At 57.3% G+C, this 115,068-nt stretch carries 106 protein-coding genes and 1 riboswitch (2 of these 107 cut by a window edge); of the genes, 41 read left to right on the top strand and 65 right to left on the bottom strand.

The window, feature by feature from the left end:
* From ACO0LO_RS21525 to ACO0LO_RS21550, 6 genes are all read right to left on the bottom strand, one after another.
* Window positions 1-187 carry the 5' end (the start) of a hypothetical protein gene (locus ACO0LO_RS21525; RefSeq protein ID WP_422967231.1) on the bottom strand. 1,031 nt of this gene lie to the left of the window's left edge, so 187 of the gene's 1,218 nt are visible here — the first part of the coding sequence; its start codon is at window positions 185-187; its stop codon lies beyond the left edge, outside the window.
* Window positions 188-326: 139 nt separating this feature from the next.
* Complete coding sequence (locus ACO0LO_RS21530) at window positions 327-1,091, bottom strand: hypothetical protein (protein WP_422967233.1); 765 nt, start codon at window positions 1,089-1,091, stop codon at window positions 327-329.
* Window positions 1,092-1,111: 20 nt separating this feature from the next.
* A complete protein-coding gene (locus ACO0LO_RS21535; protein WP_422967235.1) occupies window positions 1,112-1,696 on the bottom strand; it encodes a hypothetical protein in 585 nt (194 codons plus the stop codon).
* Window positions 1,693-1,971, bottom strand: a complete 279-nt coding sequence (locus ACO0LO_RS21540; protein ID WP_422967237.1) for a DnaJ domain-containing protein — start codon at window positions 1,969-1,971, stop codon at window positions 1,693-1,695. The genes ACO0LO_RS21535 and ACO0LO_RS21540 overlap by 4 nt, the downstream gene beginning before the upstream one ends.
* A 234-nt stretch (window positions 1,972-2,205) precedes the next feature.
* A complete protein-coding gene (locus ACO0LO_RS21545; RefSeq protein WP_422967239.1) occupies window positions 2,206-2,571 on the bottom strand; it encodes a hypothetical protein in 366 nt (121 codons plus the stop codon).
* 93 nt (window positions 2,572-2,664) lie between these two features.
* A complete protein-coding gene (locus ACO0LO_RS21550) occupies window positions 2,665-2,838 on the bottom strand; it encodes a hypothetical protein (RefSeq protein ID WP_422967241.1) in 174 nt (57 codons plus the stop codon).
* 85 nt (window positions 2,839-2,923) lie between these two features.
* Between ACO0LO_RS21550 and ACO0LO_RS21555 the strand changes: the two genes are divergently transcribed.
* A complete protein-coding gene (locus tag ACO0LO_RS21555) occupies window positions 2,924-5,620 on the top strand; it encodes a S9 family peptidase (protein ID WP_422967243.1) in 2,697 nt (898 codons plus the stop codon).
* 335 nt (window positions 5,621-5,955) lie between these two features.
* Here ACO0LO_RS21555 and ACO0LO_RS21560 read toward each other — a convergent pair whose 3' ends face one another.
* The 16 genes from ACO0LO_RS21560 to cobT all read right to left on the bottom strand — a co-directional run bounded on the left by ACO0LO_RS21560 (window position 5,956) and on the right by cobT (window position 21,886).
* A complete protein-coding gene (locus ACO0LO_RS21560; RefSeq protein ID WP_422967245.1) occupies window positions 5,956-6,474 on the bottom strand; it encodes a hypothetical protein in 519 nt (172 codons plus the stop codon).
* Window positions 6,475-6,695: 221 nt separating this feature from the next.
* The gene (locus ACO0LO_RS21565) at window positions 6,696-7,175 is read right to left on the bottom strand and encodes an FKBP-type peptidyl-prolyl cis-trans isomerase (protein ID WP_422967247.1); all 480 of its coding nucleotides are present in this window, start codon (window positions 7,173-7,175) and stop codon (window positions 6,696-6,698) included.
* 167 nt (window positions 7,176-7,342) lie between these two features.
* The gene (locus ACO0LO_RS21570) at window positions 7,343-8,797 is read right to left on the bottom strand and encodes a cobyric acid synthase (RefSeq protein WP_422967249.1); all 1,455 of its coding nucleotides are present in this window, start codon (window positions 8,795-8,797) and stop codon (window positions 7,343-7,345) included.
* On the bottom strand, window positions 8,794-9,615 hold the full coding sequence (locus ACO0LO_RS21575; protein WP_422967251.1) for a cobalamin-binding protein: 822 nt from the start codon (window positions 9,613-9,615) through the stop codon (window positions 8,794-8,796). The genes ACO0LO_RS21570 and ACO0LO_RS21575 overlap by 4 nt, the downstream gene beginning before the upstream one ends.
* Window positions 9,612-10,529 (bottom strand): cobalamin-binding protein, encoded by a 918-nt coding sequence (locus ACO0LO_RS21580; protein ID WP_422967253.1) that lies wholly within the window; start codon window positions 10,527-10,529, stop codon window positions 9,612-9,614. The genes ACO0LO_RS21575 and ACO0LO_RS21580 overlap by 4 nt, the downstream gene beginning before the upstream one ends.
* Before the next feature lie 18 nt (window positions 10,530-10,547).
* Complete coding sequence (gene cobD, locus ACO0LO_RS21585; RefSeq protein ID WP_422967255.1) at window positions 10,548-11,558, bottom strand: threonine-phosphate decarboxylase CobD; 1,011 nt, start codon at window positions 11,556-11,558, stop codon at window positions 10,548-10,550.
* The gene (cbiB, locus tag ACO0LO_RS21590) at window positions 11,551-12,510 is read right to left on the bottom strand and encodes an adenosylcobinamide-phosphate synthase CbiB (protein ID WP_422967257.1); all 960 of its coding nucleotides are present in this window, start codon (window positions 12,508-12,510) and stop codon (window positions 11,551-11,553) included. The genes cobD and cbiB overlap by 8 nt, the downstream gene beginning before the upstream one ends.
* Window position 12,511: 1 nt before the next feature.
* The gene (gene cobU / locus ACO0LO_RS21595; protein WP_422967259.1) at window positions 12,512-13,081 is read right to left on the bottom strand and encodes a bifunctional adenosylcobinamide kinase/adenosylcobinamide-phosphate guanylyltransferase; all 570 of its coding nucleotides are present in this window, start codon (window positions 13,079-13,081) and stop codon (window positions 12,512-12,514) included.
* Window positions 13,078-14,379, bottom strand: a complete 1,302-nt coding sequence (locus ACO0LO_RS21600; protein WP_422967261.1) for a cobyrinate a,c-diamide synthase — start codon at window positions 14,377-14,379, stop codon at window positions 13,078-13,080. The genes cobU and ACO0LO_RS21600 overlap by 4 nt, the downstream gene beginning before the upstream one ends.
* Before the next feature lie 4 nt (window positions 14,380-14,383).
* Entirely contained in the window at window positions 14,384-15,040 is a 657-nt protein-coding gene (gene cobO, locus ACO0LO_RS21605; protein WP_422967263.1) for a cob(I)yrinic acid a,c-diamide adenosyltransferase, read from the bottom strand.
* 11 nt (window positions 15,041-15,051) lie between these two features.
* Window positions 15,052-15,813, bottom strand: coding sequence for an ABC transporter ATP-binding protein (locus ACO0LO_RS21610; protein ID WP_422967265.1), 762 nt, complete (start codon window positions 15,811-15,813; stop codon window positions 15,052-15,054).
* Window positions 15,813-16,865: a FecCD family ABC transporter permease gene (locus ACO0LO_RS21615; protein ID WP_422967267.1), complete on the bottom strand. Its 1,053-nt coding sequence runs from the start codon at window positions 16,863-16,865 to the stop codon at window positions 15,813-15,815. The genes ACO0LO_RS21610 and ACO0LO_RS21615 overlap by 1 nt, the downstream gene beginning before the upstream one ends.
* A 189-nt stretch (window positions 16,866-17,054) precedes the next feature.
* Window positions 17,055-18,935 carry a TonB-dependent receptor domain-containing protein gene (locus ACO0LO_RS21620; RefSeq protein WP_422967269.1) on the bottom strand — a complete coding sequence of 627 codons (1,881 nt, stop codon included), beginning with the start codon at window positions 18,933-18,935 and terminating at the stop codon, window positions 17,055-17,057.
* Between the two features lie 154 nt (window positions 18,936-19,089).
* Window positions 19,090-19,357: riboswitch (cobalamin riboswitch) on the bottom strand.
* Between the two features lie 112 nt (window positions 19,358-19,469).
* Window positions 19,470-20,045 (bottom strand): alpha-ribazole phosphatase family protein, encoded by a 576-nt coding sequence (cobC, locus tag ACO0LO_RS21625; protein WP_422967271.1) that lies wholly within the window; start codon window positions 20,043-20,045, stop codon window positions 19,470-19,472.
* Window positions 20,046-20,067: 22 nt separating this feature from the next.
* Window positions 20,068-20,841 carry an adenosylcobinamide-GDP ribazoletransferase gene (locus ACO0LO_RS21630; RefSeq protein ID WP_422967273.1) on the bottom strand — a complete coding sequence of 258 codons (774 nt, stop codon included), beginning with the start codon at window positions 20,839-20,841 and terminating at the stop codon, window positions 20,068-20,070.
* 16 nt (window positions 20,842-20,857) lie between these two features.
* A complete protein-coding gene (gene cobT / locus ACO0LO_RS21635; RefSeq protein ID WP_422967275.1) occupies window positions 20,858-21,886 on the bottom strand; it encodes a nicotinate-nucleotide--dimethylbenzimidazole phosphoribosyltransferase in 1,029 nt (342 codons plus the stop codon).
* A gap of 145 nt (window positions 21,887-22,031) precedes the next feature.
* Here cobT and ACO0LO_RS21640 point away from each other — a divergent pair, with 145 nt between their 5' ends.
* The gene (locus ACO0LO_RS21640) at window positions 22,032-22,880 is read left to right on the top strand and encodes an alpha/beta hydrolase (RefSeq protein ID WP_422967277.1); all 849 of its coding nucleotides are present in this window, start codon (window positions 22,032-22,034) and stop codon (window positions 22,878-22,880) included.
* A gap of 54 nt (window positions 22,881-22,934) precedes the next feature.
* On the opposite strand, the gene ACO0LO_RS21645 is transcribed toward ACO0LO_RS21640, so the two are convergent.
* Window positions 22,935-23,333, bottom strand: a complete 399-nt coding sequence (locus ACO0LO_RS21645; protein WP_422967279.1) for a diacylglycerol kinase — start codon at window positions 23,331-23,333, stop codon at window positions 22,935-22,937.
* Between the two features lie 256 nt (window positions 23,334-23,589).
* Here ACO0LO_RS21645 and ACO0LO_RS21650 point away from each other — a divergent pair, with 256 nt between their 5' ends.
* The gene (locus ACO0LO_RS21650; protein WP_422967281.1) at window positions 23,590-24,372 is read left to right on the top strand and encodes an IclR family transcriptional regulator; all 783 of its coding nucleotides are present in this window, start codon (window positions 23,590-23,592) and stop codon (window positions 24,370-24,372) included.
* Between the two features lie 431 nt (window positions 24,373-24,803).
* On the opposite strand, the gene lepB is transcribed toward ACO0LO_RS21650, so the two are convergent.
* The 4 genes from lepB to tkt all read right to left on the bottom strand — a co-directional run bounded on the left by lepB (window position 24,804) and on the right by tkt (window position 29,365).
* Window positions 24,804-25,487, bottom strand: a complete 684-nt coding sequence (gene lepB / locus ACO0LO_RS21655; protein WP_422967283.1) for a signal peptidase I — start codon at window positions 25,485-25,487, stop codon at window positions 24,804-24,806.
* Window positions 25,488-25,610: 123 nt separating this feature from the next.
* Window positions 25,611-26,624 carry a type I glyceraldehyde-3-phosphate dehydrogenase gene (gap, locus tag ACO0LO_RS21660; protein ID WP_422967284.1) on the bottom strand — a complete coding sequence of 338 codons (1,014 nt, stop codon included), beginning with the start codon at window positions 26,622-26,624 and terminating at the stop codon, window positions 25,611-25,613.
* Between the two features lie 171 nt (window positions 26,625-26,795).
* Window positions 26,796-27,353, bottom strand: coding sequence for a GNAT family N-acetyltransferase (locus ACO0LO_RS21665; protein WP_422967286.1), 558 nt, complete (start codon window positions 27,351-27,353; stop codon window positions 26,796-26,798).
* Entirely contained in the window at window positions 27,350-29,365 is a 2,016-nt protein-coding gene (tkt, locus tag ACO0LO_RS21670; protein WP_422967288.1) for a transketolase, read from the bottom strand. The genes ACO0LO_RS21665 and tkt overlap by 4 nt, the downstream gene beginning before the upstream one ends.
* A gap of 356 nt (window positions 29,366-29,721) precedes the next feature.
* Here tkt and ACO0LO_RS21675 point away from each other — a divergent pair, with 356 nt between their 5' ends.
* Together ACO0LO_RS21675 and ACO0LO_RS21680 are read left to right on the top strand one after the other, a co-directional pair.
* A complete protein-coding gene (locus tag ACO0LO_RS21675) occupies window positions 29,722-30,447 on the top strand; it encodes a 16S rRNA (uracil(1498)-N(3))-methyltransferase (RefSeq protein ID WP_422967290.1) in 726 nt (241 codons plus the stop codon).
* 145 nt (window positions 30,448-30,592) lie between these two features.
* Window positions 30,593-31,036, top strand: coding sequence for a YidB family protein (locus tag ACO0LO_RS21680; protein WP_422967292.1), 444 nt, complete (start codon window positions 30,593-30,595; stop codon window positions 31,034-31,036).
* Between the two features lie 96 nt (window positions 31,037-31,132).
* Here the strand turns inward: ACO0LO_RS21680 and ACO0LO_RS21685 are convergent, their stop codons facing one another.
* Window positions 31,133-32,971, bottom strand: a complete 1,839-nt coding sequence (locus ACO0LO_RS21685; protein WP_422967294.1) for a DUF885 domain-containing protein — start codon at window positions 32,969-32,971, stop codon at window positions 31,133-31,135.
* A 270-nt stretch (window positions 32,972-33,241) separates the two neighbouring features.
* On the opposite strand from ACO0LO_RS21685, the gene ACO0LO_RS21690 reads away from it, so the two are divergent.
* From ACO0LO_RS21690 to dut, 10 genes are all read left to right on the top strand, one after another.
* The gene (locus ACO0LO_RS21690; protein ID WP_422967296.1) at window positions 33,242-34,072 is read left to right on the top strand and encodes a class I SAM-dependent methyltransferase; all 831 of its coding nucleotides are present in this window, start codon (window positions 33,242-33,244) and stop codon (window positions 34,070-34,072) included.
* Between the two features lie 144 nt (window positions 34,073-34,216).
* The gene (locus ACO0LO_RS21695; RefSeq protein WP_422967298.1) at window positions 34,217-34,804 is read left to right on the top strand and encodes a YceI family protein; all 588 of its coding nucleotides are present in this window, start codon (window positions 34,217-34,219) and stop codon (window positions 34,802-34,804) included.
* Between the two features lie 156 nt (window positions 34,805-34,960).
* Window positions 34,961-36,100, top strand: coding sequence for a methyltransferase (locus ACO0LO_RS21700; protein ID WP_422967300.1), 1,140 nt, complete (start codon window positions 34,961-34,963; stop codon window positions 36,098-36,100).
* 47 nt (window positions 36,101-36,147) lie between these two features.
* A complete protein-coding gene (locus ACO0LO_RS21705; protein WP_422967302.1) occupies window positions 36,148-36,366 on the top strand; it encodes a hypothetical protein in 219 nt (72 codons plus the stop codon).
* A 155-nt stretch (window positions 36,367-36,521) separates the two neighbouring features.
* Entirely contained in the window at window positions 36,522-37,529 is a 1,008-nt protein-coding gene (locus ACO0LO_RS21710) for a bifunctional riboflavin kinase/FAD synthetase (protein WP_422967304.1), read from the top strand.
* 85 nt (window positions 37,530-37,614) lie between these two features.
* Window positions 37,615-40,488, top strand: coding sequence for an isoleucine--tRNA ligase (gene ileS / locus ACO0LO_RS21715; protein WP_422967306.1), 2,874 nt, complete (start codon window positions 37,615-37,617; stop codon window positions 40,486-40,488).
* Between the two features lie 158 nt (window positions 40,489-40,646).
* Window positions 40,647-41,180: a signal peptidase II gene (gene lspA / locus ACO0LO_RS21720; RefSeq protein ID WP_422967308.1), complete on the top strand. Its 534-nt coding sequence runs from the start codon at window positions 40,647-40,649 to the stop codon at window positions 41,178-41,180.
* Between the two features lie 60 nt (window positions 41,181-41,240).
* The gene (coaBC, locus tag ACO0LO_RS21725; RefSeq protein ID WP_422967310.1) at window positions 41,241-42,440 is read left to right on the top strand and encodes a bifunctional phosphopantothenoylcysteine decarboxylase/phosphopantothenate--cysteine ligase CoaBC; all 1,200 of its coding nucleotides are present in this window, start codon (window positions 41,241-41,243) and stop codon (window positions 42,438-42,440) included.
* A 32-nt stretch (window positions 42,441-42,472) separates the two neighbouring features.
* Window positions 42,473-43,489, top strand: coding sequence for an LLM class flavin-dependent oxidoreductase (locus tag ACO0LO_RS21730; RefSeq protein WP_422967312.1), 1,017 nt, complete (start codon window positions 42,473-42,475; stop codon window positions 43,487-43,489).
* Between the two features lie 39 nt (window positions 43,490-43,528).
* Window positions 43,529-43,978, top strand: a complete 450-nt coding sequence (dut, locus tag ACO0LO_RS21735) for a dUTP diphosphatase (protein ID WP_422967314.1) — start codon at window positions 43,529-43,531, stop codon at window positions 43,976-43,978.
* Between the two features lie 185 nt (window positions 43,979-44,163).
* On the opposite strand, the gene clpA is transcribed toward dut, so the two are convergent.
* Together clpA and clpS are read right to left on the bottom strand one after the other, a co-directional pair.
* Window positions 44,164-46,467 carry an ATP-dependent Clp protease ATP-binding subunit ClpA gene (gene clpA / locus ACO0LO_RS21740; RefSeq protein ID WP_422967316.1) on the bottom strand — a complete coding sequence of 768 codons (2,304 nt, stop codon included), beginning with the start codon at window positions 46,465-46,467 and terminating at the stop codon, window positions 44,164-44,166.
* Window positions 46,464-46,772, bottom strand: a complete 309-nt coding sequence (gene clpS, locus ACO0LO_RS21745) for an ATP-dependent Clp protease adapter ClpS (RefSeq protein ID WP_422967318.1) — start codon at window positions 46,770-46,772, stop codon at window positions 46,464-46,466. The genes clpA and clpS overlap by 4 nt, the downstream gene beginning before the upstream one ends.
* A 364-nt stretch (window positions 46,773-47,136) precedes the next feature.
* On the opposite strand from clpS, the gene ACO0LO_RS21750 reads away from it, so the two are divergent.
* The 3 genes from ACO0LO_RS21750 to ACO0LO_RS21760 all read left to right on the top strand — a co-directional run bounded on the left by ACO0LO_RS21750 (window position 47,137) and on the right by ACO0LO_RS21760 (window position 49,620).
* Window positions 47,137-47,340: a cold-shock protein gene (locus ACO0LO_RS21750; protein ID WP_162021162.1), complete on the top strand. Its 204-nt coding sequence runs from the start codon at window positions 47,137-47,139 to the stop codon at window positions 47,338-47,340.
* Window positions 47,341-47,587: 247 nt separating this feature from the next.
* Window positions 47,588-48,961 carry a cache domain-containing protein gene (locus ACO0LO_RS21755; RefSeq protein ID WP_422967320.1) on the top strand — a complete coding sequence of 458 codons (1,374 nt, stop codon included), beginning with the start codon at window positions 47,588-47,590 and terminating at the stop codon, window positions 48,959-48,961.
* Window positions 48,958-49,620, top strand: coding sequence for a response regulator (locus ACO0LO_RS21760; RefSeq protein WP_422967322.1), 663 nt, complete (start codon window positions 48,958-48,960; stop codon window positions 49,618-49,620). Before ACO0LO_RS21755 ends, ACO0LO_RS21760 begins: the two co-directional genes overlap by 4 nt.
* 71 nt (window positions 49,621-49,691) lie before the next feature.
* Here ACO0LO_RS21760 and icd read toward each other — a convergent pair whose 3' ends face one another.
* A complete protein-coding gene (icd, locus tag ACO0LO_RS21765) occupies window positions 49,692-50,945 on the bottom strand; it encodes an NADP-dependent isocitrate dehydrogenase (RefSeq protein ID WP_422967324.1) in 1,254 nt (417 codons plus the stop codon).
* 279 nt (window positions 50,946-51,224) lie between these two features.
* Here icd and ACO0LO_RS21770 point away from each other — a divergent pair, with 279 nt between their 5' ends.
* The 3 genes from ACO0LO_RS21770 to ACO0LO_RS21780 all read left to right on the top strand — a co-directional run bounded on the left by ACO0LO_RS21770 (window position 51,225) and on the right by ACO0LO_RS21780 (window position 52,781).
* Window positions 51,225-51,770: a pseudouridine synthase gene (locus ACO0LO_RS21770; RefSeq protein ID WP_422967326.1), complete on the top strand. Its 546-nt coding sequence runs from the start codon at window positions 51,225-51,227 to the stop codon at window positions 51,768-51,770.
* A 168-nt stretch (window positions 51,771-51,938) separates the two neighbouring features.
* On the top strand, window positions 51,939-52,127 hold the full coding sequence (locus ACO0LO_RS21775) for a hypothetical protein (protein ID WP_422967328.1): 189 nt from the start codon (window positions 51,939-51,941) through the stop codon (window positions 52,125-52,127).
* A 210-nt stretch (window positions 52,128-52,337) separates the two neighbouring features.
* Window positions 52,338-52,781, top strand: a complete 444-nt coding sequence (locus ACO0LO_RS21780) for a DUF192 domain-containing protein (RefSeq protein WP_422967330.1) — start codon at window positions 52,338-52,340, stop codon at window positions 52,779-52,781.
* A gap of 153 nt (window positions 52,782-52,934) precedes the next feature.
* Here ACO0LO_RS21780 and rpsT read toward each other — a convergent pair whose 3' ends face one another.
* Window positions 52,935-53,198 (bottom strand): 30S ribosomal protein S20, encoded by a 264-nt coding sequence (gene rpsT / locus ACO0LO_RS21785; protein ID WP_422967332.1) that lies wholly within the window; start codon window positions 53,196-53,198, stop codon window positions 52,935-52,937.
* A 240-nt stretch (window positions 53,199-53,438) separates the two neighbouring features.
* Between rpsT and ACO0LO_RS21790 the strand changes: the two genes are divergently transcribed.
* Together ACO0LO_RS21790 and ACO0LO_RS21795 are read left to right on the top strand one after the other, a co-directional pair.
* Complete coding sequence (locus tag ACO0LO_RS21790) at window positions 53,439-54,041, top strand: GNAT family N-acetyltransferase (RefSeq protein WP_422967334.1); 603 nt, start codon at window positions 53,439-53,441, stop codon at window positions 54,039-54,041.
* A 56-nt stretch (window positions 54,042-54,097) separates the two neighbouring features.
* Window positions 54,098-55,267, top strand: coding sequence for a vWA domain-containing protein (locus tag ACO0LO_RS21795; RefSeq protein WP_422967336.1), 1,170 nt, complete (start codon window positions 54,098-54,100; stop codon window positions 55,265-55,267).
* 157 nt (window positions 55,268-55,424) lie between these two features.
* Here the strand turns inward: ACO0LO_RS21795 and ACO0LO_RS21800 are convergent, their stop codons facing one another.
* On the bottom strand, window positions 55,425-56,249 hold the full coding sequence (locus ACO0LO_RS21800) for a response regulator (protein ID WP_422967338.1): 825 nt from the start codon (window positions 56,247-56,249) through the stop codon (window positions 55,425-55,427).
* Between the two features lie 269 nt (window positions 56,250-56,518).
* On the opposite strand from ACO0LO_RS21800, the gene ACO0LO_RS21805 reads away from it, so the two are divergent.
* The gene (locus ACO0LO_RS21805; protein WP_422967340.1) at window positions 56,519-58,513 is read left to right on the top strand and encodes a DNA topoisomerase IV subunit B; all 1,995 of its coding nucleotides are present in this window, start codon (window positions 56,519-56,521) and stop codon (window positions 58,511-58,513) included.
* Between the two features lie 105 nt (window positions 58,514-58,618).
* Window positions 58,619-60,940, top strand: coding sequence for a DNA topoisomerase IV subunit A (gene parC, locus ACO0LO_RS21810; protein ID WP_422967342.1), 2,322 nt, complete (start codon window positions 58,619-58,621; stop codon window positions 60,938-60,940).
* A gap of 87 nt (window positions 60,941-61,027) precedes the next feature.
* On the opposite strand, the gene ACO0LO_RS21815 is transcribed toward parC, so the two are convergent.
* The 8 genes from ACO0LO_RS21815 to hutU all read right to left on the bottom strand — a co-directional run bounded on the left by ACO0LO_RS21815 (window position 61,028) and on the right by hutU (window position 72,962).
* On the bottom strand, window positions 61,028-62,686 hold the full coding sequence (locus ACO0LO_RS21815; RefSeq protein WP_422967344.1) for a diguanylate cyclase: 1,659 nt from the start codon (window positions 62,684-62,686) through the stop codon (window positions 61,028-61,030).
* Window positions 62,687-63,079, bottom strand: coding sequence for a response regulator (locus ACO0LO_RS21820; protein ID WP_394779988.1), 393 nt, complete (start codon window positions 63,077-63,079; stop codon window positions 62,687-62,689).
* Between the two features lie 195 nt (window positions 63,080-63,274).
* On the bottom strand, window positions 63,275-63,742 hold the full coding sequence (locus tag ACO0LO_RS21825) for a DsrE family protein (RefSeq protein ID WP_422967347.1): 468 nt from the start codon (window positions 63,740-63,742) through the stop codon (window positions 63,275-63,277).
* A gap of 75 nt (window positions 63,743-63,817) precedes the next feature.
* Complete coding sequence (locus ACO0LO_RS21830; protein WP_422967349.1) at window positions 63,818-67,600, bottom strand: DUF748 domain-containing protein; 3,783 nt, start codon at window positions 67,598-67,600, stop codon at window positions 63,818-63,820.
* Window positions 67,601-67,819: 219 nt separating this feature from the next.
* Window positions 67,820-69,055: an imidazolonepropionase gene (gene hutI / locus ACO0LO_RS21835; RefSeq protein ID WP_422967351.1), complete on the bottom strand. Its 1,236-nt coding sequence runs from the start codon at window positions 69,053-69,055 to the stop codon at window positions 67,820-67,822.
* 7 nt (window positions 69,056-69,062) lie between these two features.
* On the bottom strand, window positions 69,063-69,653 hold the full coding sequence (locus tag ACO0LO_RS21840; protein WP_422967353.1) for a HutD family protein: 591 nt from the start codon (window positions 69,651-69,653) through the stop codon (window positions 69,063-69,065).
* A 10-nt stretch (window positions 69,654-69,663) separates the two neighbouring features.
* Window positions 69,664-71,205, bottom strand: coding sequence for a histidine ammonia-lyase (gene hutH / locus ACO0LO_RS21845; protein ID WP_422967355.1), 1,542 nt, complete (start codon window positions 71,203-71,205; stop codon window positions 69,664-69,666).
* 32 nt (window positions 71,206-71,237) lie between these two features.
* Window positions 71,238-72,962, bottom strand: coding sequence for a urocanate hydratase (hutU, locus tag ACO0LO_RS21850; protein ID WP_422967357.1), 1,725 nt, complete (start codon window positions 72,960-72,962; stop codon window positions 71,238-71,240).
* A gap of 279 nt (window positions 72,963-73,241) precedes the next feature.
* Between hutU and hutC the strand changes: the two genes are divergently transcribed.
* Window positions 73,242-73,958, top strand: a complete 717-nt coding sequence (gene hutC, locus ACO0LO_RS21855) for a histidine utilization repressor (protein ID WP_422967359.1) — start codon at window positions 73,242-73,244, stop codon at window positions 73,956-73,958.
* Window positions 73,959-74,186: 228 nt separating this feature from the next.
* Window positions 74,187-74,552, top strand: coding sequence for a hypothetical protein (locus ACO0LO_RS21860; protein WP_422967360.1), 366 nt, complete (start codon window positions 74,187-74,189; stop codon window positions 74,550-74,552).
* A gap of 212 nt (window positions 74,553-74,764) precedes the next feature.
* Here ACO0LO_RS21860 and ACO0LO_RS21865 read toward each other — a convergent pair whose 3' ends face one another.
* The 6 genes from ACO0LO_RS21865 to ACO0LO_RS21890 form a co-directional block, all read right to left on the bottom strand.
* Window positions 74,765-76,168: a TAXI family TRAP transporter solute-binding subunit gene (locus ACO0LO_RS21865; protein WP_422967362.1), complete on the bottom strand. Its 1,404-nt coding sequence runs from the start codon at window positions 76,166-76,168 to the stop codon at window positions 74,765-74,767.
* Between the two features lie 11 nt (window positions 76,169-76,179).
* Window positions 76,180-76,965, bottom strand: coding sequence for a competence/damage-inducible protein A (locus tag ACO0LO_RS21870; protein ID WP_422967364.1), 786 nt, complete (start codon window positions 76,963-76,965; stop codon window positions 76,180-76,182).
* A gap of 53 nt (window positions 76,966-77,018) precedes the next feature.
* Entirely contained in the window at window positions 77,019-77,828 is an 810-nt protein-coding gene (locus ACO0LO_RS21875; RefSeq protein ID WP_422967366.1) for an EI24 domain-containing protein, read from the bottom strand.
* A complete protein-coding gene (locus ACO0LO_RS21880; RefSeq protein ID WP_422967367.1) occupies window positions 77,828-78,898 on the bottom strand; it encodes a sterol desaturase family protein in 1,071 nt (356 codons plus the stop codon). Before ACO0LO_RS21880 ends, ACO0LO_RS21875 begins: the two co-directional genes overlap by 1 nt.
* A gap of 81 nt (window positions 78,899-78,979) precedes the next feature.
* Window positions 78,980-79,753, bottom strand: a complete 774-nt coding sequence (locus ACO0LO_RS21885; protein ID WP_422967368.1) for a polysaccharide deacetylase family protein — start codon at window positions 79,751-79,753, stop codon at window positions 78,980-78,982.
* Window positions 79,754-79,778: 25 nt separating this feature from the next.
* Window positions 79,779-80,759, bottom strand: a complete 981-nt coding sequence (locus ACO0LO_RS21890) for a cytochrome D1 domain-containing protein (protein WP_422967370.1) — start codon at window positions 80,757-80,759, stop codon at window positions 79,779-79,781.
* A 216-nt stretch (window positions 80,760-80,975) separates the two neighbouring features.
* Here ACO0LO_RS21890 and ACO0LO_RS21895 point away from each other — a divergent pair, with 216 nt between their 5' ends.
* Window positions 80,976-81,332, top strand: a complete 357-nt coding sequence (locus ACO0LO_RS21895) for an FKBP-type peptidyl-prolyl cis-trans isomerase (RefSeq protein ID WP_394777318.1) — start codon at window positions 80,976-80,978, stop codon at window positions 81,330-81,332.
* Window positions 81,333-81,409: 77 nt separating this feature from the next.
* Here ACO0LO_RS21895 and orn read toward each other — a convergent pair whose 3' ends face one another.
* Window positions 81,410-82,009, bottom strand: coding sequence for an oligoribonuclease (gene orn, locus ACO0LO_RS21900; RefSeq protein ID WP_422967372.1), 600 nt, complete (start codon window positions 82,007-82,009; stop codon window positions 81,410-81,412).
* A 134-nt stretch (window positions 82,010-82,143) separates the two neighbouring features.
* Here orn and ACO0LO_RS21905 point away from each other — a divergent pair, with 134 nt between their 5' ends.
* From ACO0LO_RS21905 to ACO0LO_RS21930, 6 genes are all read left to right on the top strand, one after another.
* Entirely contained in the window at window positions 82,144-83,400 is a 1,257-nt protein-coding gene (locus tag ACO0LO_RS21905; protein ID WP_422967374.1) for a M48 family metallopeptidase, read from the top strand.
* Between the two features lie 32 nt (window positions 83,401-83,432).
* Window positions 83,433-83,786, top strand: coding sequence for a 4a-hydroxytetrahydrobiopterin dehydratase (locus ACO0LO_RS21910; RefSeq protein ID WP_422967491.1), 354 nt, complete (start codon window positions 83,433-83,435; stop codon window positions 83,784-83,786).
* Window positions 83,786-84,694, top strand: coding sequence for a ribosome small subunit-dependent GTPase A (gene rsgA / locus ACO0LO_RS21915; RefSeq protein ID WP_422967376.1), 909 nt, complete (start codon window positions 83,786-83,788; stop codon window positions 84,692-84,694). The genes ACO0LO_RS21910 and rsgA overlap by 1 nt, the downstream gene beginning before the upstream one ends.
* 211 nt (window positions 84,695-84,905) lie before the next feature.
* The gene (argF, locus tag ACO0LO_RS21920; protein ID WP_422967378.1) at window positions 84,906-85,826 is read left to right on the top strand and encodes an ornithine carbamoyltransferase; all 921 of its coding nucleotides are present in this window, start codon (window positions 84,906-84,908) and stop codon (window positions 85,824-85,826) included.
* An 83-nt stretch (window positions 85,827-85,909) separates the two neighbouring features.
* Entirely contained in the window at window positions 85,910-87,142 is a 1,233-nt protein-coding gene (locus tag ACO0LO_RS21925; RefSeq protein WP_422967380.1) for an argininosuccinate synthase, read from the top strand.
* A 70-nt stretch (window positions 87,143-87,212) separates the two neighbouring features.
* Window positions 87,213-87,527: a pyrimidine/purine nucleoside phosphorylase gene (locus ACO0LO_RS21930; protein WP_422967382.1), complete on the top strand. Its 315-nt coding sequence runs from the start codon at window positions 87,213-87,215 to the stop codon at window positions 87,525-87,527.
* Between the two features lie 32 nt (window positions 87,528-87,559).
* Here ACO0LO_RS21930 and murB read toward each other — a convergent pair whose 3' ends face one another.
* Window positions 87,560-88,588 carry a UDP-N-acetylmuramate dehydrogenase gene (murB, locus tag ACO0LO_RS21935; protein ID WP_422967384.1) on the bottom strand — a complete coding sequence of 343 codons (1,029 nt, stop codon included), beginning with the start codon at window positions 88,586-88,588 and terminating at the stop codon, window positions 87,560-87,562.
* Window positions 88,589-88,753: 165 nt separating this feature from the next.
* Here murB and ACO0LO_RS21940 point away from each other — a divergent pair, with 165 nt between their 5' ends.
* Entirely contained in the window at window positions 88,754-89,239 is a 486-nt protein-coding gene (locus ACO0LO_RS21940) for a YajQ family cyclic di-GMP-binding protein (RefSeq protein WP_394781505.1), read from the top strand.
* Window positions 89,214-89,909 carry a retropepsin-like aspartic protease family protein gene (locus ACO0LO_RS21945; protein WP_422967386.1) on the top strand — a complete coding sequence of 232 codons (696 nt, stop codon included), beginning with the start codon at window positions 89,214-89,216 and terminating at the stop codon, window positions 89,907-89,909. The genes ACO0LO_RS21940 and ACO0LO_RS21945 overlap by 26 nt, the downstream gene beginning before the upstream one ends.
* 46 nt (window positions 89,910-89,955) lie before the next feature.
* Here the strand turns inward: ACO0LO_RS21945 and aroG are convergent, their stop codons facing one another.
* The 4 genes from aroG to ACO0LO_RS21965 form a co-directional block, all read right to left on the bottom strand.
* Window positions 89,956-91,017, bottom strand: coding sequence for a 3-deoxy-7-phosphoheptulonate synthase AroG (aroG, locus tag ACO0LO_RS21950; RefSeq protein WP_422967388.1), 1,062 nt, complete (start codon window positions 91,015-91,017; stop codon window positions 89,956-89,958).
* A gap of 283 nt (window positions 91,018-91,300) precedes the next feature.
* Window positions 91,301-92,761, bottom strand: a complete 1,461-nt coding sequence (gene tldD, locus ACO0LO_RS21955; RefSeq protein WP_422967390.1) for a metalloprotease TldD — start codon at window positions 92,759-92,761, stop codon at window positions 91,301-91,303.
* Between the two features lie 127 nt (window positions 92,762-92,888).
* On the bottom strand, window positions 92,889-93,686 hold the full coding sequence (locus tag ACO0LO_RS21960; RefSeq protein WP_422967392.1) for a carbon-nitrogen hydrolase family protein: 798 nt from the start codon (window positions 93,684-93,686) through the stop codon (window positions 92,889-92,891).
* A gap of 19 nt (window positions 93,687-93,705) precedes the next feature.
* Complete coding sequence (locus ACO0LO_RS21965) at window positions 93,706-97,935, bottom strand: YhdP family protein (RefSeq protein WP_422967394.1); 4,230 nt, start codon at window positions 97,933-97,935, stop codon at window positions 93,706-93,708.
* A gap of 282 nt (window positions 97,936-98,217) precedes the next feature.
* Here ACO0LO_RS21965 and glnE point away from each other — a divergent pair, with 282 nt between their 5' ends.
* The gene (gene glnE, locus ACO0LO_RS21970; RefSeq protein WP_422967396.1) at window positions 98,218-100,959 is read left to right on the top strand and encodes a bifunctional [glutamate--ammonia ligase]-adenylyl-L-tyrosine phosphorylase/[glutamate--ammonia-ligase] adenylyltransferase; all 2,742 of its coding nucleotides are present in this window, start codon (window positions 98,218-98,220) and stop codon (window positions 100,957-100,959) included.
* Between the two features lie 67 nt (window positions 100,960-101,026).
* Here glnE and pbpG read toward each other — a convergent pair whose 3' ends face one another.
* The 4 genes from pbpG to ACO0LO_RS21990 all read right to left on the bottom strand — a co-directional run bounded on the left by pbpG (window position 101,027) and on the right by ACO0LO_RS21990 (window position 104,469).
* The gene (gene pbpG, locus ACO0LO_RS21975; RefSeq protein ID WP_422967493.1) at window positions 101,027-102,010 is read right to left on the bottom strand and encodes a D-alanyl-D-alanine endopeptidase; all 984 of its coding nucleotides are present in this window, start codon (window positions 102,008-102,010) and stop codon (window positions 101,027-101,029) included.
* A 248-nt stretch (window positions 102,011-102,258) separates the two neighbouring features.
* Complete coding sequence (locus ACO0LO_RS21980; RefSeq protein WP_422967398.1) at window positions 102,259-103,335, bottom strand: hypothetical protein; 1,077 nt, start codon at window positions 103,333-103,335, stop codon at window positions 102,259-102,261.
* Window positions 103,332-104,021, bottom strand: coding sequence for a nitroreductase (locus tag ACO0LO_RS21985; protein ID WP_422967400.1), 690 nt, complete (start codon window positions 104,019-104,021; stop codon window positions 103,332-103,334). The genes ACO0LO_RS21980 and ACO0LO_RS21985 overlap by 4 nt, the downstream gene beginning before the upstream one ends.
* A 10-nt stretch (window positions 104,022-104,031) precedes the next feature.
* Window positions 104,032-104,469 (bottom strand): acyl-CoA thioesterase, encoded by a 438-nt coding sequence (locus ACO0LO_RS21990; RefSeq protein ID WP_422967402.1) that lies wholly within the window; start codon window positions 104,467-104,469, stop codon window positions 104,032-104,034.
* A 380-nt stretch (window positions 104,470-104,849) separates the two neighbouring features.
* Here ACO0LO_RS21990 and phaP point away from each other — a divergent pair, with 380 nt between their 5' ends.
* Entirely contained in the window at window positions 104,850-105,416 is a 567-nt protein-coding gene (gene phaP / locus ACO0LO_RS21995; protein WP_422967404.1) for a TIGR01841 family phasin, read from the top strand.
* A 170-nt stretch (window positions 105,417-105,586) separates the two neighbouring features.
* On the opposite strand, the gene ACO0LO_RS22000 is transcribed toward phaP, so the two are convergent.
* The 6 genes from ACO0LO_RS22000 to ACO0LO_RS22025 form a co-directional block, all read right to left on the bottom strand.
* The gene (locus ACO0LO_RS22000) at window positions 105,587-106,309 is read right to left on the bottom strand and encodes an ABC transporter ATP-binding protein (RefSeq protein WP_422967406.1); all 723 of its coding nucleotides are present in this window, start codon (window positions 106,307-106,309) and stop codon (window positions 105,587-105,589) included.
* The gene (locus tag ACO0LO_RS22005; protein WP_394781517.1) at window positions 106,309-107,079 is read right to left on the bottom strand and encodes an ABC transporter ATP-binding protein; all 771 of its coding nucleotides are present in this window, start codon (window positions 107,077-107,079) and stop codon (window positions 106,309-106,311) included. Before ACO0LO_RS22005 ends, ACO0LO_RS22000 begins: the two co-directional genes overlap by 1 nt.
* Window positions 107,080-107,089: 10 nt before the next feature.
* Window positions 107,090-108,286: an ABC transporter permease subunit gene (locus ACO0LO_RS22010; protein WP_422967408.1), complete on the bottom strand. Its 1,197-nt coding sequence runs from the start codon at window positions 108,284-108,286 to the stop codon at window positions 107,090-107,092.
* A gap of 12 nt (window positions 108,287-108,298) precedes the next feature.
* Window positions 108,299-109,228 (bottom strand): branched-chain amino acid ABC transporter permease, encoded by a 930-nt coding sequence (locus ACO0LO_RS22015; RefSeq protein WP_394781519.1) that lies wholly within the window; start codon window positions 109,226-109,228, stop codon window positions 108,299-108,301.
* Between the two features lie 507 nt (window positions 109,229-109,735).
* Window positions 109,736-110,671 carry a 4-hydroxy-3-methylbut-2-enyl diphosphate reductase gene (gene ispH, locus ACO0LO_RS22020; protein WP_422967410.1) on the bottom strand — a complete coding sequence of 312 codons (936 nt, stop codon included), beginning with the start codon at window positions 110,669-110,671 and terminating at the stop codon, window positions 109,736-109,738.
* 86 nt (window positions 110,672-110,757) lie between these two features.
* Entirely contained in the window at window positions 110,758-111,225 is a 468-nt protein-coding gene (locus ACO0LO_RS22025) for an FKBP-type peptidyl-prolyl cis-trans isomerase (RefSeq protein ID WP_422967412.1), read from the bottom strand.
* A gap of 86 nt (window positions 111,226-111,311) precedes the next feature.
* On the opposite strand from ACO0LO_RS22025, the gene radC reads away from it, so the two are divergent.
* From radC to rpmG, 3 genes are all read left to right on the top strand, one after another.
* A complete protein-coding gene (gene radC / locus ACO0LO_RS22030) occupies window positions 111,312-111,986 on the top strand; it encodes a RadC family protein (RefSeq protein WP_422967414.1) in 675 nt (224 codons plus the stop codon).
* 139 nt (window positions 111,987-112,125) lie between these two features.
* Window positions 112,126-112,362: a 50S ribosomal protein L28 gene (gene rpmB, locus ACO0LO_RS22035; protein WP_188565965.1), complete on the top strand. Its 237-nt coding sequence runs from the start codon at window positions 112,126-112,128 to the stop codon at window positions 112,360-112,362.
* Window positions 112,363-112,387: 25 nt separating this feature from the next.
* Complete coding sequence (rpmG, locus tag ACO0LO_RS22040) at window positions 112,388-112,555, top strand: 50S ribosomal protein L33 (protein ID WP_110257750.1); 168 nt, start codon at window positions 112,388-112,390, stop codon at window positions 112,553-112,555.
* 233 nt (window positions 112,556-112,788) lie between these two features.
* On the opposite strand, the gene ACO0LO_RS22045 is transcribed toward rpmG, so the two are convergent.
* Complete coding sequence (locus ACO0LO_RS22045; RefSeq protein WP_422967415.1) at window positions 112,789-113,991, bottom strand: DesA family fatty acid desaturase; 1,203 nt, start codon at window positions 113,989-113,991, stop codon at window positions 112,789-112,791.
* 101 nt (window positions 113,992-114,092) lie between these two features.
* Window positions 114,093-115,068 carry the 3' portion of a mechanosensitive ion channel family protein gene (locus ACO0LO_RS22050; protein WP_422967417.1) on the bottom strand. It continues 335 nt past the right edge of the window, so 976 of the gene's 1,311 nt are visible here — the last part of the coding sequence; its start codon lies beyond the right edge, outside the window — the gene reads right to left on this strand; the stop codon is at window positions 114,093-114,095.

Raw genomic sequence — 115,068 nt, forward strand, 5'->3', positions numbered from 1 at the left:
CTATCTCGGGCCGCAGGTATTTGCTGCCGAAGGCTTCCGCAATCTGCACCATGCCCTTGGGGGCATCGGCTTCTATCGCCGCGATCCTGGCCTGGTCCAGCACGCCTTTTTGCACGCCCAGCCGCAAGGCCCTTTCAAAGAAAGGACGGTCTTCAAACAGGGAAACATTGAAAGTATTGTCAGACATCGCTTATCGGTCGCAATCGGTGATGGTCAGTGGTGGCAGCTTGTCATTCCAGGGAAAGCGTGCCGCCCCGGACGGGACGGCATGTGACGGAACAGAGCGGCTTGCGCTAACGGCCTTTTCAAGCCGCCGCGCCTTGCTCTTACAGCGCGGATTCTTCCTCGTCGTCGCCCTTGTCTATCTTCTCGTTCTTCGGTGCATCTTCATCATCCTCGTCCGGCACCTGCGCATCGGCTTCGGCATCTTCCATCGCCTGGGCACTGTTCTGGTAACGGGTACGCAGTTTCAGCAGCACTTCGCGGAACAGTTCAGGCAACTGGAAACGCAGGATATAAGTGACTTCCATCCAGTCATGGTCGATGACGTTGGCCATGTCCTGCGCCGACACTGACGCATCGGTATCGCCGTTCAGGTTCATCAGGTCGTCGTCAATGGCCTGGGTCTTGACATCATCGCCGTATTCAAACAGATCGAAGGTGCCGTAGCGGTAGAAATGCTCGACCCGCTTGGTGCGCTCGGACAGGTAATCCACCAGCGCATCATAGCCGCCGTCAAGTTCACCGATTTCATACAGGAACTCGGCCGGGTCCGCGCCTTCGCGGAAGATGACGGAATTGATCATGCCGCGCAGTTGTTCATGGCTCAGATCGCCGTAACGCTTTTCCAGCACCACGGCCTTGGCGAACTGCTCCGGCGTCACCAGCAGGTTGACCAGCGATTCCTTGGACGTATCGTATTCGCGGATGATGGCCAGCAGATCCTTGGCCGGGAACTCGTCCAGCGCGGCGACCAATGCGTGATCGCCCTCGGTTTCCGCCATGGTCGCCAGCGCGGATTCGGCGCCGACGATATCGCCTATCTTGACCAGGCTTTGCGCTTCTATCAGCGCAGGAAAATTTGTCTTCATATTGCTCCTGACATGTCCAGTTAGTCTTTGCGGTCGAAGCCCTGCTCCGCCAGCCATTCGGCGCCCGCTTCTTCCAGGCCGCCTTCCTGCTCTTCCTCGTATTCATCGCCGCTGCCGTTGCGCGTATCGAGGTGGTAGCGGCCTTCATTAGCTTCGCCGTCATCCTCGTCTTCCTCTTCGCTCTCTTCCACGTTGGAAGGGCTGTTCGCGCGCGATTTGCCGCTCTTGTTCAGGTATTCCAGGCAAGCCGTCGTCACCATGAACTGCGAGCCGTCTTCATTATCCAACACAATTGCACTCAGTTTCTCGGCCCATGCTTCCAGCACCACGGAAGCTTTTAGTTCCTTCCATGAAGGAAACCTGTTCGGTTCCTTGGAAGCCAGCGCTTCCATTACCAGGCTATTGGGAAACTTGATGCCGCCGTGAAAGGCCACCGCCACCATCTCCGGGTTGCTCTTCAGCATGGGCAGCAGCAGCGGCACTTCGCCGCGCTTGGTCATCAGGCGCTTGCGCAGGATGTCGTTGCCTTCGGAATCACTACGCAAATCTTCCAGCTCTGCATCATACGCAGAGGCCAGGGCCTCAAAAAAATTAGACAACTTCACTGCAATACTCCTGATAAATAATTCTTCCAAATCTCTGTCGCGGTCTCTAGCGGATCTTCCAGCAGGTTGCGCCTGCGGTTCTCGTCATAGGCAGCCCTGGCGGCGTCATCGCCCAGCACATCATAGGCTTCCCTGATCTCGCGGAATTTTTCCGGCGCTATTTCCGATGTATTCCTGTCCGGGTGGAATTCGGCAGCCTTTTGCCGGAATGCCTTTTTAACCTCAGCCAGCGGCGCCGTGCTTGGTATCCCCAACACAAAGTAATAGTCTTTCATGCACCCTCTTTAGTTCAAAAACAGCCACAAATTGAGCCATGCTCGCGGAAAGCCCCGCATCTTAACATCGACGGCCCCGAAACTATAAGCCAGGGCCCAAAAGAAGGGAAGATAAGTGGAATTGCAAGAGCATGCAGCCGTTTCCGTAAAAACCGCCTTCGCTGCACAAATGTCGCCCCAGAAACAAAAACGGGCTCCTGGGAGCCCGTTATATAAAATACAGGATGCGGCGGTTCAGGCGGGCTTTTTACGGCTGAGCAAGGCAATGAAGCCGATCAGCAAGGCCAGCGGCAGCAATACCGGTGCCAGTGCCAGCAGGATCGCCAGCGCTACGAAGGCAAATACACCCATCAGCATAACCGATACGCCTGCCAGGACGGCCCCCACCAGCGCAATGGCAAATATGGCGGCAATGATGCCTATTGCAAGCCCGCCTATGGCGAAGCCGGCGCCTGTAAAGCCGTCCACGGTATCGCCATCCACGGACACCGCCCAACCTGCATCGTGGCCCATTACCGCCATCAGCCCGCATACGGCGGCAAAGGCGAGTATCAGCAGTGCGGCGGTGGTCAGCAAGGTGTTGCGAGTCCTGGTGTTCATGGCAATGTCCTTTTATGGAAAGAGGTTCTTGTTGATCGGATCTAGCGTTGAAGTGATCCGATGACTGCATCTTAGGGAAACCTAAGGCAGGCCTCAACCATACTGCGACGGAATGACAAAAAGCATGGATAAAGCGGTCAAAACGCAGATAGCTGTTCCTGCGCCAAGAGTTGCCGGGTCCTTCTGCCTGGCAAAACCCTTCCCTGGTAAAAAATTTTCATTAAAATACTTCCCGCGCAGGAACTGTTTCCAACCATACTTGTCCATATCTATCAGGCAACTATATTGCCCGAACCCATTACAGACCTGCCAAGTGTAAGAGCGAGGCGGCAACCATGCGAGGGAATCCCCAATGACACCAAAATTACTATCCGTCAGCGTCGCGCTGGCATGGGCCGCCACGGCCGGCTTAGGCTTGAGCCATGATGCAGCCCAGGCAGCAACCGCGCCCGCCTCCACTGCGGCAATGGCCAAGCTGAAACCCGGCGAGCTCACGCTGGAGCGGCTGTACCCGGCCCGCGGCTATGCCGGCCAGGCTGCCAGCAAGCTGCATTTCAGCGAAGACGGCCGTTACCTGGCCTATCTGTGGAATCCCTTCGGTGAAAACGGGTCCGACCTGTATGTCTACGACACGCAGACCGGCCAGAACACCCGCATCACGTCGCCAACCATCATGAAGGCCTACGACTCGCCGGAAGACCTGGAGCGTTTCAACAAGAAAGGCCTGCAAAAGCAACGTGAAGAAGCGGAGCAGCAAGCCAAGGCAGAAGCCCAGGCAGCTTACCTGCGCGGCGAAAAAGTGGACCTGTATCAATGGGAAACCGCAGCACTGGAAGTGCTGAAGCGTGAACTGGCTGAAAAGAAAATCAAGGACGCGGCAAAGAAAGCGGAACTGGATGCCGACGCCGCCAAGGAAAAAGCCGCCGCCGCAGCCGCCAAGCTGGACGGCAAGAGTGCCGTAGAAGTCGCCGAGGCAGACCGTAAGGCCGACGAAGCGGCCAAGAAAGCAGCCCTGCTCAGCGACAAGCCGAAAGAATTATGGGAATTGCGCGATGAGCTGAAAAAGAAACTGGAAAAAGAAAAACTCAAGCCCAGCGACCTGTACCCCGGCGTGGAAGACCTGATATGGGCCAAGACCCGCAACGAACTGATTTTCCAATACCGCGGCGACCTGTTCCGCCTGAACATGGCCGACGGCAAGTTCACGGCACTGACCCAGACCGGTCGCCAGAAACGCATCGTCTCGTATAACGCCGACGACAGCGGCTACTTGTATATGGACGACAAACGCGTCTATAGCTCCCGCTTCGACAGCGGCACGGTAGTCCAGTTGAACCGCGAATTGTGGAACCCGGACGACGCCGACAAGAAATACAAGATCACAGACACTGTACTGAGCGAAGACAAGAAGTGGATGGCCATTTCTGCCGAAGCGCCGGAACCAAAACCGGAAGGCGATGCCAAACCGGCCCCGGCCGAGCGCCAGGTAGAGATCATGAACTACAACTCGCGCTTCGCCACCGCCAAGAAAGTGCCGCGCGAGGTATCGGACGACAAACGCCGGATACTGGCCTCCGCCCTGTACATACGCAAGGTAGCGGATGTCTCCGCCAAACAGCCGGAACCCGTGTTCACCAATGCCGGCGGCGACGTCTGGTTTGAAATGAGCAAGGTGAGCTGGGCCAAGGACGGCAGCCGCTACACCTTCTCCACCTGGGAACGGGAAAAAGAACTGCTGCGCATCTACGTCGGCAAGGCAGAAGAAGGCGTGAAACCGGCAATGGTGTTCGAGCGCCGCGGCAAGGTCGGGCACGAGGTAGTCAGCGTGCTGGAGCCGCAATTCACGCCGGACGGCAGCAAGCTGATTGCGATCCTGGATGAAGACGGCTACCGCCAGCCCTACGTGATCGATGCCGCCAACGGCAGCGCGCACGCCGTCATCAAGGGCAAGTTTGAAACCCATAACATCATCGGCTTCACCCCGGACAGCAAGGCCATGTTCGTCGCCTCCAACCGCGACGATTTTGCGGCAATGAACCTGTACCGCGTGGACCTCGCCACCGGCGACATGAAAGCACTGGGCCAGGCGGGCGATTTCCACCGCACCACTGCTGTATCGAAAGACGGCACCCACATCGCTACCATGGCAGGCCAATGGTCGCACCGGCCGGAATTGCAATACCTGGACCTGCCCAAGGCAACGCACCGCACGCTGACCCAGAGCCACGATCCCGCCTGGGCCCAAGTAGACCTGATGCGCCCTGAACGCTTCCACTTCACCAACCGCCACGGCGACGTCCTGCAGGCCTACGTCTTCAAGCCCACCAACTGGAGCGCCGCCGACCGCCGCCCTGCCGTGGTCTACACCTACGGCGGCCCGCTGAACGACAGGCATATCGTCGAAACCGACAGCTTCCAGCAGACCGGCTACCTGTTCGGCATGTACATGGCCGCCAAGCACGGCTACGTCATGGTCACCGTTGACCCGCGCGGCCTCTCCGACTATGGCCGCGCCTTCAGCGACGCCAACTGGGAACAGCCCGGCAAACCGCAAACCGAAGACCTGGAAGACCTGGCCAAGTACATGAGCAAGAACCTGGGCGTGGACAGCAAGCGCATCGGCCTCACAGGCTGGAGCTTCGGCGGCTTCCAGACCCAGTACACCATGTACACCAGCCCCGACACCTTCGCCGCAGGCGCCGCAGGCGCCGGCCCGACCGAATGGGAAAACTACAACAGCTGGTACAGCGGCCGCACCCTGGGCAAGACAGAACGCGACAAGCCCAGCCTGCGCCGCTTCTCCCTGCTGCCACTGACAGCCGGCCTGAAAAAGCCGCTGCTGCTGGTGCACGGCATGCAGGATCCCAACGTGCTCTACCAGGACACGGTGAACGTCTACCGCGCGCTGATGGAAAACGGCAAGGAAGATTTAGTGGACCTGTTCCTTGATCCGGACGGCGTGCATGCCTTGGGCGGCGTGGTGAAACCGAAAGCGCTGCATAAGAAATATGAGGCTTTCTTTATCGAGCATCTGGGTGAAGGCAAGTAAGTATTTGAAGTAAAGCGGGTGTAAAAATGAAGGGCGCTGAGCAATCACAAGAGTGATCATTCAGCGCCCTTCTTCTATTTCAAAGTCGCGTTATGCAGAGACCCTTCCGTAGGGTGTCAATAGCGCCAGCGTATTGCACCGAATGGTGGTTAAATTAAGCTGGCGTGCTATCTAGGCTGGGATTGAATATGACAAAGAGGCACAGTATTTTTAAGCCGCATGCGGTGCAATACGCTGGCGCTATTGACACCCTACCGCTGGACAATTAAAGCAGTGGCCCTATCGACGTGCGATCTATTGTAGCGTGCTGCCTTGTGCTTCTGTGTTTACATTTCTCAATAAAACGTACACAAATAGTAAGGTCCACTTAGAGGTTTTTTATCACAGTATGCCGAAGCTGCGAACGCTTGCCTGTCCGAAAAATGACTATCTATGCCGGTTGGCGCATACACAACTGCTTGCCAGCCGCTTAAAAAGCCAGGGAAAGGAAATACGACATAACCTGGTGCAGCAGAAGAGATTTCGCAATCGTGTGTTTGCAAACAGCGAGGGGCGACTCCACGCTTGATATCAGCCACTGCCAAATCATAGCTCGGCCTTTGCAACTCAAACCGGGTCCAAACTGATAGTTTCGCAGTCGGAACAAAGATCCAAGCTAACCAAATGAGAACAACAATAAGCGATGTCATTACCGAGTGAAGGTTGCGCAAGCGGTAAACCGCGGCAAACGCAAAACTTGATGCAGCAACGCCGACAACCGCAACGGTCAATCCCGTTAATAATGGCACCAAAAATGGCAATATAAAGAAAGTTGCGGATTGCGACAATACGCCGACTGCGAAGAGCGCGGCCAAAATGTCGGCGACTCTTTGCCGGAGGGTGCCGGCAGCTTTAAATGATGGACGCAGGTCGATGATTTTTTCTCACAAAAACATGGACAGCCAACAATCGAACTAATTTTATTGAGGATTCAAGTACGTGGATAAAGCAAAAGCGCGTGGCAGGCATCTTTCGACGTCTACCCAGCGCTTTTTTTGTCAGATCAAAGCAATACCACAGGTATTACTAGCCCTGGTTAATGATGATGCCCATGCTCCCCATGCACATGGCCATGCGCAATCTCTTCATCGCTCGCTTCACGCACACTCAGCACGCTCGCATCAAAACGAATCGTCATACCGGCCAGTGGATGGTTGCCGTCCACGGTGACCTTGCCGGCATCGATTGCGGTAACGCGGAACTGCATGGATTCTTCAGTTTCAGGATCACGGGTTTCGAACATCATGCCGACTTCGATATCGGGTGGGAACAGGCCGATTTCTTCTTCGCGGACCATGCCCGGGTCGAATTCACCGAAGGCGTCTTCAGGCGCCATCGTTACGGAGATGGTGTCGCCTGCAGCTTTGCCTTCCAACGCTTCTTCAACGGCCGGCAGGATGTTGTCGTAGCCGCCGTGCAGGTAGACGATGGGCTCTTCGTTCTTGTCGATGATCTTGCCGGCGTCGTCGAACATCGTGTAGTTCAGCGAGACTGCTGTGTTTTCTGTAATTTTCATGATGTCAGGTATTAGGTAGGGATTTGTCGATTCCGATAGGAGCGATTTGGCAAAGTCAGACACAAATCAAAAACACCATCGGTCAATTAATTAATTAAAGCACAATACAAACCGTGCCCAAGGCTGAATTGTATCAGAGGGTGCGTTTGGCCTTGTTTCCGTCTTTATCAGAGTTGCTGCAAAGCCTGCAGCAAGGGCGCGCAGGCGTTTGCGACCCGGTTGATGCTTTGCTCGCGCAATGCCGCCAGATCTACCCTGGCATCGGTTTTCAGCCCGGCCCATTCCAGCAGCGCGGCACTGGCGTCTGGCTCGTCGAATAAACCGTGCAGATAGGAACCCAGTATCTGGTCGTCCGGCGAGCGTGTGCCTTCCTCTTCGCCATTGATAATGAAGGCCGGCAGGGTGTCGTTGCTGGCATAAGTGATGCCCATATGGATTTCATAACCGCTGACCTTGGCCTTGGCACCGGTTTTACTCTGGCTACCGAAGGCGCAAAAGCCGCTGACTTGCTGCAAGCGCTTTTCCTGCGTCAGCTCGGTGGTGATGTCCAGCAGGCCCAGGCCGGAAGATTCCCCCGGTGCGCCTTCCACGCCGTGCGGATCGCTGACGACCTGCCCTAGCATCTGGTAGCCGCCGCAGATGCCGATGACCTTGCCGCCGTAACGCAGATGTTTTTCCAGCGCTTCCAGCCAACCCTGCTCCACCAGGAAGCCGAGGTCGGCGCGGGTGCTTTTGCTGCCGGGCAGGATGATTAGGTCGGCCGCCGGGATTGCATGGCCGGGGGCTATGAATTGCAGGTCCACATCGGGATGCGCGCGCAGCGCATCAAAGTCGGTGTGGTTGGAAATGCGGGGGATGGCCGGCACGATGATGCGGAATTTTCCTGCCGTTCCCTGGCTGGACTGGATGGCATCTTCCGCATCCAGCTGCAGGCCGTGCAGGTAAGGCAACACTGCCAGCACCGGCTTGCCGGTCTTTTTTTCCAGCCAGTCCAGAGCCGGCTCCAGCAAGGCGATGTCGCCGCGGAAGCGGTTGATGACAAAGCCGACGATGCGTTTCTGCTCCGACTCGGACAGGCATTCCAGCGTGCCGACGAAATGGGCAAGGACGCCGCCACGGTCGATGTCGGCCACCAGGATCACCGGGCAGTCAACCGCCTCGGCAAAACCCATGTTGGCGATGTCACGCTCGCGCAGGTTGATCTCAGCCGGGCTGCCTGCGCCTTCCACGATGATGGCTTCATACTGCTGCTGCAGGCGACGGTAGGATTCCAGCACGGCGCCCATGGCCACCGTCTTGTACTGATGGTAGTCCTTGGCGTTCATGTCGGCGCGCACCTTGCCGTGGATGATGACCTGGGCGCCGGTGTCGGAAGAAGGCTTCAGCAGCACCGGGTTCATGTCGGTATGCGCTTGCAAACCCGCGGCCAACGCCTGCAATGCCTGCGCGCGGCCTATTTCGCCGCCATCCACCGTCACGGCGCTGTTGAGCGCCATGTTTTGCGGCTTCATCGGCACCACGGACACGCCCTGCCTAACCAGCAAGCGACACAAGGCTGCCACGACCGTGCTCTTGCCGGCATCCGACGTCGTGCCCTGCACCATCAAGGTCGTGAGCTTCATGCCTGCACCTGCGCTGCTCTGGCCTGCACACCCAGCTGCCATTGCGCGATCAGTGCCTGTATCTGCGGCAGGCCTTCGGTAATCGCACAGGGTCCGGGGGAAAGGATGTCCGCCGATTTGATTTCGGCCACATGGCCGTGCTGTACGGCGGGAATGCTGTCCCAGCCGGGCCGAGCGCATAACGACTCTGGCCGGAATTTTTTGCCGCACCAGGAGCCGATGATGATATCCGGCGTACGCTGTATCACCTGTTCGCCGTCGGCGATGATGCGCTCTTTGGCGCTAGGGTGCTGCGCCAGGTCGGCAAAGGCGTCTTCACCGCCGGCAATCGCAATCAGTTCGGACACCCAGCCTATGCCGCTCATCATCGGCGTATCCCATTCTTCAAAATAGACGGTGGGCTTCAGGGTCCATTGTGCGGCCTGCCGCCGGGCGTGCGATATGGCTGCCTCCAGCTCCATGACCAGCCTGCGGCCCTGCTGCTGGCGATCCACCATCGCGGCCAGCACGGTGATCATGTGCAGGATGCCGGATACCGTGCGCTGGTTGAACAGGTGCACCTCGATGCCGGCCTTGACCAGATCGCGGCAGATATCGGCCTGCATGTCGGAGAAACCGATGACAAGATCTGGCTTGACATCAAGGATGCGTTCTATTTTTGATGAAGAGAAGCCGGATATCTTGGTTTTTTCCTTGCGCGCGCGGGCCGGGCGCGTGGTGAAGCCGGAGATGCCGACGACATATTGCTCGGCGCCCAGCTCATACAGGGTTTCTACCGCCTCCGTGCTCAGGCAGGCAATGCGCTGATAGTGGCTCATGGTTTCTGGCCCGCCGTGGCGGTCTTGTACACGCTGCGGTTATTGCGCGCGGTTTCCAGTGCTTCGCACACGGCCCTGGCCCCCTCTATGATGCGCGGGCCGGGCCGGTTCAGCTCGTCGCCGTCTATCGCCACCAGGTTGTGGTTCTTGACCGCCAGCAGGCTGGGGAAAGGCTTCCACTGTTCTATGCCGCTGACCGGCTGGTTCTTGCTGTCGCCGCTGAGCACGACTTCGGGGTTTTCCGCGAGCACGGCTTCCAGGTTGACAGTGGGCGCCGGCACCGGCAGCTTGCCAAAGATGTTTTCGCCGCCGCAGGTACGGATGACGTCGCTGACGATGTGCTGGTCATTCAGCGTATACAGCGGCTTGTTCCACACCTGGTAAAAGACCTTGACGTTGCCCTTGTTCTGGTAGCGGCTGCTGAGCTGCGATACCTGCTTGCGAAAATCGTCTGCCGCCAGCTTCGCCTGCTTTTCCGTGCCGAACATCGCGCCCATCTTGGTCAGTGTTTCCGGAATATTGTCCAGCTTGCGCGGGTCGCTGAAGAAATAAGGAATGCCGGATTTGGCCAGAGGCTCCAGCTGGCGCTCGAAGGCGCCATGCATCCATACGATCAGCAGGTCCGGCTTCAGCGCGATGACGCGCTCTATGTCCACCTGGCGGTTGTCGCCGACACGCGGGATGTTTTTGGCCGCCGCCGGATAATCGCTGTATTTGACTGTGGCGACGATACGCTCGCCGGCGCCGGCGGCATAGATCAGTTCCGTGACATGCGGCGACAGGCTGATGACCCTTTGTGCGGGCTTTTGCAGCACAACGGTGTTGCCGAGGTCATCGGTGACGGTAATGGCTGCCCGTGCGGTGGCGGATAAGAACATGGCCAGCATGCACACGCTATACAAGAATTTTTTCATCGCTTCATTTCCAGGTAATCATTTTTTGAAAGCCCATTTTTCGAATGCCTGCTCCAGCCGCCGCCACGCCGCCTCGTCCGCCGGCAGGCCGAAACGCAGGCCGCGCGCTGCCTCCCTGAACAGGCGAACCCATATTCCCTGCGCGGCCAGATGCTGCCACAATGCTTCCGTCTGCATCTGCAGGTCGGCATCGGCACACCACTGGAACAGGTCCGTTCCCGATGAACGGCAGCCGTGCCGACGCAGCAGCGCGCGTAGCTTGTCGCCCTGCTGCTGCAAATAGAAACGCGTATCCTGCTGCCAGGCAGTATCGTTAAACGCCACGCAGGCAACCTGCTGCGCCGGGCCGCTGACGGCCCACGGCCCCAGATGCGCTTCCAGCTTGTCCAGAAGAGCGGGCTCGGCCGCAACAAAACCCAGCCGCAGGCCCGCCAGGCCAAAGAACTTGCCTATCGACTTCAGCACAATAAGGCCGGGGTAGCCGGGCTGGCCCGCCCAGGCAGCAGCGCTGGTGCCGGGCAGCGTATCGGCAAAGGCCTCATCCACTACCAGCCAGCCGCCCCTCGCCTGCAGCTGCGTGGCCCACTGCAACAGCGTTTGCGGCAGCACGCCTGCGCCGGTAGGATTGTTCGGGTTGCAGATGACAACGACATCGGCCTGCGGCACGGCAGCCGCCAGTTCTGCATAGGGCAATTCCCGCACATGGTGGCCTCCCTGCCGCCACTGGTACGCATGCTCCGCATACGAAGGCGCGGATACCACGACATGCGATGTGGGCCGCAGGCGTGGCAGCGCCTGGATTGCCGCCTGTGTGCCGGCAACCGCCAGCAGGTGCGGCGCGCCGTAATAAGCCTGCGCCGCCGTCTGCAAGGCGTCTGATTTTTCCGGCAGCCTGTGCCAGGCATGCTCCGCGATCTGCGGCGCGGGATAAAAACGCGGGTTGATGCCGGTGGACAGGTCCACCCAGTCTTCCAGGGGCCTGCCGAAGCCTTGTACCGCATCCCTGAGATTGCCGCCGTGTTCAAGCATGCCTTACCCCGCCTATTTCCATTGCCAGCCATATCACGACAAGAACGCCCAGCCACAGCAGCGTCGTGTTGAACACGATGCGCCAGGCGCGCTGGATATCGGCAGCTACTGCCGGTACGCCCATGCCCAGTGCAGGCCGCTGCTCTAGTACACCGTCATACACTGCCGCGCCACCGAGGGCGAGGCCCAGTGAGCCGGCGCCTGCCGACATTACCGGCCCTGCGTTGGGGCTGGTCCATAACGGCGCCTGCGTACGCCAGCACAACCACGCCAGCCGGGTATTGCCCAGCGCCGCATAAGAGAGTGCGGTCAGCCGCGCCGGTATCCAGTTCAACACATCGTCCATGCGCGCCGCAACACAGCCGAAAGCGAGGAAGCGCGGCGTGCGGTAGCCCCACATCGCATCCAGCGTATTCGACAGCCGATACAGCACCGCGCCTGCACCGCCTGCCATCACAAACCAGAAAATGGCTCCGAATACCGCGTCGCAGCCGTTCTCCAGCAGCGATTCCACCGCGGCCTTGGACAAGTCCTGCTCGTCGGCCTGTGCCGTATCGCGGCTGACGATGTATGAGGTCAAGCGCCTTGCTTCATGCAGATCGCCGCCCTGCAAGGCCGCCTGTATCGGCGCCGTATGCTCATGCAGGCTGCGCAAGCCCAGGCAAAAATACAACAGCACCGCATGCAGCGCGGCACCCAGCCAGGGATTAAAAGCAGCGGCCTTGAACAATATAAACTGGCACAGCACGACAATAGGCAGCACCACAAGGCTCCATGCCAGCAAGCCGGTGTAGCGGTTCGCTGCAACGCTGTTCAGTTTCTTTTCCACCAGGCCAGCCAGGGTGCCGAAACCTACCAGCGGATGCCAGCGGCGGGTTTCCCCCAGCGCCAGATCCAGTGCCACGCCCGCCGCTGCGCAGAGTACGACGAAGGAATAGCCGAGTTCCAGCATGTCAGCCCTTCAGCGCCAGCGGCAGGCCGGCGGCAATGAATACGACGCGCTCGCAGAGTGCAGCCACTGCCTGGTTCAGGCGGCCGGCTTCATCAACAAACCAGCGCGACACCGCGCCCTGCGGCACGATGCCCATGCCCACCTCATTGGACACCATTACTATGCCGCCTTGCGCATTCTGCAAATTTTGTAGAGCCTGCAGCAAGTCGTCGCGCTGCTGCGCAAAGGCCGGGGGCGGCACGACCTTGCCCACATCCGGATAATCGCGCTGTGCGGAAAACAGCAGGTTGGACAGCCACACCGTCAGGCAGTCCACCAGCACCAGCGTATCCGGCGCCGCATGCTGCCGTATCGCTTCGCCCAAGACCAACGGCTGCTCCACCGTTATCCATGCGGCGGGTCTTTGCAGGCGATGCAACGCTATCCTTGCCTGCATCTCGCTATCCCCGGCCTGCGCGGTGGCGATGTACACCACGCGCTTGCCGGAGGCGGCCGCCAGCTTTTCCGCATAGGCGCTCTTGCCGGAGCGGGCGCCGCCGAAGACCAGTGTGCGTGCGGGCTGCTGCATCATGACTGCACCGGAAGGAACAGCGCCGCAGCCGCGGCAGGGCTGGATGGAAAATAGCTGTGGAAGTAGGACGCCGTCAGGCTACCGGTGCGGTATATCGCTTCCCCTGGCTCGCCGTTGGAATGCTTGTGCGTATGCAACTCCGGCTGCAATGCCGTTTCAAAACGCGAGTAGTGGAAGGTGTGGCCGCGCAGGTTTCCGTGTGGTGTCTGCCAGGCTTGCGCGCCGAGTGCGGCAAGGCGGGTCTGCATGACGACCGTGCCAGGCAGCAGGCCGAGCATAGGCCATTCTGCCTGCTGCTTGTCCACCAGTTTTTCAGTCAGCACCATCATGCCGCCGCATTCGGCCAGTATGGGCTTGCCCGCCGCATGTGCATCGCGCACTGATTGCTGCCAGCGCACGGCCTGGGCCAGCGCCTGCGCATGCAACTCTGGATAGCCGCCAGGCAGGTAGAGCGCATCGGCATGGTCCGGTACCACCTCGTCATTGACGGGTGAAAAAAATACAAGCTGCGCGCCCAGGCTACGCAGGCATTCCAGATTGGCCGGATACAGGAAGGCAAACGCGGCATCGCGCGCGATGGCAATGGTCTTGCCCTTCAGCAGCGGCGGAATTTCTTCAGTTGGCGCGGAAGCCAGCCTCAGCCTGGGTAAGGCATCCAGCGCATCCAGGTCCAGCGACAGCTGCTCAGCCAGTTGGTCCAGCATGACATCCAGCTGCACCACTTCGTCCGGCAACACCAGACCCAGATGCCTTTCCGGCAGCGCCTGCTGCTGTTTGGGCAGCGTGGCAAGCAACGGGATATCCCGCATGGCGTCGGCGATCATCTTTGCATGGCCGGGCGAGGCCACCCGGTTTGCCACCACGCCCGCCAATTGCACGGGACCGAAATCGCGCAAGCCCATCACGACCGCGCCGACGGTCTGCGCCATGGCGCCGGCATCCACGACGGCCAGCACCGGCACGCCGAATGCGCGCGCCAGGTCCGCCGACGACGGATTGCCGTCGTACAGGCCCATTACGCCTTCTATCAGGATTACATCGGCTTGCTGCGCCGCCTGCGCCAGCATGGCCTGCGACTGCTCCAGGCCTACCATCCATAAATCCAGCGATTGCACCGGATGGCCGCAGGCGCGTTCCAGCATCATGGGATCGATAAAATCCGGCCCGGTCTTGAACACTCTGACCGACCGGCCCTGTTTGACGAGTTTACGCGCCAGCGCCGCCGTGACCGTGGTCTTGCCCTGGCCGGAGGCAATGGCGGAAATCAGTACAACAGTGGTTTCGCGGTCTGGCATCATCGTATTACCACTCCACCCCTGCCTGGGCGGCGATGCCATCCTTGAAAGCATGTTTCACCACCTGCATTTCGGTGACGGTATCGGCGATATCGATCAGTTCCTGCGGTGCGCCGCGGCCGGTCACTATCGCATGCTGCATTTCGGGCCTGCCGTCCAGGTCGGCCAGCACCTGCTGGATATCCAGGTATTTGTATTTCAATGCGATGTTCAATTCATCCAGCAGCACCAGGCCTATCTGCGGATCGCTGAGAAAACGCTTTGCCTGCTCCCAGGCCAGCTGGGCCTTGGCGATATCGCGCTCCCTGTCCTGGGTTTCCCATGTGTAGCCTTCGCCCATTGCATGGAAGCTGACTTCTTCCGGGAAGCGGCGCAGGAACATTTCCTCGCCGGTGGACATCGCCCCCTTGATGAACTGCACGACACCGACTTTCATGCCATGGCCCATGGCGCGCATCACCATGCCGAAGCCGCTGGAGCTTTTTCCCTTGCCGTTGCCGGTATTGACCAGCAGAACGCCGGTACGGCGTTGCGCTGCCTGGATTTTCTGGTCAACGACTTCTTTCTTGCGCTGCATGCGGCGCTGGTGGCGAGTGTTGATATTGTCCGCACCGCCGGAATTTTCGCCCTGGTCGCTACTTCGGTCGTTACCCTGTTGGTCCATGCCTGCCTTGTTCAATGTTGGGGAAGAAAAACCGTCTGCCCGCCGTGCCGGAACATCTCTATGGGATGGCCGAGGCACAGGCTCAGCCTGTTTGCCGTCATCACTTCGGCGGCAGTGCCTGCCTGCCACGCGCCGTCGCCCATCAGCAGCAGCGCATGCGTGGCGATGCTGTAAGCCAGGTTCAGGTCATGGCTGACCATGACGACAGCCTTGTGCTGCTGCCGGCACAGGCGGGCAAACAGTTGCATTACGCTGACCTGGTGCGCGAGGTCCAGTGCATTGGCCGGCTCATCCAGCAGCATCAGGCCGGCATCCTGCGCCAGCAAGGCCGCAATGGCCACACGCTGGCGCTCGCCGCCGGACAGGCTGCGCACGTCGCGGTCTGCCAGGTCGGCAACATCCAGTTCCTGCAAAGCTGCATGCGCCAGCGCGATATCTTCGGGAGATTCCCAGTAGCGGCTGTCGTGGTAGGGGTGGCGCGCGCTCAGTACGGTTTCTATCGCGGTGTAGGCGAAAGCATCCACCCTGCCCTGCGCCAGGAAGGAGCGCTCGCGCGCCAGTTCCGCCAGTGGCCACGCGCCGACATCCTTGCCATGCATGCTCACCTGGCCTACATCAATAGGACGCAGGCCTGCCAGCGTGCGTAGCAAGGTACTCTTGCCGGCACCGTTGCGGCCTATCACACACCAGCATTCGCCCGGCTGCACCTGCCACTCCAGGTCACGGACCAGGCAGCGCTTGCCGACATATACATCCAGTTTGCGGGCCTGCATCAGCGCCGCCTCAGCTGGTGCAGCTGCAACAGGAAAACCGGCACGCCGATGATTGCCGTGATCACGCCTACCGGCAACTGCTGCGGCGCGACGACGCTGCGCGCCACCGTATCTGCCAGCACCAGGAAGCTGCCGCCTGCCAGCGCCGAAGCCGGTATCAACAGCCTGTGGTCCGGCCCCCAGGCAAAGCGGCAGGCATGCGGCATGATGAGGCCGACAAAACCTATGCTGCCGGCGCTGCTGACCGCGCTTGCCGTCAGCAGCGCCGAACAGAAAAACATGCCCTGCCGCAGGCTGCCAACCTTGATGCCCAGCGTGCTGGCATTGTCTGCGTGCATGGCGGCGACATTGATAGAACGCGCCGCCTTCATCGCAAAAGCCAGCACCGCCAGCAGGATGACCCAAGGCAGGTAGCGCGGCTGCGTCGTCGACAGGTCGCCTATCATCCAGAACACCATGCCGCGCATGCGGCTGTCCGGTGCGATCGACAGCATCAGGCTGACCAGCGCGCCGCAGCCTGCCGCGATGATGACGCCCGTCAGCAGCAGCAGTGGCGCATTGCCTTCGGAACTGCCGCTGCCGCGGAAGTCGCGGTAGGCCAGACCGAACAGCAGCATGGCCACTGCCATCGCGCCGGCAAAAGCGGCTGCGTCTATCATCCAGGCGGTGCCCAGGAAAAGTATGGTTGCCAGCGCGCCGACCGAGGCGCCGCCGGAAATGCCGAGCACATAGGGCTCGGCCAGCGGATTGCGCAGCAGCGCCTGCATCAGCACGCCGGCCAGCGCCAGCGTGGCGCCGACGGAGAAGCCGGACAGGGCGCGGCCCAGCCTCAATTCCAGCAATGTTGCTGCCAGTGTAGAAGGTTTGCTGCGCAGGATATCTGCCAGCGCATTGAATAGTTCGCCGTAAGACAGCGAGATGGAGCCGACAACACAGGCCGCCAGGATACTGGCGACCGACACGGCCAGCAGCCCGGACAGGACGACAAGCGCGCGCCCGGAAGCGGCAGGAGGTCTGGCGAGGCGGATACCGGCGGCAGAGGCAAGAGGCACAATCAGCCTTTGTAAAAGGGAAATCTGGGATGCCGCCAGTCTTGCCGGCGGCTGCCGGAAAAACTGGAAGGCTTACATCACACTACTGTATTACTGCGGCCGGCCCGTTGGGGCCGGCCGGTGTTGCTTCGGTACAGCTTAGTTCTTGCTTGATACCGGTCAATTTACAAATAACTATGATTTCTACGATTATTTGTAACCGTAGTTCAGGCCGACAAACACGTTGGATCCTGCAGCATTATAGTTTTTTGCCAGCTGGTAGTCTTTATCCAGCACGTTGTTCCAGCGACCGATGACGGACCAGCTTGGCGCGATGTCGTAGGTTGCATACAGGTTCAGCAGGCTGTAGCCACCCAGAACCTTCTTGTTGGCGACATCATCATAACGCTTGTCGGAGAAAGTCGTTTCCACACCCAGCTTGGCTTTACCCAGGGAGTACTCGGCAGCCACGTTGCCATGCTGCTTGGAGCGGCGCGCCAGTTGCAGGCCGGTAGTGTCGTCTTTCGGATCCTGGATATCCAGCGACGCGCGCAGGCTCAGGTCGCCGAACTTGGTGGAACCGCCTACGGTCAGGCCGGACAGCGTGGCTTTTTCCACGTTGTACGAGCAGCCGAACGGATGCGTATCCTGCTGTACCGGGCAGACATTGGTGCTGACCAGCAGATCGGTCAGCTTGTTCTGGTAGTACACCGCGCTCAGCTGGGTATCGCCCATTTCATAGTAGGCGCCGATCTCCGCGTTCTTGCCTTTTTCCGGCTTGTTGGTGGAAATACCGAAGCCTGGGTAGTACAGCTCATTGTAGGTAGGCGCGCGGAAGCTGGTGCCGTAGCTGGCGTTGACGCGGAAGGCGTCGTTGATACGGAAGCCGTAGGCGATGCTGCCGGTGGTATTGGAGCCGTACACCGAGCTGTGGTCATAGCGCACGCTGGCGCTGGCCAGGCTGGCGCCGCGTTTCAGCACGTAGGAAGCTGCCAGCGAATTCGTCGTGCGGTCGCCGTTGACTTCCGCGGTAGTGGTCGTGACTTTTTCCTTGCGGTTTTCCGCCAGCACCTGCAACACATCCTTGCCGATGCTGATGTCATTCTGCAGGTTGAAGGTGTCTTGTTCGGTGTTGATCTGGCTCTTGCCGTAGGACGCATCGGTGAAGGATTTGTCCTTGGCCTGGGCGTACTGGGTTTTCAGCGTCCAGTCATTGGTGACCTTGTTCTTGCTGTAGATGGCCAGCGTTTGCAAGTCTTGCTGCGTGCGGTCGTCATAACCCGGGCCGGCATCGAACTGCGCCTTCAGCCGGCTTTGCAACAGGCTCGCGCCGATTTCCTGGCCCTTGGACCATTCATAAGCCAGGCGGCCGCTGACGCTGTCCAGCTTGTAGCCGTCCTTGTCCGGGTTGTAGGTGAAAGAACCTGCGGCAGGCGTGCTGGCGGAGAAACCGTCGGCCTCTTCATGGCCGACATTCAGCGCGTAGCTGATGTGGTTTTCAGTCGCGCCGGAGATTCCTGCATCCGCCTTGCGCAGCCCGTAGGTGCCGGCGCCAACGGATGCCGTTGGTGTGACTGTAGCGCCGGCGGAGCCCTTTTTGGTGAAAATCTGGATCACGCCGCCGATGGCATCCGCACCGTACAGGCTGCTCAATGGACCATAGACGATTTCAATGCGCTCGATCTGCGACAGGGGAATGGTGGACCATGTGGCGCCGCCTGTTGTAGAGGAACCGATGCGCACGCCGTCTACCAGCACCACGTTTTGCGAATTGCTGGTGCCGCGGATGAACACGGAAGAGGTCGTGCCCGGGCCGCCGTTGCGCGCGATTTCAATGCCGCGCTGCTTTTGCAGCAGGTCTACTACAGAAGACGAACCGGACTTGGCGATTTCGTCGGCCGTAATGACCACGTTGTCGGCCAGCACGTCCTTGGCGGCCTGCACCTGGCGGCCTGCGGTCATGACGACGTTGGCAGTGTTAGCAGTATCTTCGGCAAATGCCGAAGCTGCAGGAAAGAGGGAGGCAACGGCCAGGCTGATGGCGAGCGGCTTCAGCGCTGAAACAGCGCGGCGGGAAACGATAGAGGTCATGATAGCTACAAAAAAGAGGCAACCAGCCAACGTCCCCGCAGGCTGGATTGAACAAAAGTGCCGCTATCGGATACATGCGCGCGCTGCCTGTGGACACAGTCCCGGCAGCCATTGCGATGCAAAGAAAAATTCCTGACGAACATCCCCGTCCGCAGCACTTTCACCTATCTTGGCCGGTATCCGGGCTAACAAGTATGGCTATCCGACCTTCCCATGCAGACTGCACAGTGGTATTGGAAGAGAGCTTGCCAGGATAGACTTCAGGAGGAACCTTGAGAGGACTAGCGAGGCACTTGTACACCGTTGCGGGGGCAGCACACATTATGCAAAATCGCCGGATGGTAAGGCTGGGCTTGCACTGTGTTTCCCGTTTAACCGCGGACATGAGCATGTCCGCGAGCACCAAAACCCCGCCATTTTATAGGGTCTCGGGCTTTGTATCAAGGCAAGAGTCCGTGGCATGCATGCCGAACGTGAAAGGCAAGGGGTCAGCACAACGGGAAGTGTCCATTTAAAAATATCAATCCTGCAAGATTACCCAATCCTGGGCACATCTATCTGCACGCACTGGCCGTAGAGGATTGCCGCCGGGCCTGTAACGGAATTGACTGCCTGCGCCGCCAGCTCCGCCACTTGCATTCCCTGACGGTAAGCCTGCATCAGCCGTATGGGCCCTGCATGGCAAACCACTACAACGACAGCATCGGGCTGGCGCTGAATGTCGCGTAGAAACTCCATCACCCGCGCGGCCATCTGCAGCACGCTTTCGCCACCGCCTGGAGGGTAATGCACGGTATCCGCAGCCCAGGCGTCAATTTCGGCACGCGCAATATCATCCCAGCGGCGCATTTCCCAATTGCCGAAATCCATTTCTATCAGCCGCGTATCCAGCACGGGCACCTTGCTTTGCATGGCCTGCGCCAATGCATGCGCAAGCACCGAACAACGCTGCAGCGGGCTGGAAATGATGCGCGCGCCAGGCGGCAAGCTTTGTGCAAGCGCGGCGACGACTTCGCTGCAATGGCCGGCATCCGCGGGAAGGTCCGCCTGGCCGTAGCAGGTGCCGGCGGCAAGCTCGGGCCGGGGATGGCGGATCAGGTAGAGTCGCATTACATCAGAAGAATCAAATGAGTCAGATAAATTTGCCGATGGCCGCGGCAAACCCAAGATAAAAAGCCAGTTCCGACAACTGCTGCACGGCGCCCAGGCAATCGCCGGTGTAGCCGGCAATGCGGCGCACGAACAGCCGCGCCAGCCAGCAGCCGGCCAGCAGCAGCAAGGCCAGGCCTGCGAGGAAGTGCGGCAACAGGAAAGCCTTGAAATACAGCAGCGCCGCAACAGGCAGCAGCACCGTTACGCATGCCAGCAGGAATTCGCTATTTGACATGTGCTGCGCCAGCGGCTTGGCCTTGCCCTCCAGGCGCGCATAGGCCAGCTTCCAGATCAGGCTTACCGCCATCAGCCGCGACAGCGGATGCGCCATCAGCAAGGCGGCCACGGCCCAGACCGGCGGCAGGCCGGCGAGCACCGTGCATTTGGCAAGCAGCATCAAACTGATACCTATCGCACCGTAGGCGCCTACCCGCGAATCCTTCATGATTTCCAGCACGCGCTCCGGCGTGGAACCACCGCCGAAACCGTCGCATACGTCGGCAAGACCATCCTCATGGAAAGCGCCCGTCATCCAGATGCCGGCCACGGTGGACAGCACGGCAGCGACTGCCTGCGGCCACAGCGCGGACGCCAATGCATACACCGACGCAGTCCAGGCGCCCACTACCCAGCCCACGGCCGGAAAGTAACGCGACGCGTGGTGCAGCCAGGATGTATCAAAGCCTACCCAGCGCGGAATGGGAATGCGCGTAAAGAACTGCAGCGCGATAAAAAACAGGCGTAGCTGATGCATGGCGGAATCCAGGCCCCTAGCTCTTGCCGCTGACCTTGGCAGACTCGAAGGTTGCCATCTGCCACATGAAGTTGACGGCTGCCTGCAACAGCGGGTAAGCCAGCGCAGCGCCCGTGCCCTCCCCCAGGCGCAAGTCCAGCTGCAGCAGGGGTTGCGCGTGCAGCACATCCAGCATTTTTGCGTGGCCGCTCTCGTCGGAGCGATGGGCAAATACGCAATAGTCGAGGATGGATGGTTGCAGCTTCGCAGCCACCAGCAGCGCTGAAGTAACGATGAAACCGTCTATCAGCAGCACCATGCGGCGCGACGCGGCTTCCAGCATGGCGCCGACCATCATTGCCACTTCAAACCCGCCGAAGGCCGCGAGGATGTCCAGCGGCTCGGTGACGCCCGCATGCAATGCTGCAGCTTTTTCTATCACCTGCTGCTTGTGCAATACGCCTTCGGCGGACAGGCCGGTGCCCGCACCCACGCATTGCGCTGCCGGCACACCGGTCAGCTTGTGCATCAGCGCGGCTGCCACGGTGGTATTGCCTATGCCCATTTCACCAAAGCCGAGCACGTTGCCGGGCAGGTCTGCCGCCAGCGCCTTGCCGTACTGTATCGCCTGCCTGCACTGCTCTGCCGTCATCGCCGGCTGCTGTGCAAAATTCTGCGAGCCCATTGCCACCTTGCGGTTCAACAGCTGCTCGCGTGGGCCGAAGTCATGGTTGACGCCTGCATCCACGATATGCAGGGCAATGCCGTTCTGGCGTGCAAACACGTTGATGGCCGCGCCTTCCGCCAGGAAATTTTCCACCATCTGCCAGGTCACGCTTTGCGGAAAGGCGGAGATGTTTTCTGCGCAGATGCCGTGATCCGCCGCAAACACGATGATGGCGGGCTGGCTCAGCGAGGGCTGCGTGCTTTGCTGGATCAGGCCGATCTGCCTGCCCAGGCTTTCCAGACGGCCGAGGCTGCCGAGTGGTTTGGTCTTGTTGTTGATGCAGGCATCCAGCGCCTGTGACAGCGTGGCATTCTGCGTGGAGGAAATGGCTGGGATCATGTGCTTTTATCTTATGGTGCCGGGGAAAGGCGCTAGTGTAGACTTTTAAGCGGGAACAGGACAAATATTCTTCCAATCGCCGCTGCCGGCATAGTCTATCCCCTTTCGGGTACCATAATGCTTTTTCCGAACCTGTCACGAGTTTATGCAAAACCCTTCCGAATACTACGGCCAGCAATACAATGCGCGTGCCGGCATTCCAGACCACCCTTATATTTTTACCCGCTGGGTCAACCAGTCGTCGCTGGTGCGCCGCACCAATGCCGGCCTGTACGACCTGATGTACGGTGACAGCACCGGCGAAAGGCTGGACCTGTTCCCTACCCGCACACCCGGCGGCCCCTTGCTGGTGTTCATCCATGGAGGCTGGTGGCGTTCGCTGGACAAATCCGATTTCTCGATGATCGCACCAGCCTTTACGGCAGCCGGCGTCAACGTCGCGCTGACCAACTACACACTGGCGCCCGGCGCCAGCATAGAAGAGATCGTGCAGCAGCAATTGCGCGCACTGGCCTGGCTGTACCGAAATGTGGAAAAATACGATATCGACCCGCAGCGCATTGTGGTGGCGGGCCATTCGGCCGGCGCGCACCTGGCGGCAATGATGATGGCAGCGCAATGGCCGGTCTATGCGAACGACCTGCCGGCCGACATGATCAAGGCAGGCGTGCTGGCTTCCGGCCTGTACGACCTGACGCCGGTGCCGCATGCGGAATTTGTCAATGTGGACCTGAAGCTGACTGAGGAACGCGCTGTCAGCCTGTCGCCGGGCTTCATGCCGCACTCGCACTCGGCGCCGTTCATTACGGCGGTGGGCGGACTGGAATCGGACGAATTCAAGCGCCAGACCAGCCTGATCGCCAAGGCCTGGCAAACCCAGCACCGTGCAGACATCCCGCTGCCGGAAGCCAACCACCTGACAATCTGCGATGCGCTGACGGACAAGGACAGTGCCTTGTTCAAGGCAATGCTGGAACTGATAACCAGCGTTTAATGAACGCTCGGTGTTGCGGCACGCGCTGCAACACCGTCATCATCGCTAATAAAATCAGTAATAAAACCGGTTGAACAGCACGACCGCCCAGGTGGCGACCGCAATCAGGAAAGTCAGCAATACCGCCGCGCTGCCAAAATCCTTGGCATTCTTGGACAGCGAATGGCGCTCCAGCGAGACCCGATCCACCACCGCCTCGATCGCCGAGTTGATCAACTCCACCACCAGCACCAGCACCAATACCGCAATCATCATCAGTTTTTCAAACGCCGACACCGGCATCGCCAGCGCAACGATAGAACCTATGATGACCAGCACCAGCTCTTGCCGGAATGCATGTTCATTCTTCCACGCATTTTTGAATCCGTCGATGGAATAGAAAAATGCAGAAAATATCCTCTTTAAACCGCTCTTGCTTTTAAATTCGCTGATCGGCTGTTCTTGATTAGACATGCAGGCCCTTGTTGCTTGATTAAGTAAAATCGTCGATTGCCTGCCGGAGGATATAGACCCGCAGCAAACCCGCAGGCGGATTTTAACAGGACTCCCCCGCGCAGCAATGTTTGCCACCGTACAAGACTCGGCCTCTTCAGATTAATTATCACAAATGAATGATTTTTGTGCTCCTACGGGGAATTTGATGACGGTAAGCTGACGTACTTTTCACATTGTGGTATAAGTAAGTCTATTGCATCGCACCAACCCCATCATGAAAAACGATACTCCGAACGACAAAACCTCGATACAGGTGATAGAGCGCCTGGTGTCGCTGCTGGACGCGCTCTCCAATTACCAGGACCCGGTAAGCCTGAAAGAATTGGCCATCGAAACCGGCCTGCACCCGTCCACCGCACACCGTATCCTGAATGACCTTGTCACCACGCGCTTCGTTGACCGCGCCGAGCCGGGTACCTACCGCCTGGGCATGCGTCTGCTGGAGCTGGGCAATATCGTCAAGAGCCGTCTGAACGTACGTGAAGCCGCGCTGGAATTCATGCGCTCGCTACACCGCCAGACGCATCAGACAGTCAACCTGTCGGTGCGCCAGGGCGACGAAATCGTCTATATAGACCGCGCCTTCTCAGAACGCTCCGGCATGCAGGTCGTGCGCGCCATCGGCGGCCGTGCGCCGCTGCACCTGACCTCTACCGGCAAGCTGTTCCTGTCGCTGGACGAACCCAAAGCCATCCGTGCCTACGCCACCCGCACCGGCCTGGCAGGCCACAACAAGAATTCCATCACCGACCTCAGCAAACTGGAAGGCGAGCTGCGCGCCGTGCGCGAATACGGTTTTGCGCGCGACAATGAAGAACTGGAGCTGGGCGTGCGCTGCATGGCAGCAGGCATCCGCGACGACAGCGGGCGGATGATCGCCGGCTTGTCGATCTCGGCGCCGGCGGACCGTTTGCAGGAAGAGTGGCTGGGTGATTTGATTAGTACTGCTGCGCAGATTTCTGCAACCTTGGGGTATGTAGAATCACAGGGTGTTTGAGCGTAGCTAGCTAGCTATACTAAAGCTGCTACTAGCACGTTTATATTAAATTTATGATTGCTTGCCGGGGTAGCCCGGCATGAGTGCCCGATTGTGCGTCACAAAAAATGGGAAGCAGGCAAAACGCGGCTTGGTGTGGCAGTTGGGGGGGTGACGCTAATCCGCTCGGGACGCAGCATTTTGCGCTTCGCGGAAAATGGATCAGAAAGGAACGTTGTTTGAGCGAAGCGAGTTTCGTCTGTTTCCCATTTTTTGGGATGCACAAAATGTGATGGCACATAGGGCCATCACCCGTAGGGCAAGTCTGCGGTCGCCTTTTTTTGCTTACTTTTTTTGGCGAAGCAAAAAAGTAAGTAGCATGCCGGGCTACCCCCGGCCAGCAATCTAAAACAAACTAACGAGTATTAGCACCTAAGCCAAGCAATGGCAAACTACACCGCCGCCCCTATCCTCTCCCACCGGGGCAAATAATAATTATCCCCATCCAAAGAGAACAGCAGCCTCTTCACCTGCCCGGTAATCAACTCGCGCTTCACAAAACCGATAAAGCGTGAATCCTCGCTGTTGTCGCGGTTGTCGCCCAGCATCAGGTATTGCCCTTCCGGCACCTTGACGGGACCGAAATTGCGCATCGCCATTCTGCCTGGCATGACGATGATGCCGTGCTGCAGTGTGTCCATGCTTTCGTGCAGCACCAGTTGTTCGCCAGGATATTCGCGTTGCGGCGTCAGGTGCTTTTTATCGACGGCTTGCAGAACCGTGTAGTCGGCTTGCACACCATTGATGACCAGATGTTCCTCTTTCATTTCCACCACGTCGCCGGGTAAGGCGATCAGGCGCTTGACCAGGCGTGTACCGTTTTTCGGCGAGCTAAAAGTGACAACATCGCCGCGGCGCGGGTCGGCAAGGCGTTTGACGATGACGTCGGTGAACGGCACCTTGATGTCATAGGCCAGGCGGTCGCAGATGACCCTGTCGCCTTCCACCAGCGTGGGATACATGGAACTGGACGGTACCAGGTACCAGTCGGCCAGTGCGCTGCGCACCATCAGCATGCAGAACAGGAACAGCAGAAATCCCTTATTGTCTGAAACGAGTTTCCTGGCGTATAACATGGTTCATGTCTCCGAAAAAGGCCGGCCCGGGATGGCTGACTTGTGTTAGACAAAAAGATACCCTGAAAAGTTCAGGGTATTTATTACATAACGCATAACGCGTCAGACTAGAAATAAGAAAAATTATTTGGCAGTCATCAATGCAACAGTCGTGTCCAGCATGCGGTTGGAGAAACCCCATTCATTGTCATACCATGAAGAGACTTTGACCAGGCGACCGGATACTTTGGTCAGCGTGGAATCGAACGTGCTGGAAGCCGGATTGTGGTTGAAATCCACCGATACCAGCAGGTCTTCGTTGTAGTTCAGGATACCTTTCAGTGCATCGCTTTCAGAGGCGGCTTTCATGATCTTGTTGATTTCTTCAACAGTCGTGTCGCGCGCGGCGATGAAGGACAGGTCAACGATGGAGACGTTGATGGTCGGAACGCGGATCGCGTAGCCATCCAGCTTGCCGTTCAGCTCAGGCAATACCAGGCCCAGTGCAGCAGCAGCGCCGGTTTTTGCCGGGATCATGCTTTGGGTAGCGGAACGGGCGCGGCGCAGGTCTTCATGCATGACGTCTGTCAATACCTGGTCGTTGGTATAAGAGTGTACGGTAGTCATCAGGCCGTTGATGATGCCGACTGCGTCGTTCATCACCTTGGCCAGGGGGGCCAGGCAGTTGGTAGTGCAGGAGGCATTGGAAATCACGGTATCGCTGGATTTCAGCACGCCGTGGTTGACGCCGTACACAATAGTTGCATCAACATCCTTGCCGCCTGGAGCGGAGATGATGACTTTTTTGGCGCCGCCGGCGATGTGGGCGGAAGCTTTTTCCTTGGTAGTGAAAAAGCCTGTGCATTCCAGCACGACGTCCACGCCTTCAGCACCCCAGGCGATGTTGGCAGGATTGCGTTCCGCGAAAACGCGGATCTTGTCGCCGTTGACGATCATGTATTCGCCGTCCACTTCCACAGTGCCCGGGAATTTGCCATGCGCAGTGTCATAACGGGTCAGGTGGGCATTCGATTTGGCATCGCCGAGGTCATTGATGGCAACGATCTGGATGTCATGTTTCTTGCCGCCTTCGTAGTGAGCGCGAAGGATATTACGGCCGATACGGCCATAGCCGTTGATTGCAACACGAATCGTCATGAAGTTTCTCCAAAGGAAAGGTAATAAAATCGAAAAAACAAACCACTACTGCACTGCCGCTATTATTGATTTATGGAAGCAGTACTTGCTACTGGTGCTTAATTCCTGGTGATGCCGGTATCTCTGCGCATACCGATGCCGGTTGTCGCGCCTGATCTGAACGAATCCAATTTAATGCAGGCTCCTGAGCTGGGGTACGTCATTGATCAGCCGGCTGATATCTTTCCAGCCGTAGGCAACTTCCTTCAAATCCATGCCGTCCCAGGTAAAGCCCTGTTCGATCAGCAATTCGCCGCCCAGGTGCTCATAAAATTTGCGGGCTGGCTTATTCTCCGAGATAACCCAGGCCAGCAGCCCGGTTGCGCCGGCGGTCCGGCATGCCTGTGCCACTTCCAGCACCAGGCGGCGGCCCAGCCTGGCGCGCTGCATGTCAGGCTCCAGGTAGACCGCAGTCAGTTCTGCATCCAGGCCCAGCTTCGTTTCCGGCAATATCATGCCGGAGGCAAAAGCCACGATACCCTCGTCATTCTCCGCAACAAACACGCATATCTTGCTGCTGCCGGCCTGCAGCACCTTGGTCCAGTGCGCGGTACTGTCTTCCAGCTTCATGTCGTTCAGGTAGCTCGCGGGGATGATGCCGCGATAGGTCGCGCGCCAGCTGTTGATCCTTACTTCTGCAATCGCTGCAGCGTCCGCCACCGTGGCCGGACGCAAAATCACGTTCATCATGCCGCGTAGTTCTTTATAGTTTCATTGACGACCTTGACGACATTGTCCACTGTGAAGCCGAAATGCTTGAACAGTACGCCCGCAGGAGCGGATTCGCCAAAAGTATCGATTCCGACCACGGCGCCGTCCAGACCCACATATTTGTACCAGACGGAGGTGACACCGGCTTCAATCGCGATACGCGGCAAGCCTTTGCCCAGGACGGCAGCTTTATAGGCGGCATCCTGGCGGTCGAACACGTCGGTGGAAGGCATGGAGACCACGCGCACCGGCCTGCCCTGCTGCGCCAGCTCGGCGGCGGCCTTGACAGCCAGTTCTACTTCGGAGCCTGTGGCGATCAGCACTGCCTTGGCATCGGCTGCGTCTTGCAGCACATAGCCGCCGCGCTGGATGTCGGCGATCTGCGCTGCGGTGCGCTCCTGGTAAGGCAGGTTCTGGCGCGAGAAGATCAGCGTGCTCGGGCCATTATGGCGCTTGACAGCATGCGCCCATGCGCCAACCGATTCCACGGTGTCGCAAGGACGCCAGTTGTCCAGGTTGGGGATCAGGCGCAGGCTGGAAACATGTTCAACCGACTGATGCGTGGGTCCGTCTTCGCCCAGGCCGATGGAGTCATGCGTGAACACGAACAGCGTGCGGATCTGCATCAGCGCTGCCATGCGGATCGCGTTGCGGCTGTAGTCGGAGAAGGTCAGGAAGGTCGCGCCGAACGGAATGTAGCCGCCATGCAGCGCAATACCGTTCATCATGGCGCTCATGCCGAATTCGCGCACGCCGTAGTTGATGTGGTTGCCGGCCTGGTTGCCGCGCACGGCGACGGATTCTTTCCAGTTGGTCAGGTTGGAACCTGTCAGGTCAGCCGAACCGCCTAGGAATTCAGGCAGCGAAGGCGCAAATGCCTGGATCGCATTCTGGCTGGCCTTGCGAGTGGCGATGTTTTCTTTTTTCTCTACACAGGAAGCGATGGCCGCTTTCACCACGTCGTCAAAATTGGCAGGCAATTCACCCAGCATGCGGCGGTTCAGTTCTGCAGCTTCTTTCGGGAACTGTGCAGAATACGTCTTGAACGTGTCATTCCAGCCGGCTTCCAGTTTCTGGCCGTTGCCCTTGGCATCCCATGCGGAATACACATCCGCAGGAATTTCAAACGGCAGCGAATCCCACTGGATATGGCTGCGTACTGCGGCAATCTCTTTATCGCCCAGCGCGGCGCCGTGCACGTTGTGCGTGCCTTCCATGTTCGGAGAACCTTTGCCGATTACGGTCTTGCAGCAGATCAGCGTCGGTTTGTCGGACAATTTGGCGGCGGCAATCGCCTGCGACACTGCCGCAGCATTGTGGCCGTCCACCGCAGGAATCACATTCCAGCCGTAGGAAGCGAAGCGTTTCGGGGTATCGTCGGTAAACCAGCCTTCGACATGGCCGTCGATGGAGATGCCGTTGTCATCCCACAGGGCGATCAGCTTGTTCAGGCGCAGCGTGCCGGCCAGCGAACAGGCTTCATGCGAGATGCCCTCCATCAAGCAACCATCGCCCATGAAGACATAGGTATGGTGGTCCACGACATCCAGGCCGGGCTTGTTGAATTCAGCTGCCAGCAGTTTTTCCGCCAGCGCCATGCCCACTGCATTGGTGATGCCCTGCCCCAGCGGGCCTGTGGTGGTTTCTATGCCCGGCGTGATATGCACTTCAGGGTGACCCGGTGTCTTGGAGTGCAACTGGCGGAAATTGCGCAGCTCATCCATGCTCAGGTCATAGCCTGTGAGGTGCAGCAGCGCATAGTGCAACATGGAACCGTGGCCGTTCGACAGTACGAAACGGTCGCGGTTGATCCATTTCGGATTAGCCGGATTGTGACGATAGTGTTCTGTCCACAGAGCAACAGCAATATCCGCCATCCCCATCGGCATGCCGGGATGACCGGAATTGGCCTTTTGTACTGCATCCATTGCCAATGCACGGATTGCATTGGCCATTTTGGTGGTTGTTGCTGGCGGGAGAGAAGAAGTCATGGCGGTCGGTCGTCCGGGATAATGTGCGAAAACTTGGTAATGAAGCAAGGCAGAATATGCGCTACTCTGCAAAGCCCATTATTTTACCAGAGCATGGCCCTCATATTACAATTGCTGCTTTTATATCATTTGGTGCAAAACGCGCTTTGCCTCTGCAAATAGCCTAGGCTGGCATGCTGCATCCAAGCTTGCACACCGAGCCGCAATGACTGGCCGTTGACCCCCGTCCCTGATTTTTAAGACGTTTCTCGCCTGGAATTGTTTTAGATATTGACCGCACCATATATCTTTCTCGGCCCAATGCGCTTAGGATTGGGCTTATTGAATGCCTGCACGACCTACTAATTTGCTGAATTATGCCCCGATTTTATTGCCCTGCCCCGCTCGCCATCGGCGCCACCATCAGCCTGCCGGACGAAGCGGCCCATCATTTATTTGTATTGCGCCAGGCTGCCGGCGACAGCATCACCCTGTTTAACGGCGAAGGCGGCTCGTATGTCGCCACGCTGACCACTGTAGGCAAGAAACAGGTAGAGGCCGAGGTCAAGCTGTTCCTGCCCGGCGAAACGGAATTGCCGTATGCGCTGACCTTGGCGCAGGCACTGCCGGAGGCGTCCAAGATGGACTGGATTATCGAAAAATCGATAGAACTGGGCGCCGGCACGATACAGCCGCTGGCCGCGCAGCGCTGCGTGGTGAAACTGTCCGCCGAGCGCGCCGAGAAGAAACAAGCGCACTGGCAAGGCATCATCGTGTCGGCTTCCGAACAGTGCGGGCGCAATCGGCTGGCCCACCTGTCGCCGCTGATGGACGTCGGTAAGTGGCTGGCGCAGCAGGATATGCACAAGCGCATTTTGCTGACGCCGCGTGCCGAACTATCGCTGGCAGACTGGTCGCGCCATCATCCGCCGCAGGCAGTAACACTGATGGTGGGACCGGAGGGAGGATTTTCAGAAGCCGAGGAAGACCTGGCCATCCGGCAAGGCGTGCTGGCGCTGTCGATGGGGCCGCGCATACTGCGCACGGAAACCGCAGGCCTTGCCGCAATCGCCATGCTGAATGCCGCCTGGGGCGGCATGTAGGCATGGGCAGCATCACGCAGTTGAAACAAGTAATACCCAGGACATATTTGTGCGTCACCCTGTTTTACCGTACCGCAGCGCATTTGCAACTCATCGGTAATTGAGCTGCAGCCTACCCGTAGTTCACCCTATTGAAAGGAACATCATGGGACTCTTAGACACAGCACTCGGCATGCTCAGCGGCAGCCAGGACCCTAACCAACCCGGCGATCCTAAAATGATGTTGATGCAGGCCGCAATCGGCATGCTGTCCAACAGCCAGAACGGCGGCGGCGTACAGGGCATGGTGGCGACTTTCCAGCAATCCGGCCTTGGCGAAATTGTCAGCTCCTGGGTAGGCACAGGCCAAAACCTGCCTATCTCTGCCGACCAGATCAAGCAGGCGCTGGGCAATGGCCAGTTGCAGCAACTGGCGGACGCCGCCGGCATCTCGCATGACAGCGCCGCCGGCCACCTGGCGGAAATGCTGCCGGGCGTCATCAACCACCTGACGCCGGACGGCGAAGTGCCGGAAGAAGGCTCAGGCAATGTCGGCGATTTGCTGCAGTCGTTCGCTACATCGTTTTTTGGAAACCGTGCAGCGACCTGAGTAGTAGATTAGTAGATCAGAAGCCGCTTTGATGGCCTGGCGATAGTGCATGACTATGCCTATTGCCAGGCTGGCCCCCTGCATGCGCAACGCATGTCACTCCTTCAGCATCAGGCTCTTGATGACATGCACCGGCGCGCTGCCGTAGCTCAAAAATTCTTCATGGAATTGCTTCAGGTTGAACTTGTCTCCCAGCGCCTTCTTGCGCTGCTCCCTGAATTCATAGAGTTCGCTGTAGCCGCTGAAATAACTTGCCAGCTGCACCGATGAATATTGCACGCGCAGCCACTTGCCGTTGGCTTCGGACTCGGTCTGGAAGGCCTGCTGAGTCAGGAACGCTTTTGCATCGGCTTCGCTCATGCCGAGCACATGCACGCTATAGTCCAGTATCGTGTTGCAAACCGTGCGCAGATTCCATTTGTAATACATCAGCCACATTTCCGGCGTATTGCCGCCGTAGCCGGATTCCAGCATCATCCTTTCGCTATATACCGCCCAGCCCTCGACCATCGAGCCGTTGCCGAACAGGCTCTTGATCAGCGAAGGCGATTTGTTCGCATGCTGCAGCTGCACGTAGTGGCCCGGCACGCCCTCATGGATGCTGAGTATCTGCATGACCCAATAGTTATATTCGCGCAGCGTGCTTTCCGCCTGCTCCGGCGTCTGGCTGTCCAGCGGGGTGACGTTGTAGTAGGTATTGTCATGCGGGCGGAAAGGTCCCGGCGCCTCTATCGACGCCACGCTGACACCGCGCTCGTAGACCGGCGTTTCGCGCACGATCAGCGGCTTCTTGCGATCCAGCTCCACCAGGTCGTGGTCGCGTATCCAGTCCTGCAATACCGGGATCTGCTGCCGTATCGTATTGAAGACCTCATCACGCTTCACATGGTTTTCGGACAGCTTGGCAATCACCATCGCAATCTTTTTGACAGGATCTTCGGGTTTTTCCTGTCCGGCCATGTATTTGGGCCAGAGTTCATCGGCCAGTTTTGCCATGTTCTTATGCGCTTCTTCCTTGGCCTGCACGGCCCGTGCAAAAGTCTGTTCGGCCGTATAGCCGGATTGTATGTCGGCAGCGAACTTTCCTTCGTACAGTGCCTTGCCTATGCGGAAAGAACGGGAATTTTCCGGCGTCAGCGTTTTTTCCAGATCCGTCAGCCACGCAACGTAGCCCTGCACCGCAGTGCGCGCCGCGGCCAGGCGCTGCGCCAGCAAGGCGCGCTCGGCAGGACTCAACTTCTCGGTCTGCGCTGCTTTTTCCACTTCATCCAGCACGCCCAGTGCGCCGGCGCTCTGGCTGATCGCCAGGTGCGTATGTTCGGGAGTTGGGCGTTTGATGCTGGCGCGAGCGGCATCGTAGTAGGCCGGAACGAGTTGCAGGCGCTTGATAAGACCGCGCACGCGCTGCGCTTTCGGTGCGTATTCCGTGTTCAGGATGACGTCGAAACCGCCTGCCACGTTGTACAGGCTGGGGTTCCATTCAAATTCGCGGAAATCGCTCAGGTACCAGCGGCTGGAGCCCAGATAGTTATTGATCAGCGCCAGGTCGGTACGCTGGTTGACCGACAGCCTTGCCTGGTCCATCTTCGCAAAGCGGCCCAGCCACAGCTTATCAAACGCCAGCCGCTGCGCGCGGGATCCGGCGTCCGGCACATACAGCCTCGCCGCACTCTCGAATTTGCCGGCCCATATCGCGGTGTCCGGGTCTTCTCGCCACAGCGCTGCCAGGAAGCTGTCCTTGAGTTTGATGAAATCCCGGTCTTGCGGCTGCGCGCGCGCAGATGCGGGGACAGCCGCCGCCGTATTGTCAGCAGTAGGGGCTGCAGTAGCGGCTGCAGTATCGGCCGCATGAGCGAGGCCCGCGACCGCTGCCAGCGTGAGCGCGGAACTGAAAAGCCCTGCAAGCAGGCGGGGAATGATTTTTTGTGTGGTCATGATAGGTAAAAGTCGGCAGCGAGGCACGAGTCGGTAAATTCGTTACGGCGGGCTTCGCTGACAAAGATGAACAAAGCCCGGCCAAATATATTAAGCGCACAATAATAAAGCTTATGGCGAAAATGAGAAACCGCTTTCCGCAGGTACAATCTCAACTCTTGTTGCCGAACTAATTCCTGCCCGGGTAGTCCAAGCTGCGCACACTCCCCCGCAGGTGCAAAGCCATAGTTTGGCGTACACCAAAATCAATCATCTCTTCTGGAGAGAACCATGAGACAGTTTTTACAGGCATTCTCGCTTGCTTGCACGCTCACCGGCGCCATCGCTGCCTCAGCCCAGGCAGCCGAAGCTCCTGACCATGCGCTGAAAGCCGCGATCGCCGGCAGTCAGCGCACGCCTGCCAATGCAGCGCGCGACAATTTCCGCCATCCGTATGAAACCCTGGCATTCTTCGGCATCAAACCGACCTCCACCGTCGTGGAACTGTCACCCGGCGGCGGCTGGTATACAGAAATCCTGGCGCCCTACCTGCGCGACCACGGCAAACTGATCGAAGGTGCGAATGACCCGGATGCCAGCAGCGAATATTCACGCCGGGCCCTGGAAAGGTTCAAGCAGAAGCTTAATGCCAGCCCAGCAGTCTATGACAAGGTCCAGTTGGGTATTTTCGAGCCGCCGGCAAAGCAGGACTATGCCGCCAAGGGCAGCGCAGATTTCGTGCTGACCTTCCGCAACATCCATAACTGGATAGACGATGGCGGCGACGCCGAAGTCAAATCGGTATTTCAGACCGCGTATGACAGCCTGAAAAAAGGCGGCGTATTCGGCGTGGAAGAACACCGCCTACCTGCGGCCAAGCCACAGGATGAAAAAACCAGCACCGGCTATGTGCATGAAGCTTATGTAATCAAGATAGCGGAAAGTGTCGGCTTCAAGCTGGTCGCCAAATCGGAAATCAATGCCAACCCCAAGGACAATGCCGACCACGAAAAAGGCGTCTGGGCGCTGCCTCCCACTTATCTGAACAAGGATAAGGACAGGGCCGCCTACGAGGCGATAGGCGAAAGCGACCGCATGACGCTGAAATTCGTCAAGCCTTAAGCCTTAGACACCAAACCCAGGCTAAAGCCAGGCCCTTGAACCTGCTGGAGAGATCGCGGAATTAACCTGTGCCGGAAGAATTTTCTGGTAATCTGGCGGCATGCTGGCAAACGCCACATGCCGCCGACTGAAAACGGGGAAAACGTGTCATTTTCATCAAGCTCGCTCATCGTCCTGGCTGTTTCTGCGTCCTTTTCTGCCGCGCTTGCAGGCAATGCGTGCGCGGCCGACCGCTACATCATCGACCCCGAACATACGTATTCCAGCTTTGAATACCGCCACTGGGGCTTGTCCGACCAGCGCGGGCGCTTCGACAACAACTCCGGTTCTATAGACCTGGACCTTGCCGCCAAGACCGGCGCCATCGACATCGTCATTGAAGCTGGCTCGGTCAGCACGGGATCGGAAACCTTCAACAAGATCCTGCGTTCCGATAATTTCTTCGATATCGCCAAATACCCGCAGATATCGTTCAAATCCAGCACCATGCGCTTTGACGGCGACAAGCTGGTACAGGTGGACGGCGACCTGACCATCAGGGGCGTGACCAAACCTGCCACCTTCGAAATCACGCATTTCAACTGCCGTTTCATGTTTGTTTATTTCAAACAGGCCTGCGGCGCCAACGGCTATACCAAAATCCTGCGTAGCGATTTCGGCGTTGGCCGCTATGTGCCATTTGTCAGCGATGAAGTGACGCTGTCCTTCAGCGTCGAGGGCATCAAGGAATAACGGGACGGCAGGAACGCCTGCGCGCCGGGCTTATTTCCCCCGGATGGCGGGATTCGCGCCGTTTTTTGTTAAACTGATGGGTTTAGTCGGCAAACATGCGCCAACGATGCCATTCAAGCAAGCCTACCTACCTGACCGCAGCCCAAGAGGAATTCCGTGAACGATACTCCCGTCATTAGCTGGACCGAAGACGGCGAGACCCGTTCTGCCCGCTGGCACTCCGAAAGCGGCTCACCGCCGCCCAAAAAAGTGATTCTCGCCGACGACCGCCTGAACGCCGACACCGCCTACAGGCTGGCCAGCGAGGGCACAGCTTTATTGTGGCGCGGCGATTTCCAGAATGCCCGCCAGCTATTGCAGGCGTTGGCGCGCCGCATCGAACATAAACCGGGAAAGTCGAAGAAAGCGGTCAAGATACCAGCGTCACCGACCGAGGCTTTTCACCTGCACCGGCAGGCGCAGTCGCAAAGAGCACGCACGCTGGCCATGCTGCTGCTGCCGTTCGACGCGGATTTCCGCATCCCGCTGCGCCGCGCGCCGGACGTGCAACAGGCGTGCAGCGAAGCCTACGGCAAGGCATCGGAACCCTTTGTGGCGTCGCTGCGCGAATTGCTGGGCCTGGTAGGCGCGCATGAATGGCGCAAGAAAGGCGTGGAAATACCCGCGCTGGAAGGCCGCATCCATCCTTACTACGGCGTGTTCTCTCCGGTCAGGGGTGAATACATCAGCCTGGTGGCGGATACACCGCTGCCCTCGACCGCGCTGGCCTTCGATATCGGCACCGGCACCGGCGTGCTGGCCGCGGTGCTGGCAAAGCGCGGCGTCAAACGCATCATCGCCACCGATCAGGATGAGCGCGCGCTGGCCTGCGCCAAGGAAAACCTGGACAGGCTGGGCGCACAGAAGCAAGTAGAGGTGATCCAGGCCGACCTGTTTCCGCCGGGCCGCGCTCCGCTGGTCGTGTGTAATCCGCCGTGGGTACCGGCAAGGCCCAATTCGCCGATAGAACATGCGGTGTACGACCCTGAAAGCCGCATGCTGCGCGGCTTCCTGGCCGGGCTGGCAGAGCACCTGGAGTCCAAAGGCGAAGGCTGGCTGATTCTGTCCGACCTGGCCGAACATCTTGGCCTGCGCTCGCGCGAAGAACTGCTGGCACTGATAGACGGCGGCGGCCTGAAGGTGCTGGGCAAGTCGGACATACGCCCGCATCACCCAAAAGCCGCCGACACCGAGGATCCGCTGCACGCGGCACGCGCAGCGGAAATCACGTCGCTGTGGCGCCTGGGCACGAAGTAAGCGCAAACCAGAAATAAGCAAAATCAATATTTATACCGAGGAACACAATGAGCAGCAAACCCGCCCGCATCCTGACCTTTAAATGCAAGACCTGCACCAAGCCGGTCCAGGTATTCTTGCAAAAAGTATCAGCCTGCTCACATATCCAGCCTTACCAGGGCATCTGCAAATGCGGCGAAGTGATGCGCCACGCCACCGGCCAGAAAGATGCGGTGGAATCCTATATGGCCTCGTCGGACGGCTTGTGGTCGCACCATCATCACTAAACCGGTCAATAACAGATATTTGATCGATGATTACGGCAAATTGCCTGAAATTGCTTGAATATCCAACGCAAATCCGCATCTATGCCATACCCGGTGCAGAAACCCGGTCGAAAGCATTTATAATCTAAGGTTTTTGCAGTGGTTCTCCTCACACTATGAAGGTATTTCGCGGACTTCCCAATGCTGCCTCGCGCGCGCCCTGTGCGCTGACGATAGGCAACTTTGACGGCGTGCATCTAGGGCATCAGGTTCTGCTGTCCAGATTGCGCGCAGCGGCGACACGCCTGTCGCTGGATGCCGCGGTAATGACCTTTGAACCGCACCCGCGCGCCTTCTTTGCCCAGATGTCGGGCGACCTGTCGCGCGCACCTACCCGCATCGCCAACCTGCGCGACAATCTGGCCTCGCTGACGGTAGCAGGCGTGGACCGCGTCATCGTCGAACACTTCAATGCGCATTTTGCATCGCTGACGCCGCAAGACTTCATCGAAAAGGTGCTGGTGGAAGGCTTGCATGTGAAATGGCTGATGGTGGGCGAGGATTTCCGCTACGGCGCCAAACGTGCCGGCGACATCGCCATGCTGGTCGAAGCCGGCAAACGTTATGGATTTGAAGTGGAGACCTTGCCTGCGGTGCAGAACAAGGGCGTACGCATCTCCTCATCCGCCGTGCGCAGTGCACTTGCCGATGGCAATTTTGCGGAGGCGGAGGCCTTGCTTGGCCACCCATACCGTATTTCCGGCCGCGTCGTGCACGGCCAGAAGCTGGGACGCACCATCGGCTATCCCACACTGAACTTGCGTATCGCGCACCACCGCCCCGCACTGAACGGCATCTTCGTCGTGCAGGTACACGGCCTGGCCGACGAGCCCTTGCCGGGCGTGGCCAGCCTGGGTGTGCGCCCCACCGTGGACGACAGTGGCCGCGTGCTGCTGGAAACGCATGTGTTTGACTACAGCGGCAATTGCTACGGCAAGCTGATCCAGGTGGAATTCCTGAAAAAGCTGCGCGATGAAGAAAAATTCATCGACCTGCCCACGCTGGTCACCGCCATTGACCGCGATGCGGAACAGGCAAAAGCCTATTTCGGTAACGGCAGCCAGGCGCAAGCGATCCATGAACAGGGCCGCAAGCAGGCCAGCTCGGCGACCGACCGAATTTGAAGACCATCCAGCGTCTTTAGCGCGGGCGCATTGCAGCACCGAAGCGCCGCACACTGAATTTCGAATACCTCACTAAAGAAAAACCATGTCTGAAAATCAATCCGGCAAGCCGAATAAAGCAGTCAGCAAATACCCGGTCAACATGACCGAAACGCCTTTCCCGATGCGCGGGGACCTGGCCAAGCGCGAACCTAAATGGGTCAAGGAATGGCAGGACAAGAAAATCTACCAGCGTATCCGCAAGGCGTCCAAAGACCGCCCTAAATTCGTGCTGCATGACGGCCCGCCGTATGCAAACGGCGACATCCATATCGGTCATGCGGTCAACAAAATACTGAAGGATATCGTCGTCAAGTCGCGCAATATGGCGGGCTTTGACGCGCAGTACGTTCCGGGCTGGGATTGCCACGGCATGCCTATCGAAATCCAGATCGAAAAGCTGTACGGCAAAAACCTGCCGGTCGCCGAAGTGCAGGCCAAGGCACGTGCCTACGCCAATGAGCAGATCGAGCGGCAGAAAGCCGATTTCATCCGCCTGGGCGTACTGGGCGAATGGGATAATCCGTACAAGACCATGAACTTCAGCAATGAAGCGGATGAGCTGCGCGCATTGGGCAAGCTGCTGAAAAAAGGCTATGTGTATCGCGGCCTGAAACCGGTCAACTGGTGCTTCAACTGCGAATCCGCGCTGGCCGAGGCGGAAGTTGAATATGAAAACAAACGCGATCCTTCGATCGACGTCGGCTTCCCGTTTGCAGAACAGGACAAGATCGCCAAGGCCTTCAAGCTGGACAAGCTGCCAACCGACAAAGGCTACTGCGTCATCTGGACCACCACGCCATGGACTATCCCGTCCAACCAGGCGTTGAACATGCATCCGGAAATCACCTATGCGCTGGTGGAAACCGTGCGCAATGGTGAAACCATCCTGCTGATCCTGGCGCAAGACCTGGTCGAAGCCAGCCTGCAGAAATACAAGCTGGAAGGCAAGGTCATCGCCACCACGCTGGGTGCCGACCTATCGGAAATCAAGTTCAAGCATCCGTTTGCAGCGCTGGATGCAGGCTATGACCGCTACTCGCCCGTGTACCTGGGTGAATACGTGACGCTGGACAGCGGCACCGGCATCGTGCATTCCGCCCCTGCCTACGGCATAGAGGATTTCCAGTCCTGCAAGGCGCACGGCATGAAGGATGACGATATCCTAAACCCGGTGATGGGCGACGGCAGGTATGCGTCGTGGCTGCCGTTCTTTGCCGGCATGAATATCTGGGATGCCTCCAAGCCTATCTGCGCCAAGCTGGAAGAGGCCGGCGCGCTGTTCAACCTGGTGATGTTCGACCATAGCTACATGCATTGCTGGCGCCATAAAACGCCGATCATCTACCGCGCCACATCGCAGTGGTTCGCCAGCATGGACAACACGCCCAAAGACGGTGGCGCCAGCCTGCGCGAAACCGCCTTGCGCAGCATCGGTGAAACCGCGTTCTTCCCGGCCTGGGGCCAGGCGCGCCTGCACGGCATGATCGCCAACCGGCCGGACTGGACGCTGTCGCGCCAGCGCCAATGGGGTGTGCCGATGGCCTTTTTCCTGCACAAGGAAACCGGCCAGCTGCATCCGCGCACGCCGGAACTGCTGGAACAGATCGCCCTGCGCATAGAACAGCAAGGCGTCGAAGCCTGGCAAAAACTGGAGATCGCCGAGCTGCTGGGCGATGAAGCGGACATGTATGTGAAGAACCGCGATACGCTGGACGTCTGGTTCGACTCCGGCACGACGCACCAGACGGTATTGCGCGGCTCGCACAAGGAGCAGTCGCACTTCCCGGCCGACCTGTACCTGGAAGGCTCGGACCAGCATCGCGGCTGGTTCCATTCGTCGCTGCTGACTTCGTCGATGCTGAACGGCTGCGCGCCTTACAAGGCACTGCTGACGCACGGCTTCGTCGTGGACGGCGAAGGCAAGAAAATGTCCAAGTCCAAGGGCAACGTGGTGGCGCCGCAGAAGGTGTCCGATACGCTCGGTGCGGACATCCTGCGCCTGTGGGTGGCGTCGACCGATTATTCGGGCGAGCTGTCCATCTCGGACGAGATCCTGAAGCGTGTGACCGAGTCCTATCGCCGTATCCGCAATACGCTGCGCTTCCTGCTGGCCAATACCTCCGACTTTGATCCGGCCAAGGATGCAGTACCATTGGCCGAATTGCTGGAAATCGACCGCTATGCAATCGCCAATACGGCGGTGCTGCAAAAAGACATCCTGGCGCACTACACGGTGTTTGAATACCATCCGGTGGTTTCCAAGCTGCAGTCGTTCTGCTCGGAAGACCTGGGCGGCTTCTACCTGGATATCCTGAAAGACCGGTTGTATACCAGCGGCACTGATTCTGCGGCACGGCGCTCTGCGCAAACGGCCATCTGGCATATCACGCAGGCGCTGCTGCGCGTGATGGCGCCTATCCTGTCCTTTACGGCAGAAGAGGCATGGGCGGCATTTGCGGGCAAGGAAGAATTTGCCGGCAGCGATGAAACCATCTTCACGCAAATCTATTACGCACTGCCTGAGATCGACGGCGCCGAGGCCTTGCTGGCCAAGTTTGCGGCACTGCGCGATATCCGCGCCGAAGTCACCAAACAGCTGGAAGAAGTGCGGGTTGCCGGTGGCATAGGCGCGTCCTTGCAGGCCGAGGTGCTGGTCAAGGCCAGCGGCGCGAAATACGATCTGCTGAAAGGCTTCGGCGACGACCTGCGCTTCATCTTCATCACCTCCGCTGCTGCGGTGGAGCAGGTTGCCGGCGAGGCGGAAGAAACCATCGTCGTGACGCCGTCCACGTATGTAAAGTGCGAGCGCTGCTGGCATTACCGTGCAGACGTCGGCGCACACGCCGACCACGCAGGACTGTGTGGCCGCTGCGTCAGCAATTTGTTCGGCGCAGGCGAAGTACGCCATTTTGCATGATACTGATGGACTCCGGCACGCTGCCGGGGTCCATCGGCAATATCGGTTGGCCACACCTGCCGCTGGCGGATGAGGCCAGCATTTCCACCCATTGACGCTGGTTGATTCTCTTTTGAATGCAATCGGCGCTGAAACCTATCGCTGAAATATCGCTGAATATGGCAACCAAAAAACGCTCTGCCGCTCCGTCCAAACCGTCGTTTACCTCTTCCGGCTCTTCAGGTTCATCACTGGGTCCATGGCTGGGCGTCGCAGCCATCGTCATCCTGCTCGATCAGCTGACCAAGATCACCATTGCCAAGTTGTTCGTGCTGGGCGAGACGCTGCCCGTCACTTCTTTTTTCAACCTGACGCTGTGGCATAACCCCGGCGCGGCATTCAGCTTTCTGGGGCAGGCTTCCGGCTGGCAGCGCTACCTGTTTACAGCCATCGGCATAGGCGCGGCGCTGTTTATTGTCTACCTGCTCAAGAAGCATGCGGGGCAACGACTGTTCTGCTGGGCGCTGGCGCTGATCATGGGCGGCGCACTCGGCAATGTTATCGACAGGCTGCTATACGGCCATGTGATCGATTTCCTGGATTTCCATTACAAAGAGCAATACCACTTTGCCGCATTCAATGTTGCCGATGCCGCCATCAGCATCGGCGCCGCGCTGTTCATCCTGGATGAATTGCGCCGCGTCAAGAAATGAGCAAAGAAGCGAGCAATCAAGTGCGGTAACAGATAAGGCAACAAGGCTGAGGAGCGGACCATGAAGCTTGCGGGTAAAAAAATTGTTCTTGGATTGACAGGCGGCGTCGCCTGCTACAAGGCAGCGGAGCTGACGCGCGCGCTCGGCAAGGCCGGCGCTACCGTGCAGGTCGTCATGACGCAGGCAGCCACGCAATTCATCACACCGGTGACGATGCAGGCCCTGTCCGGCAACACCGTCTACTCTGACCAGTGGGATGCGCGCATACACAACAACATGCCGCACATCGACCTGACACGCGACGCCGATGCCATCGTCATCGTCCCCTGCAGTACCGACTTCATTTCCAAGCTGGCGCACGGCGCCTGCGACGACCTGCTGTCCACTTTGTGCGTGGCCCGCCCTTTGGGCATGCCGCTGATGATTGCACCGGCGATGAATGTGGAGATGTGGCAAAACCCGGCCACGCAAAGGAATATCAGGCAGATCAAGGAAGACGGCATCCAGCTGCTGGGGCCGGCTGCCGGCGACCAGGCCTGCGGCGAAGTCGGCATGGGCCGCATGCTGGAACCGCATGAACTGCTGAATGAAATCATTACGTCCTTCCAGCCCAAGTTGCTCGCAGGCAAGCAGGTGCTGATTACCGCCGGTCCAACGTTTGAACCCATAGACCCGGTGCGCGGCATTACCAACCTGTCTTCCGGCAAGATGGGTTATGCCATTGCACAGGCAGCCCGCGAAGCCGGCGCCAGCGTAACACTGGTATCGGGCCCGACGGCGCTGGAGACGCCTTACGGGGTCAGCCGCATCTCCGTGCAGACTGCACAGCAGATGCATGACGCCGTGATGTCGGCCCTGGCATTGCAGAAACAGGACATCTTCGTCGCCGTTGCCGCAGTGGCAGACTGGCGCGTGGCCAATGCCAGCACGCAAAAATTGAAAAAGGCCGGTGACCAGGATATGCCGCAACTGCAGTTCGCGCAGAACCCGGACATCCTCGCCGCCGTGGCCGCCTTGCCCGGCCGCCCGTATTGCGTGGGCTTTGCGGCAGAATCGGAAAATCTGCTTGAATACGGCGCCGCCAAGCGCATCAAGAAAAACGTGCCTTTACTGGTTGGCAATATCGGCCACAACACCTTCGGCCAGGACGACAATGAGCTGATGCTGTTCGATGAACAAGGGCACACCAGCCTGCCGCGCGCCGACAAGCAGACGCTGGCCGGCCAGCTCATTGCAGAGATCGCCGCGCGCCTGCGCTAGAGCAGGCAACCCCTATTACCAAGGCAGCAAGCATGAAATCAGCCGTCAAATTATCGGTGCTGGACCAGTCCCCCGTCATAGAAGGCCACACCGCACGCGATGCGCTGGCAGCCAGCATAGAACTGGCGCAGCTGGCGGACCAGCTCGGCTACACCCGTTACTGGTGCGCGGAACACCATGGCCTGTTCGGCGTCTGCGACAGCGCGCCGGAAGTGCTGCTGGCGCGCATAGGCGCGGCCACCCAGCGCATACGCATAGGCTCGGGCGGCGTGATGCTGCCATATTACAGCCCTTTCAAGGTGGCTGAACAGTTCCGCATGCTCGAAGCCCTTTATCCGAACCGCATCGACCTCGGCGTGGGGCGCGCCCCCGGCGGCGACCAAAAAACCGCGCAGGCAGTGGCAGCAGGCGCCTACAATCGAGGAGAACTGTTCCCGCAGCAGGTGCAGGAGCTGATCTGGCATCTGCACGGCACGCTGCCGGCCAATCACCCGGCCCATGGCATCGCCCTGCAGCCGCAGGTAGATACCGTGCCACAAATCTGGATGCTGGGTTCCAGCGACTTCGGCGGCAATCTGGCGGCCCAGCTGGGCATACGTTTCGCATTTGCGCATTTCATCAATGCGCACAATGGCCATTACATAGCGCAGGAATACCGCGACCGATTCAACACCGAACTGGAAGCAAGGCCCTATTCCGCCGTCGCCGTATTCGTCATCTGCGCCGATACCGAGCAGCAGGCACAGGAGCTGGCGCTGGCCGTCGACATGCGCCGCCTGCAGATGGCGTATGGCGTCAATGCCCCCATCCCGCGCGCCGGCCAGATCGACTCCGCCAGGTTCAGCGAACGCGACCGCATGATCATTGAGCGTGAAAGGCCGCGCAGCGTTATCGGCACGCCGGACCAGGTATCCGAGAAAATGCTGGCGCTGCAACAGCAGTTCGGCGCCGACGAGATCATCGTGCTGACAGTTGCAGGCAGCTATGCCGCGCGGCTCAGGTCTTATGAGCTGCTGGCGCAAACCTTCTCACTTTCGGCACCGAATTAATCACCCCGCTCACAAACAAATCAACCAGATCTGGCATCAATGAAAAATATCGACCTCAAAATCCTCGACCCACGAATGAAAGAACTGCTGCCGGCCTACGGCACACCAGGCAGCGCCGGCCTCGATCTGCGCGCCTGCATTACCGAAGCCATCACGATACAGCCGGGTGAAACCGTGCTGGTGCCCACCGGTCTCGCGATCCACATCGGCGACCCCGGCTATGCCGCCATGCTGTTGCCGCGCAGCGGCATGGGCCACAAGAACGGTATCGTCCTTGGCAACCTGGTGGGGCTGATCGATTCGGACTACCAGGGTGAACTGAAAATCTCGACGTGGAACCGCGGCCAGTCGGCATTCGTGCTGGAACCGATGGAAAGACTGGCGCAGATGATCATCGTGCCGGTATTGCAGGTGGGCTTTAACGTAGTAGATGATTTTGACGCCAGCGAACGCGGCGCGGGTGGCTTTGGCAGCACCGGCAAGCATTGAGGTAGCGATCGCATAAAAAAAACGTAGCCGGATGCAGCGTAGCACAATCCGGGAGCACACCAGGAAATTCATGGCCCCGGATAGCCTTCCGGATTACACTGCGCTGCATCCGTGCTACCTTCCTTCTTTCTTCCGCTCCAAAAACAAAAAGCCCGGACGCATCCGGGCTTTTTCACTGTGACAGCTTATTCAGCCTCTGCAACCTCTTGCGAAGCTTCCGGCGGCGCTGAATTGTCGCCCTCAGCAAACTCCAGCTTGACCTGATCCTTGTCATCCAGATCGACGATGACCTTGCCGCCGGTGACCAGCTTGCCGAACAACAGTTCATCTGCCAGCGCTTTCCTGATCATATCCTGGATCAGGCGGGCCATAGGACGGGCGCCCATCAGCGGATCGAAACCTTTTTTGCCCAGGAATTTGCGCAGGCTGTCGGTGAAAGTGGCTTCCACTTTTTTCTCGTGCAGTTGCTCTTCCAGTTGCATCAGGAATTTATCCACCACGCGCAGGATGATCTCTTCATCCAGTGCGCGGAAGCTGATGATCGCATCCAGGCGATTACGGAACTCAGGCGTAAACATACGCTTGATATCTGCCATTTCATCGCCGGCTTCCTTGCTGTCGTTAAAGCCGATCGACCGTTTCTGCAGGCTCTCTGCACCGGCATTGGTCGTCATGATAATGATCACATTGCGGAAGTCCGCCTTGCGGCCGTTATTGTCGGTCAGCGTGCCATGGTCCATCACCTGCAGCAGAATATTGAAGACATCCGGATGCGCTTTTTCTATCTCATCTAGCAGCAGCACTGCATGCGGCTTCTTGGTAATCGCTTCGGTCAGCAAACCGCCCTGGTCGAAACCCACGTAACCCGGCGGCGCACCGATCAGGCGGCTGACCGCATGGCGCTCCATGTATTCAGACATATCGAAGCGTATCAGCTCAATACCCAGCGTAAATGCCAGCTGCTTGGCCACCTCGGTCTTGCCCACGCCGGTAGGACCGGAGAACAGGAAGGAGCCGATAGGCTTGTCTGTCTTGCCCAGGCCTGCACGCGCCATCTTGATGGCCGACGCCAAAGCTTCGATCGCAGGCTCCTGACCGAACACGACGTTTTTCAGGTCGCGGTCTATGGTCTGCAGCTTGGAACGGTCGTCCTGGTTGACGGTTTGCGGCGGAATACGCGCGATCTTCGCGATGATGTCCTCGATATCCGCTTTGCCTATCGTCTTCTTCTGCTTGGACTTCGGCAGGATACGCTGTGCAGCGCCGGCTTCATCGATGACGTCAATTGCCTTGTCGGGCAAATGGCGATCGTTGATAAAGCGTGCCGACAGTTCAGCCGCCGTCGTCAATGCCGAGGCAGAATACTTGACGTTGTGGTGTTCTTCAAAACGCGATTTCAGGCCGCGCAGGATCTGCACTGTCTGTTCTACCGTTGGTTCGTTGACGTCGATCTTCTGGAAACGGCGTGACAGCGCGTGGTCTTTCTCGAAGACGCCGCGGTATTCGGTGTAAGTGGTCGCACCGATGCATTTCAACTGGCCGCTGGACAAAGCCGGTTTCAGCAGGTTGGATGCATCCAGCGTGCCGCCGGAAGCCGAACCGGCGCCGATGATCGTGTGGATTTCGTCAATGAACAATACACCGTTGGGAGTATCCTTCAATTGTTTCAGCACGCCTTTCAGGCGCAACTCGAAATCGCCGCGGTATTTGGTACCGGCCAGCAACGCGCCCATGTCCAGCGAGTAGACAACGGCATTTTGCAGGATTTCAGGCACATCGCCCTGGGTGATGCGCCATGCCAGGCCCTCGGCGATGGCAGTCTTGCCCACGCCGGCTTCGCCAACCAGCAGCGGATTGTTTTTGCGGCGGCGGCACAGGATCTGGATCACGCGTTCGACTTCGCTGTCGCGGCCGATCAATGGATCGATCTTGCCTTCGGCGGCAGACTTGTTCAGGTTTTGCGTGAACTGGTCGAGCGGGTTTTCTTTTTGCTGGCCTTCCGCCTGCGCTTCTTCCACGCCTTCGGACGATTTGGCAGGATCAACATGCTGATCCTTGCGCACGCCGTGCGAAATGAAATTGACCACGTCAAGGCGAGTCACACCCTGCTGATGCAGGTAGTAGACCGCGTGCGAGTCTTTTTCACCGAAGATCGCCACCAGCACGTTGGCGCCTGTCACTTCCTTCTTGCCGTTGGAAGCGGACTGCACGTGCATGATCGCGCGCTGTATCACACGCTGGAAGCCCAGTGTAGGCTGGGTATCCACTTCGCTGGTACCCGGCACCGTCGGCGTGTTATCGCTGATGAAGTTGCTCAGGGTTTTGCGCAAATCCTCAATATTGACCGCGCAGGCGCGCATCACTTCGGCTGCCGAAGGATTATCCAGCAGGGCCAGCAGTAAATGCTCGACCGTGATGAATTCATAACGAGCCTGCCTGGCTTCCACAAAAGCCATGTGCAAACTGACTTCCAATTCTTGCGCAATCATACTTCCTCCATCACACATTGCAGGGGATGTCCTGCCTTACGAGCGTGCGTCAAAACGAGTTCCACTTTAGTCAAGGCGATATCTTTCGAATATACGCCGCAAACGCCTCTACCGTCCCTGTGCACCTTGAGCATAATCTGCATCGCGGTTTCCCGGTCTTTATTAAAGTACTCCTGAATGATCGCTACGACAAATTCCATCGGCGTGTAGTCGTCGTTCAGTAAGGTAACCTGGTACATGGCCGGCGGCTTCAGCTTCTGCGCCTGCCGCTCCAGTATCGTACCGTTTTCTTGCTTATTTCCCATACGTATATTCTAGTACGTTGATCTGCCAGCGAGTTAAATAATAAGAGCATTATTTAGCCCCTTTTAGAATGTTACGCGTTTTCTGTACTTCCCGCAGATGGTGACCAATTTCCATTCATCAAGTGCTTTCGCGATGCTTTAGCAACACATTACCAGGCAGACAGAATTAAGTGAAAAAACAACAATGCTACAACGACCATGGAAATATCTTGACTTTACCTTTTTTTCCGCCAAGAATGATATTTATTGACAAGATTATGTTGCACTTGTCAATAGAAGTGAGCAAGTTTAGGGGGAGGTAGCTTTGCGCTAAGTTTCTTGCTTTTACGGCTCGTGTGATTAGTTTATATTTGAAAGATGCATTATGGCAACAGGTACCGTCAAGTGGTTCAATGATTCCAAAGGCTTCGGCTTTATCACTCCGGATGACGGCGGTGAGGATTTGTTCGCCCACTTTTCCGCAATCCAGATGAACGGCTTCAAGACCCTCAAAGAAGGTCAGAAGGTAACGTTCGAAGTCACGCAAGGCCCTAAAGGCAAGCAAGCTTCCAACATTCAAAACCCTTAATCTCACGATCAGGATTTTGTGTAAAAAGCCCCGCTCACGCGGGGCTTTTTTTATCTGCGCCCTCCTGTCTTACCCCTGCCCGCCCTGCCTTCCCTTATCTTCATGCGCAACCGGCGATATGCTTCCTGCCTCGATATCGCCGACACGATCTTAATTTCCTCTTTGCAGAACCCCGGACGCCCAATACAATCAAGGCCATTGCCGCCGCCCGCAGCAAACCGCCTGCCCCGTCATCACCGGCCACACCATGAAACTCCGCTACAAAATCATCCTGTTCGCCATCATCCCGCTGCTACTGGCCTTTCTCGGCATCGCGCTGGCGGTGCTGCACCAGACCACACTGCTCGCCCAGCAGCAGCGCTCTACAGTCGAACAGGCCTACATGGCAAGCAAGGAAGCAGAGCTCAAGCATTATGTGACGCTGGGCATGGCGGCCATTTCCGAGCTGTACGACTCCGACAAGCCCGACGCGGAAACCATGGAGAGGGCCAAGGAAATATTGTCACGGCTGGATTACGGCAACGACGGCTATTTCTATGTCTATGACATGCACGGCAATAACCTGATGCATCCGCGCCAGCCCGAGCTGGTAGGCCGCGACCTGTGGGAGCTGACTGACCCCGAGGGCAACCGCACGATACAGAACCTGATCGCCAAGGCCCAGCAAGGCGGCGGCATCGTGCCCTATATGTGGGAAAAACCTTCGACGCACAAGATGGCGCCCAAGATGGGCTACGTGGTCGCGCTCAAAAAATGGGGCTGGATGCTCGGCACCGGCATCTATCTGGACGATGTGGACACTGCGCTCAACAAGATCGACATCCAGGTTGCTAAAAACATACAAAGCACGATGTTCTGGATTACCGGCATTGCCGTCATCAGCGCGCTGCTGATCGCCCTGTGCGGGCTGGCGCTCAATATCAGCGAATCACGCGTTGCCGAAGCCAAGCTCAAGGTGCTGGCGCAAAGCGTGGTGAGATCGCAGGAAGACGAACGGGCCCGCCTGTCGCGCGACCTGCATGACGGCCTCAGCCAGCTGCTGGTGTCGATCAAGCTGCAGATAGAATCCGGGCTGGCCAAGCTGATGAGCCGCCCGGCGCAGGAGGATGCCGCCAAAACTTCGTTCACACGCGCCACCATGCAACTCAACGACGCACTGGGCGAGTTGCGCCGGATTTCGCACGACCTGCGCCCGGCAATGCTGGACGACCTGGGCCTGGCCGCGGCCTTTGAGCAACTCGCTGGCGAATTTGCCGCAAGCTCTTCGCTGCCGGTGCATTTCGAGGCGCGTGGCCATACGTCCGGGCTTTCCGAGGTCGGCAATACGGTATTATTCCGGGTCGCGCAGGAAGCGCTGATGAATATCCACAAGCACGCGGCGCAAGTCACTGAGGTGAGCATGCTGCTGTCGGGCGATGCGCGGCAAATCAGGCTGCTGATTTCCGATAACGGCGCCGGCTTCGACGTAGCCGGCATTGCAGGCAACCCTAAACGGGGCATAGGACTAAGCAATATGAAAGAAAGACTGGACACCGTCAAAGGCCAGCTGGAAGTGCATTCCAATACCGGCGGCACCCAGGTTATCGCCAGCATCCCCAGCGGCAAGGGAGCGCGTACGTGAGCGCGCAGGAGGTAATCAGGATTTTCCTGGTGGACGACCATCCGCTGGTGCGCGACGGCCTGAAGGCCAGGCTGGAAACCATTCCGCATTTCTCCATCGTCGGGGAAGCCGGCAATGGAGAAGAAGCGATGCAGAAAGCCGCCGGCACCGCAATCGATCTGGTGCTGATGGACATCAACCTGAATGGCCACGGCATGAGCGGCATGGCCGGCATGAACAGCACCGGCAGCAGCAACGGCATTGCGCTGACTGCGCGCTTTGCAGCGGAATATCCTGGCATCCGTGTCATCATGCTATCGATGCACGACAAGGCGGAATACGTCACGCAGGCCATGCAGGCCGGCGCGCGCGGCTATGTACTGAAAGACGCGCCGGCGGAACATATCATCGCCGCAATAGAATCCGTGACATCCGGCAGCACCTACCTCAGCGCAGGCTTGCAGCAGCCGGGCAACAGCGCCTCATCCGCGGCCGTGCTGACGCAGAGGGAACAAGACATCCTGAAGAGCATCGCCACCGGCAAATCGAACAAGCATATCGCCCAGGAACTGGGCCTCAGCGTGCGCACCGTGGAAACGCACAGGCTGAATATCAAGCGCAAGCTGAATATCGAAGGCCAGGCCGACTTGATACGCTATGCGCTGAGCCAGAATTTCTAAAAAAACAAAGCCGGCGCTGAGCCGGCTTTTTCACTACGGAGCAAGGGAGCGTGTTAACACGCCCCTGCCTGTCACATATTTTCAATCATCACATCACCGAAACCGGAGCACGATACCTGTGTCGCACCTTCCATCAGGCGCGCGAAGTCATAGGTGACTTTCTTTGCAGCGATGGATTTTTCGGTGGCGCTGATGATCAGGTCTGCCGCTTCAACCCAGCCCATGTGGCGCAGCATCATTTCGGCGGACAGGATCAGTGAACCGGGGTTCACATAATCCTTGCCTGCGTATTTCGGCGCTGTACCGTGGGTTGCTTCAAACATCGCAACAGAATCGGACAGGTTGGCGCCGGGGGCGATGCCGATGCCGCCGACCTGTGCCGCCAGCGCGTCGGAAATGTAGTCACCGTTCAGGTTCAGCGTTGCGATCACGCTGTATTCGTTCGGACGCAACAGGATCTGCTGCAGGAACGCATCGGCGATGGAATCCTTGATGACGATGTCTTTGCCTGTCTTGGGATTCTTGAGCTTGCACCATGGACCGCCATCAATCAGTTCCGCGCCGAATTCTTTTTGCGCCAGGCCGTATGCCCAGTCGCGGAAGCCGCCTTCGGTGTACTTCATAATGTTGCCTTTGTGGACTATCGTCACGGAAGGCTTGTTATTGTCGATAGCGTACTGGATCGCCTTACGCACCAGGCGTTCCGTGCCTTCGCGGGATACAGGCTTGACGCCGATGCCGGACGTGTCAGGGAAGCGGATTTTCTTGACGCCCATTTCCTTGACCAGGAATTCGATGAGTTTCTTCGCGCCTTCGGAGCCTTCTTGCCATTCAATGCCGGCATAGATATCTTCGGAGTTTTCACGGAAGATGACCATGTCTGTTTTTTCAGGCTCGCGCACCGGCGATGGCACGCCTTTGAAATAGCGCACCGGGCGCAGGCAGACATACAGGTCCAGCTCCTGGCGCAGGGCCACGTTCAGCGAACGAATGCCGCCGCCGACCGGTGTCGTTAGAGGACCTTTGATGGAAACGACGTAGTCTTTCACCACTTTCAGCGTTTCTTCCGGCAGCCATACATCCGGGCCGTACACCCTGGTGGATTTTTCGCCGGCATAGATTTCCATCCAGCTGATCTTGCGCTTGCCGCCGTAGGCCTTGGCAACTGCTGCATCGACGACCTTGATCATGACGGGGCTGATATCAATGCCTGTGCCATCACCTTCGATGTAAGGAATGATAGGATTGTCCGGGACTGTCAGCGAGAAGTCGGCATTGACGGTAATTTGCTTACCTTCAGCAGGAACTTTAATATGTTGGAACATCGTATTCTCCGTAGATTTCGGCGACCGGGCATTTGCGCTATCGCTTTGAACAAGCCTCGCAGTGTAGTGCTCAGCAATACATCGGATGCGTGGATTCGATCCTGCATCGGCAAATTTGCGTGCAACTCTTCTATAAGACACAAGACTACCGTTTCGTATTATGCACCAGTATTTTACTAGATGCCATTCTTTTACGACACGGGCGCATGTTAACATGCGGCTCGAAAAGACGCTCCGCCGGCTGGCGCACCTATGCCACGGCACTTACTGCAGGCTTGCATGAAACTGATATTGTTTAATAAACCCTTTGACGTGATGTGCCAGTTTTCCGCACACCCCACCCGTCCCACTCTGGCCGACTACCTGTCCATCCCAGGCATCTACCCTGCCGGCAGGCTGGATGCGGACAGCGAAGGCCTGATCCTGCTGACCGACGACGGCAAGCTGCAGCACACGATCAGCCACCCGGACCATAAACAGCCCAAGACTTATCTGGTGCAGGTGGAGGGCAAGCCTGATGCCGCCGCGCTGGAGAGACTGCGTCAGCCTATGGACCTGGGCGACTTCATCACCCAGCCGAGCGTTGTCAAGCACATACAGGAACCGCAATGGCTGTGGCCGCGCAATCCTCCGATACGGCATCGTGAAGAGATCCCTACCAGCTGGTTGTGCATGATCCTGTCTGAGGGGAAGAACCGGCAGGTGCGCCGCATGACGGCAGCAGCCGGCCTGCCTACATTGAGGCTGGTGCGTAGTTCAATCGGCAACTTTTCGCTGGAGACGCATCCGCTGCTACCCGGCGAATGGCAGGAAGTCAGCATGTGAGGTGCATAAGGGGCAAAGGGCCACGGAGTTTGCGCCCGGCCGGGAAATAATTTTAACTATTTTGCGTTGGGGCACGAATAAACTGTCAACCGTTCTCCATAGCTCGCGTTATTTGCCTTGATTCAACTGAATCGTCGTTTCCTCAACACTATCCCCGAAGGAATAAAAATGAAAAAATTGATCGCCGCTCTGGTTGCTGGTCTGTTCGTTTCTGCCGCATTTGCTCAAGCTCCTGCGGCTTCTTCCGCTCCTGCAGCGTCTGCAGATGCACCAGCAAAACCAGCCAAGAAAGCCAAGAAACATAAAAAAGCTGCTGCTGCCGCATCTTCTTCCGCGTCCGCATCTGCACCAAAATAATTACCGGTTTTCAGTTTCATGCCAAAGGCAGGGTTTCCCTGCCTTTTTTATTTGCCTAAGCGTTTTATTGCCTACCAATGCCCGCGGCATTTGTTTCAGCGTGTATATGCGCATGCAAGGGGCAAATCGCCGTAGTACACTATCTCGCCCGCTGAAATGCGGCAGGCCGCTTTTCCGTCAAACCAACCAATAATGAACCCACCGGACACCATGCATAAAATCCACTTGCGTGCCATCGCATCCCTGTGCCTTGCCTTCGCTTTTTCCGCCGACGCTGCTGCGCAGACAAAATTAGCTGTTAAACAACTAACCGCAGGCATTAACGTGATCCAGGCGGAAGTCGCAGCTACAGACGCAGAACGTGAAATAGGCTTGATGAACCGCACAAAGATGGGCGCCAATGAGGGAATGGTATTCGACTTCGGCGCACCCGCCGGCGTATGCATGTGGATGAAGAACACGCTGATTCCCCTGTCGGTCGCCTTCATGGATAGTGAAGGCAAGATCGTCAATATCGAAGACATGCAGGCGGAAACCCTGGATTCCCATTGCGCGAAAAAAGCAGTGCGCTACGCGCTGGAAATGAATCTGGGCTGGTTCAAGCAAAAGAATATCAAGCCGGGCAGCAAGATAGAGGGCCTGCCACTGAAGTAGCATTAGCCCAAAGGCAGCACACAGCCTGGCTGGATAACCAATATCCGGCCAGGTAAAACTGCGGCACAAAACACAAAAACCCACAAACGTGCGGGTTTTTTATTACTGCTTCACAGCCCTGGCCAGCATAGCCGGCCAGTGAAAACAGGCAGATTAAGCCAATGCTTTCAGAGCGGCAGACAAACGGCTCTTATGGCGAGCTGCTTTGTTTTTGTGAATGATGTTTTTGTCAGCAATACGGTCAATCGTCGAAACGGAAGATTGAAAGATTGTTGTTGCAGCAGCTTTATCACCGGCTTCGATTGCTTTACGAACAGCTTTGATCGCTGTGCGCAGCGTCGAACGCTGGCTGGAGTTGTGTGCATTTTGCTTAACTGCTTGACGAGCACGTTTACGTGCTTGTGCTGTATTTGCCATGAGATTTCCTAAACTGGGCTGGGTCAAAGCGATCGCAACAACAATGCCACGCCGCATAATTCTGTACAGCTTTGCAGTATAACGTCTTTTTACGGCATTAGCAAGTATGGTATATAAACAGGCTCGCTGGGAGGCTCCATTGTCGCATATTGTCACAGTGCTGCCTGTACAGCTGCCGGCATTGCTATATTGTTGCAGTAAGACTATCTCTTTTGCCATACCGATTGATAAGGACGCTTGATGGAACTCACCCCTTTCACGCTGCAGGGCCAGGAAGTCATCCTGGAGCCGCTGCGGCAGGAGCACCTGGCCGACATCCAGGCCGCAGCCGCCGACGGCGAATTATGGAAGCTGTTTTTCACGTCGGTGCCGTCACCCGACAAAACGCAGGCATGGCTGGATATTGCGCTGACCCTGCAACAGGAACAAAAAGCCTTCGCCTTTGCGGTACGGCACCGGGCCAGCGGAAAAATCATCGGTTCCACACGCTACTGCAATATCGATCATAATAATAAGCGGCTGGAGATAGGCTATACCTGGTATGCGAAGAGCTTCCAGCGTAGCGCCGTCAATACCGAGTGCAAGCTTTTATTGCTGACACATGCCTTTGAAACATTCGCCTGCATTGCCGTGGAACTGCGCACCGACTGGTTCAACCACAAATCTCAGGCGGCGATAGAAAGACTGGGCGCGAAGCGCGACGGCGTACTGCGCAACCACATGGTGCAGCCGGACGGCAGGATACGCGACACCGTGGTGTACAGCATTATCCAGAACGAATGGGCAGGCGTAAAAAAGAACTTGCAGTACCTGCACGGCAGATATAAAGCCGGTGCAGAATAAAAGCCGGTACAAATAATTAATAAATAGAACTTAACGAGACACAGACAGGAGCCAACGTGCTGATCGATTTTTTCTTCATCCTCAAAGACGCCAAGATACCCGTTTCCATCAAGGAGTTCCTGATGCTGCTGGAAGCGATGGAAAAAGGCCTGATCAACATGTCCATGGATGACTTCTACTTCCTGTCCCGTACCATCATGGTCAAGGATGAGGCGCACTACGACAAATTCGATAAAGCGTTCGGCCTGTATTTCAAGGGCATCGATACCATCTTTGAGAAAAATCCCGAAATCCCGCTCGAATGGCTGAGCAAGCGCCTGGAGCGCGAACTCAGCGATGAACAGAAAGCGCAACTGGAGAAATTCGGCTACGACAAACTGATGGACAGACTCAAGGATTTGCTGAAAGAACAGAAAGAGCGTCATGAAGGTGGCAACAAATGGATAGGCACCGGCGGTACCTCGCCTTTCGGCAACGGCGGGCAAAACCCTGAAGGCATACGCATAGGCGGCAAAGGCGGCAACCGCACCGCCGTCAAGGTATGGGAAGCGCGCGCCTACCGAGATTACGACGACGAGCGCGAACTCGGCACCCGCAACATCAAGATCGCGCTGCGCCGCCTGCGCAAGTTCGCCCGCCAGGGCGCGGAAGACGAGCTGGCGCTGGATGCCACGATCAAGGCCACCGCCAACAACGCCGGCTATCTGGACATCAAGATGCAGCCGGAGCGCAAGAACAACATCAAGCTGCTGATGCTGCTGGACGTAGGCGGCACCATGGACGACCATATCGCCCGCACCGAAGAGCTGTTTTCAGCAGCCAAGACCGAATTCAAGAACATGGAGTTCTTTTATTTCCACAACTGCGTGTACGACTACCTGTGGAAAAACAACCGCCGCCGCCATGCCGAGAAGTTTCCGACCTGGGACATCCTGCGTAAATACACGCCAGACACCAAGGTCATCTTCGTCGGCGACGCCACGATGAGCCCTTACGAGATTTTGCAGCCGGGCGGCTCGGTGGAATATAACAATGATGAAGCCGGCGCCGCATGGCTGCAGCGCTTTACGTCCACCTTCCCGAAATACATCTGGCTCAATCCGGAACCGGAAGGCCTGTGGCAATACCGCCAGTCGGTATCGGTGATAAAGCAGATCATGAACAACCGCATGTTCCCTGTCACGATAGACGGGCTGGAACGCGGCATGCGCTTGCTGAGTAAATAAGCAAACCCAAAAACAAAGAAAAGTGGCCTGGATAAAGCATAGCGCAATCCGGGAGCGTTCCACAGATCGCAGGTACGCATCCCGGATCATTTACCGCAGCAGCCGCTCTTGCCGATTAAACTGCCGATCTACGGCTCACCAGTCAACGATTCGCAGCTTACGTCATCGGCAAAAACTTCTGCATCGCCGCAATAATCACCTTGCGCGACAGCGGCTTGTCCAGGAAGCCCTCGCACCGGCCTTTGGCCACATCCTTGTCGTAAGCGAACGAACGGTCTATCAACAGGATGGCAGCCAGCTTGTGCGCAACATGCTGGCCTTTGATCATTTCGCACAGATGGTAGGGGTTGATGTCCGGCGTGGAGGTATTGACCATCATCAGCGCATGCTTGTGCTGTGCGTTGGATTCCAGCGCGCTGATATGGTCGGTTGCGAGATTGACCGGGAAGCGGTAATTGCCCGTCAGGCTGGCCACGTAGTCCTTGAACCTGAAATCCTTATCCACAATCAATATGCCGCCCTGCGCAGGAGCCGGCTTGCGCATCCGTTCATATTGGTTGGGATCGGACAGGTCAAGATCCACCCTCTCCCGCAGGCGCCGTTCTGGAACCGTGACGGTATCAAGCGCGCTCAGCGTAGTCAGCAGCAAGCGCCGTCCATCGGCCAGTGCATCCAGCATTTCCAGCAGGCGCCTCCAGCGTATGGGCCGGGGCAGGATGGGATACGGCAAAGAAATCCCGGTTTTACCGATTAATAGCGCAGGCTGTGCGTCGCCGGGGTTCAGATCGGATAGAATTGTCAGCGCTTTCAGGTCCTCGGCATTAACAATATACATCTCGGGATCTTGTAAACTGCCTTGCCTCAAGACAAGATAGCTATAATCCCGGTCCCGGTCGACCGCAAATACGCTGGCAAAGGTTTCTTCTTCCTTGGAAGTGAAGCCTATCAGTCGTACTGCTATAGCTGGAGTTTTTTGTGACATCAGGTATCCGTTGGCGCAATGCAGCTACAATACTTGCTGCTTAAAGTTCAGCCAGCACAGCTGCCCGCAAAATGAAGGCATGGTGCTGGTTTGACCAAATAACTCCCGGTATGTTAGAACTCATCTCATCAATAGCAGCGAGTGCGAACTCCTATTGACGCAATGAGTTTGGAAATTGGCAGCATACAGCGATTTGCCAGCCGGTATGGGTTCGCGCGCAAATAATATCAATCATTTTACTAAAATAACAATCAACTTGTAATAATTGCATGTCGACAAAAAAATCTTCTACAGCAACATCCGATTACAGCGAATCATCCATCCGCGTTTTAAAAGGGCTGGAGCCGGTCAAGCAAAGACCCGGCATGTACACCCGCACCGAAAATCCCCTGCACATCATCCAGGAAGTCATCGACAATGCGTCGGATGAAGCGCTGGGCGGGCATTGCAAAAATATCCTGGTGACGGTCAACGCCGACAACAGCATCACCGTGGAAGACGACGGCCGCGGCATCCCTGTCGGCCTCCACCCCGAGGAAAAAGTGCCGACGGTGGAAATCGTCTTTACCCGCCTGCATGCAGGCGGCAAGTTCGACAAGGGCTCCGGAGGGGCCTATGCATTTTCCGGCGGCCTGCACGGTGTGGGCGTATCGGTCACCAATGCACTGTCCAAGCGCCTGGAAATCACCGTCTGGCGCGAAGCCGGCATGCACAAGCTGACTTTCGCCAACGGCGACGTCATAGAACCGCTGACTTCGCAGCCGCTGGCCAAGGGCGACAAGAAATCGGGTACCCGCGTCAGCATCTGGCCGGATGCCAAATACTTCGACTCCCCCAGCATTTCACAGCCGGAACTACAGCGGCTGCTACGCTCCAAGGCGGTACTGCTGCCGGGCGTACGCGTGACGCTGGCAATCGCCAAGACCGGTGAAAGCCAGACCTGGCAATACGACCAGGGCCTGCGCGGCTACCTGACCGAAGCGCTGGCGCAGGCATCGCACGGCGACACGCTGATCCCGCTGTTTGAAGGCGCCCAGTATGCAGGCGCGGATACCGACGGCTTTGCCGAGGGCGAAGGTGCCGCCTGGGTGGTGGCATGGACCGAGGAAGGCAATGTGGTCCGCGAATCCTATGTCAACCTGATCCCTACTCCCGCCGGCGGCACGCATGAATCGGGTTTGCGCGAAGGACTGTTCGGCGCGGTGAAGAGTTTTGCGGAAATGCACTCGCTGCTGCCCAAGGGCGTCAAGCTGCTGCCGGAAGACGTGTTTGCACGAGTGTCTTTCGTACTCTCCGCCAAGGTGCTGGACCCGCAGTTCCAGGGCCAGATCAAGGAGCGCCTGAACTCGCGCGACGCAGTGCGCCTGGTGTCGGGCTTTACCAAGCCGCCGCTGGAGCTGTGGCTGAACTCGCACGTGGACTACGGCAAGAAGCTGGCCGAACTGGTCATCAAGCAGGCGCAGTCCCGCCTGCGTTCCGCGCAAAAAGTGGAAAAGAAAAAATCTTCCGGCGTTGCCGTATTGCCTGGAAAGCTGACGGATTGCGAATCCAGCGACATCTCCCGCAATGAAATTTTCCTGGTTGAGGGCGATTCCGCAGGCGGCTCCGCCAAGATGGGCCGCGACAAGGAATTCCAGGCCATCCTGCCGCTGCGCGGCAAGGTGCTGAACTCCTGGGAATCAGAGCGCGACCGCCTGTTTGCCAACAACGAGATTCACGACATTGCCGTGGCGATCGGCGTCGATCCGCACGGCGTCAAGGACACACCGGACCTGTCCAATCTGCGCTACGGCAAGATCTGCATCCTGTCCGATGCAGACGTGGATGGCTCGCACATCCAGGTACTGCTGCTGACGCTGTTCTTCCGCCATTTCCCGGCGCTGATCGCGCACGGCCATATCTGCGTGGCGCGCCCGCCGCTGTTCCGTGTTGATGCACCCGCGCGCGGCAAGAAGCCGGCACAGAAAATCTATGCGCTGGACGAAGGCGAACTGATCGCGATTGAAGACAAGCTGCGCAAGGACGGCGTCAAGGATGGCGCCTGGTCTATCTCCCGCTTTAAAGGCCTGGGTGAGATGAATGCCGAACAGCTATGGGAAACCACGATGAACCCGGATACGCGCCGCCTGCTGCCGGTGGCGCTGGGCGAATTCGACCAGGACTTTTCCGAAGCGCGCTTCAATATGCTGATGGGCAAAGGCGAGGCATCCGCGCGCCGCTCGTGGCTGGAAGAACATGGCAATGAAGTGGAAGCCGATATCTGATTCAGGTATCCCCCACGTCGCATCATAAACGGACTGAAACAAGCAGACTGACACGCGCCGCAGCACCAAGGCGCATTAACATAAAAACATAAAGATACAAGCAACATGAGTGAACAAGCGACTTTATTTGACCAGGAACCGCCTCCCCCGCCGCCGCCGGAAGGCGAAACGCTGACGCTGGCAAGCTTTGCCGAGCGCGCTTACCTGGACTATGCCATCTCGGTCGTCAAAGGCCGCGCACTGCCTGATGTCAGCGACGGCCAGAAGCCGGTACAGCGCCGCATCCTGTTCTCGATGAATGAACTCGGGTTGAGCTCCACTGCCAAACCGCGCAAATCGGCCACCGTGGTCGGCGACGTACTCGGCAAGCTGCATCCGCACGGCGACCAATCCGTGTATGACGCCATGGTGCGGATGGCGCAGAACTTCTCGCTGCGCTACCCGTTGATTGACGGCCAGGGCAACTTTGGCTCTCGCGACGGCGACGGCGCGGCGGCGATGCGCTACACCGAAGCCCGCCTGACGCCGATTTCCAAGCTGCTGATGGATGAGATCGACTTGGGCACGGTGGACTTTCAGCCCAATTACGACGGCTCATCCGAAGAGCCCAGCCTGCTGCCGGGTCGCCTGCCGTTCGTGCTGCTGAACGGTGCATCCGGTATCGCAGTCGGCATGGCGACGGAAATTCCTTCGCACAACCTGACCGAAGTAGCGAAGGCTGCCGTGGCGCTGATCCGCAACCCGGCGCTGAAGCACGCGGAACTGATGACCTACATCCCCGGCCCGGATTTCCCAGGCGGAGGGCAGATCATTACGCCGACGTCTGCTATTGCTGAGATCTATGCCAACGGCCGCGGCAGCATGAAGGTACGCGCCCGCTGGAAAATAGAAGAACTGGCGCGCGGCCAGTGGCAGGCCGTCATCACCGAACTGCCGCCCGGCACCTCGTCGCAAAAAGTACTGGAAGAAATTGAGGAAATTACCAATCCCAAGATCAAGCTGGGCAAGAAATCGTTGTCGCCGGAACAGATCGCACTAAAACAATCCGTGTTGTCCCTGCTGGATGCAGTGCGCGACGAATCCGGCAAGGATGCACCGGTGCGCCTGGTGCTGGAACCCAAGTCCAAGAACCAGGACCAGGGCGAATTCATGCAGATGCTGCTGGCGCAGACCTCGCTGGAAACCAGCGCGTCAATCAACCTGGTGATGATAGGCGGCGACGGCCGTCCACGCCAGAAGGGTTTGCTGGAAATACTGAGCGAATGGGTGAGCTTCCGTTTCACCACCGTGACCCGACGCACCCAGTTCAAGCTGAAGAAAGTCGACGACCGCATTCATATTCTGGAAGGCCGCGAAGCGGTATTGCTGAATATCGACAAGGTCATCAAGATCATCCGCGAAGCCGATGAACCGAAGCCGGCACTGATGCAGGCTTTCAATTTGTCGGACCGCCAGGCCGAAGACATCCTGGAAATCCGCCTGCGCCAACTGGCACGGCTGGAAGCGATCAAGATCCAGCAGGAGCTGGCGGAACTGCGCAGCGAAAAAACGGCGCTGCACGACTTGCTGGACAATCCTGCATCAATGAAAAAGCTGATCATCAAGGAGATCGAGGCCGATGCCAAACAGTACGGCGATGCGCGCCGCACGCTGATAGAGGAGGCACAGCGGGCCTCGATGGAGCAAAAGCTCATCGACGAGCCGGTTACCGTAGTCATTTCGCAAAAGGGCTGGGTACGCGCCCGCACCGGACACGGCCACGACACGGCACAGTTTGCATTTAAACAGGGCGATGGCCTGTACGGCACATTTGAATGCCGCACCGTGGACCAGATGCTGGTGTTCGGCTCCAACGGCCGGGTGTACTCGGTGCCGGTGGCTGCATTGCCGGGTGCGCGCGGCGACGGCGTGCCGGTGACCACGCTGATCGACCTGGCCAGCGGCACACGCATCCTGCATTATTTCGCAGGTACCGCCGACATCACCTTGCTGCTGGCATCCACCGCAGGTTACGGCTTTACCGCCAAGATTGCCGACATGACCGGCCGCATGAAGGCAGGCAAGGCCTTCATGACGCTGGAAGAAGGCGATGAGCCGCTGCCGCCTTCCGTCGTCACCGACGATGCCAGCGCCATTGCGTGCCTGTCTGAAAAAGGCCGGCTGCTGGTATTCGGCTTGACCGAAATTAAACAGCTATCCAGCGGCGGCCGCGGTGTGACGTTAATGGAACTGGAAGAAAAGGAAAAACTGCTGGCCGCCCAGGCCATCAGCCAGAAAGGTGTACGCGTCACCGGCATCGGACGCGCGGCAAAAGTGCAGGACGTCAACCTGAGCGCCACCGGTCTGGGTATCCACATCAACAAGCGCGCGCGCAAAGGCAAGGCGCTGGAATCCAGGCTGAAGCCGACCGGTATTACGCGTATTTAAATCCGGCGTCCGAGCCTGCTTAGCTGCAAGCCATAAAATAAACCCCTTGCATGGAGCACCATGCAAGGGGTTTATTTTATCCGACGTTCAGGACTGGCCGGAGGCCACGACAATACAATTCCTGCCGCCCTGTTTGGCGCGGTACAGTGCATCGTCGGCGGAGTCGAACAACTCATCGGCATCCGTCGTCAGCTCAAGGTCGGCGATACCGGCCGAGAAGCTGACGGCAAAATCGCCCTGGTCCGAATGCTGCTGCACCTTATGGAAAGCAATCCTGACCTGGTCCAGCACCTTGCGCGCGACGGCCGCGGACGTGCTGGGAAAGATGACGATGAATTCCTCGCCGCCATAACGCCCGACAATATCGCTGCGGCGCAGGCGCTGGCGCAGCAAGCGCGACAGGGTGCGCAACACCTGGTCGCCGACAGGATGGCCGTAGGTATCGTTGACGCCCTTGAAATTGTCCAGATCTATCATCGCCAGCGCCAAAGGGCCGCCGTTGCGGCCTGCAATGGACATCTCTGCCGCCAGCTCTTCCTTGATCGCCGTGTGGTTATACAGGCCAGTCAAGCCGTCACGCATGATCAGGCCGCGCAACGAACGGTAGCGCTCCGCGCGGCTGGACAAGGCAGACACCAGGAAATCGGCTTCGATAGGCTTGGTCAGGAAATCGTCGGCGCCGGACTGCACTGCCTCCAGCTGCTTGCCCAGGTCGCCTTCGCTGGACAGGAAGACAATAGGAACATCCAGGTAGGAATTATCCTGGCGTATGATCTTTGCCAGCTCTATGCCGTTGCACATCGGCATATACACATCCATCAGCAACAACTCCGGGCGGAAATCTGTCATCACTTTCAGCAACTGGCTGGGGTCGGTCAACAGTTTGACGATCATGCCGGCACTTCTCAGTACGGTGCCGTAATATTCGGACGTTACCGCGTCGTCATCGATGACCAGCACGCGGTAGCCTTTGGGCTCCTCCCTGCCGATCACCGCATCTATCCTGTCGGTCAGCGAAACAATGTCGATAGGCTTGGTGAAATAACCGTCGCCGCCGGAACGCACCGCAAGCAGGCGGCTTTCAAAACTGCTGGTATTGGAAACGAAGATCGTCAGGAAGCGCAGGCGGCTCAACTTGCGGATGCGCGCGATTTCTTCCGCGCCGGCCATTTTCCCTTCGGGGAAGCTGAGTTCGATGACGACCACGTCCGGCCGCCGGGTTGCTATCGCCACGTGCAGCGACTTCAGTTCGTTGATGCTGACCACTTCATAGGCAAAGTGTTCGAGTTGCAGCGTAATCGCTTCGGTCAAGGCCTTATCGTGGTCCACCAGATAGACCAGGCGCGGCGAGACACGCTCATCCGTATCGTCCGCATCTTCATCGATATCGATCGAGGCCGGCTTGTTTTCCGCGCTTTTGATGCTGTCTGCAAAATACCTTCTAAGGTCGCCCGCATACTGGCTCAGCATGGTCTTGCTCCATGTCTCGCCGTTGATCAACGGCTTGAGCCTGCCCTCAAATTCGCGTGCCTGCGCACCGACTTCTGGGAAACCGAAAGTGCCGGCCGAACCTGCCATCGTATGCAGCAGCCTGTGCAGCAAGGCCAGATGCGCCTTGCTTTCCGGCTCCTGCAAAAACAGGCCCAGCGCATCTTCCATCTCCAATAGCCTGGACGGAAGCTTGGCGAGGAATACCGCCTCAAGCGCGCGCAGCTTTTCTTGCAGGCTATCGTTTTTGTCGCTCATTTAATGTCCCTGGCTCCACAGCTCACGAACCTGCTCCGACAACTCCATGGGGTCAAACGGTTTGGCAATCACGCCGATGGCGCCCAGCGATTTATAGTAGGCAAGCTCCCCTGCCTGCACCTTGGCCGTCATGAAGATGACCGGTGTCGCCAGCGTTGCCGGCAACTGGCGCAATTCAGCCAATGTGGTCGGCCCGTCCATGTTGGGCATCATGACATCGAGCAGTAGCAAATCCGGCTGGCAACCGGATTTCACAGCCTCCAGCGCCTCAAGGCCGGAACTGCAGGTGGTGAGGGTAAAGCCGCCAACAACCTCAAGGGCAATCTGGGCAACCGTCTGTATGTCCGGATCGTCTTCTACGTACAAAATATTGGCTACAGGCATCCCACTCATCGCTTTTCCTTTTTTACCCGGCCGAAATCAGTACGGAACAAAATGATTTACGGCAATTTTATTTGTTCGCTGGGAATTCCCATTTTTGTGATTATATTGTCAAGTGAAATATTGAAGTAAAGTTTTTCCGGATTTACCCCTATTTTTTCACGACAGCCCCAGTCCACGCCATTGCCCGGGATTTTTACGTATCTATCAGGGCCTTATATAGGCATAGCCCTGTTGCTGCAGCCGGATGATCTCTACGATCCCGGCGGGCACATAGGAAATTGCCGGCAGCATGTCTTCCTTGCGCAGCTTTTGCGCTTCCATCGTATTTTCACAAGCTGCCACCTTGACCCGCGCCTGCAACGCAGCCTGTATGCGGTTGCCTACCGGCGCGTCGAATTTCAGCATATTGATGCCTGGGCCGTAAGCGACGATTTCTATATCGACGTTATCCGCGCCCAGCGCGGCCTGCACGTTCTTGACGTTATTCAGTGCAAGGTTCCATTTTGCCTCGTCATTGTCGCTGACTTGGAACACCACCCTGGTGCGCGCGGTGGCCGGCGTGGCCGGCGCCGCAATTGCCGGAGTAGCCGCCGCTTTTTCAGCGCCTGCCGCTGCTCCTTGCAAACCCGCTATTCCGCACAGCAGGATTAAAACCGTCGCCAGTCGCTTCATTGATGTCCCCTTTTTTAACTTGTAATAATAATGCGTAAATCCAGTTTCAACATGGCTTCGCGTCATTTCTATCGGTCATTTCAGCGAAAAGTCCACCCTGGTGGCTGCACCTTTGTCTTTAATGCCGTCCGCGTTCAGCCTTGGCGCGATCAGGAACAGCCTATCCTTGCTGACCTCGCCTTTTTGCTCCAGGTAGTCGCGCACACGGTCGGCGCGCGACTGTGCGAGCGCGCGCAATGCTTCTGGCGTGACTGCGGTATTGCTCAGTATCAGGCGTTCCGCTTCTTCTGTCGGCAGCGTTTTTGCGATGCCGATCACATTGCGCGGCTTGGTGAATTTTTCAGCGGAATAGACGTCTTCCATGTATTTTTTCCGGTCCGCGTCATCCACGGTGATGTCTTCCGCCGAGCCTGCCGGCGTGCCGGCGCGACGCAGTTCCCTCAGTTTCAGCGCTTTAATTTTTTGCGTGAGCGACTCGCGCTTCAGCCCTTCGGTGTCCGCCGCCGGATCCACGCGGCCGATGATGTCCAGCTTCAGGCCGGAACGGTTTTTGAGCGCCTTTGCCAGATTGTCCAGCTTGCCTGCGGCATCCGCCGTCACGACACTCTGGCCGGGCCGGAACTCGATATACGACAACTCTTCGCCGCTGCCGCCGAAAGCTGAGCTCAGCAGCGAGAACGGCGCAGTAACCGCCTTGGTGATCAGGTTGACGAAGACTTTGAAAACGACGCCACCGACGGAAAATTCAGGATCCGACAAAGAGCCCGACACCGGCAGGTTGACCGCTATCTGGCCGTTGTTGTCGCGCAGCAGCGCCACTGCCAGCAAGACCGGCAGCTTGGTCGCGTCCGGACCGTCTATCCTCTCGCCAAACGTCAGCTGGTCGATGCGCACATCGTTCTCCGCGCGCAGGTTCTGGTTTTCCACATGGTAGGCAACCTGCATGGTCAGCTTGCCTTTTTCTATCGCATAGCCGGCATACTTGGCGGCGTAAGGAGTAAGGCGTGTCAGCTCTATGCCGTTGGCACTACCCTTGATGTCCAGGAACAGCGGCTTGGCCAGCGGGTTCAGCGTGCCGGAAATCAGCAGCGGTGCATCATTGTCTATCTTGCCGGACAGGTCGATGGTAGCGGCCTGCGGATTGTCCGATGCCACCGCGCCTATGCTGCCGGACAAGCCTGTCAGGTTGGCGCTGTAGTTAGGCTTGACGAAGTTGTCGGTAAAATTGATGTTGCCGCCTTTGACCACTGTCTGCGCAATGCGTATTACCGGCGCTTTGGCGACAGTCGCAGGATTCACAGTCATTGCGGCGGCAGGTTTGCTGCTGCTTCCGGAAAGAACCAGGCCACCGTCCTCTACCTTGGCATCCGTCTGCTTGTCGACCGCTGGCGCAGCAGCGACAGCAGCAGTATCGGCAGCAGCGCTTTTCGGAGCAAAAATACTCTGTAGATTCAGTCTGCCCTTATCGGACAAGATGGCGCGCGCGTAGAAATCGCTGAGCGTCAGCTTCTTCAGGCTGATCTGCGGCTGGTCTTGCGCGACCCTGGCTGCGATGCCGTCCATGTCGATGGATTTCCATTCCAGGAAATCGTCGGACGCGCCGTTTTCCAGGAAGTGGAAATTGGACAGTTTCAGGCTACCGTCATAGGCGATCTTCCGGGATGCCTCCGCCGGATTGCTGATGCTGAATTTACCTTTCGCATCCGCCTGCCCACGCGTCAGGCTGGCGTTCATGTATTGAGAAAAATAGGGATAAAAATTCGCCACAGGCAAACTCTGGCCATCTACCTCGCCGGTGACTGCTTTCATGCCAGCGGCGACATTCAGCTTCAGCGACAGCCTGCCCTTGCGCTCGATGCCCGCATGCAGCGAAATGGCTGTTGGACTCAGCATTTCGCTGTCAGCATTGTCGATATCCAGCTGGATGCTATCGGTCTTCAGCGAAACTGCCGGACTGACCGACTGGTCGGCGAAGGCAATGGCGGAATTGGCAAACGACAGCTTTTGCACGCTGGTTTTCCAGTTGCCCTTGTTTTCCTTGCCGTCGTTCGCTGCCGCCTTCACCGGGGCTGCAGCAGCGGTGCCTGCAACCGCTTTGGTGCGCACGATGCTCTGTAGATTCAGCACACCCTGTGGGTCGCGCCGCACATCGGCCTTCAGCCCGTCGAATGCTACATGGCCAAGCTTGACGCTGCGGGCCTGCGTGTCCAGGCTCATCTTGTCAATGGAAAAAGACTTGATCGCAAGGCCGCCGTCCGCCTTGCCGACCTTGTCTTTAGGCGCGAGCGTAAAGTCGCTGATGGCCGCACTCAGGTCGTCCATACTGAACCGGTCCTGCTGGTAGGCAATGCGGGATTTCAGTGCTGCCAGCCCTCCCACATTCGCGGACAGCGTTTTGTTCACATAAGGCTGGTAGTCGACCAGCGCCAGCGCCTGCAATTCGGCTTGCCCGATTACCGCATTCGTCGCCAGCTGAAAATCTCCGTTGAAGCTCAGCACCTCGTCATGCCCACCCTTTGCTGACAGGCTGATCACGGCGGGCTTTGCGTCCGCCTGGGTAGATAACTGCCGGACAGTGATGCCGATATCGCTCAGCGTTACTTCCTGCGCCGGTACTGCATTGGCCGCGTCGGACCAGTGCAGTATACCTTTCTGCACCGCCAGCTCTCCCAGGATGCTGGTCACAGCCGCCTGCCGGACAGGCGCGGCAGAAGCCGCCATGTTGGATGCCGCTGCAGAGCTTGCCGCTCGCGCGTCTGCAGCAGGCGGATTGGGAGAATTCGCTGCGCCAGCGGGCTTGGCTGTCACACTGGCCCAGTTCAGCACCCCCTTGCCGTCCAGCGCCAGCCATACTTCCGGGCGGGCGATCAGCAGCTTGTCTATCGACGCGGCGCCGCTGAAAATATTGAGCTGCTTGATATGCGTGGAAACAGCGTCCGCATGCAGCAGCGGCGCGGCGTTCAGGTCGCTGACGACGAGCGATTTCAAGCTGATGTCGCCCGACAGCAGCAGCTCTGGATGGTCTTTCTTGCGTGAAAAAACCAGATCCAGCGTGGTGCTCAGCTTCGCGCCTTCCAGCCTGACGGGCAGCGGCACCGGCGAATAGGCGACATAGCTGGCCAGGTCCAGCTGCTCGATGTCCAGTGCCAGCGAAGTATCCAGTGTGGAGTCAAACGGCTTGGTCCGGCCTTTCAGCGAAAACGGCGTACCGTTGACCCTGGCCGATACCATGGGCGACACATAGCTCTCTACCTGCGACGGGAAGTTGGAGAGGAAAGGCACGCCCATCTGCAGCGCCTCCACCTTGACATGCCGGTCCACAACCTTGTCGTCGAATTGCAGGCCACCATCCTGCAACTGGATATTGGCCAGTGAAAAACGGAAAGGCTCGTCGCTGGCAGATTTCGGCATCGCAGCGATGCGGTCCAGGATATCGGAAAAATTGTAGCGACCGTAATCGCCGCCTGCAGTGCGGACGATGTGAACATATGGCGCTACCAGCCGTATCTCATCCATCACCAAAGCCTGCCTGAACAGCGAGGCCAGCGACAGATTCATCACCGCCGATTTCAGCGTCAGCATCGGCGTCTTCCGGTCCGGCTCGTAGAGCGTCACGTCATTGGCCGTCAACGCCAGCTTCAGTGGCGAAAAAGACAGTTCGCCGATGGTGAGCTTGCGCCCCAGTTTCTGCTGCACCTGCTCGACGGCAATCTGGTTGACGAAGTGCGGCACGGCCAGCCAACTGGCGGCAAGCAACACGATGAAGCCGATCAGCAGGCCCAGTCCCCGGCGCCTGAAACGCCTATTTTTCAGGACAGGCCCGACTTTATCTTTGATGGTGTGTGCAGGAGGCAGCAAATCGATTTCCTCATTTTCCCCAGGTCCGCCTGTCTGCGTAAATGACAGGCGACTGGCTATCCGGTTGCTCGCAAAAGAATAGCGGCAGACATGCAGTCTTACAGCTGAATCTTTTGTTAAAACGACAGTTTAACGATTATTTGGAAAATGATGAGATTTACAACTGAAGATTTGACGAAATTTTTCTTTCTGGCAAGGCACGATGCTTTTCCCCGCGAATCAGACGTGGCGCAACTTTCCGCCATAAACGACCGCCTGGCAGGGATTGCCGCCGATCGCATACGCGAGGTCGCCCGGCCGATCTATCGTCCATAACGCGAAATCAGCCTGCTTGCCTACTTCAAGACTACCAATCTGCGCCGCAAGGCCCAGTGCCTTTGCCGCATTCAGTGTCGCACCCGCCAGCGCTTCCAGCGGCGTCAGCCGGAATAAGGTGCTTGCCATATTCATCGCCAGCAGCAGTGAGGTCATTGGGGAAGTACCGGGATTGCAATCGGTGGACACTGCTATCGGCACGCCGGCGGCGCGCAGCGCGGCGACCGGAGGCATTTTTGTCTCGCGCAGGAAGTAGTAAGCCCCCGGCAGCAGCACCGCCACCGTGCCGCTGGCCGACATGGCGGCCACCCCGTCCTCCGACAGGTATTCCAGGTGGTCTGCCGACAAGCCGCGATAGCGCGCCGTCAGCGCCGCGCCGCCCTGGTCGGACAATTGCTCGGCATGCAGCTTGACCGGCAAGCCGTAACGCTGTGCCGCCTGGAACACCTTTTCGGTCTGTGCAGCGGAAAACCCGATCTTCTCGCAAAAGGCATCCACCGCATCCACCAGCCCTTCTCCGACCAGCGCAGGCAGCATGGCTGTGCACACCATATCCAGATACTCGTCTGCCCGGCCTGCATATTCGGGCGGCAAGGCGTGCGCGCCGAGGAAAGTGGTTTTGACCCGCAAGGAAAAATGCAGGCCAAACTGTCGCGCCACCCTGAGCATCTTTGCTTCCGTCTGCAAGTCCAGGCCATAACCGGATTTGATTTCCAGCGTAGTTACGCCCTCGCGCAGCAAGCTGGCGACGCGCGGCAGGCTGGCCAGCATCAGTTCCTCTTCGCTGGCGCTGCGCGTGGCGCGCACGGTGGACAAGATACCGCCGCCCTTGCGCGCAATCTCTTCATAGGCAATGCCGTTCAGGCGCGCCTCAAACTCATCGCTGCGGTTGCCTGCATAAACGATATGGGTATGGCAATCGATGAGGCCAGGCGTCAGCCAGCAGCCCTTGCCGTCATGCTGCACCGTTGCCGTATAGGCCTGCGGCAAGCTGGAACGCGGCCCCAGCCACGTTATGACGCCGTCCCTGACGGCAATCGCCGCGTCGCGGATTTCACCATAGCCATCCCCATCCTGCATTGTTGCAAGGTGGACGTTGACCCACAGCGCATCCCATTGATTGTCTATGGAGCTATCCATGCCTGGCTCATTCCTTGTCGTCTGCAATGTGGATCAGGTAAAACACATGCTGCGGCTCGCAACGCAATTCAACACAGCCGGACTTGTCATCGCGGTCCAGCATCAGTATATCCCCGCAAGCAATGCTTATGGCTGCGCCTTCATACAGCATCTCGCCTCCATCCTGCGGGCAATACAGCAGCAGTATGGAAGCCGTGCGCCTTAACGCATACAGGGCCTGTCCGCTTAACCGCAGCAAGCGGTGCGAGTAAACGCCGCGCCGCGTCATCACGTTCAGGTCAGTAAGCTCGCCGTAGCGCACGAGCGCCTCAACCTGCTGTTCGCCGCGAAAACAATATGGTTCGCTGGCAGCAGTGAGATTGAATTCCTCGCCGCCATCGGCCCGTATACTCAATACGCCATCATGCAACACCGCCAGGCTGCGGTCTATGCCGGCGAACCGCGAAAACGGCCCGGATGCGGAAACCGCCGCGCTGCTGATGCGCCAACCGAAGCTGTCCAGCCCCGCACCTTCGGGCCAGACGGCAATTTCAGTAGTAATGCCGCCGCCGTTTTTCCACGGCATGGACACACAGTCGCCGGCGTTCCAGAGACGCATCGTTCCAGCCTTATCCCAGGTAGAGTCCACTGAACAGCGCCTTGCAGTCCGCGCTCAGTTCCCCCTGCACCACCAGTTGCTTCGCCGCCTCGATATCCGGCGCGAAGAACCTGTCCTTGTCATAGAAAGCCACGCGGCTGCGCAGCAGGCGGTGTGCCCAAGCCAGGTGTGGAGACGTCGTCAGCGGCTGGTGGAAATCCACGCCCTGCGCCGCAGCCAGCAATTCGATGCCGACGATGGTGGCCGTATTGTGCGCCATCTCATGCAGACGGCGGCCGGCGTAGGTCGCCATGCTGACATGGTCTTCCTGGTTGGCCGAGGTCGGTATCGTATCTACGCTCGCAGGATGTGCGATGGATTTGTTTTCCGAAGCCAGCGCCGCGGCCGTCACGTGTGCAATCATGAAACCCGAATTCAGGCCGGAAGACTGCACCAGAAAAGGCGGCAGCCCGGATAATGATGCATCAATCAGCAGCGCAATACGGCGCTCGGAAATGGAGCCGATCTCGGCAATCGCCAGCGCCAGCGTATCGGCAGCAAACGCCACCGGCTCGGCATGGAAATTACCACCCGAGATCACTTCGCCTTCCTCGACAAAGACCAGGGGATTGTCGGTCACCGCATTGGCTTCGATCAGCAAGGTCCGCGCTGCGTTGTTGATGATATCCAGACAGGCGCCCATCACTTGCGGCTGGCAGCGCAGGCAATACGGATCTTGCACGCGCTCATCATTGACCAGGTGGGATTTGCGGATTTCGCTGCCGGACAGCAGCTCGCGGTAGATGGCCGCTGTGGCAATCTGCCCCGGCTGGCCGCGCACTGCATGGATACGCGGATCGAAAGGCGCGTCACTACCCTTGGCCGCATCCACCGACAATGCGCCGGCGACCGTGGCCGCTTCCAGCAGGCGTTCTGCGAGGAACAGTCCGTTCAGCGTCAGTGCAGTCGACACTTGTGTGCCGTTGATCAGCGCCAGGCCTTCTTTTGCCGCCAGCACTACCGGTTGTATGCCTGCGGCTTCCAGCGCCTGCCGGGCCGGCAGCAGCTTGCCATCCACGCGGGCATCGCCCTCTCCCAGCATGGCCAGCGTCATGTGCGACAGCGGCGCCAGATCGCCGGACGCGCCCACCGAGCCCTTGACAGGAATGCAGGGCATGATGCCGGCATTGAACATCGCTACCATCGTGTCGATGACGGAAGCGCGAATGCCGGAATAACCGCGCGCCAGGCTGGCGATCTTCATCACCAGGATCAGCCGCACGACGGCATCTTCTATCAGTTCGCCGGAACCGACCGAATGCGACATGATCAGGTTGCGCTGCAACAGCTCCAGCTGGTCGTCCGGGATACGGGTCTTGGCCAGCTTGCCGAAACCGGTATTGATGCCGTAAGCGGCTTCGCCGCGTTCCACGATCTTGCGTATCGCAGCCGACGAGGCCTCAATCGCCGGATAGGCGGAGGGGGCCAGCGACAGTTCCGGCGCGTCATGCCAGATGGCGCGCAGTTCAGCCAGACTGATCTGGCCGGGCTGGAGGATGAGGGTTTGTTTCATAGTGTTGTTCATCGATATTGACATGAAATGAATCAGGCTTTGCTGATCATAGGCAATTTCAGGCCGTTGCGCTCGGCACAGGCTACCGCAGTTTCATAACCGGCGTCCGCGTGGCGCATCACACCGGATGCACTATCGTTAACGAGCACGCGCGCCAGCCGTTTGGCGGCAGCGTCGCTGCCATCGGCAACAATGACCATGCCGGCATGCTGCGAGTACCCCATACCCACGCCGCCGCCATGGTGCAGCGATACCCAGCTGGCGCCGCCCGCCGTATTCAGCAGGGCATTCAGCAAAGGCCAGTCGGAGACGGTATCGGTGCCGTCCCGCATGCCTTCGGTTTCACGGTTGGGGCTGGCGACGGAGCCGGTATCCAGATGGTCGCGACCGATGACAACCGGCGCTTTCAGTTCGCCATTCTTTACCATCTCGTTGAAGGCAAGGCCCGCAAGGTGGCGCTCGCCCAGGCCCAGCCAGCAGATGCGCGCAGGCAAGCCCTGGAAGGCGATGCGTTCCTTTGCCATGTCCAGCCAGTGATGCACTGCCTTGTTTTCCGGGAACAGTTCCTTGATCTTGGCATCGGTTTTATAGATATCTTCCGGATCGCCGGACAGCGCGACCCAGCGGAACGGCCCCTTGCCTTCGCAAAACAGCGGACGGATATAGGCTGGTACAAAACCGGGGAAATCGAAAGCATTCTTGACACCGGTGTCATAGGCGACCTGGCGAATGTTGTTGCCATAATCCACGGTGGGAATACCCATCGCGTGGAAGTCCAGCATGGCCTGCACGTGCACCGCGCAGGACGCCGCTGCCGCCTGCGTCAATGCGGCATGCTGGGCCGGGTCTTTCTGCGCATCCTTCCACCGCGGCACACTCCAGCCAGAGGGCAGGTAGCCGTTGAACAGGTCATGCGCCGACGTCTGGTCGGTCACCAGGTCGGGCTTGATGCCGCCCGCTTTCGCGCGCCTGACCAGCTCCGGCAATACGTCTGCCGCATTGCCCAGCAAGGCGATGGATACTGCCTCCTTGCGCTCGCAATGATGCTGGATCAGCGCCAGTGCGTCGTCGATGTCCTTGGCCTGCTTGTCCACGTAGCGGGTGCGCAAGCGGAAATCGATGCTGCTTTGCTGGCATTCTATATTCAGCGACACGGCGCCGGCCAGCGTGGCGGCCAGCGGCTGTGCGCCGCCCATGCCGCCCAGGCCGGCAGTGAGTATCCAGCGCCCAGCCCAGTCGCCGTTAAAATGCTGGCGGCCTGCTTCGACAAAGGTTTCATACGTACCCTGCACGATGCCCTGGCTGCCGATGTAAATCCAGCTACCCGCAGTCATCTGGCCGTACATGAACAGGCCCTTGCGGTCCAACTCATTGAAATGTTCCCAGTTGGCCCATTTGGGCACCAGGTTGGAATTGGCGATCAGCACGCGCGGCGCATCGGCATGCGTCCTGAATACGCCAACCGGCTTGCCCGACTGCACCAGCAGGGTTTCATCTTCTTCCAGGTTTTTCAGCGACGCCAGTATCTGGTCGAAGCATTCCCAGTTGCGCGCCGCGCGGCCTATGCCGCCATACACGACCAGATGCTTGGGGTTCTCCGCCACTTCCGGATCCAGGTTGTTCTGAATCATGCGGTAAGCCGCCTCGGCTACCCAGGTCTTGCAGGTTTTTTCCGGCCCGCGCGGTGCGCGGATCTCACGGCTCTCGTCCCAGCGCGGGTCATTATTCATCAGGCTGTTGTCAGTAACTGTATTCATGATTTTCCTTTCCGGGGTTTCAGTTCCTTGCGTCCTTACTGATAAGCAACATGATGGACGACGGGATAGCAATGGGCGACGATTTAGTTTAAGTTGTATATACAACTTTTGCAAGCGGATTCTATGTGAATAAATTCGGACAGCCTGGAAAAATAATTCGCATGGAGCCGCCCGCATGGACGGGCAGTTTCTGGTGTTACCATGCAACACTAGAACGCACTTCATCCATAGCAGTGGGATGTGTTCTAAAAAAGATGAGAATTTCAGGCAGAGGACAGCGTGGCAAAAAAAGAACAGCAGGAGCAGGCCCCGGCATTCCAGCGCATCAAGGACTATTTGCTGAAAGAGGTACAGGCAGGCACCTGGAAGGAAGGCGATGCCATCCCTTCGGAACAGGTGCTGGCCAAGGAATTCGGCGTCTCGCGCATGACAGTCAACCGCGCGGTACGCGAGCTGACCACCGAGCAGATCCTAACCCGCATCCAGGGCTCCGGCACCTATGTCGCCCAGCACAAATATCAGGCGACGCTGGTCGAAATCAAAAGCATCGCCGATGAAGTCCGCGCCCGCGGCCACCAGCACCACAGTGAACTGCATCAGCTTGTAGAAGCAAAACCAGCCGAGCTGCTGGCGCGCCAGTTCAAATTGAAACAGGAACGCAAGCTGTTCCATTCCATCATCGTGCATTTTGAAAACGGCATCCCCATCCAGGTAGAAGACCGCTGGGTCAATCCTGATGTCGCACCGGACTATCTGGAACAGGACTTCTCCCGCATCACACCGAATGAATACCTGATGGTAGCCGCCCCCTTGCAGGGTGTGCACTACAGCATAGAAGCCGTGAATCCGCCCAAGCAGATCGCCGACATGCTGCAGATCCCGGTGAAAGAACCTTGCCTGGTGCTGCACCGGCAGACGCTATCATTGGGAAAGGTGGCGTCGGTGGTGACTATGTGGCATCCGGGGAATCGTTATCAGTTCGCGGGAAACTTTTAGAAAGTTTTGCAAATTTTGATTTGCGTGTTTGCTGAAGCTACCGGCTCCGTCAAAGACTTGCATGTAGCACTTCTTGTAAGGGTACGATAACGTAATTAGCCTTCTGCTCGAAGGGTGATGTTAGCTAGGATTGCTGGCCGGGGGTAGCCCGGCGGCTACTCACTTTATTTTGCTTCGCCAAAATAAAGTAAGCAAACAAAAGGCGACCGCAGACTTGCCCTTCGGGTGATGGCACAAAGCGCCATCACATTTTGCTGCATGACAAAAAATGGGAAACAGGCGAAACTCGCCTTCGGCTCAGACACACCTGTTTCTGATCCATTTTCTGTCACGCAGCAAAATGCAGCGTCCCGAGCGGGGGTACGTCAACTGCAACGGCAACCGCAACTGCAAAGTCAAAAGCAGCGGCAACCAGATTCTCCATTTTCGAAAGAACCTAATTATCTGAAATTGAGCTGGCTTGGTGTGGCTGTTGGGGTTGTTTTTGAATTTGGCGTTGGGGTTGCTTTTAAAGCTGCTTTTGACTTTAACCCCCGCTCGGGACGCAGCATTTTGTGCTCTGCGAAAAATGGATCAGAAATGGGTGTTGTCTGAGCCGAAGGCGAGTTTCGCCCATTTCCCATTTTTGGCGGTGCGCAAAATGTGATGAGGCATAGCCTCATCACCCGAAGGGCAAGTCTGCGGTCGCCTTCTTCTTGCTTACTTCTTCTTGGCGAAGCAAGAAGAAGTAAGTAGCTGTCGGGCTACCCCCGACCAGCAGTCTCAAACCCTAAGCGACGGTCGACACAAAGCTACCATCAACAAACTCAAGCCTGCATAGGCTCAGGCGCAGCCTCCAAACTCATCTCCCCCTGCCCCTTCATCAATAACAATATCCGCGTACGAACAAAATTAATATGGCTACGCAAGCCATACAACTCCTCAGCGAACGACAAAGGGATGGAGATGTGATTCACTTTCTCCTCGATATCGTCAAGCCTCTGCAACTGCCGCGCATAAACCTGCTGATGCTGCCCATCTGCCACTTCCTCGATGGCCTGCTCAACAGTGCGCAACTGCCCATACCAGCGGTACACACGGGAGCGAATGCGCCATACATAGAGCGGCGGGATAATTTTTGACAAAGGCAGTATCAGTGCGCCCAGCGCCACAATGACCACCCACATGCGTTCGACGAAATTGGCGACCCAGAAGCTGAGGTAGCGTTGCAGCATGGGCGGCCCATTTTTATAGAATTTTTCGGCGATAGGCGCTACAGGAATCTCGGTATAGCGGTCTGACGGAAATTCGCCCTGTTTCTGGAACCAGCCGGCATTGCTGTGAATATCCTGTGCGGCTTTTACAAAGAGGTCGATCAGCGCCGGATGCAGGCCCTCATGCGCCACCAGGGTTGCGGTCGGAGAGATCAGGTGATAGTCCTTGGAGGGGATATCCCGGCCAAGGTCGACAATGCCTCTCGGCAGGACCACGTGCGACAGGAAAGGAAAGCGCCGCGTATAAGCTTCCGCCTGCACAAAATCGAACAGCTTGATGCCGGGAGTTTGCAGCAGCATTTGCAGCAAGGGGGAATCAGACGCGGAGCTGAATACCAGCGCATCGATCTTGCCGTCCAGCAGCGCCACGGTGGCGGCCGTGTTTTCCAGCGTGCCCAGTTTCACGTCGGCCGCGTCCATGCCGTTGACGGACAATATCTGTTTGAACAGCCGTGCCACGCCAACGCCATCCGGCCCGACATTGATCTGCTTGCCTTTGAAGCTGGTGATGGACGTGATGTCCTTATTACTGCGGTAAAACAGCCAGACCGGCTCATAAAACAGGCTGCCGAGGGATATCAGGCCCTTGCTTTCGGCATCCGCCTGGTCTGTGGAACCGCTTTGCACAAAGCCGATTTCAATGCTGGAGTCCGGATCGATGATGCGCGCCAGGTTTTCCTGCGAGCCAAGTGAAGGGGACAGGTTAACCTTGACCTTGTTCTTGGCCAGCTCGGTGACGTAGCGTTTGGCCAATGTTTCGTAAGCACTGTTTTCCTGTCCCGTCGAAAAATCGACTTCCTTGGGCGGCGCCGGATCCACCAGCCAGTAGCCGAGGCCGCAGACGACAATGACCATCAGCGTAATGGGGCCGAACGCCACCAGCAGGTCGCGTAGCGACACCCTGGAAAAATTCATCTTGGGCATGAATTTACGCACGGAAGGCAGTGGCCCGCTCATTGCGCAGCCCTTCAGGCGGGAACATATTCGGCATTGAAACCGTCAAGCCCCGTCAGCAGTACATCAAAGGCGGCATCCACCTGCTGCGGTTCGCCTTTGACGCCGAGTTCTATATGCCGACGAATCTGGTGATTGCCAACGCTGGGCAGGCTGAATACCTTTACCAGAGGGAATTCTCTTTCTATCGATTCCATCAACGGCGTCAATGTCGACTCCATCGCCTCGAACACCAGCACCGATTTTTCGGCACGCGGCTCCTGGTGAAACAGCTGCGCATAATGCGTATCCAGCACCCATTCCATCATCGGCCAGGCCATGACAGGAAAGCCGGGGGCGAAATAATGGTTCTGGATGGCGAAGCCGGGGATGCGGTTGAACGGATTGGGGATCAGTTCAGCACCTTGCGGAAACTCGCCCATCTTGAGCCTGTGCAAGTTCTCCGGCGTATCGAGATTGGCCGGTTTGCCGGCTTCCGCCGCCATGTCGGTAATTCTTTGCTGGATCAGCGTCTTGGCTTCCGGATGCAGTGCCAACGGCAAATCCAGCGCAGCCGCGGCACACTGGCGCGTATGGTCGTCTGGCGTGGCGCCAATGCCACCGGTGACGAAGACGATGTCGTTGCCGGAAAAAGTGCGCTTGAGCGTGGAAATGATACGGGCAGGTTCATCCCCCACGTATTCCGCCCACGCCAGCTGCAGGCCGCGCGCAGCAAGGATTTCGATGAATTTGGGAAGATGCTTGTCCGCCCTCTTGCCGGACAGGATTTCATCGCCAATGATAATCAGACCAATTGCCATATCACTCTCCGATGGAAACAGGGTGTGCCGAAGATCAGCAGGTTCAGCGAAGGTCAGGCAGGTTCGAGCTTGCGCCCCCTCAGCTGCCGTAGCGCCTCCATACAATAATATTGAAACCACAGGCCGGTAAACACAAACACCAGCAGGTACAGCCAGATGGACAGCCCGGCAAAGACAGGCAGAAACACGACCGACAGCACGCCGCCAAGCCACAGCAGGCTGGGTGCCGCACCGAAGATGCCAGCAATGGTTCCTATTGCCAGCAGCGCGCTGCGGTGCTGACGCGTCAGCAGCTCGCGCTCTTCCGCATCTGCATGTTCGGCCAGTGCATCATAGACCATCACGCGGTAGGTCAGCCACCCCCACAGCAGCGGCTGCACGACAAGGCTCAGCACCGGGATCAGTGCGAGAGGCAACGTGACCAGCCATAGTACTGCAAAAATAACAAAAGAGGAGAATGCACGCCACAGGCTGCCCAGCAGGCTGCCGCCCTCGCGCATTTCCAGCTCTGGATAATCTCGCCGGCTCACATAGCGGTTGATCGCCGGCATCGCAAAAACACCGATGCACAACAGCGAGGTCAGAATCATCAGCGGCAGCAGCAGCCACATTGCAATCAGCGGCACGATGACCGTCTTCAGCGCAATCAGCCCCACCATGCCCAGCAGCCGGCCGGCCAACTGGAAACCGTCGTGATCGACAAAATAGGACTGGATCGTGTCCACCAGATACTGCAAGCCCCACCACATGGCCACACCCCACAGCACGATGGACAGGATAAACGGCAACGCCGTCAGCAAGAATATTTTATAGTGGAACTGGGCGGCCAGCGCCTTGCCCCAGGCCCGCATGATATCGCGCATCAGCCTTGCCCCTGCTGCTCGGCAGGCTGCTGGTGCTGAAACGGTTCGTGTGCCGGATCTTGTCGCAGCAGCGTTTTGTGGCCTGCATCACGAGGCCTGTCGCGTCCCACCATGCGCTTCAGGCCCAGCCATTGCTGATGCCAGAAGCCCTGGCCGTATTCCCTGCCGCTGCCCTCGGGGCTGGGCAACTGGTCGCGTATGCCGGTCATCGCATATTCCTTGTCGAACAGCGCGGTGCCGAACAGAATATCCCAGATGGTAAACAGCACCGCAAAATTATGTCCGCCCAAGGTTCCCTTGCCGCGGGTTTCATGGCCCACGCCAATGGCATGGTGCGTGCGGTGAAAACGCGGCGATACCAGCAGGCGCTCGCCGATGGCGCCGAAATGGATACGCACATTGGCATGCTGCAAGCTTTGCAGCATCTGCGACACGGTCACCAGCAGGATGTACTGGCCGGGTTCCACGCCGACGGCAATCGCAATCAGGCCCATGTAAATGCCGTGCAGGAAATCATCCAGCAAGTGGTTGCGGTCGTCGCTCCACAAATTCATGTTGCGCTGGCTATGGTGCAGGCTGTGCAGCCCCCACCACCAGTTGAACTGGTGCGAAGCGCGATGGTACCAGTAATCGAAGAAGTCAAGCACTACCAGATACAGCAGGAACACCAGTACAGGATGGTCCAGCATGCCGGGCCAGATATCTTCCAGGTTGAAGGGGTTCACCCCTTCCAGATGCAGCAGGCCGGTCAGCGTATCGAGCACCGGGTCCAGCACAAAAAAGAGCAGCACAGAGAAGGCGCCCAGCCGGTGTAGCGCCGTATAAATAAAATCATTCCAGCGCGCGCGGGGGTCGGTGAATTTATGCACCGGCAGCTTTGCTTCCAGCGGGCGCAGCAGGATATACAGGATCACCAGCTGGCAAACCCCGATCAGGAACCATTCCACGCCTTCAAAGGCGTCTTCTATATATTCACCCAGTCCGACGTAAAACATCAGCGGTTGCACGATGGTCTCGAAAACCCAGGCTTGCGCGTTGGCAAACAGGTCTGAAAAAATAGAAAAATTCATCAAATTGACATCCCGGAGGATTTGCGATATTTGTGGCATTGACAATACCGGATGAAAAACCCAAGCAAAGCCGGCACCGGCTTACTTGTATTGGGAGTTTTCACGTAATGTAGCAAAACAATAGCCTTTCTGCTTCAGGCCGGCAATCAGCGGCTGCAGGTTCTCCGGCATCCACGGCTGCTTGCGCGACCAGATGCCCAGATGGGCCATGAAGATGTCGCCGTCTTTCAGGTGGTCCAGCGCGCGCTTCAGCAAGAGTGGATTGCTCCACTTCTCGCTTGGCAGTTCATCGCCAGAAAATCCCGCCGGCGCCCAGGCTACATGCGCATAGCCGCAGGCTTTGCCTGCTTTTTCCAGGTTGGGCGTCAGCTTGCCGCCGGGTGCGCGCCAGTAATGGTCAATATGCGCGCCGGTCAGTTGCAGGAAGCGCTGGTCCACGCGCTTGATCTCCTCGCAATACTGCTGCGGACTCCAGTCCAGCAGTTTGCCTGCCTGCGCACCAAACTGCGGTTTTACCTGGATATGCCCGCCGGGCAGGTCGCGCACAACGTACACGTGGTCGAAAGTATGGGTGCCGAAGGCATGGCCGTCTTCGACGAGGCTACGCCAGTAAGGCGCCCAGCCAGGATCCAGCGAATAGTCGCCCTTGACGGTTTTTTCATTGGCCAGGAAAAAAGTGGCCTTGATATGCTGCTCACGCAGCGTCTTGGCAATAAATTCGGCCTGGGACTGGCTGCCGGTATCGAAAGTGAGATAGATCGTGCCTTTGCAGTCCGCGCGGGACTCGGCAAGGGCCGGCTGCAGCAAACCAGCCATCAGCCCGGCCGTCATGCAGGCTGCAAGGAAAACTTTCATTGATCGCCTGCGTTATATCTGGTCGTTAAATTCGGGGAGCGCTGTTCAGGAAAAATACGCCATGCGGGGAACGTCCGACCGGAATCAGCTTGATGACCTTTTTGCTTGCAACATCAATGACCGCCACTTTCTTGATCCAGCGCAGCGTCACCCACAACGTCTTGCCATCATCCGTCAGTTCCATACAGTCTGGACCGCCGGGAACAGGGATAGTTCCCACATTTTCCAGCGTATTCTGGTCGATGATGTTGATCGTGTTGGAAATGCGGTTGGAAACAAAGGTATAGCGCTTGTCGCCAAAGGCACGGAAATTATGCGCGCCGGCGCCGGCCTTGATACGCTTGACGGTTTTCTGCGTGCGCCAGTCGATGACTTCGACATAATCGCTGCCCATGATGCCGACCAGCAGATATTTATCGTCCTGGGTCATTGCTATCCCGGCCGGCACCTTGCCGACGGGAATTGTCCATTTTACTTTCTGGCTAGCCAGGTCGATGGCGGAAATCTGGTCGCTGCCCTGCTGTGTGATGAAGACGGTGGTGCTGGCGGCGTCAAACGCCATGTGGCTGGGCAGTTTTGCCAGCGGCACACGTTTGGCCAGCGTCAATTCCTTGCCGTCGTAGTGGTAGACATCCACCCTGTCGAGACGCAGCGAATTCGATACAAACCATTTCTGGTCCGGTGAAAAACCGATCTGGTAGGGGTCGGCGATATCCTTGACGCGCCTTTGTATCTGCCCGGTCTTGGGATCAAGGAATACGAGTTCGTCACCCACTGCATTGGCGACGATCAGCGACTTGTTGTCCGGCGTGGCCATCAGGTGGTGCGGTTCCTTGCCGACGGCGAAGGTGCTGAGTTCCTTGTAGGTATTCTGATCCAGCAGGCTGACAGTCGCATCGCGCGAATTCAGCACCACGACCACATTCGCATTATTCGCCGCATGGGCGCCAACCAGGGAACTGCAGAGCGACAAGACAACCGACAACCAGAGGAAACGACTACGCATGAATAAATACCGCTTTAAATTGATGACTGATAGTATTTTACCCCGCATGTTGCGCCAAATTTAATTTTGAGAACAATTTCTCACTTTTTTTACCTTCTTTTGCGAAATATCAAATAATTTTGCGGCAGGCCTTATGCAAACTATGGCGCGGCATGAGAAGAAGCCAGATTTTTAGACTACAATTGCGCCAGTTTCAGATCACATAGAGGAAATAAGATGTCTACAATTACTACTCCGTCCGGCCTGCAATATGAAGACGTGACAGTCGGCGCCGGCGATGAAGCCAAGGCAGGCGACCACGTCGTCGTGCATTACACCGGGTGGCTGCAAAACCCTGACGGCAGCGCAGGCAAGAAGTTCGATTCCAGCAAAGACCGCAATGATCCATTCTCTTTCCCACTGGGCGCAGGCCATGTGATCAAGGGCTGGGATGAAGGCGTGCAAGGCATGAAAATCGGCGGCACACGCTTGCTGACGATTCCCTCCGACCTGGGCTACGGCGCCCGCGGTGCCGGCGGCGTTATTCCAGGCAATGCAACACTGATTTTTGAAGTGGAATTGCTGGGCGTGTAAAACTTAAGTGTTTACTACCCGATGCACGCAGTAAAAAAAGGCTCCTTATGGAGCCTTTTTATTTTGCACTAAAGCAATCATTCCTTGATGAAATGCTCGCGGTAGTATTTCAGTTCTTCAATCGATTCGATGATATCTGCCAGCGCAGTATGCTTCTGGTGTTTCTTGAAGCCGCTGGCCAGTTCAGGTTTCCAGCGCTTGCACAATTCTTTCAATGTGGAAACATCGAGGTTGCGGTAGTGGAAGAACGCTTCCAGTTTAGGCATACCACGCGCCATAAAGCGCCTGTCCTGGCAGATCGTATTGCCACACATCGGCGATTTGCCCGCAGGAACGTATTTTTTCAGGAATTCAACCAGCGCCACCTCGGCATCTGCTTCCGTTACCGTGGAGGCCTTGACGCGCTCGATCAGGCCGGAACGGCCATGGGTGCCCTTGTTCCAGGCATCCATCTTGTCCAGCGTCTCGTCCGCCTGGTGAATCGCGAATACCGGGCCTTCGCCGAGGATGTTCAACTGTGAATCCGTTACCACCACGGCCACCTCGATGATGCGGTCCGTGTCCGGGTCCAGGCCGGTCATTTCCATGTCCAGCCACACCAGGTTAAATTCATTCGGCTTTGCCGGCGGCGTATTAGTTACCGGCGCAATTGCTTGATCATCCGCAGCTTGTGACATAATTCTTCCCTTATTCTAAAAAGTGGCTGCTTTTCAGGCTATGCGCGTGCTTCCCCTGCCCTTGTGCAGGACATAAAAGCGAGGCGCATAATAGCCGAACAGCTTCCGATACCGCATTTTCTCACAGGCATCGCATGTATTCACTGGCATTTTCTGTTTTATTCATCGTTTTCCTGCTGCTGACACTGGCAGTGCGCTTCTGGCTGAGCTCCCGCCATATCAAGCATATCCTGAGACACAGGCAAGCCGTACCCGCCGAGTTTGCGGAGAAGATCCCGCTGGCCGCGCACCAGAAGGCCGCGGATTACACCGTCGCCAAGACCAAGTTCGGCATGCTGTCCATGGTCTTCAATGCGGCCGTGCTGATCGGCTTCACGCTGTTTGGCGGCCTGCAATGGCTGAGCGTGGAAATCGTCCATCTTACCGGACCCGGCATGGGCTACCAGATCAGCCTGCTGGCGGCATTCGCCATCATCAGCAGCTTGCTGGAGTTGCCGTTTGATTACTATAGCCAGTTTGTGCTGGAAGAAAAATTCGGTTTCAACAAGATGTCGCTCGGCCTGTTTTTCGGCGATATGCTGAAGAGTGCAGGTTTAGGTGCGGCAATCGGCCTGCCGCTGATCTGGGTGGTGCTGACGCTGATGGAAAAATCCGGAGACCTGTGGTGGCTGTATGCGTGGATAGTCTGGAGCGCATTCCAATTGCTGATGATGGTGATTTTTCCTACTGTCATCGCCCCGCTGTTCAACAAGTTTACCCCATTGTCGGATGATGCCCTGCGCAGCCGCATTGAGGGCCTGATGCAGCGTGTGGGATTTGCATCCAAAGGTCTGTTCGTCATGGATGGCTCCAAGCGCAGCGCCCACGGCAATGCCTATTTTTCCGGTTTTGGCGCCGCCAAGCGCATCGTTTTCTTTGACACGCTGCTGGCGCGTCTTGCACCGGAAGAGATCGAAGCCGTGCTGGCGCACGAACTGGGGCATTTCAAGCTGAAGCATATCGTCAAGCGCATCGTGGTGATGTTCATCGTGTCGCTGGGCTTCCTGGCCCTGTTGGGCTTCCTGAAGCAGCAACTGTGGTTCTTTACCGGCCTTGGCGTTGAGCCCATGCTGCTGGCCAGGAATGATGCGATGGCGCTGATCCTGTTCATGCTGAGCCTGCCGGTATTTACCTTCCTGCTGTCGCCGCTGACGTCCATCAGCTCACGCAAGCATGAGTTCGAGGCAGACGCTTTCGCTGCCAAGCATACCAATGCCGGTGACTTGGTGGCCGCACTGGTCAAGCTATATGAAGACAATGCATCTACCCTGACGCCGGACCCGCTACATTCCGCCTTTTACGATTCACACCCGCCTGCATCTGTGCGCATCCACAAGTTAACTGCCGCCTGATGGCGGCTGACTGAATCAACTTAAAGAGTAATATCATGATTAAAACTTCAGACTTGCTGGCAAAAAAATGCCAGCACACAGAAACCGCACTGGACGACGCCAGCCTGCCCGTCTACCTTGCAGCAACGCCGGGCTGGCTGCAGCAAGGCCCGCGCATCGTCAAGACCTATGAATTCAAGAACTATTATGAAACCCTGGCTTTCGTCAACGCGATTGCCTATGTGATCCACGTGGAGGACCATCATCCCGAACTGGTGGTGACTTACAACCGCTGCGTCGTGAAGTTTGACACGCATACCGTCAACGGCGGCAAAGGCGGTATTTCGGAAAACGACTTTATCTGCGCCGCCAAGGTGGATACCGTGCATCAGCAGACTTTCTGCTGATGGCTGCAATCGAAAGACAGAACGGCACCGTCATTGCCGCGCACGGCCGTCACTACCTGGTGCAGGCCGGCGACATCAAGCTGCATTGCGTCACCCGCGGCAAGAAAAGCGATGTCGCCGTCGGCGATGTTGTCGAATACCAGCTGACGTCAAAAAACCAGGGCGTCATCGAAGCAATCACGCCGCGCAAGACCTTGCTATACCGCTCCGACCAGTATAAATCCAAGATGCTGGCCGCTAACCTGACGCAATTGATGATTGTCGTTGCGACCGAGCCCAGCTTCGCTGACGACCTGGTATCGCGCGCACTGGTTGCCTCCGAATCTTCAGGCATCAAACCGCACATCGTACTGAACAAGACCGACGTGACCGCACTGCTGCCGCGTGCCCGGGAGAGGGTTGCGCTGTATGCAGGCCTCGGCTACCCGGTGCATGAAGTGTCGGTCACCGCAGCGCCTGAATCCACCCGCGCCACCTTGCTGGCATTGCTGGAAGGCCAAAGCACCATCCTCATCGGCCAGTCCGGCATGGGCAAGTCTTCGCTGATCAACCTGCTGATCCCCGATGCCGAGATCGCCACGCGCGAGATTTCCGCGGCGCTGGATACCGGTAAGCACACGACCACGTTTACCCGCTTGTACCAGATGGATGCGGCGTCGGCCGTCATCGATTCGCCAGGCTTCCAGGAGTTCGGCCTGCACCATCTGAGCGAAGGCATGCTGGAACGCGCTTTCCCCGAATTCCTGCCGCATCTGGGCCATTGCAAGTTCTACAACTGCCATCACCACGCCGAACCCGGCTGCGCGATATTGGCAGCAGTAAAGAGCGGCGACATTGCTGAAATGCGGCATGATCTGTTTGAGCAACTGGTGCATGAAGCAGCGCAGACCATGGGCTATACAAGATAAGCCGGATCTGATGCAGGCAACGGCAATTAATGTAAGGCGGCAGGCAGGAATACGCCGCAGAAATCCAAGAAAATTTGCTTAAATCCGTCCAGCCCATTTTTTGTTTGGCCGCATCGTTCTTAATTTATATCGGAAAACGTCAATAAATCCCTTATAATGAAGCAGTTATAATCAAGCGGCAGCAAATTTCCTATTGCTGCCGATTCCTTTTATGGCTATCAAACATTTTCTGCAGTTTTCCGACTTCACGCTGGACGAATTCGAGTATGTAATGGAACGTGCGCGCGTCATCAAGCGCAAATTCAAGAATTACGATACCTATCATCCTTTGCTGGACCGCACGCTGGTTATGATTTTTGAAAAAAATTCGACCCGCACCCGCTTGTCTTTCGAGGCCGGCATGCACCAGCTCGGCGGCGCCGCCATCTACCTGAATACACGCGACAGCCAGCTGGGCCGCGGCGAACCTGTGGAAGATGCCGGCCAGGTCATGTCCCGCATGTGCGACATCATCATGATCCGCACCTTCGGCCAGGACATCATCGAGCGCTTTGCCGCGAATTCGCGCGTGCCCGTCATCAACGGCCTGACCAATGAACACCATCCCTGCCAGGTGTTTGCCGATGTGTTTACCTATGTGGAACACCGAGGCTCCATCGCCGGCAAGACCGTGGCCTGGGTAGGCGACGCCAACAATATGCTGTACTCGTGGCTGCAGGCAGCGCAGGTGTTCGGCTTTCACCTGAATGTATCCACGCCCAAAGGCTATGACCTCGATGCGAAGCTCGTGGACCCCGCCAACAAAAATTACACACTGTTCGACAATCCTTCCGATGCCTGCGCAGGCGTTGACCTGGTCAACACCGACGTATGGACCAGCATGGGCTACGAAGAAGAAAACCAGGCGCGCCTGAAGGCTTTTGACGGGTGGATCGTCGATGAAGCCAAGATGGCAAGGGCCAGGCCGGACGCGCTATTCATGCACTGCCTGCCCGCGCACCGCGGCGAAGAAGTATCGGCCGGCGTCATCGACGGCCCGCAGTCGGTGGTCTGGGATGAAGCGGAAAACCGCCTGCATATACAGAAGGCGCTGCTTGAATACCTGGTTGTCGGCAAGATAGAAGAGAAATAAAGAAGACCAGTCAATGCGGCGCATGAAGAGACTGCGCAGCATGTGCAAAAATTAATACCTACTGCAATATCGGAAAGCAAATCATGAGCGACATCAAAAAAGTAGTACTCGCCTACTCGGGCGGCCTGGACACTTCAGTCATCCTGAAATGGCTGCAAGACAATTACCAGTGTGAAATCGTCACCTTCACCGCCGATCTCGGCCAAGGCGAAGAACTGGAACCGGCGCGCGCAAAGGCCATCAAATTCGGCATCAAGCCTGAGAACATCTATATTGACGACGTACGCGAAGAGTTCGTGCGCGATTTCGTGTTCCCCATGTTCCGCGCCAACACCATCTATGAAGGCGAATACCTGCTGGGCACATCGATTGCCCGCCCGCTGATCGCCAAACGCCTGATCGAAATCGCCAGGGAAACCGGCGCCGATGCCATTTCGCACGGCGCTACCGGCAAAGGCAACGACCAGGTGCGTTTCGAACTGGGCGCGTATGCACTGATGCCAGGCGTGAAAATCATCGCTCCATGGCGTGAATGGGATCTGCTGTCCCGCGAGAAACTGCTGAAATATGCAGAGGACGCCGGCATCGACATCGACATGAAGCACAAGAACGGCGGCGCACCGTACTCCATGGATGCCAACCTGCTGCACATCAGCTTCGAAGGCCGCCATCTGGAAAACCCTAGCGCGGAAGCCGAAGAGTCGATGTGGCGCTGGACTGTCAGCCCCGAAGCAGCACCGGATGTAGCGGAATACCTGGACGTGGAATTTGAGAAAGGCGACATCGTCGCACTGAACGGCACCCGCATGTCGCCGGCCACCGTGCTGGCGGAACTGAACCGCCTCGGCGGCAAGCATGGCATAGGCCGCCTGGACCTGGTGGAAAACCGCTACGTCGGCATGAAATCGCGCGGCTGTTATGAAACCCCAGGCGGCACCATCATTCTGCGCGCGCACCGCGCCATTGAATCGATCACACTGGACCGCGAAGTCGCGCATCTGAAGGATGACCTGATGCCGCGTTATGCATCCATGATCTACAACGGCTACTGGTGGGCGCCGGAGCGCGTCGCACTGCAAACGCTGATCGACCAGACACAACAGACAGTGAACGGCTGGGTGCGCCTGAAACTGTACAAAGGCAATGTGATCACGGTTGCGCGCGACTCTAAAACGGATTCACTGTTCGACATGAACATCGCCACCTTCGACGAAGATGGCGGCGCCTATAACCAGGCAGATGCGGGCGGCTTCATCAAACTGAACGCGCTGCGCATGCGCATTGCCGCCAATGCGCGCGCAAAACGCGGCCAGTAACTCCCCTATCGGCACATACAAACAGCCCGCCCTTACAGGATGCGGGCTGTTTTTTTATTCTCTGAAAAATATGACTACACAATTCGACCAGGTCAGCGTCGTCAAGCAGGCCAATATCTATTTCGACGGCAAATGCGTATCGCACACCGTGCTGTTTGCAGACGGCAGCAAGAAAACCATAGGTGTGATCTTTCCATCCAGCCTGGTATTTAATACGGCCGCGCCAGAGCTGATGGAAGTCAATGCAGGAAAATGCCGCATTCGCCGGCAAGGTGAAGACCAGTGGAATGAATACCACGCCGGCCAGCAGTTCAAAGTGCCGGGCAATTCCAAGTTTGAAATAGAAACGGTGGAGACGCTGGACTACGTGTGCCACTTTCTATAAGAACTTCCAAAGAAAAGGCACAACCGGCGGCCTCAGACAAATACCGGTTCAACTTCCAGCATCACTGAAAACTTTTTCTGCACATCCAGCTGTATCTGGTGCGCGAGCCTGCGCACTTCCTTGCCGGTGGCACCGCCGCGGTTGACTAGTACCAATGCCTGTTTTTCGTAGACGCCTGCATTGCCCAGGTTTTTGCCTTTCCAGCCGCACTGCTCTATCAGCCAGCCGGCGGCCAGCTTGTAGTCACCGGAAGGCTGCGCGTAGCTGACCAGCTTTTCATGGGATTGCAGCAGGCGGTCGCGCAGTTCCGCGCTGACGACGGGATTTTTGAAGAAACTGCCTGCATTGCCGATGACGGTGGGATCCGGCAATTTGGCCTGGCGTATCGCGATCACGGCATTGCCAACATCGGCCGGGGTTGGTGCACCAATATTTTTCTCCGCCAGATAATTGGTCACGTCGGCGTAACCGAGCTTCGGCTCCCAGCGCCTGGGTAGCGCAAAAACGACACCCAGGATTACCATCCTGTCCTTGTATTCATGCTTGAAAATGCTGTCGCGGTAGGCGAAGCGGCAGGCAGGTTTTCTCAAGGTCAGTACTTCACCGGTGCCAAGGTCGAACGCATCCAGCGAATGAAAGACATCCTGCATCTCCACGCCGTAGGCGCCGATGTTCTGGATAGGCGCAGCGCCTACTGTCCCAGGAATCAGCGACAAGTTTTCCAGGCCGCCGAAACCTTGTGCCAGCGTCCATTGCACAAACTCATGCCAGTTTTCACCGGCTTCCGCGCGCACATAAACATGGGTGTCGTCTTCGCTGATGATTTCTTTCCCGGCCAGCGCAATCTTTACCACCAGCCCGGGCACCTGGTCCGGCAAGACCAAGTTGCTGCCTCCGCCCAGGATCAGTTTAGGCATGCCGGCCAGCGCTTCGTTGGCCCTCAGCGCATGGAGTTGCGCGACGTGGTCGATACTGAGGAATTCTTGTGCATGTGCATCAATGCCGAAGCTGTTCAGCTTGCGCAAAGGATAATCGGTTTGGAGCGACAGTAAGGTGGTCATAAGCGCTGAATTATACCGAGAACTCACCTGAAAAGAGCGTCCGGGCCGGAATGCAACGCCAAATACCCGCCCGTCTACACCTCAAGCCGCATAAGGAGCCTAGTATTTTTAAGATGGGTTCCAGCTGGGTTAAAATGATGGAATATTGTTTAGTAAGGAATAGCCATGCCCTCATTTGATACCGTCTCCGAAGCCAATATGGTTGAAGTCAAGAATGCCGTCGACCAGGCCAACAAGGAAATTACCACCCGTTTCGACTTCAAGGGCAGCGACGCCCGCGTGGAACAGAAAGAGCGCGACCTGACTGCGTATGCCGATTCCGAATTCCAGCTCAGCCAGGTGCGCGATGTGCTGACCAATAAGCTGGTCAAACGCAATGTCGACGTGCGCTTTATGGATGACGGTAAAATAGAAAAAATCGGCGGCGACAAGGTCAAGCAGGTCATCAAGATCAAGAACGGCATAGAAACCGAAGCGGCCAAGAAAATCGTGCGCGTCATCAAGGACAGCAAGATGAAGGTACAGGCCAGCATCCAGGGCGACGCAGTGCGCGTCACCGGCGCCAAACGCGACGACCTGCAGGCCGCCATGGCCATGCTGCGCAAGGAAGTGTCCGACCTGCCGCTTGAATTCAACAATTTCCGCGACTGACCGTCCTCATCGCATTATCACCTCCGACATCCCGGTGAAAACCCTGGCCGCGCTGCTTTGCCTGTGCTGCTGTATCGCCGCGGCGCAGGCTGCCAGCATAGGCGTGGTCGGCCTGTTTCCCGGCAAGGCGGTACTGGTCATTGACGACAAGGCGCCGAAAACATACGCGGTCGGAGCTACCGTGGCCGAGGGCGCCAGGCTGGTGGCTGTGGATGGCGATACCGCAACCATAGAAAGTAACGGCAAGCGCCAGGTGTTGACGATGGGCCAGTATGTCCATCATGCCAGCAGTTCCGGAGGCAGCTCCAGCGTCACGCTGCAAGCGGATTCCCAGGGCCACTTCGTCGCCAGGGGTTCCATCAACGGCAGCGGCGTCAGCATGCTGGTCGATACCGGCGCCAGCCTGATTGCGCTGCCCGCCGCCGACGCGACCCGGCTGGGGATAGACTACCGGAAAGGACAGATAGGCCGGGCCAGCACGGCCAACGGCATCATCAACGTGTACCGGGTAAAGCTTGATACCGTCAAGATCGGCGACGTAGAACTGCACCAGGTCGATGCGATGGTGCAGGAATCGGGCCTGCCGATTATTTTGCTGGGAATGTCGTTCCTGAACCGCATGGAAATGCGGCGGGATGGTGAACAGATGGTGCTGACCAAGCGCTTCTAACGCTGCAAGGCAAACCCGGTTCCAAGCGGGTTTGCCCGTCGTCTTTTTACTCCCGGTCTTTCAAGCGGCGCTGCCTTACTGCCGCCGCCAGGCCTTCCAATACCTTGACGCTGTCTTCCCACGCAATGCAACCATCCGTCACGGATTGGCCGTAGACCAGCTCCTTGCCTGGAACCAGGTCCTGGCGGCCTGCTACCAGATGAGATTCGACCATCACACCGACGATGCGCGTATCGCCGCCGGCAATCTGCGAGCCGATATCGGCACAGACCGGGATCTGGTTGGCAGGATTCTTGGAACTGTTGGCATGCGAAGCATCTATCATCAGACGTGAAGCAAGTCCGTTGGAAGCGATGTCCTTGCAGGCTGCATCCACGCTGACGGCATCGTAATTGGGCGTTTTACCGCCGCGCAGGATGATATGGCAGTCTTCATTGCCGTTGGTGGAGACAATCGCCGAGTGGCCGCCCTTGGTCACCGACAGGAAGTGATGCGGCTGCGAAGCGGCTTTGATCGCGTCTACCGCGATCTTTACATTGCCGTCGGTGCCGTTCTTGAAACCGACCGGGCAGGACAAGCCGGATGCCAGCTCGCGATGCACCTGCGATTCCGTCGTGCGGGCGCCGATCGCGCCCCAGCTGATCAGGTCGGCAATATATTGCGGGCTGATCACGTCCAGGTATTCGGTGCCGGCCGGAAGACCCAGCTCATTGATATTTAGCAGCAGTTCGCGCGCCGTGCGCAGGCCGTCGTTGATGCGGAAGCTGTTGTCCATATACGGATCGTTGATCAGCCCCTTCCAGCCTACGGTTGTGCGCGGTTTTTCGAAATATACGCGCATGATGATTTCCAGGTCGGCGGACAGGCGCTCGCGTTCCCTGACCAGCAATTGTGCATATTCCAATGCCGCCTTGGTGTCATGGATGGAGCACGGGCCGATCACAACCATCAGTCTGTCATCTTGCGCATGCAGGATGCGGTGCAAGGCGGTGCGTGCGTTGGCAGCGACATCGGCCGCTTTTTCTGAACAAGCGAATTCGCGGATCAGATGAGAAGGTGGAAGAAGTTCTTTCATTTCCCGAATACGTAGATCGTCAGTCCTTAGCATGTTCTCTCCTGTGCATTTCTAAAAAGTAAATGGTCAAAAAAAAACCGCCATTCCTGGCGGTTTTTAAGAATCTGGTTGGCTCTCTTAACTTGCTGCTTTTACGTGAGCCTGCCGCTTCTCCACCGCCGTTGGGCTGGAATAGCTAAAGTAAAAGAAGAAATAAAAGCGTGCAAAAGTCATTTTTTGGTGCATAAAATTAGGTCTAAACTCATATTGCCTCAAATTTTTTGGTTTGGCAAGTGTAATATTGAACACCACCAAACCTCCTATCCGGCAATCGCAATCAGGCAGTGCCACCGACGGTCAGGCCATCAATGCGCAGCGTAGGCTGGCCTACGCCAACCGGCAGGCTCTGGCCCTCTTTGCCGCATACGCCGACGCCGGAATCCAGGCGCATGTCATTGCCTATCATGGACACGCGGTTCAGTACATCCGGCCCGTTACCGATCAGCGTCGCACCCTTTACCGGATAGGTGATCTTGCCGTCTTCTATCATGTAGGCTTCGCTGGCGGAAAAAACGAATTTACCGTTGGTGATGTCAACCTGGCCGCCGCCGAAATTAACGGCGAACAAACCATTTTTCACCGAAGCCAGGATTTCTTCTGGATGCTTGTCGCCAGCCAGCATATACGTGTTGGTCATGCGCGGCATAGGCAGGTGGGCGAAAGATTCGCGCCTGGCGTTGCCGGTCACCGGCATTTTCATCAGGCGCGCATTCATCGTATCCTGCATATAGCCTTTCAGGATGCCGTCTTCGATCAGTGTTGTGCACTGGGTCGGGTTGCCCTCGTCATCCATGTTCAGCGAGCCGCGGCGGTCGGCGATGGTGCCGTCATCCACCACGGTCACGCCCTTGGCGGCGACGCGGTCGCCGATGCGGCCGGAGAAGGTGCTGGAGCCTTTGCGGTTAAAGTCGCCTTCCAGGCCATGTCCTATGGCTTCATGCAGCAGCACGCCGGGCCAGCCAGGGCCGAGCACAACCGTCATCGGCCCTGCAGGCGCAGGACGCGCATCCAGGTTGACCAGTGCGGACTTGACGGCTTCGTCGGCATACTTTTCCAGCAGTATGTCGGAAAAATAGGAGTAATCATAACGGCCGCCGCCGCCGCTGGAACCGACTTCACGCCTGCCATTCTGTTCCGCAATCACCGTCAGCGATACACGCACCAGCGGCCGGACGTCGGCGGCGATGACGCCGTCGCTGCGCGCCACCAGTACCACATCATATTCACCCGCCAGGCCGGCCATGACCTGCACTATGCGCGGGTCTTTCGCGCGGGCGATCTTTTCCAGCCTTTCCAGCAGGCTGACTTTTTCATTCGCATCCAGCGAAGCCAAAGGATCATCCTGCAGGTACAACGCACGACCGCCGACATCATGCATCTGCGACGCTACCTTGATCTTGCCCGCACCCTGGCGCGCAATCGTGCGCGTGGCCCGGGCAGCTTCCAGCAGAGCGCGTTCGGAGATTTCGTCGGAATACGAAAATGCCGTCTTGTCGCCGGAAATGGCACGCACACCGACGCCCTGGTCTATCGAAAAACTGCCGGTCTTGACGATGCCTTCTTCCAGGCTCCAGCCTTCGCTCTTGGTGAACTGGAAGTACAGGTCGGCATAATCCACTTTGTGGCTGAACATGGACGCCAGCGCCTGGTTCAGCTTGCTTTCATCCAGACCGAAAGGGGTCAGCAGGATATCGCGGGCAACCGCCAGGTGGCGCAGCGTAGGTTCGTAATGGTTCATAGTCTTCGTCTATCTCAAGAAATTCGTTACAGATGGGCAAACGAGCCCGATACCGGATTGTAGAACATATATGGGCAAGCGCCAGCCAAACAAGCCGAAACAGCCCTGCTCCTGGCATGCGAACCTGTTAGGCAAGTATGCGATGCTTCAGCGCGGGCAGGTTTTCGCGTACCTTGTCCATGTAATCCAGCTTCAGTTCACCCGCAACCACGCCTTCCCCCTCGTCCAGCACACTGAGTATCTCACCCCAGGGGTCGATCAGCATGCTATGCCCCCAGGTGCGGCGGCCGTTCGGATGCTTGCCGCCCTGCGCGGATGCCAGCACATAGCACTGGTTTTCCACCGCCCGTGCGCGCAGCAGGATTTCCCAGTGCGCCTGGCCGGTCGTGTACGTAAAAGCAGCCGGCACCACAATCAGGCTGCAAGCGCCCATTGCACGGTACAGCTCCGGGAAGCGTAGGTCGTAGCATACCGACAGGCCTATGCTGCCGAAGCCTGCATCAAAAGTGACGACATCCTTGCCTGGCGTGATCGTGCGCGACTCCTGGTAGGACTCGTCGCCCTTGGTAAAACCGAACAGGTGGATCTTGTCGTAACGGGCAACCTGTGCGCCCTGCGGGCTGTACACCAGCGTCGTATTGAGCACCTTGGACGGATCGCCGGACGCCATCGGCAATGTTCCGCCGATCAGCCACACGCCCAGCGAACGCGCCGCATCGACCATGAATTCCTGTATCGCCCCACGTTCCGGCGCTTCCGCCAGTGCGATCTTGTCGGTCTCGTGCATGCCCATGATGGGCCAGTATTCAGGCAGCAGCAGCAAGCCGGCGCCGTCCTCCGCAGCCTGCCGCATCAGGTGCCCTGCGGTCGCCATGTTCTGCTCCAGCACCGGGGTTGAAACCATCTGTATTGCAGCAACTTTCATGTCGGTCCTCATGCCCTGCTCAATTGTTGTTGATGTCCGCCCTGGCCTGTTTCACAGAGGACTGGGGGCTCAGCCTGTTGTCCAGCTTGGTCACGGTAGGATCGCTCCATGGACCTGTAATCTGGTATTCAAAAGTAAAAGCCCTGGCCAGCGGCTCGCGCAAGAATAATTGCGCCAGGAAAGTTCCCAGCCCGATTACGGGATTTACGGCCAGCCCGTACACAACAGAGGCAGCCCCGGCATTCACCTCAGGAATCACCGCCACATGCAGGTTCTGAGACTCTTTGGAGATATCGGCGTTGCCGTCCATCAGCACGGTGGCATTGACGCTGCGCATCTTAAGATTATCAGTTTTCAGCACGCCTTGCTGGACCTGGGCCGAACCGCTGATGGAGTCGAATGCAAAACCCTCGGAGAAGACATCGCGGAAATCCAGCGTCAGCCGCCGCGGCAGGGATTGCAGGCTCAATACGCCAAGCAGCTTGGCAGCGCCGGGATCGACTTTCAAAAATTGCCCTGCGGCCAGTTCCAGCTGGATGTTGCCCGTCATGCTAGGAATATCCAGTGCAAACGGCAAACCGTTCCAATGCACGTCGCCGTCCAGTTTACCGCGCCCGCCCCGCAAGACGTTGGCAAAACCCATGCGGCCGAGCAGCTTGCCTGCGTCGGCGATATCCAGCGCATAAGTCAGGCCGGTTATCCCGCCGCCGCCGCGGGTTGTCCATTTTCCACTGGCACGCAATTCGGCATCCGGATTTTTCAGCGACAGCTTGTTGATGCGCCACTCGCGACCCGACGCAATCGCGGCATTGCTGGCCAGCAATTCTATCCGCCCCAGCCTTTTGTTGAACAGCTCAAAGTTCTCCGCAACGATGTCCAGTCCTGGAATTTGCGATGAAGTATTTTTTCCTTCCAGCAAATCGGATACATCGGATGCAGCTGATTGCGGAATAATCAGGTTGCTCAGGCGCGCAGTGACATTGCCTATGCCCTGTCCGTTGCCGCCTTCATTCCAGCTCAGGTAGCCGGAGGCCTGTGTAGAGTCGATGTTGGCTTGCCAGATGCCTTTTTGATGCGAAGCACCGACCACTACATTGTCCAGCTTTTTCCCCATGATCAGCAGCTCGGACGTGCGGGCAGCCAATACATCAGGCTCCACGTAAGCGGAAATATCCAGCCTCACCGGCTCCACAGTCAGCGCGCCGGGCGTGCCTGCAGGAACCGGCGCCACCACTGCGGCACTGCCGGCAGGAGTCGCAGATAGGGCGCCGACGAGGCTGGTCCATTCATCCACGTTCAGCGCCTTGAAATCGATATTTGCCGTCAAGCCGCTATCGGGCTCAGGCGCGGGAGCATTGACGCCTATGCCGCCACGCACCATCTGCCAAGGCGTATTCTTGTCGATGTTTTTCTGGCGCAGGTAGCGCACGGAAACCGCCGAGCCCAGCGCGATCTTTATCTCATCCCGCCATATTGCGGCATCATTGGATGCCAGCGGATTCAGCTCAAAGCGCAACGGCATGTATTCGTTGGCGGCCTTGCGCAGCGGGGCGGGGAAGTTCAATGCAATGCCCTGCAATGAAGACTCAACGATGATCTCGGGCTGTTTCTTCCTGACGTTGATCGTCACGCCGTAACGCGCGCCGCCGCTGATGCGGTCGGATACTTTCTCTACTGTCGTGCCCGGAAATGCCTTGCGCAAGCCATCGGATGTGGCAACCCCATCCGCCTTGACGCGAATAAAGCCCTCTTTCTGCGTACCCCCTGTAATGGCCACCGCACCGCCCAGCAGGTTGGCTTTCAGCGTATTCAGGTTGACACCGTGCTCGTTGAATTCCAGCTTGCCGTTGACGGTAGTCAGCGGCGGCAGTCCGGCCAGCAGCGCCACGTCATTGCCGTTAAACAATAGCCCGCCCTGCACCCGGGAGTCGATCAAATGACTCAGCGGCAATTGCAGCTTCAGCGCAAGCTGCGACGTACCGCTGGCCTTGCTGTCCTGCAGGAAATGTCCCAGCCAGCCAGTGACCGGGCTGGCATTCACGTATTGCACCATCGTCTGCAGATTGCCGCCGGCATTGCCGTCTATCGCGAGCACCTGATTGGGATGCCCAAGGTCGGGAATGACCGCCAGCACTTTGTTGAGGTCGGCGCCCAGCGTAGAGGCTGTATCGGCGCGAATTTCCATCCTCGCGCGATCGAACAAAAAACTGCCCTTGATGTTTTCTATCGCCGGCCATAACGGCGACTGGCCATCGTCCGACAGATGCCCCGGAGAAAAATCCAGCTTGCCGTCGACAATGCTGCCTTTTACCTGGAATTCGCCCGCGTGCCTGCCCTTGCTGTCAGTCGCCGCAAAAGGGAAGTGCGCCAGATCCCCTTTAAGACGCAGCGTGACGTCGTCGGCGCGGCCGCCGAGCAACGCGCCAGTCAGCCACTCACGCAGGTGATCAGGCGAAGCAAGAGGAAGAAATTTGCCGATCTGGTTGACCTGGAAGCCGTTGAGCTTGCCGTTAATGTCTATTTCATCGGCGTGCGGCTCCTTGCTGCCGCGCATGGACATCAGGTATTTCCCCGACAGCTCTCCGGTCATGCCATCCTGCACAAAATCCATCCGGCCTATCTGCAACAGCAGCCTGTCGTGCTCCTGGAACTGCCAGCTGGCCTGCATCTTCAAGCTGTTGAACGGCATGGAAGGGTCGCTGAAATATCCCCCCAGTTGTAACGCCAGATCGGCGGAGTCCAGCGTAAAGCTGCCGCCCTTGTCGCTGGCATCCACCGTGCCGGACAGATGATCGAATCCCGGCACCGCCGGCACTGCCGCCTTGGCAGGCTCAGTCGCGGTTTTGGCGCGCGCCAGCTGGGCCGCCTGCGGCTTCAGCGACAAATTGATGAAGTCGCCTTTTACGTAGTACGAAGAAACCGCCGGATAGCTTCCCTGCCATTTGGCGCTGAAGTTGCGCAATTGCCCCTGCGGTGCAAAATCCGCCAGCATCTGGCGCTGGCTGGCCGGCAACGGCAGGTGTCCGACGAAATTGGCCAGTGTCTGCAAGTCCAGCAGCTTCGCATACAGCTCCACCCTTTCCGGCTGGTTCTTTTGTGCCGGGATGAAATTTTCCTGTATCGTCGTGGCCGGCAGGATAGTACCGTCGCGGGTCTGCATGGAGAAATCGATCAGTGAAACCGAATGCCCTCCCTCGCCCAGAATCGCAGTCAGCAGCTTGCTGTTGCTGCCCTGTTTTTCGCTGGCAACCAGGCGGCCGCTGATATGGGCCATATCCAGCAGCGGCAAATCCTGGCGGAAGCGCCCAGTCACGTCGGCCAGCCTGACGTCGGCAGTCAGGTCGGCCATGTGGCCGCGATCCAGCTTGAGCCAGGCACGTACCGTCCCAAAGCCCTTTTGCAGGTCCAGCGGATAATCCAGGTAGGCTTTCAGCGACGCCAGGTCGGCCTGCTTGAGATCGGCATACACTTCGCCTTTCCACGTAGAAAAATCTGAAGTCTTGCGGGAAAAAACCTGATGCTGGAAATCACCGCGGATGTCCACCGGCGCGGCCAGTGCTGCCGGCGGCACCGCCCTGAGAGCAAAACGGTGATGCCGCCACTGGTTATCCAGCACCAGATTGAGCTGGGTCAGCGCCAGTTCGGGCACCGGGCGCAGGCGGTCATTCCAGACTACAGAACCGTCGCGGATGACGATCTGCTTTTGTGACAGCACCCAGTCCATGCCGCCGCCGTCACCCTGCTGATGCGTATCGATGAAAAACCCGGCAACGTAAATGCGGCCATCCGCCTGCCGCTCCAGCTCCAGCGTGGGCCTGAGAATTTCTATATTTTCAAATCGCAGTTCGGCAGCAAACAGGCTCCACCATGACAATGTGGCAGACACCTCCGGCAGCACCAGTGCATTCTTGCCGGCGCCATCCTTCAGCACAACATTGCCTAGCGACACGCTGGGGTTCAGGCCTTTCCAGGATGCGCGTATCGACGCGATATTGACCTCGCGCCCTACCGCGGCACCGGCCATTTTTTCTATATCGGGTTTGTAGTGCTCGATATTCGGCAATACGCCGTAACGCAAGCCGAGGAACAGCGCGCAAAACACGAAGTAGCAAATTGCCAGGATTTTCAGGATGACGCGCAGCCCCCGCCCGCAGGCGTAACCGGCAGTACTGCAGCCGCCGCAAAACCGGCGATACATCTTATCCAGCCATCTGTCTTCAGCAAGCGGAGCTGGATTTTCTGTCGTCATAATCTACAAACATGGGGCTCGGCATGGAAAAAAGGCATGATGCTCAGCCTCCCTTTTCGAATGAATTCTAAACCGTTCCCTGATAACTCAAAAACGCGGCTGTCCCGTTAATTGGCCGGAACATGCCTATATGCATACTTGCTAAGAGTATAAGTTCATCTGCACGGGGCTCAAAGCAAAATCGGCGTAAAACAGGCAGGATTTCCACAGCAGGCCTCTTTCATCTCCGTTTGGCTTAAAATCGATGCAAAACCTCCAACGAATTTATCTCCGCAGGCCTCAATGAACGATCTCCCTTTGCCCCTACCTGTAACACCGTCGCCATCAAGGTTTGTGCAGCGCTGGCTGAATGCCGACGGCAGCCGCGCAGACACTCTGGCACACCTATCCAGATTATCCTTGAGACGCACCGATTTTTCCGCTTTTTTACAAAAAGAAATAGATGTTGGGATTAGTCTACAAAGAGCGATGCGCCGCTTGCGGAATTTGCTGATTTCGGCGTTGATCACGCGGGATCTAGGCGGCCAGGCAGACCTGGATGAAGTTGTCACAACAGTCAGTGAATTTGCCGATTTTGCAGTGCAGACCCACCTGCAGGCGCTGATGGCAGACATGGTGCTGGCGCACGGCATGCCGACTGGCGAGGACAGCGGCGAAGCGCAGGAAATGATCGTGCTGGGCATGGGCAAGCTGGGTGGCCGCGAGTTGAATGTATCGTCTGATATAGATTTAATTTTTTGTTATGCCGAAGATGGAGAAACCCATACTACGTCCGAGCAGCAGCGCCCGCTGTCCAATCATGAATTCTTCAGCCGCCTCGGTAAAAAACTGATCGCTGCAATCTCAGAAGTTACTGAAGACGGCTTCAGCTTCCGCGTGGACATGGCATTACGGCCCAACGGCGCATCCGGCCCGCTGGTCGCCAGCTTTGCGATGGTGGAAGAGTATTTCATGATACAGGGCCGCGAATGGGAGCGGTATGCCTGGGTCAAGGCGCGCGCGCTGACCGGCAGGCAAAGCGACATTGATGCACTCGACAAAATCGTCCGCCCTTTTGTCTATCGCCGCTACCTGGACTATGGTGCGATCGATTCGCTGCGCTCCATGCATGCACAGATCAGGGCGGAGGTCATACGGCAGGAAACCCGCCACCCCGAACGCAGCAACAACGTCAAGCTCGGCCGCGGCGGCATACGTGAAATAGAATTCCTGAGCCAGGTATTCCAGCTCATACGCGGCGGCCGCGAAGCGGTACTGCGCGACCGCTCCACCCGCGCTACGCTACGCATCCTGGGCGAGAAAGGCATATTGGAACCGCTGGTAGTGGAGAAGCTGCTGGATTCCTATAGCTTCCTGCGCAATGTGGAGCACCGGCTGCAGTATCTGGACGATGCGCAAACCCATACCTTTCCCGCCAGGCCCGAAGACCAGCAGATCATTGCGCAGATGATGAATTATGCCGACACTGAAGAACTGTTCCGGCAACTGGCAGGCCACCGGCAATTCGTCGCCGAACAGTTCGACGCAATCTTCAAGGAAAAAAAGTCCGGACCTTCCGCCGATGACGATGAGAGGATGATTGCCGCAACGCTGTCGGAATCGGACGGCCATGAAGTGGTTGAAGCACAGCTGGCTGCGCTGGGTTTCAATGATGTTCCCGCTGCCGTGCAGAGGCTGATGGCCACATGGCAGTCACCGCGCCTGCAATCCCTGCCGGAAAACAGCCGCAACAAGCTGGTAGCGCTGATCAACAATGCGCTGAGCATGATCGTCGCACAATCGGATACCCATCTGCAAACGCTGAACCGGCTGCTCGACTTCATGGAAGCCATTGCCCGCCGCGCCGCCTATCTCGCACTGTTGACCGAATATCCGTATGCGCTAAAGCGCGTGGTCAGGATGATGGACTCCAGCGACTGGGCCGCCAAGTTCCTGAGCCGCCATCCTATCCTGCTGGATGAATTGCTGGACGAATCGGTGCTGCACCAGCCACCGGACTGGGGAGCGTTTGCGCTGGAATTGCAACAGCAGCTGGACCACGCCAAGGGCGATACCGAAAGGCAGATGGAAACCCTGCGCGAAATGCACCATGCGCTGCTGTTCCGGCTGCTGGCGCAAGACCTGGAGGGCGAGCTGACAGTGGAACATCTGGCCGATGCCTTGTCCAGGCTGGCAGACCTGATCGTGTCGGCCACGATACAGGCTGCCTGGGAAACCATTTCAACGCGGCACAGGGAACAGCCGCAATTTGCGGTCATCGCCTATGGCAAGCTGGGCGGCAAGGAACTAGGCTATGCCTCCGATCTCGATGTCATCTTCCTGTATGACGACGATGACCAGGACGCACCCGCCGCTTACGCCAAGCTGGCGCAACGCTTCATCACCTGGATGACCTGCCATACGCCGGCCGGCATCCTGTTCGATATCGATATCGCATTGCGGCCGGACGGCGCCAGCGGACTGCTGGTCTCATCGGTAGCTTCTTTTGCGCGCTACCAGGAAAAGTCCGCCTGGTTATGGGAGCACCAGGCGCTAACCCGTGCCCGCTTTTGCGCGGGGGAAGCAAGCATTGCGCAGCAGTTCGACCAGGTGCGCGAGAACGTCCTGCGACAGCGTCGCGACACTGCCGCGCTGCGGGCCGAAGTACTGTCGATGCGCAAGAAAATGCGCGATGCCCATCCAAACCGCAGCGAACTGTTTGACCTGAAGCAGGATGCCGGAGGCATGATAGACATCGAATTCATCGTCCAATTCCTGGTACTCGAATACGCCTGCCCGTACCCCCAGGTTACGGCGAACTCGGGCAATATCGCCTTGCTGAAATTGTGTGCTGAACTGGGCCTGATCGATGCCGGGCTGGCGGAGAAAGTAGCGGATGCCTACCGCAATTTCCGCAGGCTGCAGCATAAGCACAGACTGCAGGGAGATGAGAAGGCACGCGTGGCACCGGAACTGGTGGCAGACGGTGTCGCTGCGACGAAAGCGCTGTGGAAGATACTGCTGGAGACGGATGTGGAGGCGTAGCTTGGTTGAATGGCGCGTCCCGCAGCTTGGCGGGGCGCGCATCATTGCATTGACAACAGCGGTGGAATTACATTGGCGCTGCGCCGAGCGCGGTAGGCTTCAGCGATTCCAGCCATTTACGGATGCGGCCGGCATCTGCCTGACGCGAGTATTTACCCTTGGAGTCCAGGAAGACCATGACAATGGCCCTGCCTTCTATCATTGCCTGCATGACCAGGCAACGGCCCGCTTCAGAAATATAACCGGTTTTTTGCAAGCCAATTTCCCAGGCAGGATTGGCCACCAGGTGGTTCGACGTCGAATACTGCAGTGGCCGCCCGCCCGGTTCGACGACGTATTTGGAGTCGGTGGAGTATTGGCGTATCACCGGCTGCTGGTAGGCGGCATTGACCAGTTTAGCCAGGTCGCGGGCACTGGCCACGTTATGCGGGGACAGGCCGGAAGAATCGACATAGTGGGTTTCGCTCATGCCCAGTTGTGCTGCCTTGGCATTCATTGCCGCAACAAAAGCAGGCAGCCCACCCGGATAATTTCTTCCCAGCGCGGAAGCGGCGCGGTTTTCTGAACTCATCAGCGCAATATGCAGCATATCGGCGCGCGACAGCCTGGCGCCAATCTTCAGCCGTGAACTGGTGCCCTTTTCCTTGTCGATATCTTCATTGGTGACTTCGATGACCTCGTTCATGTCCTGGCTGGCCTCAACGACGACCAAGCTTGTCATCAGCTTGGTAATAGAGGCAATCGGCAAGGAAACTTCAGAATTTTTATCAAACAGTACCTGCGAGCTGGTTTGGTCGATGACGTAGGCGACATTCGATTTCAGGTCCAGCGCATCGTTGCCGTGACTGAGGCCTGCGATTTCACCTGCGGAAAGTTTTTCGGGAGCGGCGGGAATAACGGTCACACGCTGGACAACCACCCGGCGTTTGCCATTGACCATGACGGTATGCCTGACCAGACGAGACGCAGGCGCCTTGACGGCGACCCTGTGAACAACCGCCTTCTTCACAACGTGCTTCCTGGCTTCTGCAGCTTGCGCCGACATCAGCATCGCAGGCAGTACTGCGATAGCAAAAACGGCGGCTATCGCCCGCGCAGCTTGCAAAACAGATTTTTGGGTAAATGCCACCACACTTTACTCCAGGAAATTTATGACACGGAATTTAGTGCAGTGTAGCAAAATCCGAAAATTCCGCAAGAGAATTAAGGACTTAGCGCAATTATCTTATGCAAAACCTTGTGTCATAAACATGAAGATGTACTTCAATATAGACCAAACGTCACCGGTTTTACATCGTTTTACAATTCTTTGCACATTTGTGCTGCCAGATCTTCTGGAAAACGCATGCAAAAAGCCTCTTGCAGCAGTAACTGAAGATAGGATGCGTCGGACACGTGCAGCCTGTTGTTCAGATAAAAACGTGGCAGCAGCCTGGCTGTCAGGCGGTGACGGCCTGAGATCAGGTCTGGCTTATCGACCGGCGCATCGGGGAAGAAACTGAGATTGAAACTGTTGAGGCCATTGTGAGCAAAACAGGCGACGATCTTGCTCAGCGATGCCGCAAAAAGGTGGATGTCATCGTCGCTCAGCTCCTCGACAGCACTGCGATGATGAAACACCGCCATCACGTCGCCCAGCACACCGGTCGGTGCAAACGGTGTGATCCATGATGCCGCGGCATCTTCCATCAGCCAGCGCGACCCACCGCGCTCTGCGTCGACAAGATCACCGGCATACGTGCGGCCGTTCGCCTTGAGGTAGGCAGTTTCCGCCGTCAGCTCACGCGCCAGCCGGTTTCCGGGATGCCGCGTCAATGCGACCTGCATGTGCGGATGCAGCTGTGAGCCGCCGGACGCCGGCAGATAATTCCACGTCAGCAAGCCGTAGGTATCCCCCGGCTGGCTGGCCGCCTGCCGCGCATGACGGAAGAAATCCCGCGCCAGCAAAATCGCATCTGCGATCGCGCGCACGGGCATGGCTGCGGCATCGAAAGCATGCTGATGCGATATCGCGGCAATGGCGGAAATTTCGTCGTAAGGAAAAAGATTAGGGAACAGGCATGCTTCGCCGCGCACCAGCCTGCCGTCGCTGACGACACTTCCTTCAGCCCGGAAGTTTTGCAGGAAGGCCGGTGGAAATTTTGGCGTAATTTTTGTGACCTGCGGCAGGCAGAAGGGGCAATGCTGCCGCGTGGACTCCAGTATTTCCGTTAAATCTTCCGGCTGCGGCACTATGCCGGAAAAATGGCAGATGCGCGCCGTTTCCTGTGTCAGGGGATCGTAGCGGATCTCGCTTTCAATCTGCGTGAAGGCGAACTCCCGTCGCGGGTCCAGCAGGCCGGTAAGTTTTTTTTCCGCTTTAAAGGAAATACTCATTCCAGGAATTTGACAAAACCTGCAACGGTCTCACGTTCCGTTGTCAGCGTATTCTCTATCTTACTGCGGTCTTCATACCCCAGCGACATGCCGCAGACGACCATCTCATTCTCCGGCAACTGCAATACCTCGGCAATGATCTTGTGGTACTGGTTGAACGCTGCTTGCGGACAGGTATCCAGCCCCCGTGCACGCGCCGCCAGCATGACGTTCTGTAAAAACATGCCGTAGTCCAGCCAGGAGCCCTGCTCCATGACCTTGTCTATCGTAAAGATGAAGCCGACAGGCGCATCGAAGAAGCCGTAGTTGCGGCCGTGCTGCGCATGCATGCCGGCCTTGTTTTCGCGGCCCAGGCCAAGCAAGGCATACAAATCCCAGCCTATCTTGCGGCGCCGGTCCACATACGGCGACGTCCATTTGACAGGATAATAATTATATTCTTCCGCATGGCCGCCGCCCGCAGCATTGTGTGCGGCAAGAATGGCGGCGGCAAGCTGCTTCAGCTTTTCCCCTGTCAGCACATAAACTTTCCACGGCTGGGTATTGCTGCCGGAAGGCGCACGGGACGACACTTCCAGGATTTTCTCTATGTCTTCCTTTGCAACCGCATCGGGAAGGAAAGCGCGGACGGAGCGCCGCGACGTCATCGTTTCATCAACGATCTGCTGGGTTTGCGTGGTAATCATTGCGTGCTAATCATGAAGTGGACTGTATGGTGGTTAACAAGGCACGCATGTCGGCGGGGATAGGGGCGGGCCTGCGCGTTACCTTGTCCACATAGACATGCACGAAGTGGCCCTGGGCCGAGGCTGAGTGTTCGTCGTTCCTGAAGATGCCGACCTCGTAGCGCACGCTGGAATTTCCCAGTTTGCTGACACTAACGCCGGCCGTCACCTGGTCGGGGAAAGCGACTGACGCCAGGTAGTTGCACTGGGTTTCGATCACCAGGCCAATAACTTTGCCGTGTTCTATATCCAGTACGCCGTTGACGATCAGGAACTGGTTGACCACGGTGTCGAACCAGCTGTAATACACGACGTTATTGACATGCCCGTAGGCGTCGTTGTCCATCCATCGGGTCGTAATCGCATGAAAATGCTGAAAATCGCTGCGCTGCTTAGCTTCCAACGGCATTCTTTCCTCGCAAATAGAACAATTAAAAAACAGATCGCAGCCATCAGCCGAAACGGACCAGCTTCCTGGAAACGAGTCTAGCATAGTAGCAATATTTCATCTGCCAGTCATAATGTGCCCGCATAATCGCCACGCCTGATCCTCATTTTATTGGCAAAATGCTCAGTCATGATGTAGCGATCAGACGCTGATCAATAATTAATGTTGTACAAAAAGGCAATTTTATTGCAACGCACAAGATTGGCTTGACTTATTATTTTTAAACCCTAGAATATGTCATGGTGCATCGCACAAAAAGCTGGCGCTGCACGGGTATTCTGCCCTGTTTCCTGGATACAATTCTTTATTCCCCAAGCTCTACATCCTCTTAGGAGATATCAATGTTTTCAATACCTGAACAATTTTCTGCAGCTACCAAAGCGAACTTCGATGCCCAGCTCGCGCTGATCACTGCGTTGACAGGCAAAGCATTTGAAAGCGTGGAAAAGTTTGTTGACCTGAACATGACAGTTGCAAAGACTTCTCTCGAAGAATCCACTGCCGCCGCCAAGCAACTGTTTTCAGCAAAAGACCCACAGGAATTTTTCAGCCTGAGCGCAGCTCAGGCGCAGCCGAATGCAGAAAAAGCAATCGCCTACAGCCGTCACCTGGCAACCATTGCCTCCAGCACCCAGGCAGAATTTACCAAAGCGGCCGAAACACAAATCGCAGAAACCAACCGCAAGGTCTTGGCGCTGATCGAAGAAGTGTCAAAAAATGCACCTGCCGGATCTGAAAACGTCGTAGCCCTGTTCAAGACAGCCATCGGCAATGCCAATGCCAGCTACGATCATCTGACCAAGACCACCAAGCAGGCGGTAGAAGCTCTGGAAGCCAACCTCAGCACAGCTGTGACGCAGATTTCCCAAGCGGCTGTCAAAGCAGCGCCGCGCGCCGCAAAAAAATAATCCTGCTCCATTAGCCGCGCCGGTACGGTCACTGCCGCTGCCGGCAGGTAGCAACAAGCCCTGGTTCAGTTCAAAACCAGGGCTTTTTTCTTGCCCCAGGCCCGGGCAAAAAAAATGCCCCGCAAGCGGGACATTTTCAACAAAGAAGGCGCACAGCTTACGCTGCAGCCTTATTCGCCAAGGTAAGCGGCCTGTACTTTCGGGTCGTGCAGCATGTCTTTGGCGTCGCCACTCATTGTGATTGCGCCTGAATCCATCACGTAACCACGGTGCGCCGCTTGCAGTGCCAGCTTCGCATTCTGCTCCACCAGCAGAATGGTCACGCCCTGCGCCGATACATTGCGTACCACTTCAAAGATTTTCTCCACCATGATGGGCGACAGGCCCATCGAAGGCTCATCCAGCAGCAGCAGGTTGGGATGGCTCATCAGCGCACGCGCCATCGCCAGCATCTGCTGCTCGCCGCCGGACAAAGTACCGGCCAGCTGCGCAGCGCGCTCTTTCAGGCGCGGGAAGACAGAGAACCACTTTTCAATGTCGGCGTTGATGCCTGCCTTGTCGTTACGGGTATAAGCGCCCATCATCAGGTTTTCCTGGATGCTCATGCGCGTGAATACGCCGCGGCCTTCCGGCACCATTGCCAGATGGCTATTGACCAGCTGGAAAGAGTTGATGCCCTTGATTGATTTACCCAGATACTGGATTTCACCTTCGACCTTGCAGCTTGGCAAAGTGCCGGTGATGGCTTTCAGCGTCGTGGTCTTGCCCGCGCCGTTGGCGCCAATCAATGTGATCAACTCACCTTTATTGACTTCCAGATCAATACCCTTGACGGCCTTGATGCCGCCATAAGCAACCTTCAGATTGCTGATCTTCAATACATTTTCAAGCATTAGTGAGAACCTCCCAAGTACGCCTCGATCACAGCGGGATTTTTTTGTATGTCTGCCGGCAGGCCTTCGGCAATCGGCTTGCCGTAATCCAGCACGGTGATCCTGTCGCACAAGCCCATCATCAGCTTGACGTCATGCTCGATCAGCAGGATGGTCTTGCCTTCTGCCTTGATCTTGACCAGCAGTTCACGCAGCGCCAGTTTCTCGGTCGCGTTCATGCCGGCGGCAGGTTCGTCCAGCGCCAGCAATTTCGGATCGGTAGCCAGTGCTCGCGCAATTTCCAGTCGGCGCTGATCGCCGTAAGACAGGAACTTGGAGGTACGCTCGGCGAACTTGCCTATGCCGACAAAGTCCAGCAACTCATGCGCGCGCTGGCGGATTTCTTCTTCTTCCCTGCGTGCCGCAGGGTGGCGGAACACCGCCCCGAACACGCCCTGATGAGTGCGAATATGGCGTCCTACCATGACGTTTTCGGCTGCAGTCATTTCGCCGAACAGGCGGATGTTCTGGAACGTACGCGCAATGCCGGCCTTGGCCACTTCATGCGGGGCGGATGGCGAATAAGGCTTGCCGTCCAGCTCAAAGGTGCCTGTGTCGGGCTGGTACAAGCCGGTAATCACATTGAAGAAAGTCGTCTTGCCGGCGCCGTTGGGGCCGATCAGGCCGTAGATCTGGCCTTGCTTGATTTCGATTCCTACATTGGACAAAGCCTGCAGGCCGCCGAAACGCTTATTGGCGCCTTCAATTTTTAAGATAGTCTTTTCAGTCATGTCAGTATCCTTAAGCCACAGGCGCAGTGTCTTTGTTGCCGGTCATTCGGTCTTCATGCTTGGGCGCAGGCCACAAGCCCGCAGGACGGTTCAGCATGATGACTACCATGGCCAGGCCGTACAGCAATTGACGCAGCACTTCTGCTTCAATCAGGATTTTGCCGAACAGCAGGTTCTGTATCGGTTCCACGCTATGGCGCAGCACCTCCGGCAATGCCGCCAGAATGACCGCGCCCAGGATGACGCCGGGGATATGGCCGATACCGCCCAGCACCACCATCGCCAGCACCGAAATGGATTCCAGCAGAGAGAAGGATTCGGGAGATACGAAGCCCTGGAACGCGGCAAACATCGCACCGGATACACCGCCGAAAGACGCGCCCATAGAGAACGCCAGCAGCTTGATGTTACGGGTGTTGATGCCCATCGCCTTGGCAGCGATTTCATCTTCGCGGATCGCCACCCAGGAGCGGCCCAGGCGGGAATGCTGCAGACGCGATGAGATGAAGATGATCGCGATACACAAGGCCAGAAACAGGAAGTAATAGGCGTTCACCGATGGCATGCTGATAGCGCCGAAGTGCACCGTCGCCTGTGATCCTGCTTCGCCATTCAGCGAAACGCCGAAGATTTTGATCGGGTCGATCAGGTTGATACCCTGCGGGCCGTTGGTGAAGTTGATCGGCGAATTCATGTTGTTCATGAAAATACGGATGATTTCACCGAAGCCCAGCGTAACGATCGCCAGATAGTCACCGCGCAGCTTCAGCGTCGGCGCACCGAGCACGGCGCCAAAGAAGCCGGCCAGTGCTGCCGCAATCGGCACGATCAGCCATACGGACAGATGCAGGCCGCTCTTGGTGATTTCCGGACCGCATACCATGATGAGGAAATTACCTACCGCGGGATAGTTGTTGACGAAGGATTCCAGCACCGTCGCAAACTGTGGCGACGCCAGCAGGCCGGCGGTGTAGGCGCCCACCGCATAGAACGCGATGTAGCCCAGATCCAGCAGGCCGGCAAACCCGACGACGATGTTCAGACCCAGCGCCAGCATGATGTACAACAGCGCAAAGTCGATGATACGCACCCAGGAATTACCGAAATTGGATGCCACGAAAGGGAAAGCAACCAGCAGCACCGCCAGGATGGCAAAGCTGGTATATGCCTTGGAAGGATTGCTCTTTATATCAAAAACGCTCGACATGTTCTTCTCTCCTTAGGCGCGGTCAGCAACACGTTCACCCATGATGCCGGATGGCCGCAAGGTCAATACGATAATCAGCACGACGAAGGCAAAAATATCCTGGTACTGGCTGCCCAGGATGCCACCGGTCAGGTCGCCGATGTAGCCGGCGCCCAGGCTTTCTATGAGACCGAGGATAATACCGCCCACCATCGCGCCGTAGATATTGCCGATACCGCCGAGCACCGCTGCCGAAAACGCTTTCAGGCCGGGAACGAAGCCCATCGCAAACTGCGCGGAAGAATAGTTTGCCGCCCACATCACACCGGCAATCGCCGCCAGCGCAGCGCCGATCGCAAACGTCGCCACAATGACCTTGTTGGAATCCACGCCCATCAAACCGGCGACACGCGGGTTCTCAGCAGTGGCGCGCATTGCGCGGCCCATCTTGGTTTTTTCGACCAGCAGCACCAGGCCGACCATCGCCAGCGTCGCCAATACCAGCAATAGCACCTGGGTTTGCGAAATCACTGCGCCGCCGACGGGGATAGGCGTGAAAGGCATGACGGAGGGGAAGGCGATAGGGCTGCGGCCCCAGATCATCATCGCAAACACCTGCACCAGAATGGATACGCCAATCGCAGTGATCAGCGGGGCCAGGCGCGGCGCATTGCGCAATTTGCGGTAAGCCACGCGCTCTATCAGCACGTTGACGGCGATACAGACCGGTATTGCACCGATGATGGCGATGATCAGCTGCACCATGCCCGGCAGGCCGGGTGCTACCGATTGCAATAGCTTCAAAATGGTGATGCCTACCATGGCGCCGACCATCAGTACGTCGCCATGGGCAAAATTGATCAGATTCAGAACACCGTACACCATGGTGTAGCCGAGCGCGACCAGCGCATACATACTGCCCAGCACCAGTCCATTAATAATTTGTTGGATAAAGGTATCCATGTTGTTTCTCTCTCTTTTAAACGAATCAAAATTTTGCCGAAAAACAAAACTCTTGGCTTCTAAGCATGTTCAGCAAAAATCATTCCTGATAACAAAAACGGCACCCCGGTCAATGCTGGGTGCCGCTGGAGCGTGGGAATCTGTTATCCGAAAGGACGCGTTATAGTATTCGGAGCAATGGAAGTGTAATGAAAACACATGATAGGACTCTCCTCGACAACTTTTAGTAAAAAAGCTTTTATAATTTTCCTGTTACTACTTTATAGGTAATACAGCAATTGCGGCGAGATTATACAGACTAGTAAGGGGGTGGCAATGGCAAAACTGCCACTGGCTTTCAAACTACGTATAAATACTACTACACCGCCATTGCGGGCACACCTGAAAACCGGGGTTTCAGCTGCGCAGCAATGTTAGCGATGAAATCACCTAATAAAATACGGAATAAGAAGAGAGTTACAAATTTAATTTCAGCTTGATGTTGTGAAATTACCCAACATCAAGAGATCATTTTGGGGCGTTCAGGCCCTTGGGCATCGGGAAAGTAACGTTTTCGATTGCGCCGTCCAGAGCTCGCACACTTTTGGCGCCCAGTTCTTTTAACCTGGCGATCACATCCTGCACCAGAATCTCGGGCGCAGAAGCGCCTGCGGTGACGCCTATGCGCTGAACATCGGCCAGCCACTCAGGCTTGATCGCCTCCGCGTTATCTATCATGTACGACATCGCGCCTTTTTTGAGTGCCACTTCGCGCAGGCGGTTTGAGTTGGAGCTGTTGGCGCTGCCAACCACGATCACCAGTTCCACCTGCGGCGCCATAAACTTGACTGCCTCCTGGCGATTGGTCGTCGCATAGCAGATGTCGCCTTTTTTCGGCTCGCTGATGGACGGAAAACGCTGCTTCAGCGCGGCGATGATTTCCACCGTGTCGTCAACTGACAAGGTGGTCTGCGACACGTAAGCCAGCAATTCAGGGTTGCCGACTTCCAGCGTAGCGACGTCTTCGACGGTCTCCACCAGGTACATGCCCCCTTCACTTTGCCCCATCGTGCCTTCGACCTCCGGATGGCCCTGGTGGCCTATCATGATGATCTCGCGCCCTTCGCGCCGCATCTTGGCCACCTCCATGTGCACCTTGGTGACCAGCGGGCAGGTAGCGTCGAATACCGTCAATCCCCTGGCCTCGGCATCCTTCCTGACGCTTTGCGGTACGCCATGTGCGGAAAATATCAGCGTATTACCCGGCGGGACATCGTCCAGCTCTTCGATAAAGATCGCGCCTTTTTCTCTCAGGTCGCTGACCACGTAAGCGTTGTGCACGATTTCATGGCGCACATAGATCGGAGCACCAAATTGTTGCAGCGCTCGTTCGACGATTTCTATCGCGCGGTCCACCCCGGCGCAAAAACCGCGGGGCTGGGCCAATAATATTTCTTTATCCATGTTCAAACCAGATTCCATTTTTTTGCACGCTTTATTGCGCGAATTGCAGCAGGCATTCACATACAGGCAGGCCAGGCGCCGGACAATTACAGTATGCCGATAATCCTGGTCTCAAACAGCAGGGTCTGCCCCGCCAGCGGATGATTGAAGTCGAACAGCGCGCCCTCTTCATCCAGCGCGCGCAGGATGCCGGCAAAACGGCCGCCCGATGGCGCGGCAAAATCCACCAGGTCACCGATGGCATACTGCTCGCCGAAATTGGAGTTTTCCTTTAGCGTGGCCAGCGACACCCGCTGCAGCAGATCCGGATTGCGCGGGCCGAAGGCTTTTTCCGGTGGCAGTTCCTGGGTAGTGTGCGAGCCCTCTTCCAGACCCAGCAGCGAAGCCTCCAGTTCCGGAGCAATTTGCCCTGTTCCTAGTTGCAATGTTGCAGGATTTTCATTAAAAGTGCTGATAATATCCTCACCTTGCAGGCTGGCAAGGCGATAATGCAGGGTCAGGTAGGCATCCGGGGTGACGACGGGAACGAGAGCAGGCGTATTTGGCGTAGACATAATTTAATGCGGGATCAGGTAAGCCAGTATTGTAAGCCAGCCGGGGCTTATTAACATTTTCTTCGACAAAAGGGACTGATTTATTTATGGCGATTACCGACTGGCCGGAAGACCAGAGACCGCGCGAGCGGCTGATCAAGAACGGTGCGGCGGCGCTGTCAGACGCCGAATTGCTGGCCGTGTTCCTGCGCGTCGGCGTCAAGGGCAAAAGCGCGGTAGACCTGGGACGCGACATGCTGAGCCGGTTTGGTTCGCTGTCGGGACTGTTTTCCGCTTCCATCAAGGATTTTTCCGCCATGCACGGCCTGGGCGACGCCAAGTATGCGCAACTGCATGCGGTGCTGGAGCTGGCCAAGCGCGCGATTTCCGAAGAATTGCAAAGCGGCACCGGCCTGTCCTCGCCGCAGGCCGTCAAAAGATACCTGCAGCTGATGATAGGCAACAAGCCCTATGAGTCTTTTGCGGTGCTGTTCCTCGACGTCAAAAACCGGCTGATCGCATCGGAAGAACTGTTTCGCGGCACGCTCAGCCACGCCAGCGTGTATCCGCGGGAAGTCGTCAAGGCGGCCTTACAACATAATGCGGCGGCCATCATCCTCGCGCATAACCACCCTTCCGGCTCCACCGAGCCAAGCCAGGCCGATATCGCCTTGACGCAAAAGCTGAAACAGGCGTTGTCACTGGTGGATGTCAGCGTGCTGGACCATTTTATCGTCGCCAATCCCCATGTCTACTCCTTCGCGGAGCATGGGCAAATATGAGTGTCAACGCCTGAAACCCAAATTGTTAAATTTTAAAAATTAAAAAGACACAATTAATTTACGCAAGTCGTTGATAATTCGCAGAATTTTCGTTATACTCACGTTTTTTCCAATTCTGGAAACCACTAAGGAGTTAAGCATGGCACGTGTCTGCCAAGTTACTGGGAAGGGGCCAATGGTTGGCAACAACGTTTCCCACGCTAATAACAAAACAAAACGTCGTTTTTTGCCTAACTTGCAAAATCGTCGCTTTTTCGTCGAATCAGAAAATCGCTGGGTTTCCCTGCGTTTGTCTAACGCTGGCCTGCGTATCATTGACAAGATCGGCATCGATGCCGTTCTGGTCGATCTGCGTGCTCGCGGCGAAAAAGTTTAAGCGAAACTATTGTTAGGAAAATATCATGGCTAAATCTGGTCGCGACAAAATCAAACTGGAATCGACTGCTGGTACGGGTCATTTCTACACAACATCCAAAAACAAGCGCACTATGCCTGAAAAAATGGAGATCATGAAGTTCGATCCCAAGGCACGTAAGCATGTTATCTACAAAGAAACCAAGATCAAGTAAGCTTCGGTTCTTTGCCAAAAATCCCTGCATGATTGACCTGCGGGGATTTTTTTCGTCTGCACTTTCTGCTCACAGCCCTTCCCGCTTTCCAACTGCTTGCGCTACATATCTTTAGAACGTTGCGGCAAACAATGCGAAGCCGCCTGCCCGCCGTCAACTCCCGGCATTGCGCCACTGCGGGCATAAAAAAACGGCGCATGCGCCGTTTTTTAATTCAAGCCAGATCAAGCTGATTATGCGTAACTGCGCAGCCTTTGAGAAAAGTCATGCAGCGCCTGGATGCCGGACGCTTCCGCGCGCGTGCACCAGTCTTGCAGCTGATGTACCAGCTGTTCGCGGCTGACGGTAGAACGCTCCCAGATCAGGCCCAGTTCCACGCGCATGTCATGCATGGTCTTGAGGGCTTTACTATGGGCCAGCACTTCCGACAGGTGCTGCTGCTGCGGCGCTTCCAGCTTGGTCGGTTCGCGCTGCAGGAATTTCTTGGCGGACTTCAGGAAGCCGGCTTCGAATTCATTCTTCTGGCGCAGATGCGCAATCTCGTCACCCCACGTACGACGCAGCGATTTCGCATACTTGGACATCACGTCGTAACGGTTGGTAATTACTGCCTGCAGTGTTTCCATGTCGATCGCCGATTTGATCTCAGCGAACTTCGGCGCAGGAGCCACTTTCTTCACCTTGGCCAGGCCGACGATTTCCATCATGCGGATATACATCCAGCCTATATCGAACTCATACCATTTGGACGACAGCTTGGCCGACGTGCCGAAAGTATGGTGATTGTTATGCAGTTCTTCGCCACCAATCAGGATGCCGAAAGGCAGGATGTTGCGGGATGCATCCACGCAATCGTAATTGCGGTAGCCCCAGTAGTGGCCGATACCGTTGATGATACCGGCAGCCGTCACAGGTATCCACAGCATCTGCACTGCCCACACAGTCACGCCGGCGACACCGAACAGGATGATGTCGAGGACCAGCATTACCGCCACGCCTTGCCAGCTGAACCTGCTGTACAAGTTGCGCTCCATCCAGTCATCCGGCGTACCGTGACCGTACTTTTGCAGGGTTTCCTTGTTTTGGGTTTCCGCGCGATACAGTTCAGCGCCTTGCCAGAATACTTTTTTGATGCCGCGTGTTACCGGGCTATGCGGATCTTCTTCAGTCTCGCATTTGGCATGGTGCTTGCGGTGCACTGCTGCCCATTCCTTGGTGACCTGGCCTGTTGTCAGCCACAGCCAGAAACGGAAAAAATGGCTAGGGATCGCATGCAGATCGAGCGCACGGTGCGCCTGGCAACGATGCAGAAAAATCGTTACGCTGGCTATCGTAATATGGGTAACCACCGCTGTAAATATGAAAATCTGCCATCCGGTGGCACGGGTAATGCCATTTGACAGAAAATCAATTACGGTTGCAATAAAAGTGCTCAAAATGACATGTACTCCTTGGTTAATGACACTATCTTAGCTGATTAAGGTAGCTACAGCGGCAAAGTATAATTTATTTTTTTCCGCATTGTACGTGATTTTTTTCAGTCGCGGCCTGAAACTTTATCAGGTGCATTGTTAATCAAAGTCACAACGCGTTGTGCATAAGGCAATTCAATCTTGCGCTCCTGCAAAACTTTCCATACTGCACGGTTTACATCGGAAATAACCCCTGAGCGCCCGTTTTCGGGGTCGCTAATCCAGAACCCCAGCCGGAGTTCCAAACCGTCAGCACCGAACTTCACCAGATAGGCAGAGGGAGCCGATTCCTTGGACACCCGCGCAATTGTCGTGGCCGTTTCTGCGAGCACCGGCAGCAAGGCTTCAATATCGGTGTTATACGCGACGACCAGATCAGTCGATACCCATACTGAACGGTCGCTCAGCGAATAATTTTGCACCGGGTTGGAAACCAGCATTTCGTTCGGGATCACCGACTCTCCGCCGTCCAGCCCTTTTAATACGGTATAGCGGGTATTGATCTGCGTGACCTTGCCATTGTATTTATCGACGGTAATCATATCGCCGATGGACATGCTACGGTCCAGCAGGATGATGAACCCGGATACATAGCTGCTGGTGATTTTTTGCAAACCAAAACCCAGGCCCACGCCAAGCGCTCCCCCAAACACGGACAACACCGTCAGATCTATGCCGACCAGCGCCAGGCTGACCAGCACCGCCACCAGTATCAATACCGCGCGCCCGAGCCGGGACAGCACTACGCGCAGTGACATGTGCATGGTAGGAAGCTGCATCAAACGGGCTTCCAGTGCTGCACTTGCCCAAAGCGCAACAATGATGGTGACTACCACTGATACCAGCGCTTGCAGTATCGTCAGCAGCGACACCTTGTTGTGACCAATCGGCAAAACCGTGTCATCCAAGGCATCGAACAGGTCCTGCCACAGGCCGGTAAAGTGCAGCACCAGCCCGAGCCAGACCAAGCCGGCGAAGAATTTTTCAAACAGGCCGAGGAAAGTACCGATTTGGCCACCGCGCACGAAAGTGCGCCGGAAA

It is taken from the genome of Undibacterium sp. TJN25 (assembly GCF_049339885.1).
Classification (GTDB): Bacteria; Pseudomonadota; Gammaproteobacteria; order Burkholderiales; family Burkholderiaceae_D; genus Undibacterium.

Bases quoted from the DNA above. Each gene is read 5' to 3' on its own strand.
- ACO0LO_RS21710 (WP_422967304.1), top strand. From the start codon at position 36,522: ATGAAGGTATTTCGCGGACTTCCCAATGCTGCCTCGCGCGCGCCCTGT.
- ACO0LO_RS21650 (WP_422967281.1), top strand. From the start codon at position 23,590: ATGAAAAACGATACTCCGAACGACAAAACCTCGATACAGGTGATAGAG.
- ACO0LO_RS21675 (WP_422967290.1), top strand. From the start codon at position 29,722: ATGCCCCGATTTTATTGCCCTGCCCCGCTCGCCATCGGCGCCACCATC.
- ACO0LO_RS21960 (WP_422967392.1), bottom strand. From the start codon at position 93,686: ATGAAAGTTGCTGCAATACAGATGGTTTCAACCCCGGTGCTGGAGCAG.
- cobO (WP_422967263.1), bottom strand. From the start codon at position 15,040: ATGGACCAACAGGGTAACGACCGAAGTAGCGACCAGGGCGAAAATTCC.
- cobT (WP_422967275.1), bottom strand. From the start codon at position 21,886: ATGATCCCAGCCATTTCCTCCACGCAGAATGCCACGCTGTCACAGGCG.
- pbpG (WP_422967493.1), bottom strand. From the start codon at position 102,010: ATGCTGATGTCGGCGCAAGCTGCAGAAGCCAGGAAGCACGTTGTGAAG.
- ACO0LO_RS21925 (WP_422967380.1), top strand. From the start codon at position 85,910: ATGAGCGACATCAAAAAAGTAGTACTCGCCTACTCGGGCGGCCTGGAC.
- ACO0LO_RS21565 (WP_422967247.1), bottom strand. From the start codon at position 7,175: ATGAAAATTACAGAAAACACAGCAGTCTCGCTGAACTACACGATGTTC.
- ACO0LO_RS21905 (WP_422967374.1), top strand. From the start codon at position 82,144: ATGTATTCACTGGCATTTTCTGTTTTATTCATCGTTTTCCTGCTGCTG.
- ACO0LO_RS21750 (WP_162021162.1), top strand. From the start codon at position 47,137: ATGGCAACAGGTACCGTCAAGTGGTTCAATGATTCCAAAGGCTTCGGC.
- ACO0LO_RS21875 (WP_422967366.1), bottom strand. From the start codon at position 77,828: ATGCGCGATATCATGCGGGCCTGGGGCAAGGCGCTGGCCGCCCAGTTC.
- ACO0LO_RS21865 (WP_422967362.1), bottom strand. From the start codon at position 76,168: ATGAGCGGGCCACTGCCTTCCGTGCGTAAATTCATGCCCAAGATGAAT.
- ACO0LO_RS21555 (WP_422967243.1), top strand. From the start codon at position 2,924: ATGACACCAAAATTACTATCCGTCAGCGTCGCGCTGGCATGGGCCGCC.
- ACO0LO_RS21780 (WP_422967330.1), top strand. From the start codon at position 52,338: ATGCATAAAATCCACTTGCGTGCCATCGCATCCCTGTGCCTTGCCTTC.
- ACO0LO_RS21550 (WP_422967241.1), bottom strand. From the start codon at position 2,838: ATGGACAAGTATGGTTGGAAACAGTTCCTGCGCGGGAAGTATTTTAAT.
- ACO0LO_RS21600 (WP_422967261.1), bottom strand. From the start codon at position 14,379: ATGATGCCAGACCGCGAAACCACTGTTGTACTGATTTCCGCCATTGCC.
- ACO0LO_RS21755 (WP_422967320.1), top strand. From the start codon at position 47,588: ATGAAACTCCGCTACAAAATCATCCTGTTCGCCATCATCCCGCTGCTA.
- gap (WP_422967284.1), bottom strand. From the start codon at position 26,624: ATGACGATTCGTGTTGCAATCAACGGCTATGGCCGTATCGGCCGTAAT.
- clpS (WP_422967318.1), bottom strand. From the start codon at position 46,772: ATGGGAAATAAGCAAGAAAACGGTACGATACTGGAGCGGCAGGCGCAG.
- ACO0LO_RS21645 (WP_422967279.1), bottom strand. From the start codon at position 23,333: ATGTCTAATCAAGAACAGCCGATCAGCGAATTTAAAAGCAAGAGCGGT.
- ACO0LO_RS21825 (WP_422967347.1), bottom strand. From the start codon at position 63,742: ATGAAGCGACTGGCGACGGTTTTAATCCTGCTGTGCGGAATAGCGGGT.
- cobD (WP_422967255.1), bottom strand. From the start codon at position 11,558: ATGCTTGAACACGGCGGCAATCTCAGGGATGCGGTACAAGGCTTCGGC.
- rsgA (WP_422967376.1), top strand. From the start codon at position 83,786: ATGGCTGCAATCGAAAGACAGAACGGCACCGTCATTGCCGCGCACGGC.
- rpmB (WP_188565965.1), top strand. From the start codon at position 112,126: ATGGCACGTGTCTGCCAAGTTACTGGGAAGGGGCCAATGGTTGGCAAC.
- radC (WP_422967414.1), top strand. From the start codon at position 111,312: ATGGCGATTACCGACTGGCCGGAAGACCAGAGACCGCGCGAGCGGCTG.
- aroG (WP_422967388.1), bottom strand. From the start codon at position 91,017: ATGCTAAGGACTGACGATCTACGTATTCGGGAAATGAAAGAACTTCTT.
- ACO0LO_RS21980 (WP_422967398.1), bottom strand. From the start codon at position 103,335: ATGAGTATTTCCTTTAAAGCGGAAAAAAAACTTACCGGCCTGCTGGAC.
- ACO0LO_RS22025 (WP_422967412.1), bottom strand. From the start codon at position 111,225: ATGTCTACGCCAAATACGCCTGCTCTCGTTCCCGTCGTCACCCCGGAT.
- ACO0LO_RS21640 (WP_422967277.1), top strand. From the start codon at position 22,032: ATGCAAAACCCTTCCGAATACTACGGCCAGCAATACAATGCGCGTGCC.
- ACO0LO_RS21540 (WP_422967237.1), bottom strand. From the start codon at position 1,971: ATGAAAGACTATTACTTTGTGTTGGGGATACCAAGCACGGCGCCGCTG.
- ACO0LO_RS21815 (WP_422967344.1), bottom strand. From the start codon at position 62,686: ATGAGCGACAAAAACGATAGCCTGCAAGAAAAGCTGCGCGCGCTTGAG.
- ACO0LO_RS21580 (WP_422967253.1), bottom strand. From the start codon at position 10,529: ATGAAAAAATTCTTGTATAGCGTGTGCATGCTGGCCATGTTCTTATCC.
- ACO0LO_RS21890 (WP_422967370.1), bottom strand. From the start codon at position 80,759: ATGCGTAGTCGTTTCCTCTGGTTGTCGGTTGTCTTGTCGCTCTGCAGT.
- hutU (WP_422967357.1), bottom strand. From the start codon at position 72,962: ATGAATACAGTTACTGACAACAGCCTGATGAATAATGACCCGCGCTGG.
- ACO0LO_RS21800 (WP_422967338.1), bottom strand. From the start codon at position 56,249: ATGTCACAAAAAACTCCAGCTATAGCAGTACGACTGATAGGCTTCACT.
- ACO0LO_RS21545 (WP_422967239.1), bottom strand. From the start codon at position 2,571: ATGAACACCAGGACTCGCAACACCTTGCTGACCACCGCCGCACTGCTG.
- icd (WP_422967324.1), bottom strand. From the start codon at position 50,945: ATGTTCCAACATATTAAAGTTCCTGCTGAAGGTAAGCAAATTACCGTC.
- orn (WP_422967372.1), bottom strand. From the start codon at position 82,009: ATGTCACAAGCTGCGGATGATCAAGCAATTGCGCCGGTAACTAATACG.
- rpmG (WP_110257750.1), top strand. From the start codon at position 112,388: ATGGCTAAATCTGGTCGCGACAAAATCAAACTGGAATCGACTGCTGGT.
- ACO0LO_RS21840 (WP_422967353.1), bottom strand. From the start codon at position 69,653: ATGCGTCTCTGGAACGCCGGCGACTGTGTGTCCATGCCGTGGAAAAAC.
- ACO0LO_RS21965 (WP_422967394.1), bottom strand. From the start codon at position 97,935: ATGACGACAGAAAATCCAGCTCCGCTTGCTGAAGACAGATGGCTGGAT.
- tldD (WP_422967390.1), bottom strand. From the start codon at position 92,761: ATGAACCATTACGAACCTACGCTGCGCCACCTGGCGGTTGCCCGCGAT.
- coaBC (WP_422967310.1), top strand. From the start codon at position 41,241: ATGAAGCTTGCGGGTAAAAAAATTGTTCTTGGATTGACAGGCGGCGTC.
- ACO0LO_RS21630 (WP_422967273.1), bottom strand. From the start codon at position 20,841: ATGCATCAGCTACGCCTGTTTTTTATCGCGCTGCAGTTCTTTACGCGC.
- cobC (WP_422967271.1), bottom strand. From the start codon at position 20,045: ATGCGACTCTACCTGATCCGCCATCCCCGGCCCGAGCTTGCCGCCGGC.
- ACO0LO_RS21530 (WP_422967233.1), bottom strand. From the start codon at position 1,091: ATGAAGACAAATTTTCCTGCGCTGATAGAAGCGCAAAGCCTGGTCAAG.
- ACO0LO_RS21620 (WP_422967269.1), bottom strand. From the start codon at position 18,935: ATGACCTCTATCGTTTCCCGCCGCGCTGTTTCAGCGCTGAAGCCGCTC.
- cobU (WP_422967259.1), bottom strand. From the start codon at position 13,081: ATGATGCAGCAGCCCGCACGCACACTGGTCTTCGGCGGCGCCCGCTCC.
- ACO0LO_RS22010 (WP_422967408.1), bottom strand. From the start codon at position 108,286: ATGTCGAGCGTTTTTGATATAAAGAGCAATCCTTCCAAGGCATATACC.
- clpA (WP_422967316.1), bottom strand. From the start codon at position 46,467: ATGATTGCGCAAGAATTGGAAGTCAGTTTGCACATGGCTTTTGTGGAA.
- ACO0LO_RS21985 (WP_422967400.1), bottom strand. From the start codon at position 104,021: ATGATTACCACGCAAACCCAGCAGATCGTTGATGAAACGATGACGTCG.
- ACO0LO_RS21990 (WP_422967402.1), bottom strand. From the start codon at position 104,469: ATGCCGTTGGAAGCTAAGCAGCGCAGCGATTTTCAGCATTTTCATGCG.
- ACO0LO_RS21775 (WP_422967328.1), top strand. From the start codon at position 51,939: ATGAAAAAATTGATCGCCGCTCTGGTTGCTGGTCTGTTCGTTTCTGCC.
- ACO0LO_RS21730 (WP_422967312.1), top strand. From the start codon at position 42,473: ATGAAATCAGCCGTCAAATTATCGGTGCTGGACCAGTCCCCCGTCATA.
- lspA (WP_422967308.1), top strand. From the start codon at position 40,647: ATGGCAACCAAAAAACGCTCTGCCGCTCCGTCCAAACCGTCGTTTACC.
- ispH (WP_422967410.1), bottom strand. From the start codon at position 110,671: ATGGATAAAGAAATATTATTGGCCCAGCCCCGCGGTTTTTGCGCCGGG.
- phaP (WP_422967404.1), top strand. From the start codon at position 104,850: ATGTTTTCAATACCTGAACAATTTTCTGCAGCTACCAAAGCGAACTTC.
- ACO0LO_RS21870 (WP_422967364.1), bottom strand. From the start codon at position 76,965: ATGGCAATTGGTCTGATTATCATTGGCGATGAAATCCTGTCCGGCAAG.
- ACO0LO_RS22015 (WP_394781519.1), bottom strand. From the start codon at position 109,228: ATGGATACCTTTATCCAACAAATTATTAATGGACTGGTGCTGGGCAGT.
- ACO0LO_RS22000 (WP_422967406.1), bottom strand. From the start codon at position 106,309: ATGCTTGAAAATGTATTGAAGATCAGCAATCTGAAGGTTGCTTATGGC.
- lepB (WP_422967283.1), bottom strand. From the start codon at position 25,487: ATGTTATACGCCAGGAAACTCGTTTCAGACAATAAGGGATTTCTGCTG.
- ACO0LO_RS22005 (WP_394781517.1), bottom strand. From the start codon at position 107,079: ATGACTGAAAAGACTATCTTAAAAATTGAAGGCGCCAATAAGCGTTTC.
- ACO0LO_RS21690 (WP_422967296.1), top strand. From the start codon at position 33,242: ATGAGACAGTTTTTACAGGCATTCTCGCTTGCTTGCACGCTCACCGGC.
- ACO0LO_RS21940 (WP_394781505.1), top strand. From the start codon at position 88,754: ATGCCCTCATTTGATACCGTCTCCGAAGCCAATATGGTTGAAGTCAAG.
- murB (WP_422967384.1), bottom strand. From the start codon at position 88,588: ATGACCACCTTACTGTCGCTCCAAACCGATTATCCTTTGCGCAAGCTG.
- ACO0LO_RS21805 (WP_422967340.1), top strand. From the start codon at position 56,519: ATGTCGACAAAAAAATCTTCTACAGCAACATCCGATTACAGCGAATCA.
- ACO0LO_RS21665 (WP_422967286.1), bottom strand. From the start codon at position 27,353: ATGATGAACGTGATTTTGCGTCCGGCCACGGTGGCGGACGCTGCAGCG.
- parC (WP_422967342.1), top strand. From the start codon at position 58,619: ATGAGTGAACAAGCGACTTTATTTGACCAGGAACCGCCTCCCCCGCCG.
- ACO0LO_RS21860 (WP_422967360.1), top strand. From the start codon at position 74,187: ATGGCACAAAGCGCCATCACATTTTGCTGCATGACAAAAAATGGGAAA.
- tkt (WP_422967288.1), bottom strand. From the start codon at position 29,365: ATGACTTCTTCTCTCCCGCCAGCAACAACCACCAAAATGGCCAATGCA.
- ACO0LO_RS21685 (WP_422967294.1), bottom strand. From the start codon at position 32,971: ATGACCACACAAAAAATCATTCCCCGCCTGCTTGCAGGGCTTTTCAGT.
- ACO0LO_RS21790 (WP_422967334.1), top strand. From the start codon at position 53,439: ATGGAACTCACCCCTTTCACGCTGCAGGGCCAGGAAGTCATCCTGGAG.
- ACO0LO_RS21575 (WP_422967251.1), bottom strand. From the start codon at position 9,615: ATGAGCCACTATCAGCGCATTGCCTGCCTGAGCACGGAGGCGGTAGAA.
- argF (WP_422967378.1), top strand. From the start codon at position 84,906: ATGGCTATCAAACATTTTCTGCAGTTTTCCGACTTCACGCTGGACGAA.
- ACO0LO_RS21770 (WP_422967326.1), top strand. From the start codon at position 51,225: ATGAAACTGATATTGTTTAATAAACCCTTTGACGTGATGTGCCAGTTT.
- ileS (WP_422967306.1), top strand. From the start codon at position 37,615: ATGTCTGAAAATCAATCCGGCAAGCCGAATAAAGCAGTCAGCAAATAC.
- cbiB (WP_422967257.1), bottom strand. From the start codon at position 12,510: ATGCTGGAACTCGGCTATTCCTTCGTCGTACTCTGCGCAGCGGCGGGC.
- hutI (WP_422967351.1), bottom strand. From the start codon at position 69,055: ATGGATAGCTCCATAGACAATCAATGGGATGCGCTGTGGGTCAACGTC.
- glnE (WP_422967396.1), top strand. From the start codon at position 98,218: ATGAACGATCTCCCTTTGCCCCTACCTGTAACACCGTCGCCATCAAGG.
- ACO0LO_RS21895 (WP_394777318.1), top strand. From the start codon at position 80,976: ATGTCTACAATTACTACTCCGTCCGGCCTGCAATATGAAGACGTGACA.
- hutH (WP_422967355.1), bottom strand. From the start codon at position 71,205: ATGAAACAAACCCTCATCCTCCAGCCCGGCCAGATCAGTCTGGCTGAA.
- dut (WP_422967314.1), top strand. From the start codon at position 43,529: ATGAAAAATATCGACCTCAAAATCCTCGACCCACGAATGAAAGAACTG.
- ACO0LO_RS21880 (WP_422967367.1), bottom strand. From the start codon at position 78,898: ATGAATTTTTCTATTTTTTCAGACCTGTTTGCCAACGCGCAAGCCTGG.
- ACO0LO_RS21930 (WP_422967382.1), top strand. From the start codon at position 87,213: ATGACTACACAATTCGACCAGGTCAGCGTCGTCAAGCAGGCCAATATC.
- ACO0LO_RS21885 (WP_422967368.1), bottom strand. From the start codon at position 79,753: ATGAAAGTTTTCCTTGCAGCCTGCATGACGGCCGGGCTGATGGCTGGT.
- ACO0LO_RS21705 (WP_422967302.1), top strand. From the start codon at position 36,148: ATGAGCAGCAAACCCGCCCGCATCCTGACCTTTAAATGCAAGACCTGC.
- ACO0LO_RS21820 (WP_394779988.1), bottom strand. From the start codon at position 63,079: ATGAGTGGGATGCCTGTAGCCAATATTTTGTACGTAGAAGACGATCCG.
- ACO0LO_RS21570 (WP_422967249.1), bottom strand. From the start codon at position 8,797: ATGAAGCTCACGACCTTGATGGTGCAGGGCACGACGTCGGATGCCGGC.
- ACO0LO_RS21680 (WP_422967292.1), top strand. From the start codon at position 30,593: ATGGGACTCTTAGACACAGCACTCGGCATGCTCAGCGGCAGCCAGGAC.
- rpsT (WP_422967332.1), bottom strand. From the start codon at position 53,198: ATGGCAAATACAGCACAAGCACGTAAACGTGCTCGTCAAGCAGTTAAG.
- ACO0LO_RS21610 (WP_422967265.1), bottom strand. From the start codon at position 15,813: ATGCAGGCCCGCAAACTGGATGTATATGTCGGCAAGCGCTGCCTGGTC.